Origin of the sequence: Rhodopseudomonas palustris BisB18 (genome assembly GCF_000013745.1) — a bacterium.
In the GTDB taxonomy this organism is placed as follows: Bacteria; Pseudomonadota; Alphaproteobacteria; order Rhizobiales; family Xanthobacteraceae; genus Rhodopseudomonas_A; species Rhodopseudomonas_A palustris_F.
In genome coordinates this window covers 4,430,320-4,543,727 of sequence record NC_007925.1, presented here as the reverse complement: position 1 = coordinate 4,543,727, position 113,408 = coordinate 4,430,320, and the positions used below count along the sequence as shown (strand labels likewise).

At 65.1% G+C, this 113,408-nt stretch carries 107 protein-coding genes (1 of these 107 running past the window's edge); 68 read left to right on the top strand and 39 right to left on the bottom strand.

Going from position 1 to position 113,408, the window contains the following annotated elements; all coding sequences use genetic code 11:
* Positions 1-925 carry the 3' portion of a thymidine phosphorylase family protein gene (locus RPC_RS20435; protein WP_011474496.1) on the top strand. The gene continues 617 nt to the left of window position 1, outside the view, so 925 of the gene's 1,542 nt are visible here — the last part of the coding sequence; its start codon lies beyond the left edge, outside the window; it ends in the stop codon at positions 923-925.
* 1 nt (position 926) lies between these two features.
* Entirely contained in the window at positions 927-2,525 is a 1,599-nt protein-coding gene (locus tag RPC_RS20430) for an MBL fold metallo-hydrolase (protein ID WP_011474495.1), read from the top strand.
* A gap of 38 nt (positions 2,526-2,563) precedes the next feature.
* Here the strand turns inward: RPC_RS20430 and RPC_RS20425 are convergent, their stop codons facing one another.
* Complete coding sequence (locus tag RPC_RS20425) at positions 2,564-3,115, bottom strand: LuxR C-terminal-related transcriptional regulator (protein WP_011474494.1); 552 nt, start codon at positions 3,113-3,115, stop codon at positions 2,564-2,566.
* Positions 3,116-3,619: 504 nt separating this feature from the next.
* Between RPC_RS20425 and RPC_RS20420 the strand changes: the two genes are divergently transcribed.
* Positions 3,620-4,912: an adenylosuccinate synthase gene (locus tag RPC_RS20420; RefSeq protein ID WP_011474493.1), complete on the top strand. Its 1,293-nt coding sequence runs from the start codon at positions 3,620-3,622 to the stop codon at positions 4,910-4,912.
* Between the two features lie 37 nt (positions 4,913-4,949).
* Complete coding sequence (locus RPC_RS25685; protein ID WP_011474492.1) at positions 4,950-6,611, top strand: hypothetical protein; 1,662 nt, start codon at positions 4,950-4,952, stop codon at positions 6,609-6,611.
* A 254-nt stretch (positions 6,612-6,865) separates the two neighbouring features.
* Here RPC_RS25685 and RPC_RS20410 read toward each other — a convergent pair whose 3' ends face one another.
* The 3 genes from RPC_RS20410 to RPC_RS20400 all read right to left on the bottom strand — a co-directional run bounded on the left by RPC_RS20410 (position 6,866) and on the right by RPC_RS20400 (position 9,196).
* Entirely contained in the window at positions 6,866-7,084 is a 219-nt protein-coding gene (locus RPC_RS20410) for a hypothetical protein (RefSeq protein ID WP_011474491.1), read from the bottom strand.
* Positions 7,085-7,717: 633 nt separating this feature from the next.
* Entirely contained in the window at positions 7,718-8,152 is a 435-nt protein-coding gene (locus RPC_RS20405; protein WP_011474489.1) for a phosphate-starvation-inducible protein PsiE, read from the bottom strand.
* A gap of 510 nt (positions 8,153-8,662) precedes the next feature.
* Positions 8,663-9,196, bottom strand: coding sequence for an REP-associated tyrosine transposase (locus RPC_RS20400; RefSeq protein WP_011474488.1), 534 nt, complete (start codon positions 9,194-9,196; stop codon positions 8,663-8,665).
* A 613-nt stretch (positions 9,197-9,809) separates the two neighbouring features.
* Here RPC_RS20400 and RPC_RS20395 point away from each other — a divergent pair.
* Entirely contained in the window at positions 9,810-10,127 is a 318-nt protein-coding gene (locus RPC_RS20395) for a hypothetical protein (protein WP_011474487.1), read from the top strand.
* 378 nt (positions 10,128-10,505) lie between these two features.
* Here the strand turns inward: RPC_RS20395 and RPC_RS20390 are convergent, their stop codons facing one another.
* On the bottom strand, positions 10,506-11,207 hold the full coding sequence (locus tag RPC_RS20390) for a DUF1013 domain-containing protein (protein ID WP_011474486.1): 702 nt from the start codon (positions 11,205-11,207) through the stop codon (positions 10,506-10,508).
* Between the two features lie 244 nt (positions 11,208-11,451).
* On the opposite strand from RPC_RS20390, the gene ispH reads away from it, so the two are divergent.
* The 3 genes from ispH to rnhA are packed head-to-tail and all read left to right on the top strand — an operon-like array spanning position 11,452 to position 13,854.
* Entirely contained in the window at positions 11,452-12,414 is a 963-nt protein-coding gene (gene ispH / locus RPC_RS20385; RefSeq protein ID WP_011474485.1) for a 4-hydroxy-3-methylbut-2-enyl diphosphate reductase, read from the top strand.
* Position 12,415: 1 nt separating this feature from the next.
* Complete coding sequence (locus tag RPC_RS20380; protein WP_011474484.1) at positions 12,416-13,396, top strand: homoserine kinase; 981 nt, start codon at positions 12,416-12,418, stop codon at positions 13,394-13,396.
* Positions 13,393-13,854 (top strand): ribonuclease HI, encoded by a 462-nt coding sequence (rnhA, locus tag RPC_RS20375; RefSeq protein ID WP_011474483.1) that lies wholly within the window; start codon positions 13,393-13,395, stop codon positions 13,852-13,854. Before RPC_RS20380 ends, rnhA begins: the two co-directional genes overlap by 4 nt.
* Before the next feature lie 157 nt (positions 13,855-14,011).
* Here the strand turns inward: rnhA and RPC_RS20370 are convergent, their stop codons facing one another.
* The 4 genes from RPC_RS20370 to RPC_RS20355 form a co-directional block, all read right to left on the bottom strand.
* Positions 14,012-14,497: a peroxiredoxin gene (locus RPC_RS20370; RefSeq protein WP_011474482.1), complete on the bottom strand. Its 486-nt coding sequence runs from the start codon at positions 14,495-14,497 to the stop codon at positions 14,012-14,014.
* Positions 14,498-14,788: 291 nt separating this feature from the next.
* Positions 14,789-16,474 carry a long-chain fatty acid--CoA ligase gene (locus tag RPC_RS20365; RefSeq protein WP_011474481.1) on the bottom strand — a complete coding sequence of 562 codons (1,686 nt, stop codon included), beginning with the start codon at positions 16,472-16,474 and terminating at the stop codon, positions 14,789-14,791.
* A 308-nt stretch (positions 16,475-16,782) separates the two neighbouring features.
* On the bottom strand, positions 16,783-18,213 hold the full coding sequence (locus RPC_RS20360; protein WP_011474480.1) for a serine hydrolase: 1,431 nt from the start codon (positions 18,211-18,213) through the stop codon (positions 16,783-16,785).
* 274 nt (positions 18,214-18,487) lie between these two features.
* Entirely contained in the window at positions 18,488-20,302 is a 1,815-nt protein-coding gene (locus tag RPC_RS20355; protein WP_011474479.1) for a glucan ABC transporter ATP-binding protein/ permease, read from the bottom strand.
* A 309-nt stretch (positions 20,303-20,611) separates the two neighbouring features.
* Between RPC_RS20355 and RPC_RS20350 the strand changes: the two genes are divergently transcribed.
* The 14 genes from RPC_RS20350 to RPC_RS25680 all read left to right on the top strand — a co-directional run bounded on the left by RPC_RS20350 (position 20,612) and on the right by RPC_RS25680 (position 36,124).
* On the top strand, positions 20,612-21,001 hold the full coding sequence (locus RPC_RS20350) for an NADH-quinone oxidoreductase subunit A (RefSeq protein WP_011474478.1): 390 nt from the start codon (positions 20,612-20,614) through the stop codon (positions 20,999-21,001).
* Positions 20,998-21,615, top strand: coding sequence for a NuoB/complex I 20 kDa subunit family protein (locus RPC_RS20345; RefSeq protein ID WP_011474477.1), 618 nt, complete (start codon positions 20,998-21,000; stop codon positions 21,613-21,615). Before RPC_RS20350 ends, RPC_RS20345 begins: the two co-directional genes overlap by 4 nt.
* Positions 21,612-23,357 (top strand): NADH-quinone oxidoreductase subunit C/D, encoded by a 1,746-nt coding sequence (gene nuoC, locus RPC_RS20340; RefSeq protein WP_011474476.1) that lies wholly within the window; start codon positions 21,612-21,614, stop codon positions 23,355-23,357. The genes RPC_RS20345 and nuoC overlap by 4 nt, the downstream gene beginning before the upstream one ends.
* On the top strand, positions 23,354-23,827 hold the full coding sequence (gene nuoE / locus RPC_RS20335) for an NADH-quinone oxidoreductase subunit NuoE (protein ID WP_011474475.1): 474 nt from the start codon (positions 23,354-23,356) through the stop codon (positions 23,825-23,827). Before nuoC ends, nuoE begins: the two co-directional genes overlap by 4 nt.
* Positions 23,824-25,110 carry an NADH-quinone oxidoreductase subunit F gene (locus tag RPC_RS20330; protein WP_011474474.1) on the top strand — a complete coding sequence of 429 codons (1,287 nt, stop codon included), beginning with the start codon at positions 23,824-23,826 and terminating at the stop codon, positions 25,108-25,110. The genes nuoE and RPC_RS20330 overlap by 4 nt, the downstream gene beginning before the upstream one ends.
* Positions 25,107-27,722, top strand: coding sequence for an NADH-quinone oxidoreductase subunit NuoG (gene nuoG, locus RPC_RS20325; protein ID WP_011474473.1), 2,616 nt, complete (start codon positions 25,107-25,109; stop codon positions 27,720-27,722). The genes RPC_RS20330 and nuoG overlap by 4 nt, the downstream gene beginning before the upstream one ends.
* Positions 27,719-28,693, top strand: coding sequence for an NADH-quinone oxidoreductase subunit NuoH (gene nuoH, locus RPC_RS20320; RefSeq protein ID WP_011474472.1), 975 nt, complete (start codon positions 27,719-27,721; stop codon positions 28,691-28,693). Before nuoG ends, nuoH begins: the two co-directional genes overlap by 4 nt.
* The gene (gene nuoI / locus RPC_RS20315) at positions 28,690-29,205 is read left to right on the top strand and encodes an NADH-quinone oxidoreductase subunit NuoI (RefSeq protein ID WP_011474471.1); all 516 of its coding nucleotides are present in this window, start codon (positions 28,690-28,692) and stop codon (positions 29,203-29,205) included. Before nuoH ends, nuoI begins: the two co-directional genes overlap by 4 nt.
* Positions 29,202-29,702, top strand: coding sequence for an NADH-quinone oxidoreductase subunit J family protein (locus RPC_RS20310; protein WP_041803116.1), 501 nt, complete (start codon positions 29,202-29,204; stop codon positions 29,700-29,702). Before nuoI ends, RPC_RS20310 begins: the two co-directional genes overlap by 4 nt.
* Positions 29,699-30,007, top strand: a complete 309-nt coding sequence (nuoK, locus tag RPC_RS20305) for an NADH-quinone oxidoreductase subunit NuoK (RefSeq protein ID WP_011474469.1) — start codon at positions 29,699-29,701, stop codon at positions 30,005-30,007. Before RPC_RS20310 ends, nuoK begins: the two co-directional genes overlap by 4 nt.
* A 2-nt stretch (positions 30,008-30,009) precedes the next feature.
* The gene (locus tag RPC_RS20300) at positions 30,010-31,974 is read left to right on the top strand and encodes an NADH-quinone oxidoreductase subunit 5 family protein (RefSeq protein ID WP_041802139.1); all 1,965 of its coding nucleotides are present in this window, start codon (positions 30,010-30,012) and stop codon (positions 31,972-31,974) included.
* On the top strand, positions 31,965-33,407 hold the full coding sequence (locus RPC_RS20295; RefSeq protein WP_011474467.1) for a complex I subunit 4 family protein: 1,443 nt from the start codon (positions 31,965-31,967) through the stop codon (positions 33,405-33,407). Before RPC_RS20300 ends, RPC_RS20295 begins: the two co-directional genes overlap by 10 nt.
* Complete coding sequence (locus tag RPC_RS20290; RefSeq protein ID WP_011474466.1) at positions 33,404-34,774, top strand: NADH-quinone oxidoreductase subunit N; 1,371 nt, start codon at positions 33,404-33,406, stop codon at positions 34,772-34,774. The genes RPC_RS20295 and RPC_RS20290 overlap by 4 nt, the downstream gene beginning before the upstream one ends.
* A 280-nt stretch (positions 34,775-35,054) precedes the next feature.
* A protein-coding gene (locus RPC_RS25680; RefSeq protein WP_085978895.1) for an IS630 family transposase occupies positions 35,055-36,124 on the top strand; the annotation gives its coding sequence in 2 pieces (ribosomal slippage) (positions 35,055-35,541 and positions 35,541-36,124; 1,071 coding nt in all).
* 9 nt (positions 36,125-36,133) lie between these two features.
* Here RPC_RS25680 and RPC_RS20275 read toward each other — a convergent pair.
* The 7 genes from RPC_RS20275 to RPC_RS20245 all read right to left on the bottom strand — a co-directional run bounded on the left by RPC_RS20275 (position 36,134) and on the right by RPC_RS20245 (position 43,145).
* Entirely contained in the window at positions 36,134-37,441 is a 1,308-nt protein-coding gene (locus tag RPC_RS20275) for an O-acetylhomoserine aminocarboxypropyltransferase/cysteine synthase family protein (protein ID WP_011474463.1), read from the bottom strand.
* 402 nt (positions 37,442-37,843) lie between these two features.
* Positions 37,844-38,533, bottom strand: coding sequence for a helix-turn-helix domain-containing protein (locus RPC_RS20270; RefSeq protein WP_011474462.1), 690 nt, complete (start codon positions 38,531-38,533; stop codon positions 37,844-37,846).
* Between the two features lie 98 nt (positions 38,534-38,631).
* Entirely contained in the window at positions 38,632-39,042 is a 411-nt protein-coding gene (locus RPC_RS20265; RefSeq protein ID WP_011474461.1) for a response regulator transcription factor, read from the bottom strand.
* An 84-nt stretch (positions 39,043-39,126) separates the two neighbouring features.
* Positions 39,127-39,744, bottom strand: coding sequence for a response regulator FixJ (gene fixJ, locus RPC_RS20260; protein WP_011474460.1), 618 nt, complete (start codon positions 39,742-39,744; stop codon positions 39,127-39,129).
* Entirely contained in the window at positions 39,734-41,275 is a 1,542-nt protein-coding gene (gene fixL, locus RPC_RS20255; protein WP_011474459.1) for a sensor protein FixL, read from the bottom strand. The genes fixJ and fixL overlap by 11 nt, the downstream gene beginning before the upstream one ends.
* 147 nt (positions 41,276-41,422) lie before the next feature.
* The gene (locus RPC_RS20250) at positions 41,423-42,151 is read right to left on the bottom strand and encodes a CBS domain-containing protein (RefSeq protein WP_011474458.1); all 729 of its coding nucleotides are present in this window, start codon (positions 42,149-42,151) and stop codon (positions 41,423-41,425) included.
* A gap of 160 nt (positions 42,152-42,311) precedes the next feature.
* Positions 42,312-43,145 (bottom strand): universal stress protein, encoded by an 834-nt coding sequence (locus RPC_RS20245; RefSeq protein ID WP_011474457.1) that lies wholly within the window; start codon positions 43,143-43,145, stop codon positions 42,312-42,314.
* A gap of 168 nt (positions 43,146-43,313) precedes the next feature.
* Here RPC_RS20245 and RPC_RS20240 point away from each other — a divergent pair, with 168 nt between their 5' ends.
* Positions 43,314-44,138, top strand: coding sequence for a universal stress protein (locus RPC_RS20240; RefSeq protein WP_011474456.1), 825 nt, complete (start codon positions 43,314-43,316; stop codon positions 44,136-44,138).
* A 31-nt stretch (positions 44,139-44,169) separates the two neighbouring features.
* Complete coding sequence (locus RPC_RS20235; RefSeq protein WP_011474455.1) at positions 44,170-45,957, top strand: PHA/PHB synthase family protein; 1,788 nt, start codon at positions 44,170-44,172, stop codon at positions 45,955-45,957.
* 9 nt (positions 45,958-45,966) lie between these two features.
* On the opposite strand, the gene RPC_RS20230 is transcribed toward RPC_RS20235, so the two are convergent.
* Positions 45,967-47,535, bottom strand: coding sequence for an AAA family ATPase (locus RPC_RS20230; protein WP_157043261.1), 1,569 nt, complete (start codon positions 47,533-47,535; stop codon positions 45,967-45,969).
* A gap of 250 nt (positions 47,536-47,785) precedes the next feature.
* Between RPC_RS20230 and RPC_RS20225 the strand changes: the two genes are divergently transcribed.
* The gene (locus RPC_RS20225; RefSeq protein WP_011474453.1) at positions 47,786-48,211 is read left to right on the top strand and encodes a CBS domain-containing protein; all 426 of its coding nucleotides are present in this window, start codon (positions 47,786-47,788) and stop codon (positions 48,209-48,211) included.
* 189 nt (positions 48,212-48,400) lie between these two features.
* Positions 48,401-51,100: a bifunctional acetate--CoA ligase family protein/GNAT family N-acetyltransferase gene (locus RPC_RS20220; protein WP_011474452.1), complete on the top strand. Its 2,700-nt coding sequence runs from the start codon at positions 48,401-48,403 to the stop codon at positions 51,098-51,100.
* 15 nt (positions 51,101-51,115) lie between these two features.
* Here the strand turns inward: RPC_RS20220 and RPC_RS20215 are convergent, their stop codons facing one another.
* Positions 51,116-51,529, bottom strand: coding sequence for a hypothetical protein (locus RPC_RS20215; protein ID WP_041802137.1), 414 nt, complete (start codon positions 51,527-51,529; stop codon positions 51,116-51,118).
* 171 nt (positions 51,530-51,700) lie between these two features.
* On the opposite strand from RPC_RS20215, the gene RPC_RS20210 reads away from it, so the two are divergent.
* Genes RPC_RS20210 through RPC_RS20200 form a run of 3 tightly spaced genes read left to right on the top strand, consistent with a single transcriptional unit; the run spans position 51,701 to position 54,725 of the window.
* A complete protein-coding gene (locus tag RPC_RS20210) occupies positions 51,701-52,837 on the top strand; it encodes an ABC transporter permease (protein ID WP_011474450.1) in 1,137 nt (378 codons plus the stop codon).
* Positions 52,838-52,839: 2 nt separating this feature from the next.
* Positions 52,840-53,616: an ABC transporter ATP-binding protein gene (locus RPC_RS20205; protein ID WP_011474449.1), complete on the top strand. Its 777-nt coding sequence runs from the start codon at positions 52,840-52,842 to the stop codon at positions 53,614-53,616.
* A 5-nt stretch (positions 53,617-53,621) separates the two neighbouring features.
* Positions 53,622-54,725: an ABC-type transport auxiliary lipoprotein family protein gene (locus tag RPC_RS20200; RefSeq protein ID WP_011474448.1), complete on the top strand. Its 1,104-nt coding sequence runs from the start codon at positions 53,622-53,624 to the stop codon at positions 54,723-54,725.
* Between the two features lie 2 nt (positions 54,726-54,727).
* Here the strand turns inward: RPC_RS20200 and RPC_RS20195 are convergent, their stop codons facing one another.
* Positions 54,728-55,042: a c-type cytochrome gene (locus RPC_RS20195; protein WP_011474447.1), complete on the bottom strand. Its 315-nt coding sequence runs from the start codon at positions 55,040-55,042 to the stop codon at positions 54,728-54,730.
* Between the two features lie 208 nt (positions 55,043-55,250).
* Between RPC_RS20195 and aadR the strand changes: the two genes are divergently transcribed.
* Positions 55,251-55,970, top strand: coding sequence for a transcriptional activatory protein AadR (aadR, locus tag RPC_RS20190; protein WP_011474446.1), 720 nt, complete (start codon positions 55,251-55,253; stop codon positions 55,968-55,970).
* A 51-nt stretch (positions 55,971-56,021) separates the two neighbouring features.
* Entirely contained in the window at positions 56,022-57,251 is a 1,230-nt protein-coding gene (locus RPC_RS20185; RefSeq protein ID WP_011474445.1) for a cyclic nucleotide-gated ion channel, read from the top strand.
* 85 nt (positions 57,252-57,336) lie between these two features.
* On the opposite strand, the gene RPC_RS20180 is transcribed toward RPC_RS20185, so the two are convergent.
* Complete coding sequence (locus RPC_RS20180) at positions 57,337-57,720, bottom strand: hypothetical protein (RefSeq protein WP_011474444.1); 384 nt, start codon at positions 57,718-57,720, stop codon at positions 57,337-57,339.
* A 175-nt stretch (positions 57,721-57,895) separates the two neighbouring features.
* On the opposite strand from RPC_RS20180, the gene RPC_RS20175 reads away from it, so the two are divergent.
* The gene (locus RPC_RS20175) at positions 57,896-60,028 is read left to right on the top strand and encodes a molybdopterin oxidoreductase family protein (RefSeq protein WP_041802132.1); all 2,133 of its coding nucleotides are present in this window, start codon (positions 57,896-57,898) and stop codon (positions 60,026-60,028) included.
* Positions 60,029-60,196: 168 nt separating this feature from the next.
* Here RPC_RS20175 and RPC_RS20170 read toward each other — a convergent pair whose 3' ends face one another.
* Positions 60,197-60,448, bottom strand: a complete 252-nt coding sequence (locus RPC_RS20170; protein WP_011474442.1) for a hypothetical protein — start codon at positions 60,446-60,448, stop codon at positions 60,197-60,199.
* 343 nt (positions 60,449-60,791) lie between these two features.
* The gene (locus RPC_RS20165) at positions 60,792-61,001 is read right to left on the bottom strand and encodes a hypothetical protein (RefSeq protein WP_157043260.1); all 210 of its coding nucleotides are present in this window, start codon (positions 60,999-61,001) and stop codon (positions 60,792-60,794) included.
* Positions 61,002-61,272: 271 nt separating this feature from the next.
* Here RPC_RS20165 and RPC_RS20160 point away from each other — a divergent pair, with 271 nt between their 5' ends.
* From RPC_RS20160 to RPC_RS20150, 3 genes are all read left to right on the top strand, one after another.
* Entirely contained in the window at positions 61,273-61,500 is a 228-nt protein-coding gene (locus tag RPC_RS20160) for a hypothetical protein (protein ID WP_041802130.1), read from the top strand.
* A 247-nt stretch (positions 61,501-61,747) separates the two neighbouring features.
* The gene (ureG, locus tag RPC_RS20155) at positions 61,748-62,371 is read left to right on the top strand and encodes an urease accessory protein UreG (RefSeq protein WP_011474439.1); all 624 of its coding nucleotides are present in this window, start codon (positions 61,748-61,750) and stop codon (positions 62,369-62,371) included.
* 229 nt (positions 62,372-62,600) lie between these two features.
* Entirely contained in the window at positions 62,601-64,274 is a 1,674-nt protein-coding gene (locus tag RPC_RS20150) for a CHASE domain-containing protein (RefSeq protein ID WP_011474438.1), read from the top strand.
* Positions 64,275-64,369: 95 nt separating this feature from the next.
* Here RPC_RS20150 and RPC_RS20145 read toward each other — a convergent pair whose 3' ends face one another.
* Together RPC_RS20145 and RPC_RS20140 are read right to left on the bottom strand one after the other, a co-directional pair.
* A complete protein-coding gene (locus tag RPC_RS20145; RefSeq protein ID WP_011474437.1) occupies positions 64,370-64,918 on the bottom strand; it encodes a sigma-70 family RNA polymerase sigma factor in 549 nt (182 codons plus the stop codon).
* Positions 64,918-65,139: a NepR family anti-sigma factor gene (locus RPC_RS20140; RefSeq protein WP_011474436.1), complete on the bottom strand. Its 222-nt coding sequence runs from the start codon at positions 65,137-65,139 to the stop codon at positions 64,918-64,920. The genes RPC_RS20145 and RPC_RS20140 overlap by 1 nt, the downstream gene beginning before the upstream one ends.
* Before the next feature lie 204 nt (positions 65,140-65,343).
* Between RPC_RS20140 and RPC_RS20135 the strand changes: the two genes are divergently transcribed.
* Complete coding sequence (locus RPC_RS20135; RefSeq protein WP_011474435.1) at positions 65,344-66,150, top strand: response regulator; 807 nt, start codon at positions 65,344-65,346, stop codon at positions 66,148-66,150.
* Positions 66,151-66,521: 371 nt separating this feature from the next.
* Positions 66,522-66,920, top strand: a complete 399-nt coding sequence (locus RPC_RS20130; protein ID WP_011474434.1) for a hypothetical protein — start codon at positions 66,522-66,524, stop codon at positions 66,918-66,920.
* Between the two features lie 158 nt (positions 66,921-67,078).
* On the opposite strand, the gene RPC_RS20125 is transcribed toward RPC_RS20130, so the two are convergent.
* On the bottom strand, positions 67,079-68,203 hold the full coding sequence (locus RPC_RS20125) for an AI-2E family transporter (RefSeq protein ID WP_011474433.1): 1,125 nt from the start codon (positions 68,201-68,203) through the stop codon (positions 67,079-67,081).
* Between the two features lie 218 nt (positions 68,204-68,421).
* Here RPC_RS20125 and RPC_RS20120 point away from each other — a divergent pair, with 218 nt between their 5' ends.
* The 3 genes from RPC_RS20120 to RPC_RS25840 all read left to right on the top strand — a co-directional run bounded on the left by RPC_RS20120 (position 68,422) and on the right by RPC_RS25840 (position 70,150).
* Positions 68,422-69,183, top strand: coding sequence for a L,D-transpeptidase (locus tag RPC_RS20120; protein WP_011474432.1), 762 nt, complete (start codon positions 68,422-68,424; stop codon positions 69,181-69,183).
* A 15-nt stretch (positions 69,184-69,198) separates the two neighbouring features.
* Positions 69,199-69,879: a DUF2865 domain-containing protein gene (locus tag RPC_RS20115; protein WP_011474431.1), complete on the top strand. Its 681-nt coding sequence runs from the start codon at positions 69,199-69,201 to the stop codon at positions 69,877-69,879.
* Positions 69,880-69,988: 109 nt separating this feature from the next.
* Complete coding sequence (locus RPC_RS25840; RefSeq protein WP_011474430.1) at positions 69,989-70,150, top strand: Thivi_2564 family membrane protein; 162 nt, start codon at positions 69,989-69,991, stop codon at positions 70,148-70,150.
* An 85-nt stretch (positions 70,151-70,235) separates the two neighbouring features.
* On the opposite strand, the gene RPC_RS20110 is transcribed toward RPC_RS25840, so the two are convergent.
* Positions 70,236-72,398: a malate synthase G gene (locus RPC_RS20110; protein ID WP_011474429.1), complete on the bottom strand. Its 2,163-nt coding sequence runs from the start codon at positions 72,396-72,398 to the stop codon at positions 70,236-70,238.
* 606 nt (positions 72,399-73,004) lie between these two features.
* On the opposite strand from RPC_RS20110, the gene RPC_RS20105 reads away from it, so the two are divergent.
* Positions 73,005-73,490: a hypothetical protein gene (locus tag RPC_RS20105; RefSeq protein ID WP_011474428.1), complete on the top strand. Its 486-nt coding sequence runs from the start codon at positions 73,005-73,007 to the stop codon at positions 73,488-73,490.
* Between the two features lie 96 nt (positions 73,491-73,586).
* Here RPC_RS20105 and cysW (RPC_RS20100) read toward each other — a convergent pair whose 3' ends face one another.
* The 5 genes from cysW (RPC_RS20100) to cysD all read right to left on the bottom strand — a co-directional run bounded on the left by cysW (RPC_RS20100) (position 73,587) and on the right by cysD (position 79,412).
* Positions 73,587-74,459 carry a sulfate ABC transporter permease subunit CysW gene (gene cysW / locus RPC_RS20100; RefSeq protein WP_011474427.1) on the bottom strand — a complete coding sequence of 291 codons (873 nt, stop codon included), beginning with the start codon at positions 74,457-74,459 and terminating at the stop codon, positions 73,587-73,589.
* Positions 74,459-75,286 carry a sulfate ABC transporter permease subunit CysT gene (cysT, locus tag RPC_RS20095; RefSeq protein WP_011474426.1) on the bottom strand — a complete coding sequence of 276 codons (828 nt, stop codon included), beginning with the start codon at positions 75,284-75,286 and terminating at the stop codon, positions 74,459-74,461. The genes cysW (RPC_RS20100) and cysT (RPC_RS20095) overlap by 1 nt, the downstream gene beginning before the upstream one ends.
* A gap of 346 nt (positions 75,287-75,632) precedes the next feature.
* On the bottom strand, positions 75,633-76,640 hold the full coding sequence (cysP, locus tag RPC_RS20090; RefSeq protein ID WP_011474425.1) for a thiosulfate ABC transporter substrate-binding protein CysP: 1,008 nt from the start codon (positions 76,638-76,640) through the stop codon (positions 75,633-75,635).
* 34 nt (positions 76,641-76,674) lie between these two features.
* Positions 76,675-78,594 (bottom strand): adenylyl-sulfate kinase, encoded by a 1,920-nt coding sequence (gene cysC / locus RPC_RS20085; RefSeq protein ID WP_011474424.1) that lies wholly within the window; start codon positions 78,592-78,594, stop codon positions 76,675-76,677.
* Between the two features lie 11 nt (positions 78,595-78,605).
* On the bottom strand, positions 78,606-79,412 hold the full coding sequence (cysD, locus tag RPC_RS20080; RefSeq protein WP_011474423.1) for a sulfate adenylyltransferase subunit CysD: 807 nt from the start codon (positions 79,410-79,412) through the stop codon (positions 78,606-78,608).
* Between the two features lie 242 nt (positions 79,413-79,654).
* Between cysD and cysG the strand changes: the two genes are divergently transcribed.
* The 14 genes from cysG to RPC_RS20010 all read left to right on the top strand — a co-directional run bounded on the left by cysG (position 79,655) and on the right by RPC_RS20010 (position 92,797).
* Complete coding sequence (cysG, locus tag RPC_RS20075) at positions 79,655-81,097, top strand: siroheme synthase CysG (protein ID WP_011474422.1); 1,443 nt, start codon at positions 79,655-79,657, stop codon at positions 81,095-81,097.
* Positions 81,094-81,408, top strand: coding sequence for a DUF2849 domain-containing protein (locus tag RPC_RS20070; protein ID WP_011474421.1), 315 nt, complete (start codon positions 81,094-81,096; stop codon positions 81,406-81,408). Before cysG ends, RPC_RS20070 begins: the two co-directional genes overlap by 4 nt.
* A gap of 8 nt (positions 81,409-81,416) precedes the next feature.
* On the top strand, positions 81,417-83,069 hold the full coding sequence (locus tag RPC_RS20065) for a nitrite/sulfite reductase (protein ID WP_011474420.1): 1,653 nt from the start codon (positions 81,417-81,419) through the stop codon (positions 83,067-83,069).
* The gene (locus RPC_RS20060) at positions 83,056-83,568 is read left to right on the top strand and encodes a DUF934 domain-containing protein (protein ID WP_011474419.1); all 513 of its coding nucleotides are present in this window, start codon (positions 83,056-83,058) and stop codon (positions 83,566-83,568) included. Before RPC_RS20065 ends, RPC_RS20060 begins: the two co-directional genes overlap by 14 nt.
* Positions 83,568-84,299 carry a phosphoadenylyl-sulfate reductase gene (locus RPC_RS20055; protein ID WP_011474418.1) on the top strand — a complete coding sequence of 244 codons (732 nt, stop codon included), beginning with the start codon at positions 83,568-83,570 and terminating at the stop codon, positions 84,297-84,299. Before RPC_RS20060 ends, RPC_RS20055 begins: the two co-directional genes overlap by 1 nt.
* Before the next feature lie 123 nt (positions 84,300-84,422).
* Entirely contained in the window at positions 84,423-85,412 is a 990-nt protein-coding gene (locus RPC_RS20050; RefSeq protein ID WP_011474417.1) for a sulfate ABC transporter substrate-binding protein, read from the top strand.
* Between the two features lie 343 nt (positions 85,413-85,755).
* Complete coding sequence (gene cysT / locus RPC_RS20045; RefSeq protein ID WP_011474416.1) at positions 85,756-86,592, top strand: sulfate ABC transporter permease subunit CysT; 837 nt, start codon at positions 85,756-85,758, stop codon at positions 86,590-86,592.
* 4 nt (positions 86,593-86,596) lie between these two features.
* On the top strand, positions 86,597-87,493 hold the full coding sequence (gene cysW / locus RPC_RS20040; RefSeq protein WP_011474415.1) for a sulfate ABC transporter permease subunit CysW: 897 nt from the start codon (positions 86,597-86,599) through the stop codon (positions 87,491-87,493).
* Complete coding sequence (locus RPC_RS20035; RefSeq protein ID WP_011474414.1) at positions 87,483-88,532, top strand: sulfate/molybdate ABC transporter ATP-binding protein; 1,050 nt, start codon at positions 87,483-87,485, stop codon at positions 88,530-88,532. Before cysW (RPC_RS20040) ends, RPC_RS20035 begins: the two co-directional genes overlap by 11 nt.
* A 6-nt stretch (positions 88,533-88,538) precedes the next feature.
* Positions 88,539-89,090, top strand: coding sequence for a DUF6932 family protein (locus tag RPC_RS26930; RefSeq protein ID WP_011474413.1), 552 nt, complete (start codon positions 88,539-88,541; stop codon positions 89,088-89,090).
* Positions 89,087-90,049, top strand: a complete 963-nt coding sequence (locus tag RPC_RS20025) for a hypothetical protein (protein WP_011474412.1) — start codon at positions 89,087-89,089, stop codon at positions 90,047-90,049. The genes RPC_RS26930 and RPC_RS20025 overlap by 4 nt, the downstream gene beginning before the upstream one ends.
* A 117-nt stretch (positions 90,050-90,166) precedes the next feature.
* Positions 90,167-90,676, top strand: a complete 510-nt coding sequence (locus RPC_RS20020; protein WP_011474411.1) for a CAP domain-containing protein — start codon at positions 90,167-90,169, stop codon at positions 90,674-90,676.
* 90 nt (positions 90,677-90,766) lie between these two features.
* Positions 90,767-91,912: a DUF3734 domain-containing protein gene (locus RPC_RS20015; RefSeq protein WP_041802121.1), complete on the top strand. Its 1,146-nt coding sequence runs from the start codon at positions 90,767-90,769 to the stop codon at positions 91,910-91,912.
* Positions 91,913-92,008: 96 nt separating this feature from the next.
* A complete protein-coding gene (locus tag RPC_RS20010) occupies positions 92,009-92,797 on the top strand; it encodes a 3-hydroxybutyrate dehydrogenase (protein ID WP_011474409.1) in 789 nt (262 codons plus the stop codon).
* Between the two features lie 225 nt (positions 92,798-93,022).
* Here RPC_RS20010 and RPC_RS20005 read toward each other — a convergent pair whose 3' ends face one another.
* Entirely contained in the window at positions 93,023-94,390 is a 1,368-nt protein-coding gene (locus tag RPC_RS20005) for a lipopolysaccharide biosynthesis protein (RefSeq protein WP_011474408.1), read from the bottom strand.
* Positions 94,391-94,545: 155 nt separating this feature from the next.
* Between RPC_RS20005 and RPC_RS20000 the strand changes: the two genes are divergently transcribed.
* From RPC_RS20000 to RPC_RS19990, 3 genes are all read left to right on the top strand, one after another.
* A complete protein-coding gene (locus RPC_RS20000) occupies positions 94,546-94,791 on the top strand; it encodes a hypothetical protein (RefSeq protein WP_049766137.1) in 246 nt (81 codons plus the stop codon).
* Positions 94,792-94,803: 12 nt separating this feature from the next.
* A complete protein-coding gene (locus RPC_RS19995) occupies positions 94,804-95,052 on the top strand; it encodes a hypothetical protein (RefSeq protein WP_011474406.1) in 249 nt (82 codons plus the stop codon).
* A gap of 433 nt (positions 95,053-95,485) precedes the next feature.
* A complete protein-coding gene (locus tag RPC_RS19990) occupies positions 95,486-95,779 on the top strand; it encodes a hypothetical protein (RefSeq protein ID WP_011474405.1) in 294 nt (97 codons plus the stop codon).
* Between the two features lie 49 nt (positions 95,780-95,828).
* On the opposite strand, the gene RPC_RS19985 is transcribed toward RPC_RS19990, so the two are convergent.
* Positions 95,829-96,299 (bottom strand): YbaK/EbsC family protein, encoded by a 471-nt coding sequence (locus tag RPC_RS19985; protein ID WP_011474404.1) that lies wholly within the window; start codon positions 96,297-96,299, stop codon positions 95,829-95,831.
* 34 nt (positions 96,300-96,333) lie between these two features.
* Entirely contained in the window at positions 96,334-97,104 is a 771-nt protein-coding gene (locus RPC_RS19980; RefSeq protein WP_011474403.1) for an IclR family transcriptional regulator domain-containing protein, read from the bottom strand.
* Between the two features lie 106 nt (positions 97,105-97,210).
* On the opposite strand from RPC_RS19980, the gene RPC_RS19975 reads away from it, so the two are divergent.
* The 7 genes from RPC_RS19975 to RPC_RS19945 all read left to right on the top strand — a co-directional run bounded on the left by RPC_RS19975 (position 97,211) and on the right by RPC_RS19945 (position 103,346).
* On the top strand, positions 97,211-97,681 hold the full coding sequence (locus tag RPC_RS19975; protein WP_011474402.1) for a MaoC family dehydratase: 471 nt from the start codon (positions 97,211-97,213) through the stop codon (positions 97,679-97,681).
* 9 nt (positions 97,682-97,690) lie between these two features.
* Positions 97,691-98,146, top strand: coding sequence for a MaoC family dehydratase (locus RPC_RS19970; RefSeq protein ID WP_011474401.1), 456 nt, complete (start codon positions 97,691-97,693; stop codon positions 98,144-98,146).
* 16 nt (positions 98,147-98,162) lie between these two features.
* The gene (locus RPC_RS19965) at positions 98,163-99,131 is read left to right on the top strand and encodes a Bug family tripartite tricarboxylate transporter substrate binding protein (protein WP_011474400.1); all 969 of its coding nucleotides are present in this window, start codon (positions 98,163-98,165) and stop codon (positions 99,129-99,131) included.
* 1,524 nt (positions 99,132-100,655) lie between these two features.
* Entirely contained in the window at positions 100,656-100,781 is a 126-nt protein-coding gene (gene ykgO, locus RPC_RS19960; RefSeq protein WP_011474396.1) for a type B 50S ribosomal protein L36, read from the top strand.
* A 130-nt stretch (positions 100,782-100,911) separates the two neighbouring features.
* The gene (locus tag RPC_RS19955) at positions 100,912-101,571 is read left to right on the top strand and encodes a tetratricopeptide repeat protein (RefSeq protein WP_011474395.1); all 660 of its coding nucleotides are present in this window, start codon (positions 100,912-100,914) and stop codon (positions 101,569-101,571) included.
* A 349-nt stretch (positions 101,572-101,920) separates the two neighbouring features.
* Complete coding sequence (locus RPC_RS19950; RefSeq protein ID WP_041803105.1) at positions 101,921-102,874, top strand: alpha/beta fold hydrolase; 954 nt, start codon at positions 101,921-101,923, stop codon at positions 102,872-102,874.
* Positions 102,875-102,920: 46 nt separating this feature from the next.
* Positions 102,921-103,346 carry an OsmC family protein gene (locus RPC_RS19945; RefSeq protein ID WP_041802118.1) on the top strand — a complete coding sequence of 142 codons (426 nt, stop codon included), beginning with the start codon at positions 102,921-102,923 and terminating at the stop codon, positions 103,344-103,346.
* A gap of 235 nt (positions 103,347-103,581) precedes the next feature.
* On the opposite strand, the gene RPC_RS19940 is transcribed toward RPC_RS19945, so the two are convergent.
* Positions 103,582-104,421 carry a helix-turn-helix transcriptional regulator gene (locus RPC_RS19940; RefSeq protein ID WP_011474392.1) on the bottom strand — a complete coding sequence of 280 codons (840 nt, stop codon included), beginning with the start codon at positions 104,419-104,421 and terminating at the stop codon, positions 103,582-103,584.
* Between the two features lie 102 nt (positions 104,422-104,523).
* Here RPC_RS19940 and RPC_RS19935 point away from each other — a divergent pair, with 102 nt between their 5' ends.
* Both RPC_RS19935 and RPC_RS19930 read left to right on the top strand, forming a co-directional pair.
* Positions 104,524-105,405: an SDR family oxidoreductase gene (locus RPC_RS19935; protein ID WP_011474391.1), complete on the top strand. Its 882-nt coding sequence runs from the start codon at positions 104,524-104,526 to the stop codon at positions 105,403-105,405.
* 159 nt (positions 105,406-105,564) lie between these two features.
* Positions 105,565-106,002 (top strand): type II toxin-antitoxin system HicB family antitoxin, encoded by a 438-nt coding sequence (locus RPC_RS19930; protein ID WP_011474390.1) that lies wholly within the window; start codon positions 105,565-105,567, stop codon positions 106,000-106,002.
* Positions 106,003-106,036: 34 nt separating this feature from the next.
* On the opposite strand, the gene pyk is transcribed toward RPC_RS19930, so the two are convergent.
* Positions 106,037-107,464 (bottom strand): pyruvate kinase, encoded by a 1,428-nt coding sequence (pyk, locus tag RPC_RS19925; RefSeq protein WP_011474389.1) that lies wholly within the window; start codon positions 107,462-107,464, stop codon positions 106,037-106,039.
* Positions 107,461-108,054, bottom strand: coding sequence for a DUF1036 domain-containing protein (locus tag RPC_RS19920; protein WP_011474388.1), 594 nt, complete (start codon positions 108,052-108,054; stop codon positions 107,461-107,463). Before RPC_RS19920 ends, pyk begins: the two co-directional genes overlap by 4 nt.
* A gap of 384 nt (positions 108,055-108,438) precedes the next feature.
* Between RPC_RS19920 and RPC_RS19915 the strand changes: the two genes are divergently transcribed.
* Positions 108,439-108,708, top strand: a complete 270-nt coding sequence (locus RPC_RS19915; RefSeq protein ID WP_011474386.1) for a DUF2312 domain-containing protein — start codon at positions 108,439-108,441, stop codon at positions 108,706-108,708.
* A 495-nt stretch (positions 108,709-109,203) separates the two neighbouring features.
* Here RPC_RS19915 and RPC_RS19910 read toward each other — a convergent pair whose 3' ends face one another.
* Both RPC_RS19910 and RPC_RS19905 read right to left on the bottom strand, forming a co-directional pair.
* Entirely contained in the window at positions 109,204-110,829 is a 1,626-nt protein-coding gene (locus tag RPC_RS19910; protein ID WP_011474385.1) for a DUF882 domain-containing protein, read from the bottom strand.
* 283 nt (positions 110,830-111,112) lie between these two features.
* Positions 111,113-113,305 (bottom strand): L,D-transpeptidase family protein, encoded by a 2,193-nt coding sequence (locus RPC_RS19905; RefSeq protein WP_011474384.1) that lies wholly within the window; start codon positions 113,303-113,305, stop codon positions 111,113-111,115.
* Positions 113,306-113,408: the final 103 nt, after the last annotated feature.

The window sequence follows — 113,408 nt, the reverse complement described above, 5'->3', positions numbered from 1 at the left end:
GTCGCGCGCCATCACCTCGCCGGCCGGCACCGCCGATACCATGGAGGTGTTGGCGCGGGTCGATGTCAGCGTCGCGGAAATGAAAGAGATCGTCGCCGCCTGCAACGGCTGTCTGATCTGGGGCGGCCACGTCAATCTCTCGCCCGCCGATGACATCTTGATCTCGGTGGAGCGGCCGCTGTGTCTCGACACCCGCGAGCAGATGGTGGCCTCGATCATGTCGAAGAAGCTCGCCGCCGGCTCGACGCATCTGTTGGTCGATCTGCCGGTCGGCCCGACCGCCAAGGTCGCCAGCGCACTCGACGCGATGCGGCTGCGCAAGCTGTTCGAATTCGTCGGCGATCATTTCGGCATCGCGGTGGAGACCATCACCACCGACGGCCGGCAGCCGATCGGCAACGGCATCGGCCCGGTGCTGGAGGCGCAGGACGTCATGGCGGTGCTCGGCAACGATCCGAAGGCTCCCGCCGATCTGCGCGAAAAATCGCTACGGTTGGCGGCGCATCTGTTGGAATACGATCCGCATCTGCGCGGCGGCGCGGGCTACGCGCGGGCCCGCGAGTTGCTGGAAAGCGGCGCGGCGCTGAAGCAGATGCAGAAGATCATCGACAATCAGGGGCCTTCGACCTGTCACAAGGACCTCGGAACGCTGACCGCCGAGGTGACGGCGGAGCGCGACGGCGTGGTGTCGGCGATCGATTGCCTGCAGCTCAATCGGCTGGCGCGCACCGCCGGCGCGCCGATCGACAAGGGCGCCGGCATCCGGCTGTTCAAGAAGGTCGGCGATCGTGTCGAGGCCGGCGAGCCGCTGTATCGAATTTACGCCTTCGATCCGGCCGAGCGCGAACTCGCGGTGGCTGCCGCCAAGCTCGCCTGCGGTTACACGGTCGACGACGCGCAAACCTTTCGCGAGCAGGTGATGTAGCATGAGCGTGACCATACAGTTTTGCGGCGCGACCAGGACCGTGACCGGCTCCTGCTATCTGTTGAAGACATCGGCCGGCAGTTTCCTGGTCGACTGCGGGTTGTTTCAGGGTCCCAAGACGCTGAAGGAATTGAACTACCGCGCATTCCCGTTTCGCGCCGCGGCGATCGATGCGGTGCTGTTGACCCACGCCCATATCGATCATTCCGGGCTGCTGCCGAAACTGGTCCGCGAGGGCTTCAAAGGTCCGATCCTCGCCACCCGCGGCAGCCGCGACCTGTGCTCCTACATGCTACCCGACGCCGGCAGCATCCAGGAATCCGAAGTGTTGGCGCTGAACCGCCGCAACGCCGCGCGCGGCCGCGGCGAGGTCGAGCCGATCTACACCCAGGCCGACGCGGTGGCGTCGCTCGCCGGGTTCCGGCCGGTCGACTACGAGAGCTGGGTCGAGGTCATTCCGGGCGTCCGCGCGCGGTTCTGGAACGCCGGCCATCTGCTCGGTTCGGCGTCGATCGAAATCGAATGCGCCGGCGAAGGCGCGCGAGGCGCCCCGCTGCGGCTGTTGGCCTCCGGCGACATCGGCCCCGACGCCAAGCTGCTGCAGCCCGATCCGGAGGCCCCCGCCGGGTTCGACTATGTGCTGTGCGAATCCACCTATGGCGATCGCGAGCGGCCGCCGATCACGCCGGAGCAGCGCCGCGTCAGACTCGCCGAAGAAGTCCGCGCCGCCGCCGAGCGGCGCGGCGCGCTGTTGATTCCAGCGTTTGCGGTGGAGCGCACCCAGGAGCTGATCGTCGATCTGATTGAGCTGATGGAGCAGGGCGAGGTGCCGACCGCGCCGGTGTTTCTGGATTCGCCCTTGGCGATCCGCGCCACCGAAGTGTTCCGCAAACATGCCGCGGATCTCGACGGCGGCGTCGATGTCGATCGGCTGCTGAATTCGGCGCAGCTGCGCTTCACCGAAACCGTCGATGAGAGCAAGGCGATCGCCAAGCTGAACGGCTTCCACATCATCATCGCCGCCAGCGGCATGTGCGACGCCGGCCGCATCCGCCATCATCTGAAGCGCTGGCTGTGCCGGCGCAACGGCACCGTGCTGCTGGTCGGTTTTCAGGCTCACGGCACGCTGGGGCGGTTTCTCGCCGAGGGCGCCAGCGCGGTGCGGATCCAGGGCGAGGAGATCAAGGTCGCGGCGAACATCCGCCAGATCGACGATTACTCCGGCCATGCCGACGCCGGCGAATTGACGCGCTGGATCGCCGCCCGGCGGCCGATCGGACGCGGGCTGTTTCTGCTGCACGGCGAGGAGGCCGCGATCTCGGCCTTGCAGGGGCGGGTGGCGGAGACCTTGGTGCCGGCGGCGAAACTGTTCGCGCCGCTGCTCGACGATATCTACGATCTCAGCCCAGCGGTGCCGACGGTGATGGACGGCGCGCATCGCCGCCGGCTCGCGCCGGAAGCCGTGGTGCAGCTCGATTGGCACAACGAGATGTCAAAACTGATACTCGATATCAGCGCGCAGCTCGATGCCGCGGCCGACGATCGCGCCCGCGGTGTGATCATCCGCCGGCTGCGCCGGGCGTTGGACAATTCCGGCTGACGGCGTCGCGGCGGCCGGCGGTGCGCCGGCCGCGCGGTCTAGCGCACCTCGGCCAGCACCTTGCGCAGCAGATCGGCGGCGTTGCGGGCGCCGAGCTTGCGCATGATCTGGGCGCGGTGCGACTCGTAGGTGCGCGGGCTGATACTCAGCTGCAGTGCGCCTTCCTTGTTGGTGGAGCCGCCGCTGATCAGCTTCAACACTTCGCGTTCGCGCGGCGTCAGCCGGTGGCGTATGCTGCGACCGGTCGCGGTCGGCGTCTCGCCGGCGGCGTCGATGCAGCGCGCCCACCAGGCGCTGGCGCCTTGGTCTTGGCCGGGCACCAGCGTCGCATCGGCCGGGGGCACCGGCCGGACGCCGAGGCCTTCGACGATGGCGCAGACCCGCTGCGTTTCGCGCAGCGCGTCGTCGACCAGCGTGTCGGCGGGCGCGATGCCGGGATCGGCGCCGGTCAGGGTTTTCAAGTCCTGCATGAACTGCAGCAACGCCGTCAGCGGCCCGACCAGTTGCTCGGCGATCGCCGCATTGGATTGAATGGCGGCCGGGGCTGGGCGCGCGGCGCCGCCCGGCAGCTCTTGACGCTTCAACGGCACGGCTCTGCTCCTGGCTGGCGGGCATTCAGGGACATCGGCGGAAGGCCCGTCGCGGCCCCGTCGGTGCTGGTCGAAAGCGGACTGGTTTTGCCAAATCCGCGGTGCCGTCACAGTGCCCGGCGGCATCCTTAACGAGTGTTAACTTTACCCCGAGTACCAATACCTGCGTACCAATACCTGGGTGCCGCAGGGGCGTGGTGGCGTGCGGCGCCTCGGCCGGTCGGCCGATCGGCGCGCCAGCGGGCTGCCCGCGGCGGCTGGGCGGCGTTCCCGGAGCGAAAGGATTTTCGGGGGATATCAATGGTTTGGTGGTTCGGTGGCGGGTTTTACGCGGGCCTTGCCGCTTGCGTCGCCTGCCGGCATCCGTTATCCGGTGCAATGCCTTGCATGCGAGCGGCCGCGGCCGTGTTTTGGCTTGGCGCTTTCGCATGATGCGGAAAAGCGGTGACCGCTGTTCCGAACAAATCATGCCTCATTCGTGGATTTGCAGGGGATTCTTCGGAAATGGCCAACGTCGTCGTCGTCGGCGCCCAGTGGGGCGACGAGGGAAAAGGCAAGATCGTCGATTGGCTCTCGGAACAGGCCGACATCGTGGTGCGGTTCCAGGGCGGTCACAATGCCGGCCATACCTTGGTGATCAACGGCCAGACCTACAAGCTGGCGCTGCTGCCCTCCGGCGTGCTGCGGCCCTCCAAGCTGTCGGTGATCGGCAACGGCGTGGTGTTCGACCCGCAGGCGTTTCTCGACGAGGTCAAGAAGCTGCAGGACCAGGGCGTCGCGATCTCGCCGGACAATCTGCGGATCGCCGAGAACGTCACCTTGATCCTGCCGCTGCATCGCGAACTCGACGCCTTGCGCGAAAATGCCTCCAAGGCCACCGCGATCGGCACCACCCAGCGCGGCATCGGCCCGGCCTATGAGGACAAGGTCGGCCGCCGCGCCATCCGGCTGATGGATCTGGCCGACCTCGCCACGCTGCCGCCGAAGATCGACCGGCTGTTGGCGCATCACAACGCGTTGCGCCGCGGCTTCAGCCTGCCGGAATTCGACGCCGGCAAGATCTTGCAAGAACTCACCGCGTTCGCGCCGAAGCTGTTGCCCTATGCGGAGACGGTGTGGCGGCTGTTGGACATCAAACGCCGCGAGGGCAAGCGCATCCTGTTCGAGGGCGCGCAGGGCGCGCTGCTCGACGTTGACCACGGCACCTACCCTTACGTCACCTCGTCCAACACCGTGGCGGCGCAGGCCGCCACCGGCACCGGGATGGGGCCGAGCACGGTCGGCTATGTGCTGGGGATCTGCAAAGCCTACACCACGCGGGTCGGCCAGGGCCCGTTCCCGACCGAACTCACCAACGAGATCGGCGAAGAGATCGGCCGCCGCGGCAAGGAATTCGGCGTCAACACCGGGCGCAAGCGGCGCTGCGGCTGGTTCGACGCGGTGTTGGTGCGACAAACCGTCCGCACCTGCGGCATTCATGGCTTGGCGCTGACCAAGCTCGACATTCTCGACGGTTTCGACTCCATCGAAGTCTGCGTCGGCTATATGTTGGACGGCAAGGAAATCGACCATCTGCCGGCCGGCGAGGGCGCGCAATCCCGCGTCGAGCCGATCTACGAGACCATTGAGGGCTGGAAGGAACCGACCGCCAACGCAAGGTCGTGGGCCGATCTGCCGGCGCAGGCGATCAAATATGTCCGCCGGGTCGAGGAATTGGTGGGTTGCCCGATTGCTTTGCTTTCCACCAGCCCCGAACGCGAAGATACTATTCTGGTGCAGAACCCGTTCGAAGCTTAATACGATGTAACCGCAAGGCGTAAATCTTTGAGTCAAGATGGCTGATTACTACCCGCTGATCGCCCGCGCCATTGCCGGACTGGACCCCAGTGCCCCCGGCGAGAGCCGCCGTGCGCTCTACGAACGTGCCCGTTCGGCGCTGATCGCGCAGCTGCGCGGGGTGCAGCCGCCGCTCAGCGAATCCGAGATCACCCGCGAGCGGCTGGCCTTGGAAGAGGCGGTGCGTAAGGTCGAATCCGAGGCGGCGCAACGCGCCCGCGATGTCACCCGGTCGGCCGATCAGAAAGCCCGCAACCGCTCCGCCGAGGCGTCGCGCGCCGGCGACAGCCTGCGCGCCGGTAGCCGCCCCGCCGCCAAACCCGGCGACGGCAGGCCCGGCGAAATCAGGCCCGGCGAAATCAGACCCGGTGAAATCAGGCCCGGCGAGCCCGAGCCCGAGGCCGGCGACGCCGCGCCGCAGGACGGCGCGCCGCGGCCCTCGGCGCCGCCGTTGTCCACCCGCGGCGAGCGGCCGCCGCTCCGCGAGGAGCCGCCGCTGCCGCGCAATCTGCGCGTCGAGCTGCCGCGTCCCGGGCAACCGTCGCCGTTTGCGGATCTCGATGATCCGCAGGCGTCCCGCGATCGGCCGCCGCAACCGCCGCGCCGCCAGGAACCGGAGCGTCCGCCGAGCGCCAGCACCGGGATGCGCGGCTTCCGCGACGTCACCGCCGACGTCGACGATCTCGGCCGCGCGGCCGCGCAGGCCAATCGGCAGGCCCGCAAGACCTACGCCAACGTCACCTCGCCGTCGCCGGAGTTCGACCGGCTCGAGCCGAGCATGGAGAACCGCGGCGATCCGGAGCCGCCTTATTCCTACGACGAATCCCCGGACGAGGCGGCGCGCTATCAATCCTCGGTGCGCTCGCGCCCGGAGCCGAAACAGAAGCCGAACCGGCTCGCCGGCGGCGGCTTTCCGATCAAGAGCGCGCTGGCGATCGGCGTGGTGCTGGTTCTGGTCGGCGCCGCGATGCTGTGGGGCCCCTCGGCGTGGTCGTCGCTGCGCGCGATGTTGAGCGCGGAGCCGGCGGTGGTGGAAGCCCCGAAGGAGAGCGCGCCCACCAGCCGGCCGAAGATCGCCGACCGCGTCGGCCAGCCGTCGTCGATGGACCAGGTGGCGCCGGTGGCGCAGCGCGTGGTGCTGTATGACGAGGATCCGGCCGATCCGAAGGGCAAGCAATATGTCGGCACGGTGGTGTGGCGCACCGAGCAGATCAAGGGCAGCGGCGGCAAGCCGGGCGACATCGCGGTGCGTGCCGACGTCGAGATCGCCGAGCGCAAGTTCAAGATGACGATGTCGTTCCGCCGCAACACCGACGCCTCGCTGCCGGCCAGCCACACCGCGGAACTGACGTTCGTGCTGCCGGCGGATTTTTCCGGCGGCGGCGTCTCCAACGTGCCGGGCATCCTGATGAAGTCCAACGAGCAGGCCCGCGGCACGCCGCTGGCCGGGCTCGCCGTCAAGGTCACCGACGGTTTCTTCCTGGTGGGCTTGAGCAATGTCGACGCCGACCGCGCCCGCAACCTGCAGCTCCTGAAGGAGCGCTCCTGGTTCGACATTCCGCTGGTCTATTCCAACCAGCGCCGCGCCATCATCGCGATCGAGAAGGGCTCGCCCGGCGAGCGCGCCTTCTCCGATGCGTTCACGTCCTGGGGCGAGTAGGTCGCCGGCACGTTCGGGGGAGCGGCCGTCCGTTGCGACCCCGTGCTACGCTGTGGGAGCCCGATAGACGCCATTGCCCCTCCGCGTCATGGCCGCGCTCGTCGCGGCCATCCACGGCAACAGGCAAGGCGTCGCTGGTGGGCGTGGGTGGCCGGGACAAGCCCGGCCATGACGTGGTGAGTTCAGGGGCTGATCACCGCCGCTGCATTTGCGCAGGGGCGCTAAGTACGCCGGGCTTATGAGCGACGCCGAAGCTACGGCGCGCCGCCTTCGCCGGCGGCGACGGCTTGCGACACCAGGTCGCTGGCGTCGGTGACGCCTTCGGCGGCGCTGCGCACGATGGTCTCGGCCATCTTCGCCTTGGTCGCCGGGGTGCGATGCTCGATCGCGATCTGTTCGACCGCGATGTCCAGCACCTCGCGCAGGGTGGCGACATAATCGGCGTCGAATTTCGGCGAAGCGGAAGTGGTCATGCGCGGTCTCCTTTAGATGTTGGCGCGCGGACCATCGCCGCGCAATGGGGCCGCAGTGAGTCGCGGCGGTGAATTGGCGATGACAAAATCTGACATTGAATTGATGTTGGAATCGCTCTCGCAGGCTGTTTGCGCGACGCTTCGCTATGCGCCGACCGCGCGGCTCCGGCGACGCCGTGCTCCATCTCGCCAAGCACTTGAACGCGCCGGGCTTTTCCGAAGCTTGCGGCGTTCGGTCTTGGCCGGTCGGCGCGGGGCCGGGAAAATGCGCGGCGCCGAACCGCACGGTATGATCACAATTGAACGGCGCAATACACGGCCGCCGCGCCGTGGCGGCGCAACAGCCGGCTCGTCAGTCGCGACAAGTCGCCGACCAATTCAGGTTTGAACCCCAACGTGCCTTGCCAGGTCACCTGCATGCAGCTCTCCCGTGCTTGCGCCGCGGCGCGCGCTCCCAGCCAAAGGTAGTCGCTGCGGGGAGAACAAGGTTCAACCGTCCCCCGCATCAGCCGAAGACGTGGTCACGGGTCGGACGATCCAGTGGTCGTGGTCGCCCGCATGAGCGCAGCGATATGCGGGGCGCCAAGCCGTTTCGCTGCCGACGAGCGACCGCCGACGAGCCGGCGTCGCGCCTCAGCGGCCGGCGTCGCTGTTGTCGATCTCGCCGGCCTTGAAGCTGCGTGCCGGACGATAGCTGATCACCGCGCAGGCGATCGCCAGGATGAGAATGGCGCCGCTTTCATACAGCAGGTTTTGCGGCGGCTGGTCCTTGCCCTGCAGGATCAACAGCCGCGCCAGCGCGGTGATGGCGATGAACAGCGGCAGCGTGATCGGGATCTTCTTGCTCTCATAGTAGACGCCGACCATCGCCAGCACCTCGACATAGATGAACATCAACAGCAGATCCTGCAGCGCGACCCGCATCCCCCGCGCGGTCTCGTAGACCTCCTGCGCCATCGCCACCACGGCGAACCCCCCGATCACCACCAGGAAGACGTTTTCCAGCTGCTGAATCACCCGCCGCATCAACGGCATGGTCTTCGGGGCGGGGGTCGGCATGTCCATCATGGTTCGATTTCCAAAAATTCTGGCGCCGGGCGAGCGCGGCATTGCGCCTGTGTGTTGCGCACCGCCGCAAACCGCAAGGTGACGTTCTGCCGCGCTTGCCGCGTTATGTCGCAGCGGAACTGACGGATGGCGCGGTAAAATCTGTAGGGCGGATGAGCGAAGCGTCATCCGCCACCGTATCGATCCGCAAACCCGCCGCTGTTCGGCTCAGCAGTAGCCCGCATGAGCGAAGCGACATGCGGGGATGCGGAGGAGCCGCAGCCAAAACCCCGGGTATCGCTGCGCTCACCCGGGCTACGCGCGCTCAACCCATCCTACGAGCCGCGGGCGCGCGCATCCGTGGAGTCGCGATCGAACGCCGACCCCAACCGCCGACGTCATTCCGGGGCGCGAGCGCGTTCGCGGGAGCGAACCCGGAATCTCGCAACAGGGAGCTCGCTGTAGGGCGGATTAGCGAAGCGTAATCCGCCATCTTATCGATCCGCAAACCCGCCGCCATCGGCTGACCGCCTACGCACCTTCACCGAACTCACCTTCGGCGGTGGCCTCGCCGGCCCAATCGGGCGGGATCAAGCCGCGTTGAACGTCGCGGTGAAAAGAGGAATACGGCCAATCCTGCACGCGGCTGACCAATTGGTGCTTCATCGGATTGATGTAGCAATATTCAATGTGGCGCGCGTAGTCCGCCTCGTCTCGAATGAGGTGTTCCCAAAACCGACGCTGCCAGATGCCCCGCTCGCCGCGCCGTTGGCGAACGGCGCTGAGTTGCTCCTGTTTCGGCAAAGCCTTTGCGAAGCGGGTCTTGATCAACCGCCATCGTGTTGAGAAATCGGCGTCCGACGGCGGAAGTGTCCATACCGCGTGGATGTGATCCGGGAGAACGACAAAGGCGTCGATCTGAAACGGGTAAGCCTTCCGCGTGTGCGCAATCGCATCGCGCAAGATCGAGACGTGATCGACCAGCAAGGTCGCGCGTCGTTCGAGCAGATTGACCGTGAAGAACCAGCATCCGCCAGGAATGAATGCGCGGCGATAATTCGGCATGGCGTCATCGCACGTTGGGGCGGCGGATTACGCTGCGCTAATCCGCCCTACGAGTCCGTCGGTCGCTTCAAACCATATCCTGCAGCGACCTGCTCGAATATAGGAATAAAAGCCTTGACACTATCCGCCGCCTTGCTATCATCCCGCCATCCCACCTCATCGAGGGGCGTTTCCTAGGACGCTTCGAGGCGCGGGGCGGGATGCGGCGCCTGCGGGCGCGGGGAGGACGTCTCCTTGCGCACTCGGGACGCTCGAGGTCGCCGTCCGGCTCCACTAGGAGAGTCTGCCACTTGCTGGTTGGCTGGACGCGGTGCAGGTGAACGGCGGGAAACCGCCGGGATCGGCGGTGCGGAGTGCATCGCGCCTGCACCCGGAAGCACGGCCCTGGAGCGAAAAGTCGCCGCGGCGGAGCGTCGAAAGGCGTTGCCGCGCCGCCGATCGCCGAGGCGGTCGCGTCGCGGCCCAACTAACAAGGCGCGCCTTTCGGCGCTCCGCCTCCCTCGCTGGGAGTTTTTAGAAAAGCCATCACCAGTTTCGATCCAGCGGCGCTGCGCCGAACGCGGCGGCATGCCCGCAGCCATCCGCTCATCACCGCCACGCGAAAGGACCCGCCATGACACGACGTCCGCCGAAACGCTTCGAGACCGCCGCGATGCGCGCCCAGCGGCTCGCCGAACAGGCCGCGGCCGCGGCGCCCGATCCGCTCTATGAGCAGTGCCTGCGCGCGGTGCGCCGCGGCATGGCGGTGCATTCCGGCGGCCCGCGGCGCTGCCGCATGAAAGCCTGCAAGCGCGCCCGGGCCTGCGTCAGCGACAGCTTCGCGTGTCTGGCGATGCTGCGCCGGCCGGTGCTGCCCGAGCTCGACGAATACATCGCGGTCGACGGCATGCTGCAGTTCTATCAGGACCGCGCCGAGCAAGAGAGGGAGTGACGTGGGCCGCAGCGCCGCGGCGACGGCAGCCTGCTCGCTCGCCCCGCGCTTGCGGGGAGAGGGGTGGGGTGAGGGGCATGGCCGTGCGGTTCAGCGCGGCCGCGCCGATCGGGGCAGGAGGAGTCTTGAAGTGGTCAGGAAGACGGCGCGTCGTAGTCGTAGCCCGCATGAGCGAAGCGATATGCGGGACCATGAGGCATCCATAACCATCATCCCGGATGTCGCTTCGCTCATCCGGGCTACGCTCGCTACCTCACCCGACCCGGCTACGCAGGCGCTCCGCCGGGTCGACCTCTCCCCGCAGAGCGGGGAGAGGTTATTTGTGGCCGCATCTCGCTCAGTCGCGTGCGATTGGAGCAGCTACAGGTGACGAAGCGCCTATTCCTCGTCTTCGTCCTCGGGCTTCTTGCCGCCGATGGTCTTCAGCTTGGCGAACACCGCGTCGACGTCGAGATCGTCGCTGCTCTTCTCGTCGCTGTCCTGTTCGGCGTCCTTGCGGGTGGTCTCCGAGGCCGGCAGCAGCGTGGCGCCGCCATAGGCCTGGTCGGTGGGCTTTTCCTTGGCGGCGCGCTGCACCTCGAAGTCGAGCTCGATCTGCGAGCACAACCCGAGCGTCACCGGGTCCATCGGGGTCAGCGTCGAGGCGTTCCAATGGGTGCGGTCGCGGATCGAGGCGATGGTGGTCTTGGTGGTGCCGACCAGGCGCATGATCTGCGCGTCCTTCAGCTCGGGATGGTTGCGCACCAGCCACAGGATCGCGGAGGGCCGCTCATGACGACGCGACACCGGGGTGTAGCGCGGGCCCTTTTTCTTGGCGGCGGGCGGCAGCGCCACCCGGCTTTCGCCGAGCTTCAGCCGGTAATCCGGGTCGTTCTCGCCCTTGGCGATCTCGTCGCGGGTGAGCTGGCCGGTGGAAATCGGGTCCATGCCCTTGATGCCCTGGGCGGCGTCGCCGTCGGCGATGGCGCGGATCTCCAGCGGATGCATCTTGGTGAAGTCGGCGACCTGGTCGAACGACAGCGCGGTATTGTCGACCAGCCAGACGGCGGTTGCCTTCGGCATCAACGGCGCGTTGCTCATGGCACATCTCCTTTGCGCTTCGCCCACCTCTTTTCGGAGGCGAAGCCGTCGGGTCATCAGCGATGACGGGAATTCCGGCCTATATAAGCCTCAGCGGGGGACTCGCGCAATGGCCTGCTGTTCGCCCTTGACAGCGCCGCAAAGCCGCCCCAAGTGCTGGTCATTCATGTCTTACCCGAAACGCCAATTGGCGGCGACCGCGGCCGATCCTATGGTGCGGTAAAATCAGCCCCGGATCGATCAGATGCAGTCTAAACCGCCCCTGAAAATCCTGCTTTGCTCGCCGCGCGGGTTCTGCGCCGGCGTGGTGCGGGCGATCGACACCGTGGAACGGGCGCTGGCGTTGTATGGCGCCCCGGTCTATGTCCGCCACGAAATCGTGCACAACCGCTACGTCGTCGACAGCCTGCGCGCCAAGGGCGCGATCTTCGTCGAGGAACTGGCGGAAATCCCCAACACCCAGGCCCCGGTGGTGTTTTCCGCCCATGGCGTGCCGAAATCGGTTCCCGCCGAATCGCTGCAGCGCAATTTCTTCTCGCTCGACGCCACCTGTCCCTTGGTCACCAAGGTGCACCGCGAGGCGGCAATCCATTTCAAGCGCGGTCGCGAGATTCTGCTGATCGGGCATTCGCACCATCCGGAAGTGGTCGGCACGCTCGGCCAGTTGCCGGCCGGCGCGGTGTCGCTGATCGAAACCGCGGCGGACGCCGCTGCCTATCAGCCGAAGGACCCCGACAACCTGGCTTTCGTCACCCAGACCACGCTGTCGATCGACGACACCGCGGGCATCGTGGCGATCCTGCGCGAGCGTTTTCCCAACATCTCCGGGCCGCACAAGGAAGACATCTGCTACGCCACCACCAACCGCCAGGCGGCGGTGAAGAAGGTGGCGCCGATCGTCGACGCCATGATCGTGGTCGGCGCGCCGAATTCCTCGAATTCGCAGCGCCTGCGCGAGGTCGCCGAGCGCGAAGGCTGCAAGATCGCGGTTTTGGCGCAGCGCGCCGACGACATCGACTGGACGCTGTTCCAGGGCATCACCAGCCTCGGCCTCACCGCCGGGGCCTCCGCCCCCGAGGTCATCGTCGAGGAGATCATGGGCGCGTTCGCCGAACATTACGAACTGCGCGTCGAGACGGTGTCGGCTGCGGAAGAGAACGAGTTCTTCCCGCTGCCGCGCGCGCTGCGGCCCGACGCGGCCGAGTAGCATGGCGGTCTATACCGACGTCGCCGCCGAGGAGCTGGCGGAGTTTTTGCGCGGCTACGACATCGGCGAGCTGTTGTCCTACAAGGGCATCGCCGAAGGCGTCGAGAACTCCAACTATCTGCTGCACACCTCGAAGGGCTCGTTCATCCTGACGCTGTACGAAAAGCGCGTCGCCAGCGAGGACCTGCCGTATTTCCTGACGCTGATGAGCCATCTGGCCGAGCGCGGCATCCGTTGCCCGCAGCCGGAGAAGAACCGCGGCGGCGCGGTGTTCGGCACCCTGATGGGGCGGCCGGCGGCGATCATCAATTTCCTCGAAGGGGTGTGGCCGCGCCGGCCCAACGTCGCGCAATGCGCCGCGGTCGGCGAGGGGCTCGCCAGGCTGCATCTGGCCGGACAGGATTTTCCGCTGCGCCGCGCCAATCCATTGTCAGTGGGTGGATGGCGGGCGCTGTTCGAACAGTCCGCCGCCGGCGCCGACCCGTTGCAGCACGGGCTGCACGCGCTGCTGCACGCCGAACTGGACTATCTCGAACACGCCTGGCCGAAGCAGCTGCCGGACGGCGTGATCCATGCCGATCTGTTTCCCGACAACGCCTTCTTCCTCGGCGACACGCTGTCCGGCATCATCGACTTTCCGTTCGCCTGCAACGACATCCTGGCCTACGACGTGGCGATCTGCCTGAACGCCTGGTGCTTCGAGCCGGATCATTCCTTCAACGTCACCAAGGCGCGCGCCTTTCTCGGCGGCTACGGTCGCGAGCGGCCGCTGACCACTTCAGAAGAAGACGCGCTGCCGCTGTTGGCGCGCGGCGCGGCGTTGCGCTTTTTGCTGACGCGGCTGGTGGATTCGCTGAACGTGCCGGCCGGCGCCTTGGTGCGGCCGAAGGATCCGCTGGAATACGCCCGCAAGCTGCGCTTCCACCAGAGCGTCGATAGCATCCGCGACTACGGCGTCACCGCCTCGGGGGTGGTGGCGTGAGCGCGCTTCCGGCGGTCCGGGTGCACACCGACGGCGCCTGCTCCGGCAACCCGGGGCCGGGGGGCTGGGGCGCGATCCTGAAATTCGGCGAGATCGAAAAACAACTCAAAGGCGGCGAAACCCACACCACCAACAACCGCATGGAATTGCTGGCGGCGATCTCGGCGCTCGAAGCCTTGACCAAGCCGTGCACGGTCGACCTCTACACCGACAGCCAATATGTCCGCCAAGGCATCACCGCCTGGATTCACAATTGGAAGCGCAACGGCTGGAAGACCGCCGACAAGAAGCCGGTGAAGAACGTCGACCTGTGGCAGCGGCTCGACGCCGCGTTGAAACAGCACGACTTGCGCTGGCATTGGGTCAAAGGCCACGCCGGCCACGACGAGAACGAACGCGCCGATCAACTGGCCCGCGACGGCCTGATCGAGCACAAGTTGAAATCGAAGATCGGCTGACACCGTGTCCCGGACGCGGAGCAGCGCCTTGGCGCTGCGCCGTGAGCCGGGACCGTTCCAAGCGCTTCGGTCCGTAACGGCCCCGGATCTGCAGCGCACCGCGCCGCAAATGCGGCGCGCCGCGCTTTGTCCGGGGCACCGATTATCTTAGACTAGCTCACAGCTGCTCGAGCAGCGTATCGCCGCCGGAGACTTCGACCTTGCCGGGGTTCGGCTCGAGGTTGAGTGTCTTCACCACGCCGTCCTCGACCAGCATCGAGTAGCGATGCGAGCGGATGCCGAGCCCGTTGCCCGAGGCGTCGAGTTCCATGCCGATCGCCTTGGTGAACTCGGCATTGCCGTCGGCCAGAAAGGTCGCTTCGTTGCGCAGGTCGGTGTCGCGTTTCCAGGCGCCCATCACGAAGGCGTCGTTGACCGAGACGATGGCGATGGTGTCGACGCCTTTGTCCTTGATCGCGTAGGCGTTGAGGAAGATGCTCGGCAGATGCATCTTGTGGCAGGTTCCGGTGTAAGCGCCGGGCACCGCGAACACCGCGACTTTCTTGCCCTTGAAGATGTCCTCGGTGGTCTTCACCTGCGGACCTTCCTCGCTCATCACGCGAAACTTGGCCTCGGGCAATTGGTCGCCAACCTTGATGGTCATGATCAGTCTCTCCTTGGATGGACGAGTGGTTTAGTCGGCATCCGCCAGCGTGACAATATTCCGCGGCGGTGACGCGACGATCACGGTCGGGAGGTCGCGTTGCGGCGGTGGAATGGCTGCGCCGCTGAAGTCCGGTGTCCCGGACGCGGCGCAGCGCCTTGGCTGCACCGCGAGCCGGGACCGTTGCAAGCGCCGCGTTCCGCAACGGCCCCGGACAAAGCGTGGCGCGCCACGCCGCAAGCGCGGCGCGCCGCGCTTTGTCGGGGCACGCTGATCATCGAGCGTTTCGGCTTACGCCGCGGCCTGTTTCTTCTCGTCGCGCAATTGCCGGCGCAGGATCTTGCCGACATTGGTCTTCGGCAGTTCGGTGCGGAATTCGATCTGTTTCGGCACTTTGTAGTTGGTCAGCTGGGTATGGCAGAACTTGATGATCTCTTCGGCGGTCACCTCGGGATCTTTCCTCACCACGAAGGCTTTCACCGATTCGTTGCTGCGCGAATCATGGACGCCGACCACGGCGCATTCCAGCACGCCGGGATGGGTGGCGATGACTTCCTCGACCTCGTTCGGATAGACGTTGAAGCCCGACACCAGGATCATGTCCTTCTTGCGGTCGACGATCTTGGTGGAGCCGTCTTCACTCATCACCCCGATGTCGCCGGTGCGGAAGTAACCGTCCTCGGTCATCACCAGCGCGGTTTCCTCCGGCATGTTCCAATAACCGGCCATCACTTGCGGACCCTTGGCGCAGATCTCGCCGATCTGGCCGAGCGACAATTCGTTGCCGGCGTCGTCGCGGATCGACAGATAGGTCGAGGGCAGCGGCAGGCCGATCGATCCGGTGAAGCTGTCGATAGTCGCCGGGTTGCAGGTCAGGACCGGCGCGGTTTCCGACAGCCCGTAGCCTTCGGCGATGCCGCAGCCGGTGAGCTTGCTCCACTGCTCGGCGACCGGGCGTTGCACCGCCATGCCGCCGCCGTTGGAAATTTTCAGCTTGGAGAAGTCCACCTGGTCGAACCCCTCGGCGTGCAGCAGGCCGTTGTACAGCGTGTTGACCGCGGGGAAGCTGTTGACCTGATACTTCTTCAATTCCTTGATGAAGCTCTTCATGTCGCGCGGATTGGGGATCAATAGGTTGACGCCGCCGGCGCGCATCGCCAGCAGGAAGCAGACGGTGAGCGCGAAGATATGATACAGCGGCAGCGCGCAGACGATGAACAACTGATCGACATGCGGCGGTTTGGTGAGCGCCGGCTGCAGCCAGGCGTCGTTCTGCAGCACGTTGGCGACCACGTTGCGATGCAGCAGCGTGGCGCCCTTCGACACGCCGGTAGTGCCGCCGGTATATTGCAGGAAGGCGACGTCGTCCGGGCCGATTGTCGGCTTGGCAAATTTGAGGCTGCGCCCTGCGGCCAGCGCGTCGTTGAACGCCACCTTGCTCGGCAGCGAGAACGCCGGCACCATTTTCTTGACCCGGCGCACCACGAAGTTGACGATGACGCCTTTGAAGCCGAGCAGGTCGCCCATGGCGCCAACGATGACGTGCTTCACGCCGGTGCGCGCGATCACATGCTCGACGGTGGAGGCGAAGTTCTCCAACACGATGATCGCCTCGGCGCCGGAATCCTTCAGCTGATGTTCGAGCTCGCGCGGGGTGTAGAGCGGATTGACGTTGACCACGGCAAAGCCGGCGCGCAGCACCGCGGCGGTGGCGATCGGATATTGCAGCACGTTCGGCATCATCACCGCGACGCGCGCGCCCTGCTTCAACCCCTTGCTTTGCAGATAAGCGCCGAGCGCCGTCGACATCTCGTCGAGCTGGCCGTAACTGATCGCCTTGTCCATACAGATGAAGGCTTTGCGGTCGCGAAATTTCGCGAAGCTCTCTTCCAGCAGGTCGACCAGCGACGGGTATTGGTTGACGTCGATGTCCGCGGGCACGCCGGGCGGATAATGCTTGAGCCAGATGCGCTCCATGATGTTTCCCCTCGAGTCCTTCCTTGGAGCGCGCTGCTCCAATCGGTTGCCAGGCCCATGTCCATGCAAACGAGATCCACCTGAAAATGCCAGGGCGCGTTCGATCGCCATAAACCTGCGGTCCCCGCTGTTGCGCGGGGCGCCTTGTTGGCGGGAAGTATTGGGCAAAGCCGCGCCCGAACGCAAGCAGCGGTTAGTCGAGGGGGTTTGCGCGGGGGCCGACGAAGTCCGGCGGACGGAACGCGTCGCGGTAGCGCGTTCCGAACCGCGGAATACGCTGGTGCGCCGCGGTAGATGCGCCGCGTCAGTTAGGTCTTCGGGTCGGCTGGCTTGGCGTCGCCGGTGGTATTCGCCTTCGGCGTCGGTTTGCTGGCCGCCTTCGGCTTATCCTTGGCGGCCGGTTTGGCTGTCGCCGAGGCGGCGGGCTTCTCGGCGGGCTTCACCGCCGCCGCGTCAGGTTTGGCGTGGACCTGCTTGCCGGCATGCGCCGGCTTCGGCGCAGCTTTCGGATCGATGGTCAGCGACACCCGGCCGTCCGAACCGGCTGATTTGCTGTCCTTGGCGTCGGCGGCGCCATCCGGCTTCTTGGCGGCGAGGGTTTTCTTGCCGCGCGGCTTCGGGGTTTGCTTCTGCGCCTCGACCGCGACCGCGGCGATCAGTTCGGCGCCGGTCTTCTTCGGCCCGGTATAAACCACGATCGGCTCGGACGGTGCGGGGGCTGCGGCGAGCATATCCACCGGCCGCAAGGCCGGCGGCTGCAGCCCGGCGCTGAAGAAGCTCATGGCGCTCTCGCCGGTCGCGCTGGCGATGTTGTCTTCCTCGGATTCATCGCTGGCCGGGCGCTTGCGTTTCGGCCCGCACATCTCGTCGCGCAAATTCGGCGGTGCGGCGTCGATCGGCGCCAGGTTGTCGACGGTGCCGAGCGCCGGGCGCAGCCAGGTCAGCTGGTTGGCGGAAAACCCGCGCTCCAGCAATTGCGCGGCTTTCAGCGCGCGGGCCTGCGACGACGGCGCGCCGAGCACCACCGCGATCAGCCGCTTGCCGTCGCGGGTCGCCGACGCCACCAGGTTGAAGCCGGAGGCGCAGATGAAGCCGGTCTTGAAGCCGTCGGCGCCGGGATAGCGGCCGATCAGCCGGTTGAAATTCTGCGTCACCCGTTTGCCGAAACGGATCGACGGGATATGGACGAAATACTCGTATTCCGGCAGGTCGCGGATGATGGCGCGGGCGAGAATGCCGAGATCGCGCGCCGAGGTGATCTGGCCGTCGGCCGGCAATCCGTTGGGATTGACGTAGGAGGTCTGGGTCATGCCGAGCCGCTGCGCGTTGTCGTTCATCATCGCCGAAAAGCCGTCGATCGAACCGCCGACGCCTTCGGCGAGCACCACAGCCATGTCGTTGGCCGACTTCACCAGCATCATCTTCAAGGCGTTGTCGACGGTGAGCTGGGTGCCGGCGCGAAATCCCATCTTCGAGGGCGACTGCGAGGCCGCGGTCGGCGATACCGTCAGCAGCGTGTCGAGCGTGATGCGCCCTTCCTTGATCGCCTTCAGCGTGACATAGGCGGTCATCAGCTTGGTCACCGAGGCCGGATACCACGGATAGGTGGCGTTCTCAGCCTGCAGCACCTTGCCGGTATCGGCTTCGATCAGCAGCAGCGCTTCGGCTTGCGCCGCGCGTGGCGTGAGCGCGCAAGCGGACAGCCCCGCGAGCAGGGCCAACAACTTCAACGACGGCATGCGAAACGCGAGAGCAAAAGAATGCACTATCCGATTCCGGTCTTTTGGGGCCCGCGCGTGGCGCGCAGATCCTGTTGAGTTCGGCCTTCAAGCGTATCCAGCCGCCAAGCACCATGGCGTGGTCAAACCTATACCGGCTTGGGTTCGCAGAACAGGGCTCGCGACAGGTTAATCGTCGACGAAAGGGGCCAAAATTCGACGGCGCGGCCCCGCCGGCGCGAAGCGGAGCGGGGGCAACGGGACCAAGGCAACGGCGGGCGCAATGACACCGTTATCAACTGATCTTCGCACTCGCTGCATGTTCGAGCGGAGCAGCCATGTTGGCACGCGAGGTCTCCTGCACCATGAACTGGGCGCGCGCCAGTGCGGCGAAATGGCCCTGGCGCGCCAGCAATTCATCGAAAGTTCCGCTTTCGATCACCCGCCCGGCTTCGAACACCAGGATGCGCGTGGCGTGGCGAATGGTCGAGAGCCGATGCGCGATTACGAAGGTGGTGCGGCCCTTCATCACCTCGTCGAGCGCCAGATTGACCTTGGCCTCGGTCACCGCGTCGAGCGCGGAGGTGGCTTCGTCGAGAATCAGGATCGGCGGATCTTTCAACAGCGCACGGGCGATCGACAGCCGTTGCCGCTCGCCGCCGGACAGCATGCGGCCGCGTTCGCCGGCGTTGGTGTCGAATTTCTGTTCGCTGCGTTCGATGAAGTCGAGTGCCTGGGCGCGGCTGGCGGCGGTGCGCATTTCCTCCTCGGTGGCGTCCGGCTTGCCGACCCGCAGATTGTCGGCGATCGAGCGGTTGAACAGCAAGGCCTCCTGGAACACCACGCCGATATTGCGCCGCAGCCCGGCCAGCGTCAGGTCGCGGACGTCCAGGCCATCGATCCTGATCACGCCGGACTGCGGATCGAAGGCGCGATGCAGCAGCGCGATCGCGGTGGATTTGCCGGCGCCGGTGGCGCCGACCAGCGCGATGGTCTCGCCGGGCCGCGCGGTGAACGACAGGTCGGCGACCGCCGGCCGCTTGCCGTCATAGGAGAACGACACGTCCTTGAATTCGACCAGGCCCTGCAGCCGCTCGGGATCGACCGCATCGGGGCGGTCGCGCACCGCCGGCACGGCGTCCAGCACGTTGAAGAATTCCTGCAGTCGCGGCGCCTCCATGAACACGCTGTTGATGAAGGACACCACTTGTTCGAGCTTCTGGATCAGCAGCGTGGCGAACGACACGAACATCACGATCTCGCCGACGCTGGTGAGGCCCTGCTCGTGCAGCGCGATGCCGACGGTGAAGATCGCCAGCACGGTGATGGTGGTGGAGGCCCGCGTGATCACGGTAACCAGCGCCCACCAGGATAGCACCGGCATCTGCAGTGCCAGCAGCCGGTCGGCGACGAAGCGCAGCCCCTGCACTTCGGCGTCGATCCGCACGAAGCTCTGCACCAATGCCACGTTGCCGAGGGCGTCGGAGGCTCGCGCCGAGAGATCGCTGTACTGCTCTTCGACCTCGCCCTGCATGCTGTAGGTCTTGTGCACCACCAGCGTGGTCAGCACGGTGAACACCACGCACAGGATGAACAACAGGATCGCCAGCCGCCAGTTGATATACAGCGCCAGCGGCAGCAGCACGACCAGCGACAGGATCGCGGCGAAATGCTCGCGAAAGAAGCCGAGCCACAGCCGCCACAGCGCGTCGGTGCCCTGCAGCATCACCTTCATCAGCCGGCCGGAATGGGTGCCGGTGTGATAGGTCAAGGGCAGCTGCATGATATGTTCGAAATAGCTGGTCAAAATCGCCTGGCGCTGGCGATGCGCGAGCCGGTCCGCGTGCAGCGCCACCGCCGCACTGCACAGGATGGTGAACAGGCCGAAGGCGACCCAGGCGCCGAGCAACGGCCATGGCGAGGCGACCGAGGTTTGCAGCGCGCCGGTCGAGAGGTTGCCGGACAGTACGTCGACGATGCGGCCAAACAGCACAGGCTCGGCGAATTGCGCTCCGGCCAGCAACAGATTGGCGAACGCCAGGATCCAGCCGAGCCGGGCTTCTCCGCCGAGCAGTTGCAGCACCCGGGTGTAGAGACGAAGCATGGACATGAGAAGGCGCTCTCGATCAGCCAGAAGCGCTATCGTTAGAGCATTTTGCGCCGCGAAGGAATTCGGTTCCGCGTACCCCGGCAGGATCCGCGCCGTCCGGCCAACTTGAGAATCATGGGGCCATCACCTAACCTGACGGTGACATCGCCGCTCGGAAACCGGACGATGACGTCCTGCCGCCATTTTCCGTTGGTTGATCGTCGTCAACGGTCATCGGCCCGCGTCATGCCATGTAATCCGCACACGTCCTAGCAAACGGTGCGGTCGACTGCGGCGACGCACCGGGCTTGGGGGTTTGGAGTTCTGCCGTTGGGTGATTTCCTGTTTCCGATCGATTCCGGTGCGGCGCTGGCGATCCACGTCGCGCTGTCGGCCGGCATCGTCGCGGCGATCATTGGGGTCGCGGCGGTGTTGCGCGAAAAACGCGCCGGCGCGCGGCCTGACACCCCCTACGAAGGCGGCGTGCTGCCCGCGGCGCCGCCGCAAGGTCCGCAGAACGCGCCGTATTTCCTGATCGCCGCGTTGTTCGTGATTTTCGACATGGAAGCCGCGATCCTGTTCGCCTGGGCGGTGGCGGCGCGCGAGGCCGGCTGGGTCGGTCTGATCGAGGCGGCGATCTTCATCGGCGTGCTGTTGCTGGCCCTGGTCTATCTGTGGATCGACGGCGCGCTCGACTGGGGTCCGGGAGAGCGCAAATGAGTTACACACTGCAGCGTCCCGGGGAAGACATCTCGGTCGAAGAACACATGGCGCGCACCAGCCTGTTCGCGCGGCTGGAAGACCTGGTGGCGTGGTCGCGCAAGAACAGCCTGTGGCCGTTCAATTTCGGTCTGTCCTGCTGCTACGTCGAACAGGTCACCGCGCTGACCTCGGTGTACGATCAGGCGCGGTTCGGTGCCGAGGTGATCCGCGCCTCGCCGCGGCAGGCTGACCTGTTGGTGGTGTCCGGCACGGTGTTCCACAAGATGGCGGCGCCGCTGTTGCGGCTCTACGAACAGATGCGGGCGCCGCGCTGGGTGATTTCGATGGGGGCCTGCGCCAATTCCGGCGGCATGTACGACATCTATTCGGTGGTGCAGGGCGTCGACAGTTTTCTGCCCGTCGACGTCTATATCCCCGGCTGTCCGCCGCGTCCGGAAGCGGTGCTCGACGCGTTGATCATGCTGCAGCAGCAAGTCGGTAGCGAACACCGGCCGCTCGGCGTCACCGTCGGCAACAGCGCCGGCCTCGGCTTCGATGCGCCGCGGCGGCGCGACCAGCGGCGCGACGAACGGATGGCGCAGACCCTGCTCGATCCCCCGGAGAAATTGTGAGCGCGGTGGAACTGGTCAACGAACTCAGCGCGCGGTTCGGTGAGGCGGTGTTCGGCGAGCAGCCGACGCACGACGCGTTCCCGACGCTGTGGATCAAGCCGGAGGCGATGCCGGCGCTGCATCGCTATCTGAAGCACGAAATCGAGCGGCCGTTTCCGCTGCTGGTCGATCTGTGGGCGATCGACGAGACCGCGCGGCATCATCGCGAGGGGCAGCCGCCGTCCGGCGTCACCATTGCGAGCCACCTGATGTCGCTTGAACGCAACGCCGACATCCGGCTGAAATGCGCGCTTCCCGCCGACGACCCGCGGGCGCATACGATTGCCGAGATCTATCCCAACGCCGACTGGTACGAGCGCGAAGCCTTCGACATGTTCGGCGTGCATTTCGAAGGCCGCCGCGATCATCGCCGGATTTTGATGCCGCCGTTGTGGGACGGCCATCCGATGCGCAAGGATCAGCCGGCGCGCGCCACCGAACGGCCGCCCTTCGTGATGACCGCGGCGCGGTTCGACGCTGAAGAACAGGCGCTGGCCGTCGATCCCGAGGCTTTGGGCCTGCCGACGCAGCGCGACGGCGTCGAACTGATGATTCTGAACTACGGCCCGCACAGCATGGCGACGCACGGCGTGTTCCGCATCGTGCTGGCGCTCGACGGCGAGGAGATCGTCGCGGCACGGCCCGATATCGGCTTTCACCACCGCGGCGCCGAGAAGATGGGCGAGCGGCAGAGCTGGCATCAATACATTCCCTACACCGACCGCATCGATTATCTCGGCGGGGTGATGGGCGAGATGCCGTATCTGCAGGCGGTGGAACGGTTGTGCGGCATCGCCGTGCCGGAACGCGCGCAGACCGTGCGCATCATGCTGTGCGAGATCTTCCGCATCATGAATCACTTGCTGTTCTACGGGACGCTGGCGCAGGACACCGGGGCGATGTCGCCGGTGTTCTACATGTTCACCGACCGCGAGCGCGGTTACCGGGTGATCGAGGCGATCACCGGGGCGCGGATGCATCCCGGCTGGTTTCGCATCGGCGGGCTGGCGGCGGATTTGCCGGAAGGCTGGGACGCGCTGGTGCGCGACTTCCTCGACTGGATGCCGGCGCGGCTCGACGATTACGAAGGCATGGTGATGCGCAACGAGATTTTTCGCGCACGCACCGTCGGGATCGCCGCCTACGACACCGCGACTGCATTCGACTGGGGCATCACCGGCCCGGGCCTGCGCGCCACCGGCTGCGGCTGGGACATGCGCAAGGCGCGGCCCTATGGCGGCTATCAGAATTTCGAGTTCGAGGTGCCGACCGGGCATCGCGGCGACTGCTACGACCGCGCACGGGTGCGGGTCGACGAGATCCGGCAATCGCTGCGCATCATCCGGCAATGCCTCGACCATATGCCGGCGGGGCCGATCAAGGCCGATCATCCCTTGACCACGCCGCCGCCGCGCGAGCGCATGCTGCACGACATCGAGACCATGATTCACCATTTCGTAGGCTCCAGCTGGGGGCCCGTGGTGCCGGTTGGCGAAGCCACCGGGCAGGTGGAATCGGTGCGTGGACTGACGCAATACGCGGTGGTTTCCGACGGCGAGACTACGGCCTATCGCACCAGGATTCGCACGCCGTCATTCGCGCATCTGCAATCGATCGCCACAATCGCGCCCGGGCTGACGGTGGCCGATCTGGTCGCCTATCTCGGCAGCATCGACTACGTGATGTCGGACGTCGACCGATGACGCTGAACCCGCAAACCACGCAAGCGATCAGGAAAGCCGCCGACAGCCACGGCGGCGCCAAGGCTGCGATGCTGGAAGCCTTGAAGCTGGTGCAGGCCGTGGAGGGCTACGTCTCCGACGCGCATCTGGCCGAGGCCGCGAGCGTGCTCGGCGTCAGCACCGCGGAGATCGACAGCCTCGCCACCTTCTACAGCCACATTTTCCGCTCGCCGGTCGGCGAGACCGTGATCCTTCTCTGCGACGGTTTGAGCTGTTACTTGTGCGGCGGCGATGCGGTGCGCGATGCGGTGATGCAACGGCTCGGCATCGGCTTCGGCGAGACTACGCCGGACGGCAAGTTCACGCTGATCAACGTCTGCTGCATCGGCGGCTGCGACGTCGCCCCCGCGGCGCTGGTCGGCCCGGACCGCAGACTGGTCGGCCCGCTCAGCGCCGACGACCTCAACCAACTGATCGGGGGCGGGCGATGAGCGAGACCCCGCTGACCGGCCGCGCCCAACCCGGCCGCGAACCGCATCGCTTCGCCGAATGGCAGCGGCTCGGCGGCTACGACGCGCTGCGCGGCGCGCTGCAACGGCATTCGCCCGACGCGCTGGTGACGATCGTCGAGGATTCCGGGCTGCGCGGCCGCGGCGGCGCCGGCTTCCTCACCGGCACCAAATGGCGGCTGATGCGCAAGGCCGCCGAAGCCGCCGGCGACGGGCCGCGCTATCTCTGCGTCAATGGCGACGAGATGGAGCCGGGCTCGTTCAAGGATCGCCTTTTGATGGAGGCGCTGCCGCATCAACTGATCGAAGGCGCGATGCTCGCGGCCTACGCGATCGGCGCCACCGAAGTGATCATCCTGGTGCGCGACGCCTATCGCGCCGCGGCGGTGGCGCTCACCCGCGCCATCACCGAGGCGGAATCCGCGGGTCTGCTCGGCCGCAATATTCTGGGCTCCGGCTTCGGCCTGAAGATGCGGCTGCATACCAGCGCCGGACGCTACATCGTCGGCGAGGAGACCGCGCTGATCGCCGCGATCGAGGGCGAACGCCCGGTGCCGCGGCATCGGCCGCCTTATCCGGCGCAGAGCGGGCTGTGGGGCCGGCCGACCACCGTCAACAATGTCGAGACGCTGTCGGCGGTCCCTCACATCGTGCAGAACGGCGCGGAGTGGTTTCAGGGATTGTCGCGGACGGCCGAAGGCGGCACCAAGCTCTATGGCATCTCCGGGCGGGTCGCCCGCCCGCAACTGATCGAAGCGCCGATGGGTACGCCGGCCGGCGAACTGATCGAGATGGCCGGCGGGATTCGAGACGGCCGCAAGCTGCTGGCGTTTCAGCCCGGCGGCGGCGCCACGGCGTTTCTGCAGGAAGCCGAGCTCGACGTGCCGATGGATTTCGCCCACGTCAAGAAGGCCGGCAGTTCGCTCGGCACCGGCGCCGTGATCGTGCTCGATGATCAGAGCTGCCCGGTCGCGGCGATCGGCCGCCATGCAAGATTTTACGCGCGGGAGAGCTGCGGGCTGTGCACGCCGTGCCGCGATGGCTTGCCATGGGTGGCGAAGCTGCTCGACGCGCTGGAGGCCGGCCACGGCAAGCCTGAGGACATCGACCTGTTGCATATGCATGTGGAGCTGGCTGGGCCGTCCGGGCGCAGCTTCTGCGACCTGATGGCGGGTGCGATGACGCCGGTGAAAAGCGGCTTGGAGCGGTTCGGCGATATCTTCGCAGCACACCTCAACGGCCATTGCCCGGTGCGCCGATCATGAGCGTCAGGATCGAGATCGACGGCCGCATCATCGAGGCCAAGGCCGGCGCCGACCTGCTGTCGGTGTGTCTCGCGCACGGCATCGACGTGCCGTATTTCTGCTGGCACGGCGCGCTGGGGTCGCTCGGCGCCTGCCGACAATGCGCGGTGCGGGTCTATTCGGGACCTGACGACAGCGTCGGCAAGATCGTGATGTCGTGCATGACGCTGGCCACCGACGGCTTGCGGGTCTCGGTCGCCGATCCGGAGGCGTCGAACTTCCGCGCCCGGGTGATCGAATGGCTGATGGTCAACCATCCGCATGACTGCCCGGTGTGCGAGGAGGCTGGCTCCTGTCACTTGCAGGACATGACGGTGGCGACCGGACACCATGAGCGCCGCTATCGCTTCGACAAGCGCACCCACCGCAATCAGGATCTGGGACCGCTGCTCACCCACGAGATGAACCGCTGCATCGCCTGCTATCGCTGCACCCGGTTCTATCGCGACTATGCCGGCGGCCGCGACCTCGACGCGTTCGGCGCCCATGATAACGTGTATTTCGGCCGCGCCGAGGACGGCGTGCTGGAAAGCCCGTTCGCCGGCAATCTCGCCGAGGTCTGCCCGACCGGGGTGTTCAACGACAAGGGCTGGTCGCACGACTATGCCCGCAAATGGGACATGCGCGCAGCGCCATCGATCTGTCCGCATTGCGCGGTCGGCTGCAATTTGTTCGTCAGCGAGCGCGACGGCCGCGTGCGCCGGGTGCAGAATCGCTACCACGGCGCGCTGAACGGTTATTTCCTGTGCGACCGCGGCCGGTTCGGGCCGCTGCATGTTGTATCGCCGCAGCGGCTCACGGCGCCGCAGATCGCGGGCGCGCCTGCCACCGAGCACGACGCGGTAGCCGCGGCACGTATCGCGATCGAGCAAGGCGCGATCGGCATCGGTTCGCCGCGCGCCTCGCTGGAGGCGAACTATGCGCTGCGCAAGTTGGTCGGCGCCGAACGCTTCTTCGCTGGTGTTTCCGACGCCGAAGCGAAGCTGGTGCGGCGTATCGTCGAAATCCTGCGCGCCGCACCGGACCGGATCGCGACGCTCTCGGAGATCGAGGCGTGCGACGCCGTGCTGGTGCTCGGCGAGGATCTGACCAACGCGGCTCCGCGGATCGCGCTGGCGCTGCGGCAGACGGCGCGCGGCGCCGAACGTGCGCTCGCGATGCAAAAGGGCGTGGCGCATTGGCTCGACCAGGCGGTGCGCACCGCCGGCGAAGGCCGCCGCAGCCCGATCGTGCTGGCGACGCCGGCGCCGGACGCGCTCGACGATGTTGCGGCGCTGTCGCTGAGACTCGATCCGCTGAGCATCGCCGCATTCGGCGACGCCGTCGCTGCGGCCCTATCCGGCGGCGAGGCGCCGAATGAGGCGAGCAACACCGCCAATGTGCTAGCGGCGGCGCAGCGGCCGCTGATCATCGCCGGTGCGAGCCTTGGCGCGGCGCAGATCGTCGAGGCGGCGGCGTCGATCCTGGCGACGCTCGGCGCGAAGGCGCGGATCGTACTGATCGCGCCGGAGGCCAACAGCCTCGGCCTGGCGCTGCTCGGCGGCGACGGCGTCGAAGCCGCGGCCGCGACGCTCGAGGCGGGCCGCGCGCGCAACGTCATCGTTCTGGAAAACGAACTTTGCGAACGCGCGCCGCGTCGCGCGGTGGAGCGCGTGTTCGCCGCGGCGAAAACTGTCGTGGCGCTCGACGCGCTCAGCACCGAAACCTCTGAGCGCGCGAACGTGGCGTTGCCGGTGGCGGCGTTCAGCGAATCCGCCGGCACGTTTGTGAACTACGAAGGCCGCGCGCAGCGTTTCTTCGCCGCGGTGCAGCCGCATGAGCACGCCCCTGCGTCGTGGCGCAGGTTGGCGGCGCTCGGCGCCGGCGATTGGGCTACGCTGGATGCGATCATCAACGATCTCGTCACCGCAGAGCCGGAGTTGGCGGGCGTGGTCGGCGCCGCCCCCGATGCGTCATGCTCCTGCGCTCATGGCAAGATCGCCCGCGCGCCGCGGCCATTATCGGCGCACACCGCGGATGATCGCGCCGGACGCGATCCCGCGGCGACGCCGAAGCCCGATCCGGATTCGCCGCTCAGCTACGGCATGGAGGGCGCCCGCGGCGCCGACGTGCCGCCGGCGCTCTTGACCGGTTACGAAACCCATGGGCTGCATTCCGCCAACGCGGTGACGCGGTTCGAGGAAGAGATCGGCGGGCCGTTGCGCGGCGGCGATCCCGGCGCGCGGCTGTTCAAGCAGGACGACGCGGCGTTGCCGCAAGCTGCGCCGTTCGATCCGATCGAAGGCCACGGCCTGCTGCTGGTGCCGCTCTACGACGTATTTTCCGGCTCGGAGACCGGCCGCGCCAGCGCGTTACTTGCCGCGCGGGCGCCGGCGCCACGGCTGCTGCTGCACCCGGATGACGCCGCCGCACTCGGCCTCGCCGAAGGCGCTTCAGTGATGCTCGACGGCGTCGCCTGCGCAGCTTCGCTGACGCTCGAATCCGGTCTGGCGCGCGGCGTGGTCGCGGTCAGCGTCGGCACGCTCGCGCCGCGCGGCTCGCTGCGCCGCATCCGCGTGGAGGCCGCGCGATGATCGGCATGGCGCTCACCGCGATCATCTCCACCATGCTGATCATGGTGCTGCTGGTGGTCGCCGGCACCTTCACCTGGGTGGAGCGCCGCGTGCTCGGCTTCGTGCAGGAGCGGCTCGGCCCCAACCGCGTCGGCCCGTTCGGTTTCCTGCAATGGGTCGCCGACACCGTGAAGATTTTGACCAAGGAGGATCGGCCGCCGCCGGGTGCGGATCGCGTCGCCTATATTCTGGCGCCGATGGTGGCGGCGACGCCGGTGCTCGCCGGCTTCGGCGTGGTGGCGTTCGGCGACGGGCTGGCGCTGGCAAACATCGACGTCGGCGTGATGTTCCTGCTCGGCATGATGGGGCTGACGGTCTATGGCGTGGTGCTCGGCGCGCTGGCCTCGCACAGCCGCTTCGCGCTGATGGGGGGCCTGCGCGCCGCCGCGCAGATGCTGGGCTATGAGGCGTTTCTCGGGCTGTCGCTGCTCGGCGTGGTGATGATCGCCGGCAGCCTGTCGCTGACCGAGATCGTGCACGCCCAGCGCGACGTCTGGTTCGTGCTGCTGCAGCCGTTCGGCGCGGCGCTGTTCTGCATTGCCGGCGTCGCCGCGGCGCACCGGCTGCCGTTCGATCTACCGGAATCCGAGAACGATCTGGTCGCGGGCTATCTCACCGAATACACCGGGATGTCGTTCGGGCTGTTCTTCCTCGGCGAATATCTCGCGGTGCTGCTGGTCGCATCCTTGGCGGTGACGCTGTTCTTCGGCGGCTGGCTCGGGCCGGTTTGGCTCGGACCGTATCTGCCGGGGCCGATCTGGTTCGGGCTCAAGGTCGGCGTCATCGCGCTGATCTTCATCTGGATCCGCGCCACGTTGCCGCGGCCGCGCTACGATCAACTAGTGCGGTTCGCCTGGAAGATCGCGCTGCCGCTGGCGCTGGCCAATCTGCTGCTCACCGGCCTCATCGTGGTAGCGAGGAGCGCGCCATGATCGGATGGCTGGAAGCGCTGTTGCGCGTCGGCCGCAAGCTCGCGGCCAAGACGGTGACGGTGCAATATCCGGAAGTGAAGCCGCAATTGCCGCCGCGCAGCCGCGGCCGCATCGTCTTGACCCGCGATCCCGACGGCCAGGAGCGCTGCGTCGCCTGCAATCTTTGCGCAGTGGCCTGTCCGGTCGGCTGCATCGATCTGTCGAAGGCGGTGGCCGAGGACGGCCGCTGGTATCCCGAGCACTTCCGAATCAATTTTGCGCGCTGCATCTTCTGCGGCTATTGCGAGGAGGCCTGTCCGACGGCCGCGATCCAGCTGACGCCGGATTTCGAATTGAGCGAGTGGCGGCGCGACGCGCTGGTCTATGACAAGAAGGATCTGCTGATCGCCGGTGAGGGCAAGGTGCGCGGCTATCGCTATTGGTCGGTCGCCGGCAAGGCGATCACGGGGAAGGACAAGGGCGATGCCGAGCACGAGGCGCCGCCCGTAGATTTGAAGGGACTACGACCCTGAGCCCGCTTCTCGCCGTCTATGCCGGATCATTGGCGCTGATCGCCGCCGCCCTTGCGGTGACGCGGTATAACGTCGTGCATGCGCTGTTGTATCTGTTGGCGATGCTGCTGGCGCTGGCGGCGTCGTTCTTTGCGCTGCGTGCTGCGTTCGCCGCGGTGCTGCTGATCATGGTCTATGCCGGCGCGATCATCGTGCTGTTCGTGTTTGTGGTGATGGCGGTCGGCACCTCGCCGGAGGCGATCGCCCGCGAGCGCGCGATGCTGAGGCGCAGCTGGCCGATGCCAGCGGCGATCAGCGTGCTGGTGGCGGCGCCGTTTCTGTTCGGGATCGGCGAGCAGGCGCCCGGCAACACCGCGCCGATCGCAGCGCAAGCGGTCGGCCGCTTGCTGTTCGGGCCCTGGGCCTGGGCGATCGAACTCGCCTCGTTCCTGCTGCTCGCCGGCCTGATCGGCGTCCGCCACATCGGCCGCGACCGCGCCCAGGAGCCAGACGCATGACCGGCACCGCGCTCACCGGGATGATGATCGTCGCCGCCGGGCTGTTCGCCGCGGGTGTGTTCGGCGTGCTGGCGCGGCGCGGCATCCTGTTTCAGCTGATTTCGCTGGAAGTGGCTTTGAGCGGCCCGGCTTTGGCCTTCATCGCCGCCGGCGCTTATCACGGCGACGCCGAAGGGCAGGGCATGTTCGTGCTGGTGCTGACGCTGGCGGCCGCCGAGGTCGCGGTCGGTCTGGCGCTGTTTCTGCGGATTCGCCGCAGCAAAGGCAGCGACGACAGCGACGCCGTCAGCGGGTTGAAGGGATGAGCATGGCCAGCCTGCTGCCCTTCGTCCCGGTCTCCGCGCTGCTCGGCTTCGTGCTGCTGGCGCTGGCGCCGCTGCGGATTTCGCGCGGCGTCGTGATCGGCCTCGGCGTCGGCGCGGCGATCGTGCCGGTGCTGCTGTTGCTGCCGGTGGTGGTGTCCTGCTTCGGCGGCGGCTGCGAAACCGGCGCGGTGGCGACGATCCTGACCATTCATGTCGGCGCGCTTGCCGCGCAAATCGCAATGTCGCTCGATCCGTTGAGCGTGGTTGCCGGCATCACCGTCGCGGTGGTCGGCGCCTTGGTGATGATCTATGCCGGCGCCTATATGAGCGAGGAGCCGGTCGACGACCTGCGGCGGTTCTTCGCCTATATGAACCTGTTTCTCGCCGGCATGTTGGCGGTGGTGCTGGCCGCCGACGTGCTCTTGCTGTTTCTCGGCTGGGAAACCATCGGGCTGTGCAGTTTCTTCCTGATCGCCTACACCACGCAGCGGCCGAAGGCGGTGGCCGCCGGCACCAAGGCGCTGGTCACCACCCGCGTTGCCGACACCATGCTGCTCGCCGGGCTGATGCTGCTGTTCCTGGCGACCGGCACCACGCGGTTCGACGGCATGCTGGCCGGCGTCGGTGCGATCGACGCCTGGCAGCTGGCGGCGATTGCAGGATTGATCGCGATCGGCGCGCTCGGCAAATCGGCGCAGATCCCGTTTCACACCTGGCTGCCGAGCGCGATGGCCGGACCGACGCCGGTGTCGGCGCTGCTGCATTCCGCCACCATGGTGGCGGCCGGCGTGATCCTGCTGGTGCGGCTGGCGCCGCTGTTCGCCGCAGCCCCGGAAATCTCGGCCTGCGTCGCCGTGCTCGGGCTCGCCACCGCGATGCTGGCGGCGCTGGCAGCGTTGCTGCAGACCGACGTCAAGAAGCTGTTGGCGTTCTCTACCATGAGCCAGATCGGCTTTATGGTGCTGGCGCTCGGCATCGGCGCACCGGCCGCGGCCTTGGCGCATTTCGCGATTCACGCGGTGTTCAAGTCGTTGCTGTTTCTCAGCGCCGGCATCATGAGTCACGGCGCGCACGGCGACACCGACATCAACGCGCTGCGCGGCTCACGGCGCCGCCAGCCGCTGGCGTTCTGGACGTTCGCGATCGGCGCCGCGGCACTCGCCGGTCTGCCGCTGGTCACCGCCGGCTGGTACTCCAAAGAAGCCATGCTCGGCGCGGTGCTGAGCAGCGGATTGTGGGGCGTGCCGCTGTGGGCGCTGGCGGTCGCGGCCGTGGTGCTGACCGGCACCTACAGTTTTCGCGTGGTGTTTGTTGCGGCGAGCCGGGGTCCGGACAAGTCGATCGCACCGTGGGAAGGGCTTGCGGTCTGGGCGCCGTTGATCGCGCTGGCAGTGCTGGCGTTGCTCAGCGGTTTCCTGGTCAATGCGCTGATCAGCTTCGATGGCGGCACGCTGAATGATCCGTCGTTGATTGCCGAACTGCTCGGCGCAGCGGCGCCGCTCGCAGGCGTCGCGTTGGCGCGGCATCTGGTGGTTTATCCGCAACTGCTCGACCAGCTCAGGGCCAAGCTGCGGCATCGCAAGGTGTTCCGCATCGACAGCCTGTATTACTTCATTTTGGTGCGCGGCTTCCGCAAGCTTAGCCACGTCATGGCGGGGCCGAGCGGGGAGCAGGCGGCGGTCGCTCAAGTCGAAGAGGCGCCCCCGTTCGACGTGGTGAAGCTGGTGGCCGGCGATCCGATCGGCCGCGCGCTGGTCGCTGCGGCGACGCGGTTGGTGCAGGCCGTGGTCAGGGTGTTCGATCCCGACCGGATCGACCTTTTGTGGATGCGGTTTGCGCGGTCGCTCGGGCGGGCCTGGGAGCATGTGCACCGAATCCAGACCGGCCGGGTGCGGGATCAATCGCTGGGCTTGGCGCTCGGCTTCGCTGGACTTCTGTTGTTTGCCTGGGGGACGTCATGGCGCTGATTGCGCTTCTCTTGCTTCCGATGCTCGGCGGCTTTGCGGCCTATTTCCTCGGCGGACGTGGCGAGGCGCCACGCTGGGTATCGATCGCGTCGCTCGCCGTCACGCTCATTGTGCTGATCGTCAGCGTCGCCGGTGGCGACGATGGCCGTTGGCTGGCGCAGGTCGATCTTCCCTGGGTGCCGTCGTTCGGAATTTCGATCAATCTCGCGCTCGACGGGCTGTCGGCGGCGTTGGTCGGCATCGCCGCAGGCCTCGGCATCATCGGCGTGATGGCCTCATGGCACGAGATCAAAGTCGATTCCGGGCTGTTTCACGCCTGCCTGTGCTGGACCGTCTCGGCCACCATCGGGGTGTTTCTGTCGTTCGATCTGTTAGTGTTCGCCTTCTTCTGGGAGGCGCAGCTGATCCCGAGCTTCATGCTGATCGCGGTGTGGGGCCACGGCGCCAAGGAAAGTGCCGCGCTGAAATTCCTGATCTTCAACGCGGTGGCCGGCTTCGGCCTGCTGGCCGGGGTGTTCGGGTTGGCGTCGATGGCCGACACCATGACCTTCAACGCCTTCACGCTCGCCGAGCTGAAGCTGTCGACGCCGATGCAGGTCTGGCTGTTGCTGGGTTTTTCGCTGGCGTTCTTGGTCAAGCTGTCGGTGCCGCCATTCCACGCCTGGCTGCCGGATGCCCACACGCTGGCGCCGACCGCGGGCTCGATCCTGCTCGCCGGTTTATTGTTGAAGACCGGCGCCTACGGCCTGTTCCGGTTCAGCCCGATGCTGTTTCCCGACGGACTCGTCGTGCTGGCGCCCTATGGCATCGCGCTGGGCGCTGCCGGTGCGCTGTATGGCGGCGTGGTGGCCTGCGGTCAGACCGACGCCAAGCGGCTGGTCGCCTACACCTCGGTGGCGCATATGTGCATCGTGCTGATGGGCGTCGCCGCCGGAGTGGAATACGCGCTGGCCGGTGCGGCGGTGGAGATGGTGGCGCATTCGTTTTCCGCCTCGGCGCTGTTCCTGCTGATCGGCGCCTTGTACGAGCGCACCCAGACTCGCGACCTGCGCGAACTTGGCGGCTTGCAGCAAAGCGCGCCGCGGTTCGCCGCGGCGTTCGCGCTGTTCTGTTCGGCGCTGCTGGCGCTGCCGGGGACGGCGAATTTCGTCGGCGAGGCGCTGGTGGTGGTCGGCATCTTCCAAGTCAGCTGGCCGTTTGCGCTGGTGGCGTTGAGCACGCTGATCGTCTCGGTGGTGTACGGCACCCGGCTGTTGAAGGGCGTCACCTTCGGCGCAGCCTCCCCGAAGGTCGTGCGCGATCTCGGCTGGCGTGAAGTCGCCACCGTGATTGCTTTGGCCGTTGGCACTGTGCTGGTCGGCCTCTATCCGCAAAGCGTCATCGGCCTAGTTGGCCCGGCGATCAAGGCGGCGCTGGTGCCGCAGCTGCCATGACCACAGCCCAGCTCGCCGCGCTATCGCCACTTGCGGCCCTCGCCATCGGCGCGGTGGTCGCGATGCTGCTGGCGCCTCTCACGCAAACCGCCGGCGCGGCGCGGATCGCTGCGGCGACAGGTCTCGCCGTGGCGGCGCTGCTGGAGATCCTGCGGGCCGGCATCCCGGCGGCGCCGATCGGCGCGCTGTTCACCGACGACGGGCTGGCGCGCTACGGCACCGCCTATGCGGCGCTGTTCGGGCTCGCCGCGCTGGTGTTCCTGCGGGTCGGCGGCGTCGCCAAGGAAGCGCCGGCGCTGGTGGCGCTGGTGGCGCTCGGCGCCGCCTCGCTGACCGGCGCCGGCCACGCCGCGACGCTGTTTCTCGGGCTCGAGCTGATCAGCCTGTCGCTGATCGCGCTGTTTGCCTTCCCGCTGACCGAGAAGGCATTGGAGGCGAGCTACAAGTTCCTGGTGATGAGCGGGCTCGCCACCTCGGCGCAGCTGCTCGGTGTGGCGCTGATCTATGCCGAAACCGGCGCGCTGGATTTTCCCGGCTGGGTCGGCCACGGTCCGTTGTTCGCGCTCGGCACCGCGCTGCTGCTGGCTGGTCTGGCTTTCAAGTTTTCGCTGGCGCCGTTCCACATGTGGACGCCCGACGCCTTCCAGGGCGCGCCGGCCGGCGCCGCGGCGCTGGCGGGCGTGGTGTCGAAGGCCGCGGTCGCGATCGCGATCCTGCGGCTCAACACCGAGGCGCAATTGCCGCAGCCGTTGTGGAGTGCGGGTCTCGCCACGCTCGGTGCTGCGTCGGTGCTGGTCGGCAATGTGCTGGCGCTGCGGCAGCAGCTGTTGCCCCGCATGCTGGGCTATTCGACCATCGCGCATTCCGGCTATATCGCGATGATTTTGGCGTCCGGCGCGCCGGGCACCAATGAGGCGGTGCTGTTCTATCTCGGCATCTACGCGCCGGCGCTGACCGCGACGTTGTGCGCCTCGGCGATGCTCGGCCCGGCGCCGATGCTGGAGGATCTACGCGGGCTGGCGCGCAAGCGGCCGCTCGAAGCCACCTCCCTGTCGGTCGGATTGCTGTCGCTGGCGGGCCTGCCGGTGGCAGGCGGCTTCGTGGCTAAACTCTATCTGTTCAAGGCGCTGGTGCAGTCGCAGTCCTGGATCCTGCTGGGGATCGCGGCGTTCGGCGCGGCGCTCGGCTTCTACTATTACATTCGGTTTTTCACCGCGCCGTTTTTTGGCCACGGCGGCATCGAACCGGCGCCACGGCACCGGTTCGATCGTCTGCTGTTGATCTTCTGCTTCGGACTGATCATGTTGTTCGGCTTCGAGCCGCTGGTGCTGATCACCGCGGTGAACTCCGCGCTCGCGGTGCGATAGCGTTGGATTGAGGCGCTTCAAGAGTCCTGGGCCTTCATTCCGGACTTGCTCGTTCTTCGAACTCGCAATCCGGAATGACGACGACATTGGGTTGGATGATCAGTCCCAACCGAAAGTTCTCCAAACGAAAGAGCGCAGGATGACGTGGGGGTCATCCTGCGCGGCAATCGCGGTGTGGAGAGATCCTGCAGTGATTATACCAACGGCGCCGGTATCTGACTCATTTGTGATCCCCTCTCTGGTGCGGATCTGATTCGATGGCGTGGGGAGGATTCGCGCCATGCCATCAGCGGTGCCATTGCGAACGGATTTTTCGGCCGGGGAACTCCGGCAGCTAGCGAAGCGATCGAAGGACAACAACCAAAGCCGGCGGCTGTTGTCGCTGGCGGCCGTTCTGGACGGGATGAACCGCACCGACGCAGCGCGGATCGGCGGGATGGATCGACAGACGCTGCGGGACTGGGTTCATCGCTTCAACGAAGCTGGCCCCGACGGGCTGCTGGACAACTGGGCCAGTGGACCGGCTTCACGGCTGTCGCCGGATCAGCAGGCCGAACTCGCGGCGATCGTGGAGGCCGGCCCCGATTGGGAGCTGGACGGCGTGGTGCGTTGGCGCCGCGTCGATCTGAAGCGGGTGATCGCGGAGCGCTTCGGCGTCGACTATCATGAGCGGCATGTCGGCACGCTGTTGAAGAAGCTCGGCTTCTCGCACGTCAGCGCGCGGCCTCGGCATCCGGGGCAGGATGTCGAGATCATGGAGGCTTTCAAAAAAACTTCTCGCGCGCATTGAGCGTGCATCTGGCGGAGGTGCCCGAAGGCACCCCGATCGAAATCTGGTTCCAGGACGAGGCCAGGATCGGCCAGAAGAACGGCGTGGTCCGGCAATGGGCCAGGCGCGGATCGCGGCCGCGACAGCCCGCCGACCAGCGCTATGAGAACGCCTACCTGTTTGGCGCGATCTGTCCGGCGCGCGGCACCGGCGCCGCGCTCGCGCTGCCGCAAGCCGACACCGAGGCCATGCAGCTTCATCTCAACGAGATATCCCGTCACGTCGCCAAAGGCGCGCAGGCCGTGCTGCTGATGGACCGCGCCGGATGGCACACCACGACGAACCTCGACATGCCCAACAACATCACGCCGATATTCCTGCCATCGCGCTCGCCAGAACTGAACCCGGTCGAGAACATCTGGCAGTACATGCGGGCCAACTGGCTCTCAAACCGCGTGTTCGAATCCTACGACGCCATAGTCGATACGGCCTGCGAAGCGTGGCAAAAACTCGTCGCACAACCCAACACAATCACTTCAATCGGGATGCGAGACTGGGCACATGTCGGTCAATCTCAATGACCGTTGGTATTACGCGGCGGCGGCCAGACGTCCCGCGGCAAGGCCGGTTTCCAGATCGGCGATGATGTCGTCGATGTGCTCGAGGCCGACCGACAGCCGCACGTAGCCGTCCGACACGCCGGTGGCGAGTTGGTCCTCGACCGAGAGCTGCGAATGCGTGGTCGAGGCCGGATGGATCGCCAGACTGCGAGCATCGCCGATATTGGCGACGTGGTACAGCAGCTGCAGCGCGTCGATGAATTTGCGCCCGGCCTCCTTGCCGCCGGCGAGTTCAAAGCCGACCAGGCCGCCGAACTTGCCGTTGAGATATTTGTCGGCGCGCTCGCGGGCGACCCCGGTCAACTTGGAGGGATGGATCACCTTGGTGACCTCGGGGCGCTTCTCCAGGAAGTCGGCGACGGCTTGCGCGTTCTGCACGTGGCGCTCGATGCGCAAGGGCAGGGTTTCAAGGCCCTGAATGATCTGGAACGCGTTGAACGGCGACAGCGCCGAGCCGATGTCGCGCAACAGCGTGGTGCGGGCCTTGATGATGTAGGCGACCGGGCCGATCGGCTTGACCGCCTCGACCCAGACCGCGCCGTGATAGCTCGGATCGGGCGTATTCAGCGCCGGCTGGCGTTCCGGGAATTTCTCCCAGTCGAAATTGCCGCCGTCGACGATCAGGCCGCCGATCGAGGTGCCGTGGCCGCTGAGATATTTGGTGGCCGAATACACCACGACCGCCGCGCCATGATCGAACGGACGCACCAGCAACGGGGCGGCGGTGTTGTCGACGATCAGCGGAATGCCGAACTTGCGGCCGATCGCCGCGACTTCGGCGATCGGAAACACCGCCAGCTTCGGGTTCGGCAGGGTTTCGGCGTAGTAGGCGCGGGTGCGATCGTCGGTGGCGCGGGCGAAGGCTTCGGGATCCGCCGGGTCGACGAAGCGCACTTCGATGCCCTGGTCCTTCAGCGTGTTGGCGAACAGATTCCAGGTGCCGCCATAGAGGTCGGTGGAACTGACGACGTTGTCGCCGACCCGGGCAAGATTCTGCAGCGAGAACGCCGAAGCGGCTTGGCCCGACGACACCGCGAGCGCCGCGACGCCGCCTTCAAGCGCCGCCACGCGCTGCTCCAGCACGTCATTGGTCGGGTTGCCGATCCGCGTGTAGATGTTGCCGAGTTCCTTCAGCGCGAACAAGTTGGCGGCGTGCTCGGTGTTGTGGAACTGGTACGAGGTGGTCTGAAAGATCGGCACCGCGACTGAGCCGGTGGCCGGGTCGGCGCGCCAGCCGGCGTGAAGCGCGAGCGTATCGGGATGAAGCTTTCTGGTCATCGGAAAGGATCCTTCGACAATGAGGGTCGATGAGTGACGACGGCAGCGTTGCACATCAGCAAGGTGACGCTGGTTGCGTCCGCGGTGCGATGCACAGAGCCCTGAAGCCGCAATCACGCCTTTCGCCCGAACCGAAGTCAACCGGAGAGGGGAAATAAAAATCTCCTCCTGGCAGTGCATCAGCTCGCAGGCCCGGCGTTTCCTCGAAATGTACCCGGGAGACAGAATATTCTTCTATCCGGCGCAGGCCGCAGGTGGCCGCGGCGGTCCATCGCCGCGCCGTGCAACGTGCGCTGGCGGCCAAGAAAAAGGCCGCCATTGCTGGCGGCCAAGTCTAGGGAGGAAACGCCCAAGGAGGGCCTCAGCAGCGAAGGTCGCCGCCGCACGGTTGAGCAGCGACGCTCAAGCGTCCATGTTGTGCAGGTGCTGACGGTTGCGCAGCACGATCTGCCGGGCTCCGGAGAAGCCAAGCACGCCCTGGCTATGGAGTTGCGACAGCGCACGAGAAACGGTTTCGAGGGTGAGGCCGAGGTAGTCGCCGATGTCGCGGCGGCACATCGGCAGCGCCATCAGGCCAGCGACGGCGAGGCGGCGATCCATCTCGAGCAGGAAATTGGCGACGCGCTCCATCGCATTCTTGCGGCCGAGCAACAGCATGTGATCTTCGGCGTGGCGCAATTCGCCGGCGGTCATCGCCCACAGGCTGCGAGCGACATTGACGTCGGTGGCGGCTGCCTGTTCCAGGCTGCGGCGCTTCAACAGGCGGACCGTGGTGTCGACGATGGCTTCGGCGGTCAGCCGATGCACCGGCCCCGATTCAAGGCCGAACACGTCGCCCGGGAGATAGAAGGCGCCGATCTGGCGGCGACCATCGGACAGCAGCTTGTAGTTGCGAACGGCTCCAGATACCACTTGATAGACGTATTCGGAGGTTTCGTCCTCGCCGTAGATTTCCTCTTCCTTCCGGTAGGAAAATTCGGAGGCGACTAGACCGGCATGGCCGGTTACCGTCGAGAACTGGTCGCCCGAGGCGAAGGCCGTGTTGCCCGACTTGGCGTTGCCGTCCGAAGTTCTGACCGACTGGTTGAGCATTCGCCATCTCCTGTTCGGAAGTTGATGGAGGATTTCTAGCCAATCTGACCCAGATCAGAAATTTCGCTGCTTATCTTAAGGAGGTTCCCCTAAGTAGTTTACCGGAGGTCGCGACCGGAGCCGGCGTTCGGGGCCTGGCTTTCCTGCATGGCGCCGCGGATATGGTTCACCAGGCTTTCCTCGAGATGCGGCTTCAGCACCACGTGATAGACGCCGGAAGCGGCGGCCCGCGCCGAGATGCTCTCATCGGGATAGCCGGTGATCAGCACGATCGGGGCCTCGATGCGCCGGGCGCGCAGCTTCTTGGCCAGGTCGATGCCGTTCATGGTCGGCATTTTGTAGTCGATCACGATGCAATCGACCTTGTTTTCCGCCACCGCGTCCAGCAGTGCCGCGCCGTTGCGGAAGGTGCGGACCTCGAAGCCATCGGTCTCCAGCAAAAAGCGCAACGAGCCGAGCACGCCGAAATCGTCGTCCACCACATAAACAATCGTAGCCGCGCTCGCCATCACGAATGCCCGCGCAGCGTGAAGTGGGTTGAAAAGTACATCCTTTCAGATAGGACAGTTCTTCGCGGGCGAGCTTGATCTAACTCAATCCTTGAGGGCTCCACCGCGAATTGCCATGCGAACCAGTTCCGACAGGCTGCCGGCTTGCATTTTGGTCATGACGTTCGCCCGGTAAACCTCGATCGTGCGCGGGCTGATGTCGAATTCGCGAGCGATCACCTTGTTGGAGAGGCCGGCGACCAAGCCGTCCATCACCTGACGTTCCCGCGGCGACAACGTCTCGATCCGCGCCGCGATCTCGGGCGCGATGGCGTCGCTTCTGACGCCATCCTTCGGTTGCGTGAGCGCGGTTTCGATCATGCCGATCAACCGATCGTCCTCGAACGGTTTCTCGATGAAATCGATGGCGCCAAGCTTCATGGCCTCGACCGCCAGCGGAACGTCGCCGTGTCCGGTCATGATCACCACCGGCAGCGGGTTGCGGTTCGCCTTCAATCGCTTCAGCAGGTCCATGCCGTCGATGCCGGGCATTCGCACATCCGATACCACGCAGCCGAACTCCAGCGTTTCAACCACTTCCAGAAACGCCACTGCCGACTCGAACAGCACGACCTCAAAATCGACGGAACTGAGCAGGAATTCCAGCGAATCCCGCATCGCGGGATCGTCGTCGATCACGTACACGTTGCCCCTAGGTGGCATCGGCGAGATCCTCACTGGCTGCGGCGGGAAGCGTGAAACGGAAGGTGGCGCCGCCTGCGGAATTGGTCTCGGCCCACATCCGCCCGCCATGGGCCTCGATGATCGAACGGCTGATCGACAGTCCGACTCCCATTCCGGTTTCCTTGGTGGTGAAAAAGGTTTGGAACAGGTTGGACTTGACGTCGTCGTGAAATCCGCTGCCGGTATCCGAAACCGCGACTTCGATCATGTGATCGGCGACCCTGTTGTTTGCCACAACCAGCTCTCTCTTGTCAGAATGCGCCATAGCTTCCACGGCGTTGCGAAACAGGTTCACCAAGACTTGCTGGATCTGGACCCGGTCGACCAGCACCATGTCGCTTTGCCGATCAAGGTTGAAACGCAGCAACACCCCCTGTTCGCGGGCGCCGGTGAGGCCCAGCGCGCCGGCTTCTTCGATCAATTTGGCAAGGCTCTCCACGCGCTTTTCCGACTCCCCCCGCGACACGAAATCGCGCAGTCGGCGGATGATCTGGCCGGCACGGAGCGCCTGTTCGGCAGCGCGGTCCATGGCGGCTTCGATCTTCGGCCGATTGGGATCGTTACTACCGCTTAGCAGCCGGCGCGAGCCTTTCATGTAATTGCTGATCGCGGACAACGGCTGGTTGAGTTCATGGGCCAGGGCCGACGCCATTTCGCCCATGGCGCTCAACCGGGAGACGTGCACCAGTTCAGATTGCAGCTCATGGAGCCGGGCCTGGGTTTGCTGATATTCCGTGAGGTCGCGGATGAAGCCCGTGAAGTGAGGTTCGCCCCCGGAGCGCATCTCGCCGATCGTCAGATGGATCGGAAAGGTGGTGCCGTCGCGGCGCCTGCCGGTGACGATTCGGCCGATTCCGATGATGTGCCGTTCGCCGGAGGCGCGGTAACGGTCGAGATGGTTGTCGTGACGCGCCCGATCCGGCCCCGCCATCAGTTCGCTGACGTTGCGGCCGATCGCCTCGCCTTCCGAATAGCCGAACAGCCGCTCGGCCGCGCTGGAGAAGAAGCGCATGATGCCGTGACCGTCGATGACGATCATGGCGTCGGGCACGGTGTCGAGGATCGAGCGCAGCTGGCTCTGCTGGGTTCGCAGCGCCTCTTCGAGCTGCTTCTGGTCGTCGATGTCGAGGATGATGCCGCACAGATGGCGCGGCGTGCCGTCCTCAGCCTTCACCACGCCGCCCCGAGCCCGGACCCAATGGCAGGTTCCCGATCCCGGCCGTCGCTCGATCCGGTATTCGACGTCGAAATTGTCGCCGCTATCAACCGACTGTTTCAGCGCCAGTACGGTGCGGGCGCGATCCTCAGGCGTCAGCAAGGACAGGAAAATATCGTAGCTGATCGGCTTGTCGCCGGAGAATCCAAACAGGTCCCGGGCGGTCTTCGACCAGCTCAGTTGCCGGGTCGCCAGGTTGAGTTCCCACACCCCGATGCCGGATTCCTCAATGCCGAACTGCAGGCGTTCACTACGCGACCGTTCATCAAGGGAGGGTTGTTTTCTATCGGTCACGCTCCGCCTTCACCCGTTAATTATGTCGTTCATATCACAACGACATTCGGGTTCGCAACACAGTCGGAACGAGTCGCAATTCAAAGTCCGGCGATGGCGGGGACCGCCGCCATCACGACATCGGCGGTGGCCCCGGCGGGTTGGACGTCAGATCGCTTTCGACATCTGGTCGTCTTCCGGGGAGTTCAGGTAGAATCCGGACATCGTGTCGACCCAACACAGGTGATCGTGGACCTCCTTGACCCCGCAGACATTCTCGGCGGCCACGATCGCCGCCTTGCGGGAGCGTTCCTCGGTGATCACGCCGCTGAGATGGACCACACCGTCGCGGACGATGACGCTGAGCCCGAACGGCCGCCAATCATTGTGCTCGATCGCGGCGGTGACGCGGCCTCGGATCTTGTCGTCGGCCTCGCTCGGCGCAGGCACGTCGCGCGCCAAATTGGCCACCGCCTGCAGCAAGTTCTTGCGGGTGACGATTCCGACCATCCGGCCGTCCTGCATCACCGGCAAGCGTTTGACGTGGTGTTTCTCCATCGCCTTGACGATCTCGGCGACGGTGGCTTCGGCATTCACGGTGTGCGGATGCGTGGTCATGATCTCGCCGACCTTGCGGCCGTGCTCGTGAACGAAATCGGACGCCGATTGGCCGGGGCCGAGCAACAGCCGCAGCCAACGGCCGCGCTTGCGTTCGGTGCCGATTTCGGCGCGACGGATAAAATCGCCCTCCGAGATGATACCGATCAGTTCGCCGGCTGCGTTGACCACGGGCAGTCCGCTGACGTGCTGCGACAGCATGATGTTGGCGGCATCGACGATCGAAGCGTCAGGGCTCACGGTGACCACTTGCCGGGTCATAATCTGATGCGCACGCATGTTTGTCTCCCGAACTCGCCATTGGCGATCCTGCAAACCTATTCGCTACGATGGCGCCAGTGATTGATGCAGGTCAACCATTGGCTGTGCGGCGCGCATCCGTGCTAACCGGTTTTCGTCGCGCCCGGATGGCGGCTTGAGTCCTGAGCCAGAAACAGAACTAATGCGACATCAGCGCCGGAACGGTGAGCGACTTGAACATGCCGCGGGTCACGCCGCCCAGCACGAATTCGCGAATCCGCGAATGGCCGTAGCCGCCCATCACCAGCAGATCGGCGCTGGTGTCGGCCGCCAACGAGAGAATCGCACTGTGGATATTCGCCGGTTCGCAGGCGAATTTGTTGGCCGACGCCGCCAGATCGTGGCGGGCGAGGTGGGCCACCAACGCATCCGATGACAATTCCTCCGGCACGTCGTCGTCCTCGTTGATCGCCACGATCTCGATCTGCGCAGCCTTGTGGAGGAACGGCGTGGCGTCCCTGACGGCGCGGGCCGCCGGTCGGCTGCCGTCCCAGCAGATCAGGACCCGATCGAGCTTGAGCGGTCCGGTATGAATATAGGGCATCAGCAGCATCGGCTGACCCGAATTGAACAGTACCGCTTCGGGAAGGGCGTCGTGGTGGCTGGGCCGGGCGCGGTCCGCCTGGGCGACGATGCTCAGGTCGTAAAGTCGCGAAATCTCCGACAGCGTCTGATTGGCCAGCGCCGGGCTGTCGCACAGGGTCCGTCCGCCATGCAACAGGCCGGAGGATCGCACGGCGATCTCGAATTGGTCGAGTCTCTGCGCAGCCAGATCGAGATCGGTGTTGTACTGCGTCGCGTCGGCAAAATAGGCCGCGGAAGCGCCGACCACGATCGCCGGGTTGATCGGCTGATAGGCGCAGGCGATGCCGTCCAGATGCGCGTCGAACAGCTTGGCGACGGAAATGGCGCAGTCGATCAACGACTCGGCGGGGCGATCGACCGGAAGATGGACCAAAATATCGTTCAACATTGCGGCGGTCTTTCTTTGATACTGATCGGCGATTTTGGCATGGATTGACTATACCGGCGTCGCAGCGCGCCACTTTGATCTATCTCATCCCGTCGCCGATGATCCAAGCTTAGATGACTTGGTATCGCCGCGAGTTGAGATGGGAATGGGGCCCGGCAGGGGGAACCGATGACTTATGCGACCGTGATGGTGAGCTTGGCGCTTGACCGGCCCAACACGCGCCGGCTCGACGTCACTGTCAAGCTGGCCGACCAGTTCGATGCCGGCGTGATCGGGGTCGCGGCGTCGGATTTCAGCCCGCCGCTATACTACACGTCCGGCGAACAGGCACAAAAGCTGCTGGCGCAAGGCTCCGAAGTCATCACCAAGCGGACGGCAGAACTCGAGGCGGAATTCCGCGCCGCGATGCAGGGTCATGCGCGCCAGGTGCAATGGCGCTGTGCGGTGGAGATTCCGGCCAAATACATCGCCCTGCAGGCCCGCGCCGCCGATCTCGTGGTCACCGGCGCCATCGGCACGTTGACCGATCCGTTCGCGGTGGCCGATCCCGCGGATCTGGTGATGCAGGTCGGGCGGCCCTTGCTGGTGGTGCCGGAGACCACCGGGCCGATCAATCTGACCAGCATGCTGGTCGCGTGGAAAGATTGCCCGGAAGCCAGGCGGGCGGTCGTCGATGCGCTGCCGCTATTGCGCAAAGCCGGCAAAGTGAAGGTCGCCGAGATCGTCGAAGATGACGGCAACCATCAGGATGCGAAGGCCGGGGTCGCTGACGTCGTCGCCTGGTTGGGCCGGCATGGCGTCGCGGCCACCGGCTTTGTGCCGGAGGTCGGCGGCAATGTCGCGGTGCAACTCGAGCGAATTGCCACCGCCGTCGATGCCGGCGTGGTGGTCGCCGGCGCTTACGGACATTCGCGGTTTCGCGAATGGGTGTTGGGCGGCGTGACCCAGCATCTGGTCGCGCATCCGAGCCGCTGCGCTTTGCTGTCGCATTGATCGGATAGCCTGCGTTCAAGGAGATCGGCCGATGTCGCAGCCACAGGTCGCCGCAGCCCTCGCTCCCGACGTTCCGACCGAGGTCGCCATCAGCCCTGGCGAGGCAGAGGGGTCGGCGTCGGAACGCGCGGACCGGCTGTTTCATGCCGCGCTGGCGCGGCTCACCGGCGGCATCTCGCCGGCGGCCCTGAGGCTGGCCTATACCGATTGGCTGCTTCACCTGATGTCGGCCCCGGCCAGGCGGCTCGATATCGCGCAGGCCGCGATGCACGCCGCCGGGCAGTTCGCCGCGGCCGCGGCACGGCTTCCAGAGACGCCTTGGGCGAGCATCAAGCCACAGCCTGCCGATCGGCGCTTCGCGGGACCGGGCTGGGAACTGGCGCCGTTCAATCTGATGGCGCAGGGCTTCCTGTTGGCCCAGCAATGCTGGCAGACCGCGACCACCGGCGTGCGCGGCGTGTCGCATCAGAACGAGGCAATCGTTGCGTTCTCGATGCGGCAACTGCTCGACACTTTCGCTCCGTCGAATTTCGCCGTCAGCAATCCCGAGGTGATCCAAAAGGCGATCGCGACGGGCTGCAGCAATTTCGCGGCCGGGCTGCAGAATTGGTGGAGCGACCTGCAAGCGCTGCAATCCGGCAAGCCGGTCGCCGATCATCGCTTCACGGTCGGCAAGGACGTCGCGGTGACGCCGGGCAAGGTGGTCTACCGCAACGACCTGATCGAACTGCTGCAATACGCGCCGTCGACGCCCCAGGTGCATCCCGAGCCGATCCTGATCGTGCCGGCCTGGATCATGAAATACTACATTCTCGATCTGTCGCCGAGAAACTCGCTGGTCAAATTCCTGGTCGACCGCGGCTTCACCGTGTTCATGATTTCGTGGCGCAATCCCGAGGCCCGCGACCGCGACATCAGCTTCGATGATTACCGAAAGCTCGGCGTCGACGCAGCGGTTGTGGAGATCACCCGGCTGGTGCCGGACGCGGGGATCCATGCGGTGGGTTATTGCCTCGGCGGCACGTTGCTGGCGATCGCCGCGGCGGCGATGGCGCGCGACGGCGTCAGCCGATTGACGTCGATCACCTTGCTGGCGGCGCAAACCGATTTCACCGAAGCCGGCGAGCTCACGCTGTTCATCAACGAAAGCCAGGTGGCGTTTCTCGAGGACATGATGTGGGACCGCGGCGTGCTCGACACCACGCAGATGGCGGGCGCGTTCCAGATCCTGCGCTCCAACGATCTGATCTGGTCGCGGCTCGTCCACGACTACCTGATCGGCGAGCGCGCCCCGCCGAGCGATCTGATGGCGTGGAACGCCGATGCGACGCGACTGCCATACCGAATGCACTCGGAATATCTGCGCAAACTGTTTCTCAACAATGATCTCGCCGGCGGACGTTATGCGGTCGACGGCCGGCCGGTGTCGCTCTCCGACATTCACACGCCGATGTTCGTGGTCGGCACGTTGCGCGATCACGTCGCCCCGTGGAAATCGACCCACAAGATCCATTTTCTCGCCGACGCCGAAATCACTTATCTGCTGACCAGCGGCGGCCACAATGTCGGCATCGTCGCGCCCCCCGGCGATTCCGGCCGGTCCTACCAAGTGCTGACCAAGGCCGCCGACGCCCCGTATATCGGGCCCGACGACTGGCTCAAAGTCGCGCCGCATGTCGAAGGGTCTTGGTGGAACGAGTTTGCGCGATGGCTTGCCGCGCGCTCCGGCGAGATGGTCGATCCGCCGGCGATCGGAGGACGCGGCGCGGACAACATGGCGTTGGCCGATGCGCCTGGCAGCTACGTGATGCAGCCGTGACGCGCTGCGTTATGCCCCGGCGCCGCGGGGTATTGCGCGAGGAGTGGTGAGCGCCTCGGTTGCCCGCAGCAGCGTCTGGTCGGGTGTGCCCGCGGCATCGACGATCGTCCAATCGATGACACCGGCGTCGTAGGCCTGCTGCGCTTTGGCGATCTCGGCCGTTGCATCGGAGGCGTCGCCGATCCTGCTGCTGACTCGCGCGATTCTGGTCGCCAAGTCAGCGACCAGAAACAAGCCATCGAACGGAACCTGGGCCCGCTCGGCAACCTCACTGATCGCGCGACGCTCGTCCTCACGTGCGAAGACCGCATCGACCATCGCCGAGTGTCCCTGGGCGAGGATTCTTGCCGCGCGTTGGCAGAGCGTCCGATAAACCTCAGCGGTCACTTGCGGCCGATAGGCCTCGGCCGGCAATCGATCGGTGTCCTTGACGTTGAACTGCTGCTTGCGCGTCACGTCGGAGCGCAGCACGATCGCGCCCGGCAGCGGCGCGATGGTGCTCGCCAGACTGCGCGCCAGCACCGATTTGCCGGTCCCCGACAATCCGCCGATCGCGATCAAGCGCGGCTGCGGCGGCGCGATCAGCCGGCAGGCCAGCGTGAAATAGCTCTCGGCGGTGCGTCGGATCTCGGCCAGATGCGCGGCGTCCTGTGCGGGCCGCGACAGCATCACATTGGCGCGGATCGCCGCGCGCATCGACATCAGCAAGGGAAGCGCCGACAGCGCGTCGAGATGCTGGTCGGAGGTGATGGCGAGGTAACGGTTGAGAACAACGCTGGCGGCCGCTGCGCGGTCGTAGTGGATGAAATCCATCACCACGAAGGCGAGATCGTACAGCACATCGGTCGACGCGATCGAGGGATCGAATTCGATGGCGTCGAACAGCACCGGCTTGCCGTCGATCACCACGATGTTCGCCAGGTGCAGGTCGCCGTGGCAGCGTCGCACGTACCCCTGCTCGCCGCGTCGATCGAGCAGCGGTTGCAGCCGCGCAAAGCCGGCGCGGCTGGCGGCATCCAGCGCCGCGATCGCCGCTCCGTCGAAGCCGCCGGCGCGGAACGCTTTGGTGTTACCGGCAACGATCCGCAAGATAGAATCGATCCAAGGACCGCGTGCGACGATCGGCGCCGCCGCGTGCGAGGCTGCGATGACCTCGGCGATGTCGAGCAGCAGCGCGGTTTCCGGCGGCGCGGCTTCGGCCAGAAGATCGACGGTTTGCCGCTCGTCGAACCGCGTCATATCGATCGCCCATTCGACCACCCGGCCGTCTCCGGCGATCTCGAACCGGCCGTCGGCCCGCTGCGTGATCGGAACGACGCCGCGATAGATCTGCGGCGCGAACAGCCGATTGATGCTCACTTCCTGGTCACAAGCGGCTTTGCGCTTGTCCAGCGTGGAATAGTCCAGATAGGGAAACCGCACCGCGCGCTTGATCTTCAGCGCGCGGTCACCCGCCAGAAACACCGCTGCGCCATGCGTGGTGACGACATGCACCGGTCGATCGCCATGGTTCGCCGAATTCGCCAAGAAGGCGAAGACTTTCTGTTGCAGATCGTCGGGTGCGCAGGAAAAAGGCATGGACCGGTACATTTACGGGCAGTGTAAAGCGAACTTCACATCGGGGACAACTGCCGCAACCTCCGTAGATCACCATAGGAACGGTTACTATAACGCAATCCGCGCGGTAGTTTGACTTTGATCAATTCAAATCCGCAAAGCTGCGGTTAGTGGACATTGACAGCGCGCCGCGACAAACGTGGAGCGCTTGATTCTCCTGCTCCACGTGACTGGGGAGAATCCGAGGCCGCATAGATCGATTGGATAGGACTTGTACCGATTTCTTGAAGCAAATGTTGCCGGCTATATGACGCGCGCGGTGAAAGCGGTGCGGCGCGATATGACCATGCGTGAATTGCAGGACCTGTTCAAACGCGACGACTACAACGCCTATCCGGTCGAAGAGGACGGCGAGGTCATTGGGCTCGTGACCAAGTACGACTTTCTGAAGTGTTTCGCGTTCGCACCCATTCACATGGTGCCGCATTATGACGAATTGATGAATCGGACCGTCGGCGACGTGATGACGCCGGATTTCATCTATGTGCATCCGGAGATCAAGTTGACGCGGGTGCTGCAGTTGATGATCGACCATCAGACCCGAAGTATCCCGGTGGTGGACAACGACCGCAAGCTGATGGGCATCATCTCGCGCGAAGACATCATGCACGCGCTGTCGGACTGCACGCGGCACTGACGCCGACATTGCTCGCCGCCTAGGCCTTCGCCCCCGAAATTCACGCCGCGCTGCGCCGATACGCCGCGCTGGCTCGATTTCTGTCCGGCAAGGCTCGACTCCGCGCGCGCGGGATGTTGGTATATCGACCGCAAGCAGGGGTGCGAGGCACCGCGCTTGTTGTGTGCCTGCAGTCGGTGCCGAGGTCAGATGTCGAACTATCGGTTGAGCAGCCTGCTGTCGCCGCGCTCGGTGGCGCTGGTTGGAGCCAGCCCGCGGCCGAATTCGCTCGGACGCGCGATCCTGAACAATATTCGGGCAGCCCAGTTCCAAGGTCCGCTCGGCGTGGTCAATCCGCGCTATCAGGACATCGGCGGGACGCCGACGATGCGAAGCCTCGCCGAACTGTCGTTCGTTCCCGATCTTGTCGTCGTCACCGCGCCGGCGCGAACCGTGCCGGCGATCGTCGCCGAGGCGGGACGGCTAGGTGCTGCCGGCGCCGTCATCATCAGCTCCGGGCTCGGCCGCGGTAAGGGTTCATTCGGCGATGCTGCCGAGCGCGCCGCGCGCGCCCATGGCATCCGTCTGATCGGCCCGAACTGCCTCGGCGTGATGCTGCCCGGCGTTCATCTCAACGCCAGTTTCGCCGCGCACATGCCCAACGCCGGGCATTTGGCGCTGATTTCGCAGTCCGGCGCGATCGCCGCCGGCATGGTGGATTGGGCCGCGGAGAAATCGATCGGTTTTTCCGGCATCGTGTCGATCGGCGATCAGCTCGACGTCGACATCGCCGACCTGCTCGATCATTTCGCGCTCGACGTCCAGACCCGGGCGATCCTGCTTTACATCGAGGCGGTCAAGGACGCCCGCAAGTTCATGTCCGCGGCCCGCGCCGCGGCGCGGATCAAGCCCGTGGTGGTGGTGAAATCCGGACGCATGGCGCAGGGCGCCAAGGCGGCCGCGACCCATACCGGCGCCTTGGCGGGGGCCGACGCGGTCTATGACGCCGCGTTTCATCGCGCCGGCATGCTGCGGGTGTTCGATCTGCGCGAATTGTTCGACTGCGCCGAGACGCTTGGCCGGATCGCCGCGCCGCGCGGCAAGCGGCTCGCTATCGTCACCAATGGCGGCGGCATCGGCGTGCTGGCGGTCGATCGGCTGGTCGAACTCGGCGGTATTTCCGCCGCGCTGTCGCCCGCGACAAAGAAAAAACTCGACGCCGCCCTTCCGGACACCTGGTCGGGATCGAGCCCGGTCGACCTCGTCGGCGACGCCGACGCCGCACGCTACGAGGTGGCCTTGCAGGCACTGCTCGCCGATGCCGAGAACGATGCAATCCTGGTGATGAACGTGCAGACCTCGATCACCGGCACCGGAGATATCTCCACCACCGTCGCGCGGATCGTCAGCGAGCATCGTGCCGCGCATGCCCCGCCCAAACCGGTGTTGGCGGTCTGGGTCGGGGCCGAGGACGGTGTCACGCGGATGTTCGACGCCGCCGGGATTCCGAACTATCCGACGGAAGACGACGCCGTCCGCGGCTTCATGCATCTGGTGCAGCATCGCGAGGCGGTCGCCGCACTCTCAGAAGTGCCGCCGAGCCTGCCGAAGGATTTTGCGCCCGACGTGGCAGCCGCGCGAAGCATCGTCGAAGCGGCCGTCGACGACGGCCGGATCTGGCTCGATCCGGTCGAGGTCAAGGCGCTATTCGACGCCTACCGGATACCAACGGTACCGGTGCTTGCCGCGGCGGACGCCGAGCAGGCCGCGCGCCAGGCTTCGACGTTGTTGGCGGAGGGCATGACGGTCGTCGTCAAGATCTTGTCGCGCGACATCACCCACAAATCCGACGTCGGCGGCGTGGCGCTCAATCTCACCTCCGCCGAAGCGGTTCGCGCTGCCACCGCGGATATTCTGCAGCGCGCGCGGCTGATGCGGCCCAAGGCCAAGCTCGCGGGCGTCATCGTGCAGCCGATGATGGTCAGGCCGAAGGCGCGGGAGCTCATTCTCGGCATCGCCAACGATCCGACCTTCGGACCGGTGATCGTGTTCGGCCATGGCGGCGTCGGCGTCGAGGTGATCGACGATAAGGCGTTGTCGTTGCCGCCGCTCGACCTCAAGCTGGCGCACGATCTGATCGGCCGCACCCGCATCGCACGGCTGCTGCGCAGCTACCGCGACGTCGCGGCGGCCAAGACCGACGAAATCGCGCTGACGCTGGTCAAGCTGTCGCAGATGGCTGCGGATTTGCCGCAGATCCGCGAGTTGGACATCAATCCATTGCTGGCCGACGAGCACGGCGTAGTGGCGCTCGATGCCCGTGTGGCGATCGGTCCCGAGTTCAGGCAATTCGCAGGTCCCGGCAACGCGCATTTTGCGGTCCGGCCCTATCCCACGCAGTGGCAGCGCCATCTGCTGGTCAAGGATGGCTGGCGGGTCTATGCGCGGCCGATCCGACCCGACGATGAATCCGCACTGCAGGGCTTCTTGAAAAAGATCAGCCCACAGGATTTGCGGCTGCGGTTCTTTGCCGCGATGAAAGAGTTCAGCCATCCTTTCATCGCCCGGCTGACGCAGCTCGACTACGCCCGCGCCATGGCGCTCGTCGCCATCGACGAGGCGAGCGAGGAACTGATCGGAGTGGTCCGGCTGCATTCCGATTCGGTCTACGAGAACGGCGAATTCGCGATTCTGCTGCGCTCCGATCTCAAGGGCAAAGGGCTCGGCTGGGCGTTGATGCAATTGATCATCGACTACGCCCACGCTGAGGGGCTCAAACAAGTCTCCGGCAAGGTGCTGCGCGAAAACGCCGTGATGTTGACGATGTGTCGCGCGCTCGGCTTCGAGGTCCACACGGATCCCGACGACAGTGACTTGTGCGACGTCAAGCTGCCGCTGAAGAAACCATGAGCGCCGTTTTTCTGCCTACAGATGCGCGACCGAAACCACGCGGAAGGTGTGCATCTTGCCGCTGTCGTTGATCGAGACGTATTCGTCCTGCACGAAACACTCGTCCTGGAAGTGGTAGCCGGTTTCGTCGGGACGGGGGTCGCCGGTGATGTCGTATTGAAACGCCCACGATCCGCCCGGGCGATGAATCAGATGGCCGCGCCGGTCGTCTTCGTCGGGGCGGAAGCGGGCCACCCGGCAGGCGTCGCGATGCTTCTTCCATTGCTCCGGATCGATCCGGCCGTTGTCATCGAGCGGCGCGATCACAATATAGGCGATGCCGGCTTCACCTTCCGGATGGCCGGGCTCGCGCGCCAACTCCAGCCTGATTTGACGGAAACTCGAGGGCAGCGAGGAATTCAGAATAGCCGTGGGCGGGGCCTTGGTCATGTCAGAGTCCAATCTTCCATTCCGTCTCGTCCCTGTCCGGCGAAACGACCGGGTTCGCATTCGGCTGCGATTCAACGTAAGCTTATGAGAAGCCGGCACCGCGCTGATTGATTTGCATCAACCGGATCGGCCGGCGCTCGGCGGCTCGGCGCCTTTGAGGGGACAACACGCTTGAGTTCAGAACCGCTGCTCGACACGATCAGCACAGGCGATGGTTTGTTACTGCGTCCGACCGGATCATGGACGGCGGTGCATGCCGCGGCGCTCGAGCATTTGTTCGACGTCGTCGCGCCGCAGTTGCGGCAGGCCAAGGCGCTGACGATCGACCTTGCCGAACTGCATGAAATCGACACCCTCGGTGCCTGGCTGTTGGAAAAGATCTCGCGCCGCGCTGCCCAGGCAGGGCATCCCGCCAGCGTGGTCGGCGCCGCCGAGCGCTATGCCGGGCTGATCGACCAGGTGCGGCAAGTCAACCGCCGGCAGCCGGCCAATGCGGTGCGCGGAAGCCTGATCCTGACGCGACTCGAAGACATCGGCCGGGCCACCTGGGGCGCGCGCGAAGACCTGTTCGCCTTCCTGCAGATGACGGGCGCGCTCGCCAACGCGTTGCTCGGCGTGCTGCGCCGGCCGCGCTCGTTGCGGCTGACGTCGCTGGTCTATCAGATCTATCGGGTCGGTTGGCAGGCGATCCCGATCATCGGGCTGATCACCTTCCTGATCGGCGCGATCATCGCCCAGCAGGGCATCTTCCATTTTCGCAAGTTCGGGGCGGAGTCCTATGTCGTCGACATGGTGGGCATCCTGGTGTTGCGCGAACTCGGCGTCTTGATCGTGGCGATCATGGTGGCCGGGCGATCCGGCAGCGCCTACACCGCCGAACTCGGCTCGATGAAGATGCGCGAGGAGATCGACGCGCTGTCGACCATGGATCTCGATCCGGTCGAGGTGTTGATCCTGCCGCGGGTGATCGCGCTGATTATCGCGCTGCCGATCCTGGCTTTCCTGGGCGCGATGGCGGCGCTGTACGGCGGCGGGCTGGTCGCTTGGTTCTATGGCGGCATGAGTCCGACCATCTTCATCGCGCGACTGCACGAGGCGGTCTCGATCACTCATTTCGAGGTCGGCATCATCAAGGCGCCGTTCATGGCGCTGGTGATCGGCATCGTCGCCTGCAGCGAAGGCTTGCGGGTCATGGGCAGCGCGGAATCGCTCGGCCGGCAGACCACCGCCTCGGTGGTGAAGTCGATCTTCTGCGTGATCGTGCTCGACGGGCTGTTCGCCGTGTTCTTCGCCTCGATCGGAATGTAGCGATGGACGCCATCCCCGAACAATTCGCGATCCGCGTCCGCGACCTTGTGGTCGGCTTCGGCGATCAGATCGTGATCGATCATTTGTCGCTGGATGTCCACCGCGGCGAAATACTCGGGCTGGTCGGCGCCTCCGGCGGCGGCAAGTCGGTGCTGATGCGCACCATCATCGGCCTCATTCCGAAGCGCAGCGGCGAGATCGAGGTGATGGGCCGCGAGGCCGAAGGCGTGCTCGGCGGCCGGCGCCGCAGCGCCTCGGCCTGGGGCATTCTGTTTCAGCAGGGCGCGCTGTTTTCGTCGCTGACCGCGCGGCAGAATGTACAGTTTCCGTTGCGCGAAAATCTCACGATTTCCGAACCGCTGATGGATGAAATCGCCACCGCCAAGCTGGAGATGGTGGGGCTCGCGCCGGACGACTGGGACAAGTTTCCGGCGCAATTGTCCGGCGGCATGACCAAGCGTGTGGCGTTGGCACGGGCGCTGGCGCTCGATCCCGGCATCGTCTTTCTCGACGAGCCGACTTCGGGCCTCGACCCGATCGCCGCCGGCGACTTCGACGTGCTGATCCAAACCCTGCAGAAGACCCTCAAGCTCACCGTGTTCATGGTGACGCACGATCTCGCCAGCCTCAACACGGTGTGCGACCGCGTCGCCGCGCTGGCCGACGGCAAGATCGTCGCCGTCGGTCCGATGGGTGAGCTGCTTGATTCCGATCATCCGTGGGTGAGGGCTTATTTCCACGGCAAACGCTCGCGCATGCTGCGACCAACAAAGGACTAGGCACCATGGAAACCCGTGCGCCTTTCATTATCGTCGGCGCCTTCGTTCTGGCGGCGATCGCCGCGGTGTTCGGCTTCGTGTTGTGGCTGCACAACACCAGCGGTCTCGGTGCGCGCACCACCTATCATGTGCAGTTCAACGGCTCTGTGCCGGGACTTCTGGTCGGTGCCGCGGTGCTGTTTAACGGCATTCGCGTCGGCGAGGTCACCGAGCTCGGGCTGGCGCCGGACAATCCGCGCCAGGTCAATGCCACGATCGGCGTCGATGCGACGACGCCGGTGCGCGCCGACACCAAGGTCGGGCTGGATTTCCAGGGCCTGACCGGCGTGCCGGTGATCGCGCTGGAAGGCGGAACACAATTGGCGCCATCCGGGACGGTGCCGACGCTGGTCGCCGACCCCGGCGCCGGGCAGAGCATGACCCAGGCGGCGCGCGAAGCCTTGCGCAAGGTCGACGCGGTGTTGACCGAAAACGCCGAGCCATTGAAGGCGACGATCGGCGATCTGAAGATCTTCGCCGAGGGGTTGGCGCGTAACACCGGTAAGCTCGATGGTATCATGGCGGGGGTCGAGCGAATGACCGGTGCCGACAAACCGGTCGTGACCAAGGTCGTTTACGATCTGCGCGCCGCGACCGACTTGCCGCCGGGCAAGCCGATCAAAGGACAGTTGGCGATCGCCGAGCCGACCTACGTGGTGATGTTCGACACCCAGCGGCTCCTCCTCGCGCCTGGGCTGGATTATCCCGCCTTCGCCGGTTTCCAATGGAGCGACAGCATTCCCAAGCTGGTGCAGGCGAAATTGATCCAGAGCTTTGAAAACTACGATATTGCCCACGCCCCGCTGCGTGCTTCGGACGCGCTGCAGGCCGACCATCAGCTACTGATCGATATTCGCAGCTTCCAGGTCGGTGGTTCACCCGACTTGGCGGCGGAGGTCGCCTTCTCGGCGAAAATCGTCAGCAAGGACGGCAAACAGGTGGCTGCGAAGCTGTTTCGGGCCAGCGCGCCGCTCGACAAGCCGGAGCCGCTCGCGGCCTTGGCGGCATTCAATGAGGCGTTCGGCAGCGTCGCCAAGGAGCTGATCCAGTGGACGGCGTCGGCCCTGTGAGGCTATTCGAGGGTCTTCAGGAACGAGAGCAAATCGTTGATCTGCCCCGGCGCTAACTCGAAGGCCGGCATCGCGGCGTGCCCGGTGTAGATTCCCTCGGCGAATGCTTCGGCAAGGGTTTCAATAGGATAGCGCAGGTGCAGGGCGCGAAACGGCGGCGCGCGATCGAGCCGGCTCGGATGCCGCCGGTCGATCGAGTGACAGCGCGAGCAATGGGCTTTCGCGAAGGCTTGCCCCCGCCGCTCGGCCGGCGAGGCTGCGACAGCGCCGCTGGTCAGCAAAAGAGTGATCGCAATACAGGCTGAGGCGATCCGCATTGGGTCCGCTCGGTTTGTGGAAAGGACGTCAATGGCGCCGTTCTGACCATGAAGTAGCGTTGCTCTTTGGCATTGATCTGTGTCAAGTCGTCTTGACAATCTGCGAACATATTAGCGATTCTGAGGCATCGTTCGAAGGCCATCGAAATCGGCGCCGCGGCAAGAGAGACGACCTGTAGCCCAAACGAGAACGACTCCGGAGTAACGCATGCCGCACCTCGCCTTTCCCAACAATTCCTGTGAAGAGTTTCGCTGTGCGACGCATTGCGCGGTTCGGCCGCTGGCGATCTGCGCCGAACTCAACCCGACGGAGCATCAGGAATTCGAGCGGATGGCCCAGCACGTCCGCTACGCGCCGAAGGAGGCGTTGTTCTCCGAGGACGAAATTGCCGATTCGGTGTACAGCCTGACCGAAGGTATAGCGCGGCTCTACAAGCTGCTACCGGACGGCCGACGCCAGATCATCGGCTTCGCGCTCCCCGGCGATTTTCTCGGCATGGCGCCGAGCAGCCGCTACAGTTTCTCGGCGGACGCGATCGGCACCGTGGTGACCTGCCGGTTTTTTAAGGGGCCGTTCATCCGTTTCATCGAAAACAAGCCACACATGTTGTTGAGAATGAACGAGTTCGCCACCCGCGAACTCGGTCAGGCCCAGGATCAGATGCTTTTGCTCGGACGTCGCTCGGCCGAGGAGAAGGTGGCGGCATTCCTGGTCGGCTGGCGGGATCGGCTGGCGCGCGTCGAAGGGGTGACCAAGACGGTCATGCTGCCGATGGGCCGCCAGGACATCGCGGATTTCCTCGGCCTGACCATCGAGACGGTCAGCCGGACGTTCACCAAGCTCGAGCGGGAAAAGTTGATCGTCATCGTTCCGGACGGAGTCCGCGTGCTTGATCCGAAACGCTTCGACGCCCTGGCTGCGGCCTAAGGGCCATCGCAGCGGCGGTGCGGCCTTCCGGGCTCAATCGAGGCTAAGGCCATGCGCGACAGCCGGGCGTTTCACGCCAGAGCCCGCCATTATTTCTATGAGATCCTGGAATCCTCGCCGCAGGGCTCGCGCGCGGGACGCATCGTCAACAGCGCGATCATCTTTCTGATCATCCTCAGCATCGCCACCACGGTGGTGGAATCCGTGCCGCAGCTGCGCGCGGACTACGGCGGGCTGTTCAGGTGGATCGAGTACATCAGCCTCGCCGCTTTCAGCATCGAGTATTATATCCGGGTCTGGATCGCGCCCGAACATTTGCCCTACCGTCAGATGAAGCCGTTCGCGGCCTGCCGCGCCTTCGTGCTGAGCCCGCAAGGCATCGTCGATTTCCTCACCGTGGCGCCGCTGTGGATCGCACTGCTCGGGTTCGACGATCTGCGCGTGCTGATCATCCTGCGGATCCTGCGGGTGCTGAAATTCGCGCGCTATTCGTCGGGCATGCGCTCGCTGCTCGAGGTGCTGGAAAGCGAGCGGCGTGCGCTCGGCGCCTGTCTGGTGATCCTCTTATGCGCGACGCTGGTTTCGGCCACTGCGATGCATCTGATCGAGGGCCAGGTGCAACCGGACAAATTCGGCACCATTCCGGAGGCGATGTGGTGGGCGATCGTCACTTTAAGCACCATCGGCTACGGCGACGTGGTTCCCGCCACCGGGCTCGGCAAGATGGTGGCTTCCTTCACCATCATCGGCGGCCTGGTGATGATTGCGTTGCCGGTCGGCATCGTCGCCAACGCGTTTTCGGAGGTGATCCACCGCCGCGATTTCATCGTCAACTGGAGCATGGTGGCGCGGGTGCCGCTGTTCTCGCACCTGACCGCCGGCGACATCGCGCATATCATGCAGCTCTTGCAGGCGCGCCAGATGGACCGCGACGACATCGTATTCCGTCGCGGCGAGGTGGCGCACGCGATGTATTTCATCGCCGAGGGCGAGGCGGAGATCGAACTCGGGCCGGATCAAAGGGGCCGGCGCATCCGGCTCGGACCGGGGCATTTCTTCGGCGAGAGCGCGGTGCTGAAGCGAATGGAGCGGTCCGCCACGGTGCGGGCGGTGTCCCGGCTCCGGCTGCTCGTGCTGGATGCCAATGATCTGCGCGCCTTGATCGCGCGTGAGCCCGGGATCGCCAAGAAGATCAACAAGATCATGCACGGGCGCAGCAACACCCCAATCGAGATGGACCCGGCCGCCAAGGAAGAGGTGATCTCGGGTGGCACGGCTTAGAGCAGGATGGCGTTCTTCCTGTTCTAGCTTCTTGATCGGGCATGAGCTTTTCCGAAAGCGGATATCCCTCTTTCGGCATTCATGCCTAACTTCCGAGGGCATCCGTTGTTGTCGCAGCCATCAATCTCGGGGCATGCGGTTGGGAGGGCGCGGATCGGTCCGTCAACTCGCTGCTGGCGCCGCGGTCATCGCGACGGCGAATCCGCGGGAACTCATCAGGCCATGGCAGTGAGGTCTGGTCCGCAATTGCGGTAATGAATACACTTGCCGCGCGCGCAAATGTCGATCCTGGCGGCAATTGCAGCGCCCGGCAGAAGTCTGGCGGCATCGCCTCGGGTTCGTCCAGCACGGCCAGCGCCGGGCCCCACCACCAGGCGGCGGCGGGCGACCGCTCGCGGTCATCGACCGTGCGCCAAACGGCGTACTCCCGCACGATGCGCTCGAACTGAAATCTGGCTGCTGAGAGCATTGCGCTGTCCGATCCATAGGGCGGTGGGCTAACTCGGGAATCGGCTGAGAGTTGCCGGCGTTCGTCAGTCCGCTCGAATCCAGAGCCGGCGCGGGCGTTATGGCGTCCCTTGTGTCAAGTTTGGTGCTGAACGGGTTACCATTTCTTGCGCCGACGAGGCGTGTTATCTTTTGTCATGGCCTTACCCTCGACCTTACCTACGACCATCGACATACGACATTCGACGTGTCCGCATGATTGCCCGTCAGCCTGCGCGCTGGACATTGAAGTCGTCGACAACGCCACGATCGGGCGCGTTCGCGGCTCAAAGCACCAGAGCTACACGGCGGGCGTGATCTGCGCCAAAGTCGCGCGCTATGCCGAGCGGATTCACCATCCGGACCGGCTGCTGCATCCGCTGAAACGCACCGGCCCGCGCGGCTCTGGTCAGTTTGCTCGGATCTCATGGGACGAGGCGCTGGGTGAGATCGCAAGGCGCTTCGAGCAAGCCGAACGCGACCACGGCGCCCAGTCGGTGTGGCCGTATTACTATGCCGGCACGATGGGCCTGGTGATGCGGGACGGTATCAATCGGCTGGCCAACGTCAAAAGATACTCCCGCTTCTACGGCACGATCTGTTCGACCATCGCCTGGGCCGGGTTCGCGGTCGGCACCGGCAAGGTCGCGGGCGTCGATCCGCGCGAAATGGCAAAGTCAGATCTGGTGGTGATCTGGGGCACCAACGCGGTGTCGACCCAGGTCAACGTCATGACCCACGCCACCCGCGCCCGCAAGGAACGCGGCGCCAGGATCGTTGCGATCGACGTCTACGACAACGAGACGATGAAGCAGGCCGATATCAAGATCCTGCTGCGACCCGGCACCGACGGCGCCTTGGCTTGCGGCGTGATGCACGTGCTGTTTCGCGACGGCTACGCCGATCGCGATTACCTCGCGCGGTACACCGATTGCCCGGACGAACTCGAGGCGCATCTGGCCAGCCGGACCCCGCAATGGGCCTCGGCGATCTGCGGGGTGCCGGTCGAGGAGATCGAGAGCTTTGCGCTGGCGATCGGTGAGACCCGGCGCAGCTTTTTCCGCCTCGGCTATGGCTTCACCCGCAGTCGCAACGGCGCCGCGCAAATGCATGCGGCGCTGTGCATCCCTGCAGTCACCGGTGCCTGGCAATACGAGGGCGGCGGCGCGTTCTTCAACAACGGCGCGATTTGGCGAATCGACAAGACGCTGATCGAGGCGCTCGACAGCATCGATCCGACGATACGCCGGCTCGATCAATCGAAAATTGGACGCATTCTAACCGGCGAGCCCGAGGCGCTTGGCGACGGGCCGCCGGTGAAGGCGATGCTGATTCAAAATACCAACCCGATGGCAGTCGCCCCCGAACAGGCGCTGGTTCGGCAGGGCTTCGCGCGTGACGATCTGTTCGTGGCGGTGCACGAGCAGTTCATGACCGAGACCGCGCAGATCGCCGACATCGTGTTGCCGGCGACGATGTTCATGGAGCACGACGACCTCTATTACGGCGGCGGTCACCAGCACATCTCGGTCGGCCCCAAGCTGATCGAGCCGCCGGGCCAATGTCGCTCCAACCATCAGGTGATTCAGGCGCTTGCGACGCGGCTCAATGCCAACCACCCGGCATTCGAACTGACTGCGCGCGAAATCATCGATGCGACGCTCGAACGCAGCGGCCGTGGCAGCATCGACGCGTTGCAGGCCGAGCTATGGCGCGACGTTCAGCCGGATTTCCGCGCTGCGCATTACCTCGACGGTTTCGCACATTCGGATCGCAAGTTCCATTTCAAGGCGGATTGGTCGCGCGTCGGCCTGCCTCACGCCGGCCTGGTCGGGCCCTGGCAGCAAATGCCGGCGCTCCCGGACCATTGGGCGGTGATCGAGCAGGCGGACGATGAGCACCCGTTTCGGCTCGCGACCAGTCCGGCGCGTAGTTTCCTCAATACCAGCTTCACCGAGACACCGTCGTCGCGAGCCCGCGAGGGCCGTCCGACGGTGCTGATGCACCCCGCCGACGCGGCGCGGCTCGATCTTCGCGACGGCTGCGCCGTTACGCTCGGAAATCGACGCGGTGAGACCACGCTCAACGTCAGGTTGTTCGATGGCGTGAGGCCGGGGGTCTTGGTGGCGGAGTCGGTTCACCCGAACCACGCCCATGCCGGAGGGATCGGAATCAACGTCCTGACTGGAGCTGATCCGGTCGCCCCTCATGGTGGCGCGGCATTTCATGACAACAAAGTCTGGGCGAGGAGAGCATTTTCGCACTCCGCAAGCCCCGTCGGCGATCGGTGAAGAATGCCGGACGTGTTGGCCACGACTTGCCGCGGGCCATTGGCATAACAGCCGCAAAGTCCCGGACGTGCAACGTCCCGGACGTACAAAGTCCTGGACGTGCAAAGTCCTGGGACAGCAAAGTCCTAGACATGCGGAGTCTTCGGAGGCACAAGGCCTCCGTAGACATCAGCGCTGATGGCCGAGCCCGATGCCGAGCTTGAGAGCCTTCTGACGCAGCGATCCCACCGTACGTTTGGTGAGCTTTGCAATCTTCGCCACCGGGGTCTTCGCCTTGGAGTGAGCGCGAAGTTCTTTCACGTCTTCCTTGGTATATTCGCGGCGGGTGATCTTCGGCTTGGTCTTCGCCTTGGAGACGGTCTTGGCCACTTTGGCCTTCACTGTCTTCTTTACGGTCTTCGCTTTAGCTTTCTTAGCCACTAGTCGCTCCTTTATTAAAGCGTCCTTCTACTACAGCCTTTGCAAATCGACAAATGCATTTTGAGTAAGCAGATCCTGCACTATCGAACTAATTGGGACCGAATTCGAGTAGTGCTACTAATATTCAACCGGAATTGAGCGCAAATCGATACCAAACCCGGATTTTTTTCGGTTCCGGGCCCGAGGTGTGAAGCTGGATCGCACAATGACGTTATCTGTTCGGAAAGGATTTTCGACACATTCCTGCGGGGCCGCGTCTGCGAATCCGCCGCGACGCGCAGTGATCAGTTGATCAGATCGCCAGATCTGCGTCGGAATCGCCCGAGCCCGCCGGAGAGAGGCCTCAGATCCGGCTGGTATCACTACGCAGTGCGGCCCGGGTCCTGGCCAGGACGGCGTCGTAGTAAGCCTCACGCTGTTGCCGGATCCTGATCTGATGATCGCGGAAAGCGGCGACGTGTCTGATGATGTCCGCGCGTTCTGATGTCGCCTCGGCGCTACTCGGGCCGGCGTCCCGTAGCATATCGACCGGCGTCCCGTCGATCAGCGGCAAGTCTCTCGGGAGCCGTCTGTCGTGCGCAATCGGTCTTGTCGCGGCGTCTTCGTCAGCAAACCTCTGAGTTCGCTCCACGAACCTATCGCGCTGCTGTTTCCCATAATTCATGCATACCCCCCGTCTTGCGAATCAACTGGCGCAACGCTCGCTGATGGGTCAATCAAAATGAAGGCAAGTGTGCCGCAGCCCGAGCTCGGCGGTGGATAAATCGGCCATCGGCTTGCGAGGCATGAAGGTAATCGCTAGCCCAGCGTGAGTGGAGGGCCGGATGGCAAAGATCGAAATTGATAGCCTGAGCATCGACGAACTGGCCGCGCTAAGGGATAGCGTCGCCGACAAACTGGTGGAGAAGGTTGCCGCGCGGCAGGCAGAGCTAGAGGCCGAACTTGAGCAGTTATCGCGTTATGGAAAACCGAGCAAGAAGGCGCAGAGCTCCACCGCGGTGAAGCCGGGCAGGGGCACTGGCTCCAAAGAACAGGTTACGAACGCCGGCTGATACGCAAACGGGTGAGACATCCCGACCGGACCGCGGATCGGCCACCATTCTGGCGCAGCGGAGGTCTGATGGGCTTGTATTGCCATTCCGCTCCGGTCTTGATGAGAATAGTGTGCGACAACGGCCCCCGTGGCTCTGCGCATCCCGAAGTCACTCTCTATTATGTGCTATAAGTTTGCTGGCGTTCGGGTTCGTAAGTCATGGCGTGGATCATGGCTGAGATTAGCTGAGTTAATCGGGAGCTGACATGTCGGATTATCACGGCCCGCTTCGCGTCGGGATCGGTGGTCCGGTCGGGTCGGGAAAGACCGCCCTGATGGACTTGCTGTGCAAAACACTGCGGGACCGCTATCAGATCGCCGCCATCACCAACGACATCTACACCAAATGGGATGCTGAATTCCTGGTTCGTTCCGGCTCGCTGACCCAGGATCGCATCGTCGGTGTCGAGACCGGCGGCTGTCCGCACACCGCGATCCGTGAGGACGCGTCCATGAATCTCGCCGCGGTCGCCGACATGCGCGCGAAATTTCCCGATCTCGATCTGGTGCTGATCGAATCCGGGGGAGACAATCTGGCTGCGACTTTTTCCCCCGAGTTGGCCGATCTGACGATCTATGTGATCGACGTCGCCGCCGGCGACAAGATTCCCTCGAAGGGCGGCCCCGGCATCACGCGCTCGGATCTGCTGGTCATCAACAAGATCGATCTGGCGCCGTATGTCGGGGCCTCGTTGGATAAGATGCAAATCGACGCCAAGCGGATGCGTGGCGAGCGGCCGTTCGTGATGACCAATCTGAAGACCCAGGAGGGTCTCGATCGAATTGTCGGTTTTATCGAGGCCAAGGGTGGTCTGCGCGCGGGCTCTTGACCTCTTAGACGGTTTCGCGAGCCGATTGTTGATCGCGCGGAACGATTCGGATGCTGTTCGATTGCCTTAACCCGGGTCGGGATGACCAGCCCGATCAACCAGGTGCCAATCCCCAGTTGCGTTTCAATGACCGCGCCTCCATTGTTCGGCTCATCGCACCAGTCGCGCTTCATTCCGGTCATGCGGACAGGCGGCGATCTCGCCTTTTATATGATTGCTGAGTGAGCGAGTGGTTCGGCTAGGATTCATCATCGGATTGGCGGCGATTATTGGGGTTCTGCTTTCAGGACTCGCGGCCTATCGCGTTCACCAGCAGGAATTGGCGATTGACCGAATTGCGCTGGCTCGGGCGATCGATGTCCACGCCAGCCTGGTCCAGGATCGTTTGACCGAGCGCGAACTGCTGGGGCGGGTCGCATCAGGCTTGTTCCGCACGCCTTCGATCGTCAAGGCCGATATGCTCGAGCCGCTGCGCAACTCGATCTACGCCTTCAAGACCGATTTTGTGGTCGCCAGTTGGGTTGCCCGACTACAACCCACGGAATTCGAGGCTGCACAACAGGTTCTGAGACGGGCGGGATTCCCCAACGCCCGGATTCGCAATTTCAACGATCAGCCATTGAACGCCACGCAACTCGGCAAACCGCTCGAAGTCCTGATGGATATCGAGCCGAGAAATGCCGAAACCACCGGCTTTCTCGGGCGCAGTCTGACCGAGCATCCGGTGTTGGGGCCGATCTTCGCGCGCGCCGCCGCCAAGGGCACGCCAGTGGCATCCGATCCCACCGAGTTACTCCACGTCGGCGGGCCGATCGGTCTAGTGTTGGTGGCGCCGGTGTTGCAGCAGGGCAGCGATGTGCCGGTGGGATTCGTCACGTTCTCCTACGAACTCGGGCCGCTGATGCTGGCCAACGACGATAATTCGCTGTTTTCAGTGGTGCTGATGGACCCGCGCAACGCCAATACCGAGCTTGTTGCGGACGATCGCGGCGATGTCACGGTCAGGACCGTGGCGCGTGACGGCACGGCTCCGACCCCGTCGGCGCAACGCACCGAACGGTTCGGCGGCCGCGACTGGTCTCTCGCCTATTACGCCAAGAAGAACTCGTTTGCCCGCGCGCAACAGATGGCCGCAATGGTCGCGGCGATCGGAATCGCGTTGACCGGGATCGTCTGCGGCCTGTTCGGCTATGTCGCCTACAGCAATCTGAGGTTGCGCCGGGAAATCGAGGTCAGGATCGGCTTCGAGCGGCGCCTCACCGCGGTGATCGACGAACTCAATCACCGCGTGAAGAACATCCTGGCGGTCATCCAGTCGATCGTGACCCGCACGCTGCGTCACGGCTCCGACGTCGACGTTGCCCGTGAATTGCTGATCGGCCGGATTCACGCGATGTCAAATGTGGTCTCGCTGCTGACCGAAAGCCAATGGCAGGGCGTGAAATTGCGGGGACTTCTGGAGGCGCGCGCGATTCCGCATTCCGAACGTATCGCCGCCAACGGTCCCGACATCATGGTCAGCGCCCGAGCCGCGCAAAGCCTCTCTTTGCTGTTTTTCGAGTTGGCGTCGCACACCGATGAAGGATTGTCGCTGGTGGGTAAGCACCCCAACGTGGTGGCGCAGTGGGAGGTCGGAGGCAGCGGTGCCGAGGCGACGTTCTATTTCCGCTGGGAGGAGTTCAACACCAGCGCGGCGACCCGTCGCGAAGACAGCGACTTCGGCACCATCCTGCTGGACCGAGTGGCGCCCGAGGCGTTGGGCGGCACGGCGAAGCGTTACTTCACCGACGTGAGCTATGTCTACGAAATCACCGCGCCGCTGGAGACCGTCGTCGACATGACCGAACGGGACCGCACCGAGCAAATCTCGGCGCCGCTCAACGCCGCACGAACCTCGCGATAGCATCGCGCTTGCGGCGACCGTCGCGGCCAAGTGCGGCTCCAGCACAGCAAAAAGCGGCCGATCCCGGCCGCTTCCTTGCCTTGCTGTGCTTCCCGTTAGCCGCCGCTGCCGCCGATTACCGCGCGGACCGTATCGTCCGGGCCGAAATCCTCCGCGCCATCGACATAGAGCATCGCACTCAGCTTGGAGCGCGCGCGATTGACGCGGCTCTTGATGGTGCCGACCGCACAGCCGCAGATCGCCGCAGCGTCCTCATAGGAGAATCCCGAGGCCCCGACCAGGATCAGCGCTTCCCGCTGGTCCTGCGGTAGCTTTTCCAGGGCGGCGCGGAATTCCTCGAACTCCAGATGGGCATTCTGTCCGGGTTGTGACTTCAGGGTCTTGGCATAGCTGCCTTCGGCGTCTTCGACCTCGCGCCGCCGCTTGCGGTAATCCGAGCGGAAGAGATTGCGCAGGATCGTGAACAGCCATGCCGGCAGATTCGAGCCGGGCTGGAACGAGTCGATATTGGCCAAGGCCCGCAACAGCGTCTCTTGCACCAGATCGTCGGCCCGATCGCCGTTGCCGCTGAGCGAGATCGCAAAGGCCCGCAGACTTGGGACCGCCGCCAAAATGTCGTCGCGAAGTGAATCAGTGAGAGGCATTAGTCTCTCCCTTCGGTTTTGCCCGCGTCGCCCATCAGGTCCGAGGATCCGCCAGGGGCGTCGAGCTTGCGGATCAATTCCGCGAAGCGATCAGGCACGCCCTGCCGAACCACGTCATCATACATCGCGCGCAATTGGTGCCCGATGCGGGACTGGATCTCCGGGTTAAGGCCGCCCTGCTTTGCTGGCGCGGCAGTCTTTTGAGCCTTGAAATCTTTCATGACAGTTCCATGTTTTCCCCAAGGTGAAGTCCCCAGATGCCGAGGAATTTTCTTGATTTTTGAGGCCGTTGCAGCGTCCACTCGGGTTCAATTCGAAGCCGGCCACATTGTTCCTGAGGGCGGGAACTTTTATGTCCCTGGAACGTAGATAGGCACGCCAGGGGCCGAGGCCACCTGTTTTGGCCTAGATTATATGGAGTGGGGATGTCTCGATCACAGCTTGTTGCTGAACATTTGCCGTTGTTGCGCCGCTATGCCCGAGCTTTGACCGGCAACCAGGCTTCTGGCGATGCCTATGTCGGAGCGATGCTGGAGGCGTTGCTACAAGATCAGAACCTGCTCGACGAACAGCACGGCGCACGGGCCGGGCTGTTTCGCCTGTTCACTCGGATCTGGAATTCGGTCGCACTGAACGACGATACCGAGGTGATGACGTTGCCGCTGCCGTCGGAGCGACGGTTGTCGAATATTACTCCGCTGCCCCGGCAGGCCTTCCTGCTGCTCTCGCTCGAGGGCTTTTCCGAGGAAGAAGTCGCCTTCATTCTGGCGCTCGACGTCACCGAGGTCCGCAAGCTGACCGAAGTCGCCGGCCGGGAGATGGCGGCGGAGATCGCCACCGATGTTTTGATCATCGAGGACGAGACCTTCATCGCCATGGACCTCGAGAGCCTGGTGAAGAACCTCGGCCACAACGTCATCGGCGTCGCCCGGACCCACGCCGACGCCATCGCGCTGGCCAAGACCAGGAAGCCCGGGTTGATCCTCGCCGACATTCAACTCGCCGACGGCAGTTCCGGGCTTGATGCGGTGAACGAACTGCTGAAGACCTTCGAGGTCCCGGTCGTGTTCATTACCGCCTATCCGGAACGGTTCTTGACCGGCGAGCGGCCGGAGCCGGCCTTCCTGATCTCGAAGCCGTTCCAGCCGGCGATGGTCTCGGCGGTGGCGAGCCAGGCGCTGTTCTTCCAGCGCAACTCACGCAATCGGGCCCCGCGCGCCGCGGCGTCCTGAAATAAACACTTCCCAACGCCTTCGAAGGAGCCGGCCATTGCGCCGGCTTTTTTGCGCCTCGTCTCGGCCGGGACGTTGACAGTTCGCAATCGCGAACGGAACGGCTCGGAGCGACCGGCTGCTGGCCGAGCGGCACATCCAGCTCAAAAAGAAGTAGGGCGCAGCTGGCATCACCACAGCTGCGCCCTACGGTGCCGGTCAATGGGGGCAGGGGACAACCGGCTGTCGAGACGACTCCCGAGCCGAAAAATCGTTCCGACGAGGTTAGCAAATTCTTCACACGCTTAAGTGATGGCCGATCCCCGAACCGGTTCGCCTCAGTCACGTTGCTACATCGAATCGCCACCGGACGAACTTAAAGGCGCAACGATATGGCCAAGATTCTTCATGCAGTGCTGGGATTTGGCGCAATCACGGTTGGACTGGGCGTGGCGCAGTTGGCGCTGGGAAGCGACCTCGGTGTGGCTACTCAGGCTCGCGATCAGACGCTAACGATCGCCGTTAACCGCAGCGCGAAATCCGATCGTATCGTCACCGCCTCGACCGCAGCGACTGCAAATACCCGCACCCTGTCGTTCCGGGTGGTCGGACAGCCAGATCTGTCGGTAGCCTTGCGTATCCCTGCCGATCAGCGGAACGAAGCCCGGCTCAATCGACCGAGTCAGTTCGCTCCGGCGACCCGCCCCAAGCGAATGGTGGCGTGTGAACCGGTGGTGAGCGTGTTGACGGAAATCGCCAAACAGCTGCAGCCGGGGCGTTGCCTGACCTGATAGCGTGCCTGAACAGGTGGCGCCGTGTGGGCGCCGCTTTGGTATGTTGCAATGCGGTGCATTCGGGTCAGATGGGCTACGGCAAGCCTTTGACCTTAAGCTTTTGACCTTTTGGCTTCAGCGCTTTCGTCAATTAATCGAACATCAGCTATCCCCGATCAGCCAGTCTTCTTCGCTTCCGGACCAGCCCCGGGCAGATGCGGCGCATCGTCCGGCATGACGTGCTCCTTCACCACCAGCGCGACGATCAGCAGCGGCGAGGCGAGAAAGCCGCCCATCGGCCCCCACAGCCAGGTCCAGAATGCCAGCGCGATGAAGACCGCCAGGGTGTTGAGCGAAAGCCTGCGCCCGATGATGGTCGGGGTGATGAAGTGCCCCTCGACAAATGTCAGGCCGACGAACGCCATCGGGGCGACCAAGCCGCCGCCAAGAGTCGGGAAACTGACGATTCCGACCACGGTCAGGATGACAAACATCACGAACGGGCCGACGATCGGAAAGAAATTCAAGGTCGCGGCGAGCGCTCCCAGTGCCGCCGGGTTTGGCATGCCGGCCAGCGCGCAGATGATCCCGGTGGCGATGCCATAGCCGAGATTGATCAGGGTGACGGTCAAAAGATAACCGCCGAGGCTGCCTTCGATCTCGTTCAGGATCCGCAATGCCCGGAGCCTGGTCTCCCGGCTGGCGAAGGTCATCACCAGTCCACGCCGCAGATCTGACCAACTGGCGATGAACAACACCAAGGTGACCAGAAACAGCAGCGTCTCGGTCAGCGTCGGTGACAGAAATTCGTAAGTCGGCTGCACCCACTCGATTTTCGGAAATTGAATGGCTGGGCCGGTGCTGCTGTCGATGCCGCCGAGCGAGCCTTGCAGTTGGTGCCACATCGCGATCGGCCGATCCAAGCTCTGCAGCTTGTCCTTCAGCATCGAACCGAGTTCGGGAAGCCGGTTGCTCCATTCCACCACCGGGGCGGAAATCAGCGCCACGATGAAGGCCACCATCCCGAACACCAAGGTGACGATCAGCACCGCCGAAACCGGGCGCGGAATCCGATGTCGCTCCATCAGCCCGGCGGCCGGCGACAACATCGTGCCGACCACAAAGGCCGTGACCACCGGAAGAAAGAACGGCTTGGCGACATAAAGCGCCGCCACGATCACGATGATCAGCAAACCCACCAATGCGAAGGCGACGATCTCGGTCCGCTGCACCAGCGGCGGCCGTTGCTCTGTGCTGTCGGGCAGCGGCGTACCCGTCGGCTCGGCTTTAATGACCCGCAAATGAGACCCTCGTTTGAGATGACCGCTTCGACGCGGCCAAACGGCGACAATGGTCGACGGTCGCTATCGGTGCGGTCAACAGGTGACGTCATCTTCCGTTCCGCGCCGCGCCCTCGCGCACGGTGAGTCCGCGGCGGTCAAGGTACAAAGGAACCTGCGGCCACACGGCGCGTTGTGTGTCCGTGCATCGATGCGGTGCACCACATCGGGGTGGCATCATGATCAAGCTTTCTTCGTCCAATGGCGGTGGTCTGCTTCATCGGCTGGCGATGACCACCATGGTGATCGCGGCCTCCTCGATCTTCGCTCATCAGGCCTCCGCGCAGGCGTTGAGCTACGCCGCGGTGCCGCAGGATGCCACCGCGCCGTTCGCGATCGATGACAGCGCCGCTGACGAAGGCGCGACGGTCCCCGAACAGTTCAAGCGCGCCGTGGTCAACTACCCGAACCGCGAGGCCGCCGGCACGGTGATCGTCGATACAGCGAACACCTATTTGTATTACGTGCTGGGCCAGAACCGCGCCATCCGTTACGGCGTCGGCGTGGGCCGCGAAGGCTTCACCTGGGCGGGCGTGCAGACCATCACCCGCAAGAGCGAATGGCCGGATTGGCATCCGCCGGCGGAAATGATTGCCCGCCAGCCCTATCTGCCGCGTTTCATGGCTGGCGGGCCGGGTAACCCGCTCGGCGCCCGAGCCATGTATCTCGGCTCCAGCGTCTACCGCATTCACGGCACCAATGATCCCTCGACGATCGGCAAGTTCGTCTCCTCAGGCTGCATCCGGCTCACCAATGAGGACGTCACCGACCTGTTCGGCCGGGTCGGAGTCGGCACCAAGGTCGTGGTGTTGCCGAAGGCGGAGCGCCGCTACGAAGCCAGTTCGAAGTCCCCGCAGCGAGTGTCGAGCTCGGCGGTGCCGCCCGCGGCAGGCTCGATCGGCCGCCAGGCGATGAACCTCTCGGCCTCCTTGGTGCACTGATCCAAGGAGTTCACCATGGCGAAGTTCAGAACAGCAGCGATGGCCTCGTGCGCCGGCGGCTTAGCTGCGCTGGTAATCGCCGGCTTGGTGGGCCCCGCTCATGCCGAGAACGACTTCCTCTCCGCGCTGTTCGGGGCGTTCAATGCGCCGCAACGCAATTATCGTCCGGAGCCGAGCATGCCGATGCCGTTTGCAAGCGAGGGCGGCGTGGTCGAGCGGCAGCCGACGCGCCGCGCCGCGCCGCGCAGCAGATCGTCCGGCGGCGAGGGCGGTGGCCAGGCGTTTTGCGTCCGCACTTGCGATGGTCGCTACTTCCCGGTCAACGGCGCCGACAATCGCAGCCGCGCCGAGACTTGCAACAGCTTCTGTCCAGCTTCGGAGACCAAGGTGATGTACGGCAGCACCATCGACAATGCTTTGGCTGCAGGAAAATCCTATTCGGAATTGCCCAACGCGTTCAAATATCGCAGCGAAATCGTGACCGGCTGTACTTGCAACGGCAAGGATCAGTTCGGACTGGCCAAAGTCGACATCGACGACGATCCGACGCTGCGAAAAGGCGACATCGTGGCTGCCGCCGATGGTTTGATGGTGGCCGGGCGCGCCGATCGACGACACGGCGCCCTGAACTTCTCGCCGGCCTCCGGCAAAATCCGGGCGCGCTATGAGAGGCTGCCGGTGGTGGCGTCGGACTGAGTCCTTTTGTTCCGAGAGGGGAACTCGCCGCCCGCTCGCCGGTTAGTGCGGGCGCGGGCGGATAACGGCGACCGCGACACCTTGTCCTCAGCCGTTGAAGGGTTTTGTGATGTCGCTGCTCATCGGTATTTTGATCACGTTCCTGGTCGTGATCCTGGTTCTCTATCTGATCAACATGTTGCCGCTCGACGGTCGCGCCAAGCAGATCGCGCGGATCATCGTGATCATTATCGGCGTCATTTCGCTGCTGAAATATCTCGCGGTATTCTAGGCTGTTGCCGACCACGCGTCTTAAACAAAAGCCCCGGCCAGATGGCCGGGGCTTTTCATTTGATGCGTACAGAGTTGAGCGGCGATCACACCGCGGCCTTGGCTTCGCGGCGCCGCGCGGTGAGGATGAACTCGGTATAGCCGTTCGGCTGCTCGCGGCCCTTGAAGATCAGGTCGCAGGCGGCCTTAAACGCCACGCCGTCGAAGCCGGGCGCCATCGGCTTGTACAGCGCGTCGCCTTCGTTCTGCTTGTCGACCACCACAGCCATCCGCTTCAAGGACTCCATCACCTGCTCCTTGGTGATGACACCCTGATGCAGCCAATTCGCCAGATGCTGGCTGGAGATCCGCAGCGTGGCGCGGTCTTCCATCAGTCCGACGTCGTGGATGTCCGGCACCTTGGAGCAGCCGACGCCCTGGTCGATCCAGCGCACCACATAGCCGAGAATGCCCTGGCAGTTGTTGTCGATCTCTTGGCGGACGTCGTCCGGCGCCCAGTTCGACTGCGACACCGGGATGGTGAGGATGTCGCTGAGTTTGGCGCGCGGACCGCCGGTTTTCAACTCCTGCTGCCGCTTCAGCACGTCGACCTGGTGATAATGCAGCGCGTGCAGCGTCGCGGCGGTGGGCGAGGGCACCCAGGCGGTGGTGGCGCCGGCCTGCGGATGGCCGACCTTCTGCGCCAGCATGTCCGCCATCTTGTCGGGCGCCGCCCACATGCCCTTGCCGATCTGGGCGTGGCCGGGCAGGCCATCGATCAGTCCCATGTCGACGTTCCAGTCTTCATAGGCCTTGATCCAGGGCTGCGCCTTCATCTCGTTCTTGCGGATCATCGGGCCCGCTTCCATCGAGGTGTGGATCTCGTCGCCGGTGCGATCGAGGAAGCCGGTGTTGATGAACACAATGCGCTTCGACGCATTCTGGATGCAGGCCTTGAGGTTGACCGTGGTGCGGCGCTCCTCGTCCATGATGCCGACCTTCATGGTGTTCTCCGCAAGGCCGAGCATCTGCTCGACACGGCCGAACAATTCGACGGTCAGCGCCACCTCGTCGGGGCCGTGCATCTTCGGCTTGACGATATAGACCGAGCCGGTGCGGCTGTTGCGGGTCTTGGAGCCACCCTTGAGGTCGTGAATCGCCAGCAGGCCGGCGACCGCGGCGTCGAGGAAGCCTTCGGGGATCTCTGCGCCGGATTCGTCGAGCACCGCGTCGGTGAACATGTGATGGCCGACATTGCGCATCAGCAACAGGCTGCGACCGTGCAGCGTCAGGCCCTTGCCGTCGACGGTCTGGTACACGCGGTCGCCGTTCAGCGCGCGGGTCAGCGTCTTGCCGCCCTTCTCGAAGTCGGCGGTGAGCGTGCCATCCATCAGGCCGAGCACGTTGCGATAGATCAGCACCTTGTCTTCGGCGTCGACAGCGGCGACCGAGTCTTCCATGTCGAGAATGGTGGAGACGGCCGATTCCAGGATCACGTCGGCGACGCCGGCAGCATCGTCCTTGCCGATCACGCTGGAGCGATCGACCTTGATTTCGATATGCATGCCGTGGTTGACCAGCAGGATCGCGGTCGGTGCCGCTGCATCGCCGAGGAAGCCGGCGAACTGCGCGGCGTTCTTCAGCGCGGTGGCGTTGCCGCTCTTCAGCTTCACCGACAGATGACCGGCGATCACGCTGTAGGACGTCACATCGGTGTGGCTGGCGGTCGCCAGCGGCACCGCTTGGTCGAGGAAGGCTTTCGCCTTGGCGATTACCTTGGCGCCGCGCGCCTTGTTGTAACCGCGGCCGGTCTCCGAAGCGTCATGCGGGATCGCATCGGTGCCGTACAGCGCGTCGTACAGCGAGCCCCAGCGCGCGTTGGCGGCGTTCAGCGAGTAGCGCGCGTTGCTGAGCGGCACCACCAGCTGCGGGCCGCAGATCTTGCCGATCTCCTCGTCGACATCGGTCGTCTCGACTTCGACGGTGGCCGGCTCCGGCAACAGATAGCCGATCTCTTTCAGGAACGCGGTGTAGGCCTCGATATCCCAGGGCTTGCCCTTGTTGGCTTTGTGCCAATCGTCGATCTTGAGCTGCAGCGCGTCGCGCAGCGCCAGCAGCTCGCGGGTCTTCGGTGCCAGGTCGCGCACGATGCCGGCCAGGCCGGCCCAGAACGCATCCGGATCGATGCCGGTCTTGGGGGCGGCCTCCTTGGCGATGAAGTCGAACAGAACTGGCGCAATCTGCAGGCCGTGGGCTTTGATGCGATTCATTTGATTTTCCAGCAAGAAACGGCACAAACCGCCGTTTACAGGGTCAACGGGCGAGCGCGCCGCCTCCCTAGCGGCGCTTAGGCCGCCTTTTAGCGCCAAAGCCGGCCGGTTGAGAAGACCCCCGGGCATCAACCTTCGCGGTGGCCGCCGGCGGCGACACTCTTTGCCAAGTCGTGCCGAAACCAGGCGATATGCCAAACGTTGCGGCCCGCAGGGGGGTGCGGCCCTTGCAATACAGCATCGCGCCGTCGCACCGGCCCATTGGAATGCGGCGGCATCCCGCTGGACTCTGCAGCCCCGAAGCGCCGACGTCACGGCCAGCAAGTCGCTCAACAGCGAAGCTGCGCGGCGGCACCAGATTGGCGACGCAGCATCGCAGACGTTGTCGCGGCATCACCATTGCGATTAGTGCCGCGCGGAGAGCAACATTCAGACATCAAAAGCCTGCCGCTGCGTGAGTTTCTCTTAAGCTATCTGTTTCTAACCTTCGGCGACCGAGGGTGTTCGATTTCCGGGATGACGGCCGGCAAACGACTTGCGCCGATCCCGGCATGATTATCTTCGGCGATCACGCCTGACGATCGAAATAGTGCAGAGGAGAACGAAATGTCAGTCTCGGGTATCACTTCCGGAACGAACGTCGCCGAGGCTTATGGCGCGCTCAATGCGGTCAACACCGCAAGCAGCACGGCGTCAGCCACGACCGACGAGACAGGCGCAGATGCAGCCCCAGCGATCGAGGCTGTGTCGACAACCACGTCGACAAGCACGTCAACGTCTGGATCCGGTTCTGCCGGCCAGCTGAGCAGCGATATGATGGGCTTGTTGCTGGACCAACAAGCATCCAGCACCGCCGAGAATGCGGAAATGTCGCCCGTGATTGACGCGACCACAGAGGCCAGTCCCGGCGCTACCGACAGCGGTAGCGCATCCGGCTCCGGTTCAGTTCCGAGCGGCGGCGGCTCAAAATCGAGCAACACGGTCTACGACAGCGCCGACACCAATGAAGATGGAAAGGTTTCAGCTGCCGAGCGAGCGGCCTACGACGACAAGCAAACGGTCGACGACAAGCCCCCAGTGAGCGTCGCGTAGCTTCACCGTTTCGTTGCGCACTTGCCCCGACTGCGACGCTTCGCGTCGGCGGGTCACCTTTCGCTGCGCGAAGCGGCCGAGGCCGCCCGGGTGGTTTCAGGGCTGGACCTGTTCGACCCGGGCCAGCCGCTCCAGCCCCGCCTTGATGACGATGGTCAACAGCGCCACCGCGGTGAGCACAGTGGCTGCGGCGAAGGCGCCGGCGACGTTGTAGTCTTGGTACAAAAGTTCGATCTGCAGCGGCAGCGTGGTGGTCTGGCCGCGGATATTGCCCGACACCACCGACACCGCGCCGAATTCGCCCATCACCCGCGCGTTGCAGAGGATGGCGCCGTACAGCACCGCCCAGCGGATATTCGGCAGCGTCACCCGGACGAAAGTCGCAAAGCCGGAGGCGCCGAGCGTCACCGCGGCTTCCTCCTCGTCGGTGCCCTGCACCTGCATCAACGGGATCAGCTCGCGCGCCACGAACGGCGCGGTGACGAACATGCTGGCGAGCACGATCGCCGGCAGCGCGAACATCACCTTGAGGCCGAGCTGCTCCAGGAGTGGCCCGAACAGCCCCTGCGAGCCGTAGACGAAAAGGAACGCCACGCCGGCGACGATCGGCGAAATCGAATACGGCAGTTCGATCAGCGCGATCAGCAAGGTGCGGCCGGGGAAGACGAATTTGGTCACGGTCCAGGCCGCGGCGAGGCCGAACAGGATGTTCATCGGCACCGCGATCGCCGCGGTGATCAGCGTCAGCTTGATGGCGTGCAGCGTTCCCGGATCGCCGAGGCTGCGGAAGAACACGCCGGCGCCTTGCGAGAACGCCGAAGCGACGATCAGCGCCAGCGGCGCCAGCAGGAACAGCGCCGTGGTGACGCCGACGATGCTTAAGACGACGCGGCGGGCGACCGGGCCGGCGCCGACCGGCGTCACCATCCAGTCGGTCTTTCTGATCGGAGGCTGCGGCTGTTTTGTCATCACATCCCTCCGCGGCCGAGATAGCGCAGGTTCCAGGCCTGCACCGCGTTGGTGACGATCAGCATCACAAAGGCCATCACCAGCATCACCGTGGCGATCGCCGCGGCCGCCTGGTAGTCGTATTCCTCGAGCCGGATGAAGGTCAAAAGCGCCACGATCTCGGTCTTCATCGGCTGATTGCCGGCGATGAAGATCACCGCGCCGAATTCGCCGAGGCTGCGCGCGAACGCCAGCGAACAGCCGGCGAGCAGCGCCGGAAAGATCGACGGGAAGATGATTTTGGTGAGGATCTGCAGATCGCTGGCACCGAGCGAGCGGCTGGCCTCCTCGACGTCGCTGCCGAGATCCTCGATCACCGGCTGCAGCGTGCGCACCACGAACGGCACGCTGACGAACGCCATCGCGATCGCGATGCCGAGCGGGGTATAGACCACCTGCAGGCCGAGCGCGTCGAGCGGGCCGCCGAACCAGCCGTTCTTGGAGAACAGCGCGGTGAGAGCGAGGCCGGCCACCGCGGTCGGCAGCGCGAAGGGAATATCGACCAGCGCGTCGAGCAGCCGCTTGCCGGGAAACTGATAGCGCGCCAGCACCCAGGCCAGCAGCAACCCATAGACCGCGTTGAAGGCGGTCGCCGCCAGCGCCATCGTGAGGGTCACCCGGATCGACGACAGCGTGCGCGGCGACGACAGGATGGTCCACAATTGCGCGCCACCGATGTCGGAAGCCTTCAGGATCAGCGCGCACAACGGCAGCAGCACGATCGCGCCGAGATACAGCACGGTGATGCCGAACGCTAAGCCGAAACCTGGAATGACGCTGCGTGGCAAGGGGAGGCCGATCCTAAGAACGATGAGTAGGTGGATAGTCGCAAGATTTTCCACGTCATTGCGAGGAGCGAAGCGACGAAGCAATCCAGGGGCTGAGCGCACGGCGCTCAGGATTGCTTCGCTTCGCTCGCAATGACGCAGAGAAGTCGTGAATTGCACCCTCGCCCCGCTTGCGGGGAGAGGGTGGCGTGACAAGCGAAGCTTGGCGCGCCGGGTGAGGGGGCGCCGCGTTCTGCCGAGGCGCCCCCTCACCCGACCCGGCTTCGCTTACGCTCCGCCGGGTCGACCTCTCCCCGCAAGCGGGGAGAGGTGAAGGCGGCATCTGTCGAGCCGGATCGACGACTATCTAGCGTCCGCCGAACAATTGATCGAGCTTGGCGCCGGAGGCGAGGTGATCGGCGGTGAGCTTGTCCCAGCCGCCGAATTCGTCCTCGACCCGGTACAGCTTGACCTCGGGGAACTTGTCCTTGAATTGCTCCGCCACGGCCTTGTCGTTCACCCGGTTATAGGCCTTGGCCAAAATGGTCTGTCCCTCCGGCGAGTAAAGATATTCCAGATAGGCGGTGGCGAGCGGCCTGGTGCCGTGCTTGTCGGCGTATTTGTCGACCACGCTGACCGGGAATTCCGCCAAGAGGCTGGTCGGCGGCACCACCACTTGGTACTTGTCCTTGCCGGCGATGTCGCGGATCGCGCTGGTCTCGGCTTCGAAGGAAATCAGCACGTCGCCGGTCTGCCGCTCGATGAAGGTGGTGGTGGCGGCGCGACCGCCGGTGTCGAACACCGGCACGTTGCCGAACAGCTTCTTGATGAAGGCATCAGCCTCGGCCTCGTTGCCGTACTTGTGCTTCGCGAAGGCATAGGCGGCGAGATAGGTGTAGCGGGCATTGCCCGAGGTCTTCGGGTTGGGGAAGATCACCTGCACGCCGGGCTTCACCAGATCGTCCCAATCCTTGATGGCCTTGGGATTTCCGGCGCGCACCAGGAATGCCGGCAGCGAGTAATACGGCGAGGAATTGTTCGGCAGCCGCTTGGCCCAGTCCGCCGGGATCAGCTTGCCCTTGTCGTACAGCACCTGCACGTCGGTGACCTGGTTGAAGGTCACGACGTCGGCCTCGAGCCCTTCGAGGATCGAGCGGGCCTGCCGCGACGAGCCGTTGTGCGACTGGTTGATGGTGACGTCCTGGCCGGTCTTGGCCTTCCATTGCTTGGTGAAGGCGGCGTTGATCTCGACATAGAGCTCGCGCGAAATGTCGTAGGAGACGTTGAGCAGCGTGGCCGGCGTCTGCGCCCACGCCGCGGACACCGCGGTGAGGGCGCCGAGACCGGCGATGAAGGCGAGGGCAAGACGGTTCACAAGAACTCCTGTCGCTGCGGAAGTCGCGGGCGGGTTAGATGTTGGCGGCGAGGTCGACGAGTTCTTCGATCAGCACGCCGGATTTCGCCAGCATCAGTTCGATCTCGTCGATCGCCTCGGCGACCGGGCGGGTGGCGGTGTCGATCGTCAATTCGCTTTCGGCGGGCGGCTGATAGTCATTGCCGATCCCGGTGAAGCCTTTCAGCGTGCCGGCGCGGGCCTTGGCGTAGTGCCCCTTGGGATCGCGGCTCTCGCAGATTTCGGCCGGCGTCGCGACATAGATCTCGCGGAACAAGGCATCTGCGATCCGTCGCGCCGCGGCGCGGTCCTCGATCGACGGCGACACCGCCGCGACGATGGCGATGTGGCCGTTGCGCGCGAGGTGGGTGGCGACTTCCGCCAGCCGGCGGATGTTCTCCGAGCGGTCCTTGGCGGAGAATCCAAGATCGCCGTTCAGCCCAGCGCGCAAGGTGTCGCCGTCGAGCAGGATCGGCGAGCCGCCGCGGTTGAACAGCCGGCGCTCCAGCGCCACCGCCAAGGTGGATTTTCCCGCCCCGGGCAGACCGGTGAACCACAGCACCGCGCCGTTGTGGCGATAGCGCGCCGAGCGTTCCTCCGGCCGCAGCGCGGATTCCACCGGCACGATATCGACCGCGGCGCGACGGCCGGTATCGACGTCGAGCACCAACCCACCGCCGGCGATCCGGCCGTTGACCTCGATCACCAGCCGTCCGGTGCGCGGATTGTCGAGGTAGGGGTCGGCCGCGACGGGGTGCAGCAGCGAAAGGTTGATTTCTCCGACGTGATTGTGCGCGATCGATTTGGCCGGGACGCCGGCGAGTTCGCCGGGATCGACCGCCTTCTCGATGGCGACGACGTTGGCGCGGGTTTCCCGGGTGCCGAGCCGGACCAGGATGTTGGCGCCGACGCTCAGCGGCTGATGGTGCAGCCAGAAGATCCGGGCGTGAATCCGCCTGGTGTCGCGCGGTGCGGACTCGGTATGGGCGATGACGTCGCCGCGCTCGATGAACAATTCACGGTCGAGCGTGATGCCGACCGAACGCCCGGCGCCTTGCGGGCCACTCAGCGGCGTCGCCGGCCAGCCTTCGACGGTCTTGATCTTAGCGATCTTGCCGGCCGGCATGATCACGATCTCGTCGCCGGCCTGCAGATGCCCGGATTCGATGCGGCCGGCGACGATGCGGCGGTCGTCGAATTTGTAGATTGCCTGCACCGGCAGCCGCAGCGGCATTTCGTCGAGCGGCCGCGCCGGCGTCAGCGCGTCGAGCGCTTCGACCACGGTCGGGCCGTTGTACCAGACGATGTTGGGCGTGCGTTCGGCGACGCCGTCGCCGTCGCGCGCGGAAATCGGGATCACCGCGGTCGGCGTGACGCCGAGTTCGATCAGATGCGCGGAGATTTCATCGCTGATCTCGGTGAAGCGGGCTTCGCTGAATTCGACGCGGTCCATCTTGTTGACCACGATCGCGACCTGTTTGATGCCGAGCAAATGCAACAGATAGCCGTGCCGCCTGGTCTGGTCGCGTACGCCTTCCAGCGCGTCGATGATCAGCACCGCGCCGTCGGCCTGCGAGGCACCGGTGATCATGTTGCGCAGGAATTCGGCGTGGCCGGGGGCGTCGATCAGCACCACGTCGCGGGAGTGGGTGCGGAACGAGATCTGCGTGGTGTCGATGGTGATGCCCTGGTCGCGCTCGGTCTGCAGCGCGTCGAGCAGGAACGACCATTCGAACGGCATGCCGCGCCGGGCGCTGACTTCCTTCAGCATTTCAAGTTTGCCGTCGGGCAGCGAGCCGGTCTCATGCAGCAGCCGTCCGACCAGGGTGGATTTGCCGTGGTCGACATGGCCGACGATGACGATGCGGACTTGCGGGCGGGTGGTGCCGTTCGGCGTGGCGAGCGACGGCTGCGGGGCGGGGACGACGAGGTTCATGGCGATGCTGCTCACAGATAGCCGGCGACGCGAAGCCGCTCGAAGGCGTCCTCGGTTTCATGGTCCAGCGCGCGGCCGGCGCGCTCCGGCACCTTGGTGCCGTCGAGTTCGATGAGGATTTCGTCGATGTTGGAGGCGCTCGACTGCACCGGGTTGGTGATGTCGGCGTCGCCCAGCGAGCGATAGCGCTTGCCGTTCTGCGACAGATACAACGGAATGATCGGGATGTTCTCGCGCTTGGTGTAGGCCCAGATGTCGGCCTCGGTCCAATGCAGGATCGGATGGATGCGCAAATGCGAGCCGGGCGGCGGCGAGGCGTTGAACTGGTCCCAGAATTCCGGCGGCTGATCGCGGACGTCCCAGCCGCCTTCGGTACCGCGCGGCGAAAACACCCGCTCTTTGGCGCGGGTGGCCTCTTCGTCGCGGCGGATCCCGGCGATCAAGCCGTCGAAACCGTGCTTGGCCAGTGCGAGCTTGAGCCCCTCGGTCTTGCGCGCCGCCGAGCGCGCCGCCGGCGGCAGCGTCGGATCGACGCTTTCGATGCCGGGGCAATATTCCAGGATTAGGTCGAGCTCCCACTCCTTCGAATACTGGTCGCGAAACGCATACATTTCAGGGAATTTCTTGCCGGTATCGACGTGCATGGCGGGAAACGGCACCCGGCCGAAAAACGCCTTGCGGGCCAGCCAAATCATCACGTTGGAGTCTTTGCCGAGCGACCACAACAGCGCCAGCTTCTTCAGCCGCGCGAAGGCTTCGCGCAAAATGTAGATGCTCTGCGCTTCCAGCGCGTCGAGATGGTCCATACCGGGGGTCATCGGCGTCTCCAGGCTGCGATCGAGCGGTTCGACATTCCACCCCACGGTTTCCGCGCAGGCAACTCCTGCCGTCGCGGACCGTTGTTGAGAAGAACCATCTCCTGCGCCTTGCGGTTAGGGGTAAAAAATTCCACAGTCGCGGTGCGGAAGAGAAGAAATAAATTTCTCTTTGCGGCCGGTGAAAGACACATATATAGAAAATAATTCCAGTCAACCCCGATGTTCCGGGCAACGGAGCCTGTATGCGATTTCTGCCGGTGTTCCTCGATTTGCGCAGCGGGCCGATCGTTCTAATCGGCGCCGGCGACTTGCTACGCGCCAAGCTGCGGCTGTTGCTGGCGGCCGGGGCGCGGATTCGCTGCTACGCGATTGATGGCCATCGTGACCTCGGCGGCATCGCGCTCGGCAACGGCCGGATCGAGTTCGTCGACGGCGATCCGCTGCAGGCCGATTTCGCCGGAGTGATCGCGGTGTTTTGCGCAGGTTCAGGCGATCTCGGCGCGCCGCTGGCGAGTCGTGCGCGGAGCCTTGGTATCCCGGTTAACATCATGGATGATCTGGCTAATTCCAGCTTCATCATGCCGGCGATCGTGGACCGCGGCGACGTCGTGGTGGCGATCGGCACCGGTGGTAGTTCGCCGGTGGTGGCGCGGCGGCTGCGCCAGCAGATCGAGGCGCTGTTGCCGGCCAGGATCGGCGAGCTTGCCGGTTTCATCGGCCGCTGGCGCAAGGCCATTCATCAGCGGATTCCGCAATTTCCGTTGCGGCGCAAATTCTGGGAGCGCGTGGTCGATGGCCCGATCGGCGCGCAGGTCCTCGAAGGGCATCTCGATCTGGCCGATAAAGCCTTGAGAGATATCGATAATCCGTCCGACTTTGCGGGCGCGCAACAGCCCGGTCATGTCACGCTGGTCGGCGCCGGGCCGGGCGATCCGGACCTTTTGACGATCAAGGCGCTGCGGGCCCTGCAGGATGCTGATACCATCTTCTATGATGAACTGGTCTCACAAGAAGTCCTCGATCGCGCGCGGCGCGACGCCACGCTGGTCGCGGTCGGCCGCCGCGTCGGCCAGCCCGGCATCGGCCAGGACGAGATCAATCGCCGGCTGATTGTTGCGGCAAACTTGGGGCAGCGCTGCGTGCGGCTGAAAGGCGGCGACTCACTGATTTTCGGCCGCGGCGGCGAGGAGATCGCGGCGTTGCGCGACGCCGGCATCTCCTATTCGGTGGTGCCTGGCATCACCGCGGCGCTCGGTGCCGCCGCCGAGTTCGAGGTGCCGCTGACGTTTCGCAACGAGGCGCTGCGCATCACCTTCCTGACCGCACACAAGGCGGAGGGTGCCGCGAGCGTCGACTGGTCGGCGCTGACCGATCCGAAGATGACCGTCGTGGTGTACATGGGCATGAGCGCGGCGGCGCAGGTCCGCGCCGGACTAATCGCCGCCGGCCGTTCGCCGCTGACTCCGGTCGGCGTGTTCGCGCGCGTCACCCGACCAAATTCCAAGGCCGCGGTCGGCACGCTCGATCAGTTGCCCGATCTTATCGCGCAGGTCGAAGGCGGCCCGGCGATCCTGATCATCGGCGACGTCGTGGCGCATGCCGCGCCACGGCAGGCCGATTCGAACTCACACGACTTCACCCCTCTCACGCAAAAACTCTCGGAAATGTTGGCGGCTGCTGAATGACCTCTCCTCTACAACAGAAAATCAAGATCACCGGACCCTCGGTGGTGACCGCGAACCGCACCTTCGACGGCGCGGTGATCTGGCGCACCGCCACCAAGGACTGGTCGACCGACCTCGCGGATGCCGCGGTGGTCAGCACCGTCGACACCGCGCGGGCGCTGCTCGCCGAATCCGCCGCCGACGATATCGGCGCGGTCGGCCCCTATATCGCGCCGGTGACCATCGACGATTCCGGCGCGATCGCCCCCGGCAATCTGCGCGAGCAGATCCGCAGCACCGGCGTCACCATCGACATTCCTGCGACCGTGTAAGGCTTCTTATGTACGCTTATGATGAAATCGACCGCACGCTGATCAACGAGCGCGTCGCCGAATTCCGCGATCAGGTGCAGCGCCGGCTCGCCGGCGAGATCACCGAAGACGAGTTCAAGATGCTGCGGCTGATGAACGGCGTCTATCTGCAGCTGCACGCCTATATGTTCCGGGTGGCGATTCCCTACGGCACGCTGTCGGCGGATCAATTGCGCAAGCTCGCCCATGTGGCGCGCAAATACGACCGCGGCTACGGCCACTTCACCACCCGGCAGAACATCCAGTTCAACTGGATCGCGCTCGCCGATCTGCCCGATGCGCTGGCCGATCTCGCCGAAGTCGGCATTCACGCGATGCAGACCTCGGGCAATTGCACCCGCAACATCACCGCGGATCAGTGGGCCGGCGTCGCGCCGGGCGAAATCGAGGACCCGCGGATCTGGGCCGAGATCATGCGGCAGTACACCACGCTGCATCCGGAATTCTCGTTCCTGCCGCGCAAGTTCAAATTCGCCATCACCGCGTCGGATCACGACCGCGCCGCGATCAAGATCCACGACATCGGCCTGCGGCTGCGCAAGAACGACCAAGGCGAGACCGGCTTCGAAGTGCTGGTCGGCGGTGGGCTCGGCCGCACCCCGTTCATCGGCAAGACCATCAAGTCGTTCGTGCCGGGCCGCGATATCCTCAGCTACGTCGAGGCGATCCTGCGGGTCTATAATCAGTACGGCCGCCGCGACAACATCTACAAGGCGCGGATCAAGATTTTGGTGCACGAACTCGGCCTGGAGAAATTCCGCGAAGAGGTCGATGAGGAATTCCGCCAGATCGGCGACGGGCCGCTGACGCTCGACGACGCCATGATCGAGGAGATCCGCTCGCGCTTCACCTATCCGGACTATGAAAAGCTGTCGGACAATCCCGAAGAACTGACCAAGGCGTCGGCCGATCCCGGCTTTGCCGCCTGGCTGAACAATTCGGTCGCGCCGCACAAGCAGCAAGGCTACGCCATCGTCACGCTGTCGTTGAAGCCGGTGGGCGCGCCTCCCGGCGATGCCACCGCCGTGCAGATGGACGCGATCGCCGACCTCGCCGACAGATATTCGTTCGGCGAAATCCGCGTCGGCCACGAGCAGAACCTGGCGTTGCCGCATGTCGCCAAGCGCGACCTGCCGGCGTTGTGGCGAGCGCTCGATAAGATCGGCGTCGCCACGCCGAACGTCAATCTGATCACCGACATCATCGCCTGCCCGGGGCTGGACTATTGCTCGCTGGCCAATACGCGCTCGATCCCGATCGCGCAGGAATTGACCCGGCGGTTTTCCAACGAGACCGCCAACCTGATCGGCCGGCTGCACATCAACATCTCCGGCTGCATCAACGCCTGCGGCCATCACCACGTCGGCCATATCGGCATTCTCGGCGTCGAGAAGAACGACGAGGAATTTTATCAGATCACCATCGGCGGCCGCGCCGACGAGGGCGCGGTGGTCGGCACGCTGATCGGTCCCGCAGTGCCTTACGACGACGTCGCCAATGTCGTCGAAGACATTGTCGAGGCTTATCTGGCGCTGCGGCAGCGGCCCGACGAATTGTTCATCGACGCAGTGAAGCGTCTCGGGGTCGAGCCCTTCAAGGAGCGCGTCTATGCCACTCGTTAAGAACGCAACCACGATCGCCGATCCGTTCGTGCATCTTTCCGACGACGCCGAACTGCCGCTCGACGGCGCGGTGCTGGTGTCGGCGGCGCGGTTTCTGCAAGATCCCGAAGCGCTGATCGGGCGCAACAGCCCGCTCGGCGTGATCTGGCCGAACAACCGCGCCGTCGATGACCTGGTGCCGTATCTCGATCGGCTGGCGGTGGTGGCTTTGGTGTATCCGAGCTTCCGCGACGGCCGCGCCCATAGCCAGGCGCGGTTGCTGCGCGAGCGTTACGGCTTTCGCGGCGAGTTGCGCGCCACCGGGCAGATCCTGCGCGACCAGTTCGTGTTTCTGCTGCGCAACGGCTTCGACGCCTTCGAGGTGAAGAAGGACGCCGACGCCGCGGCCTTCGCCGCCACCGCGAAGCGCTACACGGTGTTCTATCAGCCGAGCAGCGACGGCCGGGCCAGCGCCTGGCAGCGCCGGCTGCAGGCGCGGCATTCGGAAAGCGCCAGCTGATGAGCGATCTGTTGATCCAGCCCCCGCAACAGGCGACGCCGGCGCTGCCGTCGGCGGCTTCGCTGGACGCGGCGCTGCGCGAGGCCTCGCCCGCCGAGGTGATCGCCGCGGCGCTGCAAGCCGTCGGCCGCGAGCACCTGGCTCTGGTGTCGTCGTTCGGCACCGAATCCGCCGCACTGCTGAAGGTGATGGCCGACGTCGATGCCTCGATTCCGGTGATCTTTCTCGACACCGGCTGGCTGTTCGAGGAGACGCTGGCCTATCGCGACGCGCTGATCGCACAACTCGGGCTTACCGACGTGCGCTCGATCCAGCCGTTGCAAGACACGCTCGAGCGCGACGATCCGGAGCGCGATCTGTGGTTCTCCGATCCCGACAAATGCTGCTTCATCCGCAAGGTCGAGCCACTGCGTCGCGCGCTTGCGCCGTTCCGCGGCTGGATCAACGGCCGCAAGCGTTTCCAGGGCGGACTGCGCGCCGAGATTCCGGTGGTGGAAGACGACGGCGCGCGATTGAAGTTCAATCCGTTCGCCAACGTCTCGCGCGAGGATATCGAGGCGATCTACGCGACCGCCAAGCTGCCGCCGCATCCGCTCGTCGCCGCGGGATTTCTCTCGGTCGGCTGCATGCCCTGCACCAGCCGCACCGCATCGCACGAGGACGCCCGCGCCGGCCGCTGGGCCGGTCGGGCCAAGACGGAATGCGGCATTCATACGATCAAGACTTCGTAGCATAATGGCGCTGCATCGCTGCTAACAAGAAAATCGCGTTTCGTTGACTTGACTGCAGTTCTCCAAGAGTTTCCGAGCTTCGCCGTCGATGACAATGATGTCCTACGGCCAATGGAGATCAACATGGTCCGTCGTTTTCTTACCGTGATCGCGGGATTGATCTGGGCAGGCTCCGCGATGGCCGCTGACGTCACGCTGCTCAACGTGTCGTACGATCCGACCCGCGAACTTTATTCCGACTTCAACAAGGCGTTCGCCGCCGCCTATCAGAAGGACGCCGGCAAGAGCGTCGAGATCAAGCAGTCGCATGGCGGCTCCGGCGCGCAGGCGCGTTCGGTGATCGACGGGCTGCAGGCCGACGTCGTCACCTTGGCGCTCGCCTACGACATCGACGCCATCGCCAACAAGGGGCTGATCGCCAAGGATTGGCAGGCCAAGCTGCCGCAGAACTCATCGCCCTACACCTCGACCATCGTGTTCCTGGTGCGCAAGGGCAACCCGAAGGGCATCAAGGACTGGGATGATCTGACCAAATCCGGCGTCAGCGTGATCACGCCGAACCCGAAGACCTCGGGCGGCGCGCGCTGGAACTATCTCGCCGCCTGGGGCTACGCGCTGAAGAAGTCGGGTTCCGAACAGGGGGCGCGGGAGTTCGTCGCCAACATCTATAAGAACGTGCCGGTGCTGGATACCGGGGCGCGCGGCTCCACCGTCAGTTTCGTCGAGCGCGGCGTCGGCGACGTGTTGCTGGCCTGGGAAAACGAGGCGTTTCTCGCGGTGAAGGAATTCGGCAAGGACAGGTTCGAGATCGTGGCGCCATCGGTGTCGATCCTGGCGGAGCCGCCGATCGCGGTGGTCGATGGCGTTGCCGACAAGAAAGGCACCCGCTCTGCCGCGGAAGCTTATCTGAAATACTGGTACACTCCAGAGGGCCAGGAAATCGCCGCGCGCAACTTCTACCGCCCTCGCGATGCCGGAATTGCCAAGAAGTATGCCGACTCGTTCGCCAAGGTTGAGCTGTTCACCATCGACGACGTGTTCGGCGGCTGGACCAAGGCGCAAAAGGAACACTTCAGCGACGGCGGTGTGTTCGATAAGATATATAAGGACTAATCGGAACTAAGATAGGCTGCCCGGGGTCGGGACGCCGGCCCGGGATCTGGAACGTTGGATTGAAGTGCGATGCGCAGCAACGATGGCAGCGAGCTCCCTCGCCCCGCTTGCGGGGTGAGGTGATGTTGCGGCGAGGTCATTTGTTTGATCGCGGCGCTCGAATGATCCCTCCCCCTTGCGGGGAGGGTCGGCCGAGCGGCGCCGACGCGCAGCGTCGGCAAGCGGAGGCCGGGGTGGGGGTGCTGCACGCACGGCATTCGTTGTCCCCCCACCCGACCCGGCTTCGCCGGGCCACCCTCCCCGCAAGGGGGAGGGAAAACAGCCGCGTGCCCCGGAGCCCAACATGAGCGCGCCCGCAAGACAGAGTGCGTTGCCGGGGTTCGGCCTGACCATGGGACTGACGCTGACTTGGCTGTCGCTGCTGATCCTGATTCCGCTGGGCGGGCTGTTCGTCAAGACCACCGAACTCACGCTGTGGCAATTCATCGAGACGGTGACCAGCAATCGCACGCTGCACGCGTTGCAGATCTCATTCGGGCTGGCGTTCGCCGCCGCCCTGGTCAATCTGGTCGCCGGCCTGCTGATCGTCTGGGCGCTGGTGCGCTATCGTTTTCCGGGGCGGCGGGTTTTCGACGCCATCGTGGACATTCCTTTTGCGCTGCCGACCGCGGTGGCCGGCATCGCGCTGACCACGCTGTTCGCGCAGCAGGGCTGGCTCGGCGCGCCGCTGGCGGCGCTCGGCATCAAGGTGGCGTTCACCCCGCTCGGCATCTTCATGGCGATGATCTTCATCGGCATCCCCTTCGTGGTGCGCACCGTGCAGCCGGTGCTGATCGATCTCGACGCCGAACTGGAAGAAGCCGCCGCCTGCCTCGGCGCCTCGCGCTGGCAGATCATCACAAGGGTGATCATCCCCTCGCTGACGCCGGCGATCCTGACCGGCTTCGCCTTGGCGTTTGCGCGGGCGGTCGGCGAATACGGTTCGGTGATCTTCATCGCCGGCAATCTGCCGAACGTCTCCGAGATCGCGCCGTTGCTGATCGTAATCAGGCTGTCGGAATTCCGCTACGCCGACGCCACCGCGATCGCGGTGGTGATGCTGGTGGTGTCGTTCCTGGTCATCTTCCTGATCAACCGTCTGCAGCGCTGGGCGCAGACCCGCGCGCTGACGGCGGGGTGAGGCCATGACCATTGCAACCACCACCTCGTCGCTGCCGGTCGCCGCCAAACCGGTTCCGCAGGCCCAGCGCGATTCCCGCACCGAGCCGCGGCTGGTGCGCGGGCTGATCATCGGCTTTGCGCTGACCTTCCTCACCATCTTCGTTGTGCTGCCGCTGGTGCTGGTGTTCGCGCAGGCGTTCTCCAAGGGGATCGGGTTCTACCTGTCGTCGCTCAGCGATCCGGAGGCGCTGGCGGCGATCTGGCTGACGCTGGTCACCGCGGTGATTTCGGTCGGCCTCAATCTGATCTTCGGCGTCGCCGCGGCCTGGGCGATCGCCAAGTTCGAATTCCGCGGCAAGACCTTCCTGGTGACGCTGATCGACCTGCCGTTTTCGGTGTCGCCGGTGATTTCCGGCCTGGTGTTCGTGCTGCTGTTCGGCGCGCAGGGCTTCTTCGGGCCGTGGCTGATGGCGCACGGCATCCACATTCTGTTCGCGGTGCCGGCGATCGTGCTGGCCACCACCTTCGTGACGTTCCCGTTCGTCGCGCGCGAATTGATCCCGCTGATGCAGGAGCAGGGCTCGCAGGAAGAGGAGGCGGCGATCTCGCTCGGCGCCCGCGGCTGGCAGACTTTTCTGCGGGTGACGCTGCCCAATATCAAATGGGGCCTGCTGTACGGCGTGCTGCTGTGCAACGCCCGCGCGATGGGCGAATTCGGCGCGGTCTCGGTGGTCTCCGGGCATATCCGCGGCGAGACCAACACCATGCCGCTGTTGGTGGAAATCCTGTACAACGAGTATCAGCTGGTGGCGTCGTTCGCGATCGCCTCGCTCTTAGCGCTGCTCGCGCTGGTGACGCTGATCGCCAAAACCATTCTGGAAAGCCAGATCGAGGAAGGACGGCCGCAAAGTGACGATTGAGGTTCGCAATATCGTAAAGCGCTTCGGCGCCTTCACCGCGCTGGACAATGTCGACCTGCGGGTCGAGACCGGCGAGCTGTTGGCGCTGCTCGGTCCCTCGGGCTCCGGCAAGACCACGCTGCTGCGCATCATCGCCGGGCTGGATTGGCCCGACGCCGGCTCGGTGTCGTTCGACGGCGAGGACGCGCTGTCGCGCGGCGCCGGCGAGCGCCATGTCGGCTTCGTGTTCCAGCACTACGCGCTGTTCCGCCATATGAGCGTGTTCGAGAACGTCGCTTTCGGGCTGCGGGTGCAGCCGCGCAGCATTCGTAAATCCGAGGCGCAGATCAAGGCGCGGGTCAAAGACCTGTTGGACCTGGTGCAGCTCGACTGGCTGGCCGACCGTTATCCGAGCCAGCTCTCCGGCGGCCAGCGCCAGCGCATCGCGCTGGCGAGAGCGCTGGCGATCGAACCGCGCATCCTGTTGCTCGACGAGCCGTTCGGCGCGCTCGACGCCAAGGTGCGTAAAGAGCTGCGCAAATGGCTGCGCACGCTGCACGAGGAAATCCACGTCACCTCGATCTTCGTCACCCACGACCAGGAAGAGGCGCTGGAAGTCGCCAACCGCGTGGTGGTGATGGACAAGGGCAGGATCGAACAGATCGGCAGCCCCGGCGACGTCTATGAGGACCCGGCGACCGCCTTCGTGCACGGCTTCATCGGCGAATCCATCGTGCTGCCGGTCGACATCCGCGACGGACGGGTGCGGCTCGGCGACCGCGAGCTCAACCTGGACTCTCGCGACGCCCGGCCGGGGCCGTCGAAACTGTTCATCCGCCGCCACGATCTGGCGATCGGGCCGTCCGGCGCCGGCGCGCTGGAAGGTGCGGTGAAGCACGTCCGCGCCTTCGGGCCGACGCAGCGCGCCGACATCCTGCTCAGCGCGGTGGGCGAGGGCACGCTGATCGAGATCGACGCGCCGCGCGATCGCGACCTGAAACCCGGCGACATCGTCAGCCTGCAGCCGCGCCGCTACCGGATTTTCGCCGAGACGGGTTAGGCTGGAATGTTGCTGAGGAAAACGCGGTTGAGGTCCAATGGAACTTCAACTAGCGTCATCGTCCATGCCTTCGGTCCCGCCACCAGATCTCCCGTCCTTGTTCCCCCTGGGCTTTCACCATTTATCTATGGGGATGTTGAGCAGGTATGCGTTGACCTGTTCCCTCTTTCTAGCAGCAGGAGCGCTATATTTGGCGGCTTGATGCCCCTTGTCAAAACGCTGGAAATGGCAGGCGTGCCCGGAGAATTGTGGCTGGATGGCAGTTTTCTGACGGAAAGAATAAACCCGAAGGACGTTGACGTCGTGCTGAAGGTCGATGCTCCAGTCTATAACATCGGAACGCAGGAGCAGCGGGAAGCCATCGATTGGGTGATTGCTAACCAAAAGCCAACTTTGAAGTGCGATTCCTACGTGCTGATGCAATATCCGCCAGGCGACCCCCTCTATGACGAAGGTCGATGGTGGTATTCTTATTGGCATACCAAGTGGGGATTCAGTCGCGAGGATGATCCGAAGGGTATCGTAGTCTTGACGCTTAGCGCGGGCAACACCCCATGAGCAGGCTGGCAGAATTACAAAGAGATTTGCAGAGTGCGGCGGTAGCCGTCGCGCACGCTGAGCGCACCCTTGCGACCCATCCTAACGTGCCCTCCGTCCTCGCAACTCTGCGGACAATCCAAAATCATAGAGCCTCGCTGGAAGAGCAATTTTTTGCTGCTGCGGACGAATTCGGCCTTGATGCTTGCGGTTACAGGATTGAACTTGAGGGGCACACCGCATCGATAGCGGGGCTTACGGCAGTTTTGGGTACGTTTCAGAAAATCTTCACTACTGTCTATGACGCCTTGGAGAACGGCCCTAAGAAGACAGCCAAGAATAGCGCAGAAACGATAGAGGCCACCACGCTGGGGTTCGCGTATACGTTCCCTGGTTCAGTTGGTGTTATGATGACCCTTGCTAATGATCGCATGCTGTTTGAAGCAAAGCTGGACAATGCGATGGGAAAGACGTTCGACCTCATTCGCGCTAACGATTCGGAAGAACTTCAATATCTCAGTGAGGTGGTCGGTATACCGGCGGTTCGCCTTGTGCATCAATGGGCAGAAGAAAATGTCAAAGCCGGATTTGGTGCTGACATTGTGTGGCGTCGGGACGACGTGGTGAAAAGAGAAGTGCGAGTACAGGCACCCGAGATAGCGCAAAAGGCCGCGATCATAAGAGCGATGCGCGCGCACGAAACTGCCGTCGTTGTGGGGGAACTACTCGACGTGGACATATTAGAGCATACCTTCCGGATGAAGGTTAGCGACCGTATTATTCAGGGTACCTTTGACGGTGCGATAACGTCGAAGAAGCCTGCTCAACTGCCGAAGACGTACCAAGCAACGCTGCAGATCATGCAAAAAGTTGTGGCTGATGAAAGTGGGCACGAACAGATCGATTATTTCCTGGTAGGTCTCGAATCGCCTCCCGGTCCCCCCGTTTTCCTCACAGACTTGTCGGACCACGACTCCTGACTCTTCGAGCTCGCCCAGACTGACCCTTCGACCATTTAAACCGACCCTATTCAAAAATTCACCTTTCAGCCATGGTTGCCGTGCAACAACCACCCCCTGTCCGGGGGATTTGATTCAATGTTGCGGGTTGTTGTGGCCGGTCTCGGCCTGTTGCTGCTGGCCGGATGCGCCGGCGAGGTGGCGCCGAGCGTCGAAGAGCCAGCGATGTATCTCAGCATGGCCAATGGCGGCGCCAAGCTCGATCCGCAGGCCGCGGCCTCGATGATCTCGCTGTACCGGCACAACAACGGACTCGGCCCGGTGGTGGTCGATCCGGCGCTGGTGGCGCTGGCGGAAGACCAGTCGATGACCATGGCCAAGCGCAACAAGCTCGACCACAATGTGAAAGCGCCGCTGCAGCAGCGGCTCAATGCCGGCGGCTATCCGGCGACGCTTGCGGTGGAGAACGTCTCCGCCGGATACCATACGCTGGCCGAAGCGTTCTCCGGCTGGCGGGATTCGCCGCCGCACAAGGCCAACATGCTGAAATCCGGCGTCACAAAACTCGGCATCGCCGCGAGCTATGCGCCGAACACCAAATACAAGGTGTTCTGGACGCTGATCCTGGCCTCGACGGAGGCGCGCTGAGCGCCGCGCAAATTCATCGCGACACGATTGACGGCGCCGCCTTCGCGCGCCACTTTGCGCCGTGCTTGCCACGATCCGATGGGCCCCCCGATGGATACAGCTGCCGCCAAACCGGCTTCGAGTCCCGCCGAAGGTCGCCGCGTGTTGGTGCTGCAGGGCGGCGGCGCGCTCGGCTCCTATCAGGCCGGCGCCTATCAGGCGCTGTGCCACCACGATTTCGAACCGCAATGGCTCGCCGGCATCTCGATCGGCGCCATCAACGCCGCGATCATCGCCGGCAATCCGCGCGAGCAGCGGGTGGCGAAGCTGAAGGAATTCTGGGAGCTGGCGTCGTCGCCGGTGCCGTGGCTGCCCGTGCTGCACGACGACCGGGTGCATTCGCTGTTCAACGAAACCAGCGCAGCGCTGACCGCCATGTTCGGCGTGCCCGGCTTCTTCACGCCGCGGTTTCCGCCGCCGCTGCTGTTTCCGCCGCAGGATCTGACCTCGCTGAGCTATTACGACACCGCGCCGCTGCGCGCGACGCTGCAGCGGCTGGTGGACTTCGATCGCATCAACGACGAGGCCAAGACCACCCGGCTCAGCCTCGGCGCGGTCAACATCGCCACCGGCAATTTCTGCTACTTCGACAACACAAGACAACAGATCGGCCCGGAGCACGTCATGGCTTCGGCGGCGCTGCCGCCGGGCTTTCCGGCGGTCGAGATCGACGGCGAATTCTTCTGGGACGGCGGCATCGCCTCCAACACGCCGCTGGACTACGTGCTCGGCGAAGAAACCGTCGACGATCTGTTGATCTTCCAGGTCGATCTGTTCAGCGCCCGCGGCCGGCTGCCGGAGACGCTGCTGGAGGCCGCCGAGCGCGAAAAGGACATCCGGTTTTCCAGCCGCACCAGGCTCAACACCGACAAGAACAAGCAGATCCACAACACCCGCAAGGCGTTGCGCGATTTGATCGACAAATTGCCCGACGAACTGCGCAACGATCCGGCCTACGCCATCCTGCACGAGGCGGCGGAGGAGAACACCGTCACCGTGGTGCATCTGATCTACCGCAAGCGCAATTACGAGGCTGCATCGAAGGACTATGATTTCTCCCGCCTCAACATGCTCGAGCATTGGAAATCCGGCGAGCAGGACGTGCATCTGTCGATGCGGCGTCCGGACTGGCTGCGCCAGCCGCAGGACGGCGAGACCATGGTGACCTACGATCTGACCAAAGAGGCTTTCCAATAGCGGCCAGCCCACAACGCACATCACGGCGCGCGCCGAAACGCATTCGCGGTGGCGCGATCGCCGCCGCATCGTCTTCACAACACAGGGAGTAAGCCAATGGGCACGTTGACAGGCAAGACCGCGGTGGTGACCGGATCGACCAGCGGCATCGGATTGGCCTATGCGCGCGCCTTCGCCGGCGCCGGCGCCAATGTGGTGATCAACGGCATGGGCGAGGCGGCCGACATCGAGCGCGAGCGCGCCAAGATCGAGAGCGATTTCTCCGTCAAGGCGGTGCATTCGCCGGCCGACATGCTGAAGCCCGCCGAGATCGCCGAGATGATCAAGCTCGGCGAGAAGACCTTCGGTTCGGTCGACGTGCTGGTCAACAATGCCGGCATCCAGTTCGTCGCGCCGATCGAGGAATTCCCGATCGAGAAGTGGGACGCCATCATCGCCATCAATCTGTCGTCGGCGTTTCACGGCATCCGCGCGGCGATCCCCGGCATGAAGCAGCGCGGCTGGGGCCGCATCATCAACACCGCCTCGGCGCATTCGCTGGTGGCCTCGCCGTTCAAATCGGCCTATGTGGCCGCCAAGCACGGTATCGCCGGCCTCACCAAGACCGCGGCCTTGGAGCTTGCGACCTTCAAGATCACGGTGAACTGCATCTCGCCGGGCTATGTCTGGACGCCTTTGGTGGAGAAGCAGATCCCCGATACCATGAAGGCGCGCGGGCTCACCAAGGAGCAGGTGATCAACGACGTGTTGCTGCAGGCGCAGCCGACCAAGCAGTTCGTCACCGCCGAGCAGGTCGCGGCGTTGGCGCTGTATCTATGCGGCGATGACGCCAGCCAAATCACCGGCGCCAATTTGTCGATGGACGGCGGCTGGACCGCGGCGTAGGCGGGGGAGGGCGCTTGCAGTTTGATCTGAGCGTGTCCCGGACGCGATGCAGCGTTCTTCACGCTGCGTCGCGAGCCGGGACCGTTCCAAGCGCTGCGGTTCGTAACGGCCCCGGCTCACGGCGCAACGCTGACGCGTTGCGCCGCGTCCGGGGCACGGCTCTGTTGCGGCAAGCCGGGCTTATATCACTGGGAGGGAGGTCGGATCAGTCTTCGGCCCCCGCCCTCAGGCCCGCTTGCCGAACGCCAGCACGTGCAGGCCGAGCCGCTGGCGGGTGATCCAGAACAGCAGCACGGTTTCGAAAGTGAGTGCCAGCGAGGTGGCGGCGGCGGCGCCGTGGCCGCCGAACCGCGGCACCAGCGCGATGCACAGCACGAGGTTGATCGCGAACGCCAGCGCATAGGCCAGCGCGCAGAGGTTCTGCTGGCCGAGCATGTTGAGCAGCCGTTCCACCGGGCCGATCGCGGCGCGCACCACGAGGCCGATCGCGGCGATGAACATGATGTCGTAGCCGGCGACGAATTGCGGCCCGAACAGCCACAACAGCGGCTTGCCCAGCGCCAGCAGCACGACGGTGGCGGCCAGCGACGGCCAGAACGTCCAGGTGATGGCGTGGCGGAGATAGGCGGCGAGCCGCGCCTTGTCGCCGCTCGTGTGATACTCGCTGAAGCGATGCGCGGTGACCGCCGACATCGCGTAGTGGATGAACGACACCAGCGCCAACGTCTTGATCACCGCGAAATACACCCCGACTTCTTCGGCCGAGCGATAATGCTGCAGCACCAGGACGTCGATATAGGACAATAGCAGATAGAAGCCCTCGACCATCATGATCGGCAGCGAGGTTTTCAGCCAGCTGCGGAATTCATAGGCTTTGGGGCCGGGGTCGATCACGCCCTCAAGCCGGCGGTTCAGCGCGAGCAGCTGGCCGAGCATCGCGATCCACACCGCGGCGCAGCTGGCGATCATCGCAGCCACCGCGCCGAGCTGAAAGCCGAGCACCACGGCGCCGGCGGTGAAGCCGATGATCAGCGATTGCCGGACGATGAATTGCGGCATCAAGCCGAGCCGCATCCAGTCGTGCGAGCGGGCGATGCCGTCCTGGGTGTTGGCGACCACGAAGGCCGGCAGCGTCAGGCAGCCGAGATACAGCGGCACCACGGCCGGCGGATCGATCCACGGCGACAGCAGCCGCACCAGCCCGGCGAGCGCCAGCGCCACCGCGCTCGAGGCCGCCAGCGTGGCCCAGCGGCTGCCGGACAGAAAACCGCGCAACAAGGCGTGGGCGCCGGCGGCGCGATATTCCGGAATGATCTTCTGGCACGACATCGCGATGCCGAAATCCAGCATCGAGCCGAGTAGCAGCACCCAGGTCCAGACATAGACGTAAGTGCCGTAATCCGCGCCGCCCATCCAGCGCGCCAGCAGCACTTGCGACAGATACGCCAAGGCGGCGCTGACCACGCGGATGATGAAGATGGTGCCGGCCAGCCGGTTGGTCAGCGCGGCCTCGTGGCCGCCGCCGAACATCGCCCGCAACCGCGCCTTGAGGCCGGCGAGCGGGGTGGCTGAACGAGCTTCCAGGAGAGCCAAAGCGCAAAACCCTGCAGGTTGGCCGGGGCCGTTGGCCGACACGACGGTCATTCAGCCTAGCAAGCAGTCGTTAAGAGAGGGTTGGACGCCGCCGCGGGCTGATTGACAACAGAACGAAACAAGAACACAATTGCCGCCATTCAAGGATATTGCCGATGCCCACCCATGCTGCGCCTGAATTCGCCTCCGACCAGGACCGCCTCGACGCCGCTGCCGATGCGGCGATCGCGGCCTGCGGCGGTGATCTGCGCTCGACGATTCGCGCGTTGATCTTGGCCAACGAGTATCTCGAATTCGAACTCGGGCAGTGCAACGCCGCGGTGTCGCGCGGTTTCGCGCGCGGCCGGCGCGGCGGATCGGGCGAGTCGTCCGGCACGGCGCCGGGCGGCGCGGTGAGGTGAAGGAGACAGGCCATGGCGGATGTGACTTACTACGTGGCGTTGCCGTTCGCGCGGGATGATGACGGCCCCGCGGCCCGCGAGGGCACCGAATGCACCAGCGCCCACGCCGCGATCATGCGCGCCGAAGCGCTGTCGCGCAGCGAGGGCCATATCGGCGCGGTGGCGTTCAGCCGCAGCGGCGATCCGATGCTGGGGGAATTTTCCGACGCGGTGCTGCTGCGCGCGTTCGGCGAGGTGCCGAACGACCTCAGCGGGCTGTAGGCCGTCGTCGCCGGCATCTTCGGTAGCCTGGATGAGCGAAGCGATATCCAGGGAAGAGGGTGGCGTTGTGGCTTGCAGGCTGTTCGCCGGGTGTTGCGGCGCGCGGCGGCTGCAGCTCGCCGACCGAGAGGCGCCCGGGCAGGCGCCGGGCGCGCGGCGAGCGCCGTGGGACCCGCCGCGCAATATTCCGAACGCTGATGACCGCGGCACGGCCAATCGATGTCCTGCCGAAATGTTAACGCTGGGTCGGTCGCGCGCCTTCGTGCCGGATGGGCGTGAATAGCGGGCCCGCGCAACAGGCGCTTGCGGCACGGCGGCTGCGGGCCCGCGTTCACCTTACCAATATTTCATCGAGATGAATCGGTTGGTCAGCTGTCGTTCAGCCGCCGCGGCCTAGGCTTGCGCACGGTTTGGAATCGATGGAGTGAATTCGATGAAACTGAAACTCGCGCTTGCCGCCCTCGCCACCATCGGCGGCCTCGCATTGTCCTCGGGGGCTGCCTCGGCGATGCCGAACGGATTGCCGGGCGCAGTCAGCGCGGCGAGCGGCCCGGCCGCCCAGCTCGATCAGGTGCGCTACGTCTGCAACGCTTGGGGTCGCTGCTGGTGGCGGCCGAACTACTACAACGCCTACGGCTATTATGGTCCGCGATTCTACGGCCCAAGGTTCTATGGCCCGCGGCCCTATCGGCCGTGGGGCTATCGCCCCGGCTGGCGTCGTTGGTGACCAGTTGATCGCCTGAACGATCGCGGGGCCTGCGGGCCCCGCGCGGTTGTCAGGCGGGTTGCATCTCGCAGACGTCGACCCATTCGGCGGCGGTCAATTGCGCCATCCGCTGCGGCGCGATCCGCACCGCGCTGTGGGTGGAGCCCGCCGCCGGCACCACGATAGCGAACGCTTTCAGCGAGACGTCGCAATACACCGGCAGCGGCGTCTTCAGGCCGAACGGGCAGACCCCGCCGACTTGGTGGCCGGTGATCGCCACCACCTCGTCGGCGCCGAGCATCTTCGTCTTGCCGCCGAACACCGCCTTGGCCTTCTTGTTGTCGAGCCGCGCGGTGCCGCTGGTGACCAGCAGAAACACCCGCTCGCCGACCCGCAGCGACAGCGTCTTGGCGATCTCCGCCGGCGTCACGCCATGGGCCTCGGCAGCCAGCGCCACCGTCGCCGAACTGGTGGCGGATTCCAGCACGGCGAGATCGGGGGCTTGGGCAGCGAAGTAAGCGCGGACGGACTCGAGACTCATCGCTCAGCGCGCCTCACGGGTCGGGTGCGCCATGCTACGCCGCCGCCGCGGTCTGGCTCTGGATGTCCTGCGCGGTGCGGCGCAGCGCGGTGAGGAAGCGCTGCTTGGCGCCGTCTTCATCGATCGAGCCGGAGATGGTGTTGATACTGACCGCGGCCACTACGGCGCCGCGATGATCGCGCACCGGCACCGCGATGCCGCAGATCGCCGGATCGAGTTCGCCGTCGATCCAGGCGTAGCCTTGCTCGCGGGTGCGCTGCAGCTGCTCTGCCAGCGCGACCGGATCGACGATGGTGCGCGGCGTCAATTTGCGCAGCTCGGCCCGGGTCAGATAGGCCTGCAGCTTGTCCGGCGGCAGCGATGCCAGCAGCACCCGGCCGAGCGACACCACATGCGCCGGCAGCCGGCTGCCGATGCCGAGATTGGCCGACAGAATGCGCCGCGCCGGCAGCCGCAGCGCATAGACGATTTCGTCCTCGTCGAGCACCGCCAGCGCGCAGGATTCGCCGATCTCGTTGCGCAGGTCTTCCAGCGCGCTCTGCGCGTAGCCCCAATAGGGCAGCGCGTTGAGATAAGACAGCCCGAGCCCCAGCGCGCGCGGCCGCAGACTGAAGTAACGACCCTCGACCTCGCAGTAATTCAGCGCTACCAACGTCGCCAACATGCGCCGCGCGGTGGCCCGGTTCAGCCCCGCCGACACCGCCGCCTCCGAGAGCGTGTGGCGGCCGGGCGGTCGTCCCAACGCTTCGACCACCGAGAATCCCCGCGCGATCGCGCGGACGAATCCATCGCTTTCCTTGGCCATCGTCCAGGTTCCCTTGTCACCAATGCTTGTCAGAATAGATATATAGTCGCAGTATTTGCATAAATCGACTACAAAGTTCGCTTGGCGACTGAAGGAGACGGAAGAATTGCAACAGGCTTTCGAAACGGATTTTTGGAAGGACGCCAATTTAAGAAAAGTCTGGGACGACATCATTCCGGGGGTCCCGCGCAAGACGCTCCCCTACGTCCTCACCCGCCAGGCCATCGAGCTGTATTGTCGCTCGGTCGGCGAAACCCATCCGCTGTATCTCGACGAAGCCTTCGCCAAGTCGACGCCTTACGGCGGACTGATCGCGCCGCCGTCGATCCACATCCTGTTGATGTTCGCCTGCACCCCGGCGGACGACTGGATGCGCACCCCGGGCACGGTCAATGCCGGGCAGTCCTGGAGCTACAACATCCCGGCGCGGCCGGGCGACACCATCACGCTGCAGGCCCGCGCGCTCGACAAGTTCATCCGCCGCGAGCGGCTGTTCGTGGTGCATGACAACGTGTTCTTCAACCAGCACGGCGAGGTGATCTGTTCCGGCCGTGGCCACACCATCCGGCCGAGATAGGAGCGCGCGATGACCACGACCTTTGAAGATCTCGCCGTCGGCGACGCCATCGATGGCCCGGAATTTGCAGTCAGCCGGGCCTCGATCCGGCTGTTTTGTGACGGCTCGCTCGACTACAATCCGCTGCATCTCGACGACGATTATATGAAAGGTGATTTCGGCAAGACCAATTTCGGCGGCATCATCATGCACGGCATGAATAATTTCGGACTGATCACCCGCATGATTACCGATTGGGCCTATCCGGCGGGGGCTATTCACCGGCGCCTGGAAACCCGCTGGGTGAAGCCGGTGCGGCCTGGTGATACCATCCGGCCGCGTGGTATCATCAAGTCAAAACAGACGACGGAACGCTCGCGTTGGGTTATCATCGATGTGCTGGTCTGCAATCAGCAGGGCGACAAGGTCGCCACCGGCGAGGCGATGGTGGAATTCCCGCATGGTGCACAGTCTGCGGCGGGGTGAATGACGGAGAGTGGGAATGAGAAAGTTGGGGTGCCTGTTGGTGTTGCTGTCGTTCGCGGCGTTCGGCGGCGCGCCCGCCGTCGCGGAGCCGTTCCCGGTCAAATCGATCAAGATCGTAGTGCCGTTTCCGGCCGGCGGGACCACCGACATCGTCGCCCGCTTCGTGGCGAAGTACCTCGGCGACGAACTCGGCGTCACCACGGTGGTGGAGAATCGCGCCGGGGCGTCCGGCACCATCGGCTCGGAGGCGGTGGCGAAGTCGGATCCGGACGGCAGCGTGCTGCTGTTGACCGCGACCCACCACGTCATCAATCCCAGCCTGTACCGCAAGCTGCCCTACGACACCCAGAAGGATTTCTCGCCGATCGCGATGGCCGCTTCCGCCGCCAATGCGCTGATCGTCACCAAGGATTTCCCGGCGCAGACGGTGCAGGAGCTGATCGCGCTGGCGAAGAAAGATCCCGGTAAGTACTCGTTCGGATCGACCGGGATCGGCGGCGCCAACCATCTCGCCGGCGAATTGTTCAAGCAGATGGCCGGGGTCGATATCGTGCATATCCCCTACAAGGGGGCGGCGCCGGCGATGAACGACCTGATCGGCGGCCATATCCCGATCATGTTCGATTCGCTGACCACGGTGGTCCCGGCCGCCCAGGGCGGCGCGGTCCGGGTGCTGGCGGTTACCAGCCTGCAGCGCGCGGCAGCCTTGCCCGACATTCCGACGCTGAACGAATCCGGGCTCAAGGGTTTTGAGGCCATCGGCTGGTTCGGGCTTTATATGCCGCAGGCCCACGACAATCCGGCCTATCAGAAACTGGTCGCCGCGATGGCGAAGATCCTGGCGGCGCCGGAGACCAAACAGAAATTCGCGGCGTTGTCGCTCGAACCGGGGACGCTGACCGGCGCGGCATTCGGCAAATTCGTCGATAGCGAAATCGTCAAATGGAACGGCATGGTCCGCGCCGCCAACGTGCCGTTGGAGTGAGATGAAGCTCTGTGGGGGCGCTTCCTCAAGTTAGCGTCATCCTGAGGAGCCCGGCGCAGCGCGCAGCGCGCCGCCGGGCGTCTCGAAGGATGGCCGCGGGCGGCGCGCAGCCCCAGAGCGGGGCGAGCGCATCGATGCGCAGCCGCATCCTTCGAGGCCCTCGCTGCGCTCGGGCGCCTCAGGATGACGACGCTCAGGATGACGACGCTTGGGCTTTGGATCATCAGCAACCCAATCAGCGTCATCCTGAGGAGCCCGGCGCAGCGCGCAGCGCGCAGCCGGGCGTCTCGAAGGATGGCCGCAGGCGGCGCGCAGCCCCAGAGCGGGGCGAGCGCATCGATGCGCAGCCGCATCCTTCGAGGCCCTCGCTGCGCTCGGGCGCCTCAGGATGACGGCGCTCAGGATGACGACGCTTGGGCTTTGGATCGTCAGCAACCCAATCAGCGTCATCCTGAGGAGCCCGGCGCAGCGCGTAGCGCGACGCAGGGCGTCTCGAAGGATGCCGCGGGCGTAGCGCAGCACCAGAGCGGGGCAACCGCATCGATGCGCAGCCGCATCCTTCGAGGCCCTCGCTGCGCTCGGGCGCCTCAAGATGACGACGCTCAGGATGACGACGGCTTGGGCTTTAGATCGTCAGCAACCCAATCAGCGTCATCCTGAGGAGCCCGGCGCAGCGCGCAGCGCGACGCCGGGCGTCTCGAAGGATGGCCGCGGGCGTAGCGCAGCACCAGAGCGGGGCGAGCGCATCGATGCGCAGCCGCATCCTTCGAGGCCCTCGCTGCGCTCGGGCACCTCAGGATGACGACGCTCAGGATGACGACGCTTGGGCTTTGGATCATCAGCAACCCAATCAGCGTCATCCTGAGGAGCCCGGCGCAGCGCGTAGCGCGACGCCGGGCGTCTCGAAGGATGGCCGCGGGCGTAGCGCAGCCACAGGCCGGGGCGATCGCATCGATGCGCAGCCGCATCCTTCGAGGCCCTCGCTGCGCTCGGGCACCTCAGGATGACGACGCTCAGGATGACGACGCTTGGGCTTTAGATCGTCAGCAACCCAATCAGCGTCATCCTGAGGAGCCCGGCGCAGCGCGCAGCGCGACGCCGGGCGTCTCGAAGGATGGCCGCGGGCGGCGCGCAGCCACAGGCCGGGGCGACCGCATCGATGCGCAGCCGCATCCTTCGAGGCCCTCGCTGCGCTCGGGCACCTCAGGATGACGGCGGCGGGGGCGTGGCGCCCAGGATGACGGCGGCGGGGGGCGTGGCGCCTCAGGATGACGGGGGCGGGGGCGTTGCGGGGCAGGATGGCGGCGCTGCCCGGGGCTCGGGACCACCGCGCCACCATGACGGACAAAAAGGGAGCGGAAAACGTCGGTTGCGGCGTGGATTTGTGCCGTTCGCATTGACAGTCCGGCGTCGGATGGCTTAGAAACCGGCTGTCTCGGGCGGGCAACCCGCCATCGGGATCGAGCCCGTTTTCGCTGCTTTCGGCCTGTCGCACACGGCCTTTCAAACGCTCAGGATTGTCTCATGAAGGTCCGTAACTCGCTGAAGTCGCTTCGCTCCCGCCATCGTGACAACCGTCTGGTCCGTCGCAAGGGCCGGGTCTATGTGATCAACAAGGTGCAGCGCCGCTTCAAGGCCCGCCAGGGTTGATCGCCGACGCGTCGCGGCTCGAGCCTTAACCTCGCCGCGATGGATTCCCTGTCCCGACCGGTTCTCTCGATCACGGCGGTTTGACGCGGTGTGCGCTTGCTTGCCGGGTGCGCGCCGCTAGACTTCGCTGATGGCATCGCTCCGTTCGGCCGCGCACCTGTTCCGCCCCGTCCTGCTGGTTGTCGCGACCTTGCTCGCGGCGACGTTGGCGTTGCCGCAAGGCGCCAAGGCGCAGCGCCACCCTTCGCCCCCAGAGCTGAAGAAACTGCCCGAGCCCCCGGCCAAGCTGCCGAAGGTCGGCGCCGACCGCACCCGCGGACTGGATTTCCTGTTCGGTGCGCTCAAAGCGGCGCCCGACGAGGCCAGCGCCAAACATGTCGAAGCCCGGATCTGGGCGCTGTGGGCGCAAACCTCCAGCGACACCACCGCGCTGTTGATGTCGCGCTCGAAAGCAGCGCTCGACGCCGGCAAGACCGAGGTGGCGTTGAAGCTGCTCGATTCGGTGGTCAAGCTGCGCCCCGACTATCTGGAAGGCTGGAACAGGCGTGCCACGCTGTATTACCTGCAGAATGACTACACCCACTCGCTGCGGGACATCGAACAGGTGCTGGTGCGCGAGCCGCGGCATTTCGGAGCGCTGGCCGGGCTCGGCATGATCATGCAGGATCTCGGCGACGACAAGCGCGCGCTCGACGCCTTCCGTAAGGCGCTGGCGGTCAATCCGCACCTCGACAAGGTGCCGGAGCTGGTCAAGACCCTGACCGAAAAGGTCGAGGGGCGGGACATCTAGCGCGTTCTGCGAATGCTCATTTGCGAACTCGCGAGAGAAATCACCCGAGCAAGGTCGCGTGTCCCGGACGCTAAGCAGCGCCCTTGCGCTGCGCAGCGAGCCGGGACCGTTCCAAGCGCCACGTTCCGTAACGGCCCCGGATCTGCAGCGCACTACGCCGCAAGAGCGGCGCGCTGGGCTGCGTCCGGGGCACGCCTCCATCCTTCATTCTTCCACGCGGTCGACCAAAAGCCCGTGGCGAACTCGCAATCCGGAATGACGGACGCGTTGTCTGTTGAGCGCTGAGAGCGAAACCTTTGCTGCGTTGCGGCGTATGCTCTGGGTGCATCAAACCTCCCGGACATTGTCGATCATGATCATGCTGACATTGGCGACGCTGGCTGTTCTCGCGCTGGCCACGCTGGCCGGCACCGCGTGGCTGGAGCGGCGCTATGCCCCCGACGGCGAGATGGTCGCGGTCGACGGCGGAGCGCTGCACGTCGTCGACATCGGGCCGCGCGACGGCGGGCCTGCGATCGTGCTGATTCACGGCGCCAGCGCCAATCTGCGCTCGATGCGGCCGCTCGGCGACGAATTGGCGACCACGCATCGGGTGATCCTGATCGACCGGCCCGGCCACGGCTACAGCCCGCGCCAGGACGGGGCTCAGTCCTCGCCGACCACGCAGGCGGCGATGATCGATGCTGCGCTCCGCCGGCTCGGCGTCGACCGCGCCGTCATCGTGGTGCATTCGCTGGCCGGCGCGCTCGGCGCCCTGATGCCGCTGAACCATCCCAAGCGGGTGGCCGGGCTGGTGATGCTGGCGCCGGTGACGCATCCGTGGCGCGGCGGCGTCGGCAGCCTCAACAAGATCATCGCGACGCCGTTGATCGGGCCGCTGCTGGCCCGCACCATCGTGCTGCCGCTCGGCCTCGGCTTCGTCACGCCTGGCGCGCGCACCGCGTTCGCGCCGCAGCCGATGCCGGCGGATTTCGTCGACGACAGCGCCACGCCGCTGCTGCTGCGGCCGCAGCAATTCCGCGCCAATGCCTTCGATCTGGTGACGTTGAAGGAGGCGGTGCGCGCGCAGGTCTCGCGCTATCCGCAGATCGCGGTGCCGACCGTGGTGCTGCATGGCGACGCTGATACCATCGCGTCGGTCGATATCCATTCGCGGCCGTTCGTCGCGGCGGTGCCGCACGCCAAGCTCATCGTGCTGCCAAATATCGGGCATATGGTGCAGTATGCCGCGCCCGGCCTGGTGGTCCGCGAGATCGACGCCATGCTCGCCGCGGCGCGGCCGAAAGCGGCGGTTCTGCAGTGATAGCAGCAGCGACGCCGGGAAAACTGAAACGCACAGGGAGATGGATATGAGCACCACCTACGGATCGGCGAAGTGGCAGGGCGGCATCAAGGACGGCAAGGGCGCGATCTCGACCAAGAGCGGCGCGTTGAGTGACTATCCTTACGGCTTCGCCAGCCGCTTCGAGGGCAAGCCCGGCTCCAATCCGGAAGAGCTGATCGGCGCCGCGCACGCCGCCTGCTTCACCATGGCGCTGTCGCTGATTCTCGGCGAAGCCAAGCTCACCGCCGAGCAGATGGAGACCAAGGCCGACGTCACGCTGGACAAGGACGGCGACGGCTTTTCCATCACCGCGGTGCATCTGACATTGAGCGCGAAAATTCCCGGCGCCGACGACGCCACCTTCCAGGAGCTCGCCGGCAAGGCCAAGGCCGGCTGCCCGGTGTCGAAACTGCTCAATACCAAGATCACGCTGGACGCCAAGCTGGGCTGACTCCGCTGACTGATCCCGCGACCAGGGCGGACTTCGAGCATTTTCGGTTGGGATCGAATCATCCAACCCACATGCAGTCGTCATTCCGGATTGCGAGTTCGAAGAACGAGCAAGTCCGGAATCCATAACCCCTGCGGTGGTTATGGATTCCGGGCTCACTCGCAGCGAAGCTGCTCGTGCCCCGGAATGACGGCCTGGGGATCTTGACGCGCATCAATCCAACTCGAGAGGTCGTTTAGTCCGCCTTGGTTTCGGCTGGCAGTCGTTCGATCAGCGTCTCGACCAGCTTGCGGTCGGCCGGCGTCGCCGGATTGTAGACGATCAGGCTGAGGTCGGGCCGGCCGTCGACCGCGAAGGCCGAATATTCCAACGTGATCGGACCGACTTGCGGATGCAGCAATTGCTTCATGCCGCCGGCCTGGGTTTGCACATCGCTGTCGCGCCACATCGCCGCGAATTCCGGGCTCGCCACGCTCAGCTCTTCGACCAATGCGGCGACCTCGGTGCCGGCGCCGGCGCGCGCCGCGTCGATGCGGAAGCTGGCGACCACGAAGCGCGCCACCGTATTCCAGTCGGCTTGTCGTTCGCGCACGTCGGGATCGCAAAAGATCATTCGCAAGATGTTGCGCCGGTCGGGCGGCAGATCGCCGTAGTCGGTCAGCACCGCCACGGCGGCGCGATTCCAGGCGACGACGTCCCAGGTCGGCGTCCTGACGATCGCCGGGCTCAGCGTCAATGTGTCGAGCAGCCGCTGCAGCCGCGGCGTGATGGCGTCGCTGCCGCGATAGCGCACCTCGGGCGGACGGCCCAAGCCGATCAGAAACAGATGCTCGCGTTCCACCGCGGTCAGCGTCAGCGCGCGGGCGATGCGGTCGAGCACGTCGGCCGAAGGGCTGCCGCCGCGGCCCTGCTCCAGCCAGGTGTACCAGGTGGCGCTGATATTGGCGCGCTGCGCCACTTCCTCGCGGCGCAGGCCCGCGGTGCGCCGCCGGCCGCCGGCGAAGCCCAGCGCCGCCGGATCGAGCTTGGTGCGGCGGTTCTTCAGATAGGTTCCGAGCGGGTTTGCTTCGGGCATCGCTGCGTATCCTGTTAGTCATTATACCGGGATAACGTCACTACTTTAATACGATATAGCGGCTGCTACAAATCTCTCACCAAACAAAAGTGGGAGATCAACATGCGTGTATTCGTAACAGGCGCGACCGGATGGGTCGGTTCGGCGGTGGTCGACGAATTGATCGGCCACGGCCATCAGGTGACCGGCCTCAGCCGGTCCAAGGAGAAGGCGCAGGCGCTGGCCGCGCGCGGCGCCGAGGTGCTGCACGGCACGCTCGACGATCTCGACGTGTTGCGCAGCGCGGCGTCGGCGGCCGACGCGGTGATCCACACCGCGTTCAACCACGACTTCAGCAAATTCGCCGAGAACGCCGCGCAGGATGCCCGCGCGATCGAGACGCTGGGCGAAGCGCTGTCGGGATCGAGCCGGCCGTTGATCGTCACCTCCGGCGTGGCACTGCTGGCGCCGGGGCGAGTCGCGACCGAAGCCGACGTGCCGGAGCGCGGGCCGAACTATCCGCGCCAGTCCGAGGCGACCGCCCGCGCACTGGCCGAGCGCGGGGTGCGGGCGGCCACCGTCCGGCTGGCGCCGTCGGTGCATGGCGAGGGCGACCACGGCTTCATTCCGATCCTGATCGGCATCGCGCGGGATAAGGGCCTGTCGGCTTACGTCGGCGAGGGTCTGAACCGCTGGCCCGGCGTGCATCGGTTTGATGCCGCGCGGCTGTATCGCCTGGCGCTGGAGCAGGGCGCCACTGAGGCGGCCTACCATGCGATCGCCGACGAGGGCGTGCCGTTCAGGGAGATCGCCGCGGTGATCGGGCGTGGGCTCGGCGTGCCGGTGGAATCCCGCGGCCCGGAGCATTTCGGCTGGTTCGCAGACTTCGCGGCCGCCGACATGCCGGCGTCGAGCGCGCACACCAAGGCGGTGCTGGGCTGGACGCCGACCGGCCCGGACCTGCTCGCCGATATCGATCAGCCCGGTTACTACGCGGCGCGCTGAGCCTTAGCGCTACGCATCCCCGGGGCCGATAGAGGCGATCCGCTCGATTGGTCGATGGTCTTGACAATCGGACAATATTGTCCGAAGGCGCGGAAGATCAGAAAGCAGCTCGGGCTTGCCGACTGAGCCGCCAACTGTGGCAACCGATCAGGACAGACAATGGACAGCTTCGCCTATGCGGCGGAATTTGAGCCGGGCGATACGCCCGGCGTGATCGTGGTGAGCTTTCCGGACGTGCCGGAAGCGATCACCGAGGGCAATGGCATGGCGGACGCTCGCCTGCAGGCGGAAGAGGCGTTGGGGCTTGCGCTGTTGAGCTACCCGGCGCGCGGTCAGCCGCTGCCGAAGCCGCGCGCCAAGGGCAAGCGGCTGAGCCTCGTCGCGGTGGCGCCCGACGTCGCGGCGAAGCTCGCGGTGATCGAGGCCTTCGTCAGCGCCGGCATCAGCAAGAGCGAATTGGCGCGCCGGATGCAGAAGGACGAGAAGGAAGTTCGCCGCATTCTCGATCCCAAACATGCCACCAAGCTGCCGGCGATGGTCGACGCGCTGCGCGCGCTCGGCAAGCGGCTGGTGATCGGCGTCGAGGCGGCGGCGTAACCTCGCAGCTCACGCCGCGCGGTTCAGATATCGGCTACGCATCCCCCGGCCCGACATAGGCGATCCGCACCATGTTGGTGGCGCCGGGGGTGCCGAGCGGCACGCCGGCGACGATGATGATGCGTTGGCCGGCCTTGGCGAAGCCGTCGCGGAAGGTGATCGAGCCGGCGCGGTCGACCATGTCGTCCTGGTCGTGGGCGTCTTCCGCCACCACGCAATGCACGCCCCACACCACCGACAGCTTGCGGCCGGTGCCGATGTTCGGCGTGATCGCCACCACCGGCGGCTTCGGCCGCTCGCGCGCCACCCGCAGCGCGGTCGAGCCGGAGCTGGTCCAGCAGATGATCGCCGACAGATCCAGCGTCTCGGCGATCTGCCGCGCCGCGCCAGCGATGGCGTCGCCGGCGGTTTCTTCCGGATCCGGGCGCTGCGCGGTGACCACGCCGCGATAGATCGGGTCGCGCTCCACCTCTTCGCCGATCCGGTTCATGGTCGCGACCGCTTCCACCGGGAATTTGCCGGCGGCGGATTCCGCCGACAGCATGATGGCGTCGGCGCCTTCATAGACCGCGGTGGCGACGTCGGAGACTTCGGCGCGGGTCGGCACCGGGCTGGTGATCATCGATTCCAGCATTTGCGTGGCGACCACCACCGGCTTGCCGGCGCGCCGCGCCATCCGCGTCATTTGTTTCTGTAGGCTCGGCACCCGCTCCAGCGGCAGCTCGACGCCGAGATCGCCGCGCGCCACCATCAGCGCGTCGGAGACTTCGAGAATCTCCGGCAGCCGGTCGATCGCCTGCGGTTTTTCGATCTTCGCCATCACCGCGGCGCGGCCGCGGATCACCCGCTTGGCCTCGTTGACGTCCTCGGCGCGCTGCACGAACGACAGCGCCACCCAGTCGATGCCGGTTTCCAACGCGGCCTCGAGATCGGCGCGGTCCTTCGGCGTCATCGCCGACACCGGCAGGTCGGTGTCGGGCAGGCTGACGCCCTTGCGGTCGCTCATCTTGCCGCCGATCACCACGCGGGTCACCGCGCGCTCCGGCGAGGCTTCCTCGCAGATCAGCCGCACTTTGCCGTCGTCGAGCAGCAGCGCGTCGCCGACTTTCAGCGCGGAGAGAATTTCCGGATGCGGCAGCTGCACCCGGGTGGCGTCGCCGGGCTCCTTGCTGGAATCCAGAATGAAGGTAGCGCCGTTGTTGAGCTGGATGGCGCCGCCGCCGAACATCCCGACCCGCAATTTCGGTCCCTGCAGATCGACCAGGATGCCGATCGGCCGGCCGTAGCTACTTTCGACGCTGCGGATCGCCTTCACCAGCTCGCGCATCTTGTCGTGCGAGGTGTGGCTCATGTTGATGCGGAACACGTCGGCGCCGGCCTCGAACAATTTGCGGATCATCGCAACGTCGGAGGAGGCGGGGCCCAGCGTGGCCAGAATCTTGATTCGTCGAAGGCGTCTCATTGCTTGCTTCCCGGGACCGCATCTGGTGACAGACCAGACGCGCCCGGAGGCGTTCCACCCTGTGAGTTCGGCATTCCCGGGAGCGTCCCTGGACCGGGTGCGCCGGGCATGCCCGGCAGCCGTTGTGTATTCTGTTCGCTGCTTTCGGTCAGCTGCACCGTCCAGGCGCGCTGTTCGCCGGTGTCGACTTCGAAGAAGCCGGTGCGGTCGAAGCCGCGCGCCAGGCAATTGTCGGTGCCCTTGATGGTGAATTCCTTGTCGCGCGAGCACATGAAAGCCTGTCCCGACCATTCGCCGCCGCGGTCGTAGTCGAGCGCGTAGATGTAATAGAATCGCGCCACCAGCGTGCCGCGCAGCAGCGTTTCGCAGCTGCGCGACGACACGTTCCACCAACCCTCGGTGGTCCAGCCTTCGGCGTCCTTATAGCCCAGCGCGATGCCGACCCGGCTCGCGGTGTTGTTGCAGAGGCGGAAATCCGCCGCCGCCGGCGTGAACGAGAGGCATAGCACGGCAAGCGCCCACGCCGGCATCAGGGCGATGCCGGGTCGACGCAGCGAAAACGCATGGCGATGAGAATCTGCTGCGATCATCCGGTCAAGCTATATCAAACCCATGAGGACTTCGCTTGGCCCGCCGGCCGCTGTCAAGGTGACGGCAATCCGAGCAGGCCGGGCGAAATCGGCCGCGGCAGCTTTAACCTCACGATATGGCAAAATCTGTGACAACTCCGATGTGACGTCAATGCCCGGGCGTGACCGCCAGACCTAACCACGGCTGGCGGTGATCGCGCAACCCGCCGGAACCCGAGGGCTGCGACGCGGTGATTCTGCAATCGCGCGTCGCCGCCGCGGCTGTCGATCGCCGGGGATTCGTGCGATGCTCGTTGACGACCGCCGCCGCACTTTTGAGTGTCGTTTCGCCGCGAGGCGCGATACAAGCGGGCCGCAATCCAACAGTCACATCAGGAGTACGAGATGGCCACGTCTGCCGCCGTCAAGGAAGAGCCCGCGACCCAATTCGCGAAGGATCAGCTCAAGGCCATCATCGAGCGAATCGAACGGCTGGAAGAAGAGAAGAAGACGATCTCCGACGACATCCGCGACGTCTATGCCGAGGCCAAGGGCAACGGCTACGACGTCAAGGCGCTGCGCACCATCGTGCGGATGCGCAAGCAGGACGCCAACGAGCGCGCCGAACAGGAAACCATCCTGGAAACCTACATGCAGGCGCTCGGCATGCTGTGAGGGATCGCGCGGCGATTCCGCCCCGTCATCCTGAGGTGCTTGTCCGCAGCGCGTAGGCGCTGCGGACAAGCCTCGAAGGATGACGTGACGTACTTGCGGCCATCCTTCGAGGCCCTCGCTTTGCTCGGGCACCTCAGGATGACGCAGAGTGTGTGGGGAAGTTGTTTTCCGAAAAATATCGCGACGTCATCCTTGGGGCGCGAGCACTTGCGAGCGAGCCCGCAATCCCGAGATTGCTGCAAAGGTGACGCTTGTCGAAGCGCCGTCATCCTGAGGCGCCCGAGCGCAGCGAGGGCCGCGAAGGATGCGGACGCGCGGTGCGGATTGCCAAGGGCGCGCGGTTGCCAAGCGCCCGTGGCCCATCCTTCGAGACACCCGGTTTCGCGCTACGCGCTGCGCCGGGTTCCTCAGGATGACGGCGGTGGGCGGGGCGATGCCCGCGTTTGGCGTGGCTCCGCCGGCCTCAGCTAGCGCGGTCAAATCACCTGAACAAACTCAGCGCAGCGCCGCGGTGCGGGTGAACGGCGTGGTCGACAGCGTCACCACGGCGGCGCCGGTGAACTGTTCGCACTGCATGCCGGACTGCGGATCGTCGGCGAACGCCATGGCGACGGCCGCCTGCGGCTTGCTGAAATGCGCGCGCAGGATGGTGAGGTCGGTGTCGCCGAACACCGTGGAGGTCATGGTCGAGGCGCTCGGCGCCAGGATCATCGCGCGCATCCAGACGTCGTTGTCCTTGACCGCCGCGGCGGCGAGCCGCGACGAGGTCGCGACCACCGCGCCGTGGCCGCGCTGGCCCTTGGCGACCACCGTGGTGACGTTGTTGATCGCCATCTGATTGCGCGCCGGCTGCGCCGGTCGCACGCTGCGCGGCACCGGCGCGCTGGCGGCGACAACTTGGGCGCGCTCGGACGGCGGCGGCGCATAGGCCATCGCCTGCATCGTGCTTTCGGAAATGGTGGCGGTGGATTGCGGGTCGGCGGCGGCGAGCGCCTGGCGGGCGCTGATCGCGGCGACCTGCGCCGGCGTCGCCTGCTTGGTTGCCGGCATGTCGTCCCAGAAGCCGCGGGCGTTGATGATGTCGGCGGGCGATTGCGGCTTGCTCGGGTCTTGCTTGGTGTCGGCCTTCTCGGCGACCGGCTTCGCGATCGGAGCGGGCGGGACGTCCGCCGAGGCCACCTGGAAGGCGGCCACTGCGGGCGGCTTGGCGCGCGGCAGCGGCACGTTGTCGATGATCTTGACCAGGGCGTTCTTGATGTTGCCGGGGGCTGCGGCCATCAGGCCGGCCGGCGAGGCGGCGTCGGCGCTGGCGACCACGGCCGGGGCGGCACCGCCCTCGTCATCCTCGTCGCTGCCGGACTTGCTCTTGCCGAACAGCGAGGCCAGGAAGCCGGTCGGGCCGCTGCCGGTGGCATCCGACGCGCCGCCGCGTTTCTCGATATCGGCTAACGCCAGCTGATAGCCGGGAAGCGGATTGCCGTCGGACGGCACGTGCACGGTGCGGCCGTTGGGGAATACGCGGGCCAGCTGGTCGTGGCTCATGCGCGGCCAGTGTCGGATGTTGCCGGTGTCGAGATGCACGAACGGCGAACCCGAGGTCGGATAGAAGCCGACGCCGCCGCGCTGCAGCCGCAGCCCGGCGAAGCGGATCTGCTCCAGCGCCACGCCGGGAATGTAGAAATCCATCGCCTGGCCGAGCATGTGCTGGCTGGCCCGGGCAACGCCCGACGAGCGGCGGCGCAGCATGGCGTTGGTGGCGGGGGAGCGATAGGCGGAGATGATCTGGATCGGCTGCTTGGCGTCGACGTCGCGGTAGACTTCCCAGAGGATGTCGAACAGCCGACGGTCCATCGTGGTCTGGTCCTGGCTGCGCCAGTCGCGGAGGAAGTGGTTGATCTCTCGCAGCGCGGCTTCGTCGTAACGGCCGTTGCGCTTGAAGGTGACGGTGAGGTTCTCGTCGGAATGGGTGTGGTGGAAGGAGAGGGTGCGGGTGTCGCCTAGCGCGGTGGCGTCGTGGACGGAGCCTGCGCCTGCGAGCAGCAACAACGACGCCAATCCGGCCCGAACCCCGGCGCGGGTCGATGTCAGCGTCAAGAAACGACGTGCGAATCCAGCCAGCACCTACGAACCCACCCCAAAATGACCACTCGACAAATCCGAACCTCGCAACCCCGAAGCAGCGAGGACAGGATGAATGCAGCCTTAAAGCAGGAGGGTTAATTGAAGACTACGCCCCACCCCCCGTTAGGCATAACCTAGCCTGCCGAGTGTGGCGAAAAATAGCCCGGTGCCGAGGCGAGGATGGAGAATGGTTAATGCAAGCGGCCCCGGGGATGCCGGGGCCGTTGTTCCTACTACTGAATTTCCGTTAATACGGGGCGGTCCTGGGGATCGCCCCTAGGGATCAGCGGGCGAACACGTTGCGTTGCGGGCGCCGATTTTGTTGCGCCGGCGGCGCGCTCGGGGCGCCGAACAGCCGTTCGAAGAACGACGGCTCGGCGTTGCCGGCGCCGTCGTTGAACGCCACGCCCTGCGGAATGTCGGCGCGCGGTCTCGCGTAGTTCGGCTGGGCGTGGGCGACCACGTTCTCCAGATCCTTGCCCTTGGGATTGCGCAAGATCGCCAGCATCGCCGCGTCGCGGCCATAGACGTCCTTGCGGGTCTGCAGCTTGCCGGCGTCGTCGACGAAGGCGGTCTGATAGGTGAGGTTGACCGGGATCGGGGTGGCGAATTTCAGGTCGATCTCGCTCTTGCCGTACATGCCGCGGATCTTCTCCGGCGTGTAACGCTCGTTCGGCATCGCGATGTTGAGCAGCGTGGCGGCGTATTGATCCGGGTTCTGCACCCGCATACAGCCATGGCTGAACGCCCGGGCGTCGCGCGAGAACAGATTCTTGTCCGGGGTGTCGTGTTGATACACCAGGAATTTGTTCGGGAAATTGAAGCGGATGCGGCCCAGCGCGTTGCGTTCGCCGGGCGGCTGCGAGATGTGGATCGAGCCGTCGCGGTTGCGCTCGAGCTTCAGGCCCATGCGGTCCAGCACGGTCGGATCCTGCTGCAGAGCGGGCAGATACTCGTTGTAGATGATCGACGGCGGCACGTTCCAGGTCGGGTTGACGGTGATGTACTTCATCGTCTCGGTCAGAAGCGGCGTGGCGTGATTGCCGGGCTTGCCGACCACCACGCGGGTGGTCCAGACCGGGGCGCCGTGCTGCATCACCTTCAAGGTGTAGTCCGGGATGTTGAGGATCACGTAGGCGTCGCCGAGCGACGGCGCGCCGAGCACGCGCGGCAGCCAGCGCCAGCGCTCCATGTTGACGATCACGGTGTCGATCTGGCGGTCGCTCTTCGGGCTGTTCAGCGCTGTCACGGTGCGCTCGTCGAGAACCCCGGTTTCCTTGAGGTCGGCGCTGTCCTGGAATTTGCGCACCGCCGCGGCCACTTTGGCGTCGTAGCGGGTGCTGTCGGGATTCTCGCTGATGCCGAGCTTGGCGCGCAGCTGCGGCACCCGCGGGTCGTCGACCTCGACGGCGGCCTGCTTCTTGCGCGCCGGAATGTACTTCAGCGCCGGGCCCTCGGCGATCTGGATCGCGCCGGGGCCATCGCCCTGGCCGCGCAATTCGGCGAGCTTGGCCTTCAATTGCCGATACATCTTGTGCGGCGGGTTGTAGCTCGCCAGCGCCGCGGACGGATCGGCGGCGGCGGTGACATTGGCCAGCACTTCGGCGGGGTCGATCGGGTGTTCGGGATACTGGATGTCGCCCGAGACCTGCGACCAATGCATCCGGCCGCTCTGCGCCTGCCGGGCGTAGTCCAACATGCTGGCGGTGAGTTTCAGGTCGGCCTCGGCCAAGGCCTCCGGCGTGGCGGCGGCGGCGAAATCCGGCAGCGGATAGTCGGCGGGGTTGAGGCCGTCGGCGGCGGCGTCCTTCAGCCGCGCGACCACGCCGTGGCCCAGCGGCGTGACGGCGCCGGCGTGCGTCCACAGCGGCGCGAAATCCCGCGCGGTGTAGAACTTCTCCACAGCGGCGCGCTCGCCCTTGCGGTCGAAATAGCGGGTGGATTTGCCGTCCAGCATCTCGCGCAGCTTCTCGGCCACCGGCAGATCGGCCGGCGCCACGGCGCTGGCGGTCTTGCCGGCATCCTTCGAGCTGGTATCGGCGGCGGGCTGCGAGGCCTGCGACTTGGCGGGCTCGCTGGTTTCCTTCGCGATGTCGTTGGCCGGCGCGACCGCGGGCACGGCAGCGACGGGAGCGGGCGCAGTCGGCTGCGCCGCCGCGGCGTCCTGCTTCGGCGCTTCGACGGTGGCGGCGGGTGGCACCGACGCGGTGGTGTCGGGGGCGGTGGTGTCGGAAGCGGTGGTGTCGGACGTCGTGGCGCTGGTCGTGGCCGCGTCGAGCTTGAAGTCGCCGATCGACGGCGGCGGCAGGTTGGCGGGTTCAGGCATCGGCACGGCGGCGTCGATGGCGAGATCGGCAGGGCTGCGTTGCGGCCCGGACTGCGCCATGGCGGCTCCGCTGGAGAGCGTGACGAAGGTTGCCGCAACAGCGATCAGAACGCGGTCGAAACCGCGGCGGCCATTGGAATCATCTCGCATTCATCGCACCCCTTGGGTGAAGCTGCCCCGTTTGGAACAGTCCCTCGCACTGTCGAACTTTTTGCTGAAGCGCCGTGATCGCGCGCTGCTCGCCTTGATTCAT

Excerpts from the sequence above, each read along its gene's own strand:
- RPC_RS20245 (WP_011474457.1), bottom strand. The coding sequence starts at position 43,145 with ATGTTGAACGATATTTTGGTCCATCTTCCGGTCGATCGCCCCGCCGAG.
- RPC_RS20010 (WP_011474409.1), top strand. The coding sequence starts at position 92,009 with ATGGGCACGTTGACAGGCAAGACCGCGGTGGTGACCGGATCGACCAGC.
- RPC_RS20240 (WP_011474456.1), top strand. The coding sequence starts at position 43,314 with ATGACTTATGCGACCGTGATGGTGAGCTTGGCGCTTGACCGGCCCAAC.
- RPC_RS20130 (WP_011474434.1), top strand. The coding sequence starts at position 66,522 with ATGGCCAAGATTCTTCATGCAGTGCTGGGATTTGGCGCAATCACGGTT.
- RPC_RS20135 (WP_011474435.1), top strand. The coding sequence starts at position 65,344 with ATGTCTCGATCACAGCTTGTTGCTGAACATTTGCCGTTGTTGCGCCGC.
- RPC_RS20365 (WP_011474481.1), bottom strand. The coding sequence starts at position 16,474 with ATGGAGCGCATCTGGCTCAAGCATTATCCGCCCGGCGTGCCCGCGGAC.
- cysG (WP_011474422.1), top strand. The coding sequence starts at position 79,655 with ATGCGATTTCTGCCGGTGTTCCTCGATTTGCGCAGCGGGCCGATCGTT.
- nuoE (WP_011474475.1), top strand. The coding sequence starts at position 23,354 with ATGACGCTGAACCCGCAAACCACGCAAGCGATCAGGAAAGCCGCCGAC.
- RPC_RS19920 (WP_011474388.1), bottom strand. The coding sequence starts at position 108,054 with ATGATCGCAGCAGATTCTCATCGCCATGCGTTTTCGCTGCGTCGACCC.
- RPC_RS19930 (WP_011474390.1), top strand. The coding sequence starts at position 105,565 with ATGGACAGCTTCGCCTATGCGGCGGAATTTGAGCCGGGCGATACGCCC.
- ykgO (WP_011474396.1), top strand. The coding sequence starts at position 100,656 with ATGAAGGTCCGTAACTCGCTGAAGTCGCTTCGCTCCCGCCATCGTGAC.
- RPC_RS20195 (WP_011474447.1), bottom strand. The coding sequence starts at position 55,042 with ATGCGGATCGCCTCAGCCTGTATTGCGATCACTCTTTTGCTGACCAGC.
- RPC_RS19970 (WP_011474401.1), top strand. The coding sequence starts at position 97,691 with ATGACCACGACCTTTGAAGATCTCGCCGTCGGCGACGCCATCGATGGC.
- RPC_RS20300 (WP_041802139.1), top strand. The coding sequence starts at position 30,010 with ATGGCCAGCCTGCTGCCCTTCGTCCCGGTCTCCGCGCTGCTCGGCTTC.
- RPC_RS20410 (WP_011474491.1), bottom strand. The coding sequence starts at position 7,084 with ATGACCACTTCCGCTTCGCCGAAATTCGACGCCGATTATGTCGCCACC.
- RPC_RS19995 (WP_011474406.1), top strand. The coding sequence starts at position 94,804 with ATGGCGGATGTGACTTACTACGTGGCGTTGCCGTTCGCGCGGGATGAT.
- RPC_RS20200 (WP_011474448.1), top strand. The coding sequence starts at position 53,622 with ATGGAAACCCGTGCGCCTTTCATTATCGTCGGCGCCTTCGTTCTGGCG.
- RPC_RS19985 (WP_011474404.1), bottom strand. The coding sequence starts at position 96,299 with ATGAGTCTCGAGTCCGTCCGCGCTTACTTCGCTGCCCAAGCCCCCGAT.
- RPC_RS20115 (WP_011474431.1), top strand. The coding sequence starts at position 69,199 with ATGGCGAAGTTCAGAACAGCAGCGATGGCCTCGTGCGCCGGCGGCTTA.
- RPC_RS20220 (WP_011474452.1), top strand. The coding sequence starts at position 48,401 with ATGTCGAACTATCGGTTGAGCAGCCTGCTGTCGCCGCGCTCGGTGGCG.
- RPC_RS19945 (WP_041802118.1), top strand. The coding sequence starts at position 102,921 with ATGAGCACCACCTACGGATCGGCGAAGTGGCAGGGCGGCATCAAGGAC.
- RPC_RS20330 (WP_011474474.1), top strand. The coding sequence starts at position 23,824 with ATGAGCGAGACCCCGCTGACCGGCCGCGCCCAACCCGGCCGCGAACCG.
- cysW (WP_011474415.1), top strand. The coding sequence starts at position 86,597 with ATGACCATTGCAACCACCACCTCGTCGCTGCCGGTCGCCGCCAAACCG.
- RPC_RS20015 (WP_041802121.1), top strand. The coding sequence starts at position 90,767 with ATGGATACAGCTGCCGCCAAACCGGCTTCGAGTCCCGCCGAAGGTCGC.
- nuoK (WP_011474469.1), top strand. The coding sequence starts at position 29,699 with ATGACCGGCACCGCGCTCACCGGGATGATGATCGTCGCCGCCGGGCTG.
- ureG (WP_011474439.1), top strand. The coding sequence starts at position 61,748 with ATGTCGGATTATCACGGCCCGCTTCGCGTCGGGATCGGTGGTCCGGTC.
- cysD (WP_011474423.1), bottom strand. The coding sequence starts at position 79,412 with ATGACCCCCGGTATGGACCATCTCGACGCGCTGGAAGCGCAGAGCATC.
- nuoH (WP_011474472.1), top strand. The coding sequence starts at position 27,719 with ATGATCGGCATGGCGCTCACCGCGATCATCTCCACCATGCTGATCATG.
- RPC_RS20025 (WP_011474412.1), top strand. The coding sequence starts at position 89,087 with ATGAGCAGGCTGGCAGAATTACAAAGAGATTTGCAGAGTGCGGCGGTA.
- RPC_RS20265 (WP_011474461.1), bottom strand. The coding sequence starts at position 39,042 with ATGGCGAGCGCGGCTACGATTGTTTATGTGGTGGACGACGATTTCGGC.
- RPC_RS20205 (WP_011474449.1), top strand. The coding sequence starts at position 52,840 with ATGGACGCCATCCCCGAACAATTCGCGATCCGCGTCCGCGACCTTGTG.
- RPC_RS20395 (WP_011474487.1), top strand. The coding sequence starts at position 9,810 with ATGACACGACGTCCGCCGAAACGCTTCGAGACCGCCGCGATGCGCGCC.
- ispH (WP_011474485.1), top strand. The coding sequence starts at position 11,452 with ATGCAGTCTAAACCGCCCCTGAAAATCCTGCTTTGCTCGCCGCGCGGG.
- RPC_RS20275 (WP_011474463.1), bottom strand. The coding sequence starts at position 37,441 with ATGACCAGAAAGCTTCATCCCGATACGCTCGCGCTTCACGCCGGCTGG.
- RPC_RS19905 (WP_011474384.1), bottom strand. The coding sequence starts at position 113,305 with ATGCGAGATGATTCCAATGGCCGCCGCGGTTTCGACCGCGTTCTGATC.
- nuoI (WP_011474471.1), top strand. The coding sequence starts at position 28,690 with ATGATCGGATGGCTGGAAGCGCTGTTGCGCGTCGGCCGCAAGCTCGCG.
- RPC_RS20065 (WP_011474420.1), top strand. The coding sequence starts at position 81,417 with ATGTACGCTTATGATGAAATCGACCGCACGCTGATCAACGAGCGCGTC.
- RPC_RS20235 (WP_011474455.1), top strand. The coding sequence starts at position 44,170 with ATGTCGCAGCCACAGGTCGCCGCAGCCCTCGCTCCCGACGTTCCGACC.
- RPC_RS19955 (WP_011474395.1), top strand. The coding sequence starts at position 100,912 with ATGGCATCGCTCCGTTCGGCCGCGCACCTGTTCCGCCCCGTCCTGCTG.
- RPC_RS20380 (WP_011474484.1), top strand. The coding sequence starts at position 12,416 with ATGGCGGTCTATACCGACGTCGCCGCCGAGGAGCTGGCGGAGTTTTTG.
- RPC_RS20370 (WP_011474482.1), bottom strand. The coding sequence starts at position 14,497 with ATGACCATCAAGGTTGGCGACCAATTGCCCGAGGCCAAGTTTCGCGTG.
- RPC_RS20050 (WP_011474417.1), top strand. The coding sequence starts at position 84,423 with ATGGTCCGTCGTTTTCTTACCGTGATCGCGGGATTGATCTGGGCAGGC.
- RPC_RS19980 (WP_011474403.1), bottom strand. The coding sequence starts at position 97,104 with ATGGCCAAGGAAAGCGATGGATTCGTCCGCGCGATCGCGCGGGGATTC.
- pyk (WP_011474389.1), bottom strand. The coding sequence starts at position 107,464 with ATGAGACGCCTTCGACGAATCAAGATTCTGGCCACGCTGGGCCCCGCC.
- RPC_RS20120 (WP_011474432.1), top strand. The coding sequence starts at position 68,422 with ATGATCAAGCTTTCTTCGTCCAATGGCGGTGGTCTGCTTCATCGGCTG.
- RPC_RS20420 (WP_011474493.1), top strand. The coding sequence starts at position 3,620 with ATGGCCAACGTCGTCGTCGTCGGCGCCCAGTGGGGCGACGAGGGAAAA.
- RPC_RS20250 (WP_011474458.1), bottom strand. The coding sequence starts at position 42,151 with ATGCGTGCGCATCAGATTATGACCCGGCAAGTGGTCACCGTGAGCCCT.
- RPC_RS26930 (WP_011474413.1), top strand. The coding sequence starts at position 88,539 with ATGTTGCTGAGGAAAACGCGGTTGAGGTCCAATGGAACTTCAACTAGC.
- RPC_RS20355 (WP_011474479.1), bottom strand. The coding sequence starts at position 20,302 with ATGTCCATGCTTCGTCTCTACACCCGGGTGCTGCAACTGCTCGGCGGA.
- fixJ (WP_011474460.1), bottom strand. The coding sequence starts at position 39,744 with ATGCCACCTAGGGGCAACGTGTACGTGATCGACGACGATCCCGCGATG.
- RPC_RS20175 (WP_041802132.1), top strand. The coding sequence starts at position 57,896 with ATGGCCTTACCCTCGACCTTACCTACGACCATCGACATACGACATTCG.
- RPC_RS20105 (WP_011474428.1), top strand. The coding sequence starts at position 73,005 with ATGTCAGTCTCGGGTATCACTTCCGGAACGAACGTCGCCGAGGCTTAT.
- RPC_RS20180 (WP_011474444.1), bottom strand. The coding sequence starts at position 57,720 with ATGCTCTCAGCAGCCAGATTTCAGTTCGAGCGCATCGTGCGGGAGTAC.
- RPC_RS19940 (WP_011474392.1), bottom strand. The coding sequence starts at position 104,421 with ATGCCCGAAGCAAACCCGCTCGGAACCTATCTGAAGAACCGCCGCACC.
- RPC_RS20230 (WP_157043261.1), bottom strand. The coding sequence starts at position 47,535 with ATGCCTTTTTCCTGCGCACCCGACGATCTGCAACAGAAAGTCTTCGCC.
- RPC_RS20360 (WP_011474480.1), bottom strand. The coding sequence starts at position 18,213 with ATGCCGTCGTTGAAGTTGTTGGCCCTGCTCGCGGGGCTGTCCGCTTGC.
- RPC_RS19935 (WP_011474391.1), top strand. The coding sequence starts at position 104,524 with ATGCGTGTATTCGTAACAGGCGCGACCGGATGGGTCGGTTCGGCGGTG.
- RPC_RS20430 (WP_011474495.1), top strand. The coding sequence starts at position 927 with ATGAGCGTGACCATACAGTTTTGCGGCGCGACCAGGACCGTGACCGGC.
- RPC_RS20405 (WP_011474489.1), bottom strand. The coding sequence starts at position 8,152 with ATGATGGACATGCCGACCCCCGCCCCGAAGACCATGCCGTTGATGCGG.
- RPC_RS20290 (WP_011474466.1), top strand. The coding sequence starts at position 33,404 with ATGACCACAGCCCAGCTCGCCGCGCTATCGCCACTTGCGGCCCTCGCC.
- RPC_RS20000 (WP_049766137.1), top strand. The coding sequence starts at position 94,546 with ATGCCCACCCATGCTGCGCCTGAATTCGCCTCCGACCAGGACCGCCTC.
- RPC_RS20270 (WP_011474462.1), bottom strand. The coding sequence starts at position 38,533 with ATGCTCAACCAGTCGGTCAGAACTTCGGACGGCAACGCCAAGTCGGGC.
- RPC_RS20400 (WP_011474488.1), bottom strand. The coding sequence starts at position 9,196 with ATGCCGAATTATCGCCGCGCATTCATTCCTGGCGGATGCTGGTTCTTC.
- RPC_RS20145 (WP_011474437.1), bottom strand. The coding sequence starts at position 64,918 with ATGCCTCTCACTGATTCACTTCGCGACGACATTTTGGCGGCGGTCCCA.
- RPC_RS19915 (WP_011474386.1), top strand. The coding sequence starts at position 108,439 with ATGGCCACGTCTGCCGCCGTCAAGGAAGAGCCCGCGACCCAATTCGCG.
- cysT (WP_011474416.1), top strand. The coding sequence starts at position 85,756 with ATGAGCGCGCCCGCAAGACAGAGTGCGTTGCCGGGGTTCGGCCTGACC.
- RPC_RS19965 (WP_011474400.1), top strand. The coding sequence starts at position 98,163 with ATGAGAAAGTTGGGGTGCCTGTTGGTGTTGCTGTCGTTCGCGGCGTTC.
- RPC_RS20055 (WP_011474418.1), top strand. The coding sequence starts at position 83,568 with ATGAGCGATCTGTTGATCCAGCCCCCGCAACAGGCGACGCCGGCGCTG.
- RPC_RS19990 (WP_011474405.1), top strand. The coding sequence starts at position 95,486 with ATGAAACTGAAACTCGCGCTTGCCGCCCTCGCCACCATCGGCGGCCTC.
- RPC_RS20160 (WP_041802130.1), top strand. The coding sequence starts at position 61,273 with ATGGCAAAGATCGAAATTGATAGCCTGAGCATCGACGAACTGGCCGCG.
- RPC_RS20345 (WP_011474477.1), top strand. The coding sequence starts at position 20,998 with ATGAGTTACACACTGCAGCGTCCCGGGGAAGACATCTCGGTCGAAGAA.
- RPC_RS20295 (WP_011474467.1), top strand. The coding sequence starts at position 31,965 with ATGGCGCTGATTGCGCTTCTCTTGCTTCCGATGCTCGGCGGCTTTGCG.
- RPC_RS20060 (WP_011474419.1), top strand. The coding sequence starts at position 83,056 with ATGCCACTCGTTAAGAACGCAACCACGATCGCCGATCCGTTCGTGCAT.
- RPC_RS20140 (WP_011474436.1), bottom strand. The coding sequence starts at position 65,139 with ATGAAAGATTTCAAGGCTCAAAAGACTGCCGCGCCAGCAAAGCAGGGC.
- RPC_RS20215 (WP_041802137.1), bottom strand. The coding sequence starts at position 51,529 with ATGACCAAGGCCCCGCCCACGGCTATTCTGAATTCCTCGCTGCCCTCG.
- RPC_RS20185 (WP_011474445.1), top strand. The coding sequence starts at position 56,022 with ATGCGCGACAGCCGGGCGTTTCACGCCAGAGCCCGCCATTATTTCTAT.
- aadR (WP_011474446.1), top strand. The coding sequence starts at position 55,251 with ATGCCGCACCTCGCCTTTCCCAACAATTCCTGTGAAGAGTTTCGCTGT.
- cysC (WP_011474424.1), bottom strand. The coding sequence starts at position 78,594 with ATGAACCTCGTCGTCCCCGCCCCGCAGCCGTCGCTCGCCACGCCGAAC.
- nuoG (WP_011474473.1), top strand. The coding sequence starts at position 25,107 with ATGAGCGTCAGGATCGAGATCGACGGCCGCATCATCGAGGCCAAGGCC.
- RPC_RS20110 (WP_011474429.1), bottom strand. The coding sequence starts at position 72,398 with ATGAATCGCATCAAAGCCCACGGCCTGCAGATTGCGCCAGTTCTGTTC.
- RPC_RS25685 (WP_011474492.1), top strand. The coding sequence starts at position 4,950 with ATGGCTGATTACTACCCGCTGATCGCCCGCGCCATTGCCGGACTGGAC.
- cysW (WP_011474427.1), bottom strand. The coding sequence starts at position 74,459 with ATGACAAAACAGCCGCAGCCTCCGATCAGAAAGACCGACTGGATGGTG.
- RPC_RS25840 (WP_011474430.1), top strand. The coding sequence starts at position 69,989 with ATGTCGCTGCTCATCGGTATTTTGATCACGTTCCTGGTCGTGATCCTG.
- RPC_RS20020 (WP_011474411.1), top strand. The coding sequence starts at position 90,167 with ATGTTGCGGGTTGTTGTGGCCGGTCTCGGCCTGTTGCTGCTGGCCGGA.
- RPC_RS20070 (WP_011474421.1), top strand. The coding sequence starts at position 81,094 with ATGACCTCTCCTCTACAACAGAAAATCAAGATCACCGGACCCTCGGTG.
- RPC_RS20390 (WP_011474486.1), bottom strand. The coding sequence starts at position 11,207 with ATGAGCAACGCGCCGTTGATGCCGAAGGCAACCGCCGTCTGGCTGGTC.